Below are 115,343 nucleotides of genomic sequence, written 5' to 3' on the forward strand. Positions count from 1 at the left end.
AGATCGACTCGGCGATGTTGCCGATCGTCTTCGGCCGATCGGCGTCCGGCATCACCACGAGGAAGTTCTTGGCCCCGCCGAGCGCCTGGACCCGCTTGCCCGCCTCGGCGGCGCTCCTGTACACGTGGCGCGCGACCGTCGACGAGCCGACGAACGAGACGCCCGCGATGTCCCTGTGCGCGCAGAAGGCGTTCACGACGTCGCGGCCGCCGTGGACCAGGCTCACGACCCCGGGCGGCAGCCCGACCTGCTCGATCAGCTCGAAGATGCGCTGCTGCGAGAGCGGGACCTGCTCCGACGGCTTGAGGATGAAGGTGTTCCCCGTGGCGATCGCGTAGGGCAGGAACCAGAGCGGGACCATCGGAGGGAAGTTGAACGGCGTGATCGCCGCGAAGACGCCGAGCGGCTGGCGGACCGTGTGGCAGTCGATCCCGGACGCCACGTCCTCGAGGGCCTGTCCCATCATGAGGGCCGGGATGCCGGCCGCGTGCTCGACGTTCTCGATGCCGCGGCCGAAGTCGTTCCTGGCCTCGACCAGCGTCTTGCCGTGCTCGGAGGTGCAGATGGCCGCGATCTCGTCGCGGTGGGCGTCGAAGACCTCGCGCATCTTGAAGAGGTAGCGCGCCCGCTGCACCGGCGGCGTCGCGCTCCAGCCGGGGAACGCCGCCTGCGCGGCCTTCACCGCCGCGTCGACGTCCGCCGCGGTCGAGAGCGGGACCTTTGCAAGGAATTCCCCGGTGGCCGGGTTCTTCACCTCGAGGTGGGTCGTCCCCGAAGAGCGAGACCAGGCGCCGCCGACGAAGTTTTCCAGCACGCGCATCGCGAAACACCTTTCCCCCGGCGAGGTGGTCACATTGACATCCGCAGCGAGCAGGGCGCCGGCCCTGTCCGCTGGACAATACAACCCACCGATCGAGCGCTACATGCGGTGGGGGTCATCCGTCAAGCCTCGGTGCGACGTGCCCGCGCCGCAGCCGCTGTGCGAAAGACCCTCCACGCACATTCCGTAGTATAGACCACAGCGTAGCTGACAGCCCCCGGTGCAACTGCCTAGCAGCACGTCATGAAATCCATTCGAAACAACTCAGGTACGCCCTGGTCCGGCCGCGCGGTCGATGACGTCGCCCCGTTCGGGTGGCGTCATCGACCGCGGCCCTCCAGGCCGATCCGGCGCGACGGCGCGGGCGCGACGCAGGCTCCGCCGCGCGCTGCCCGGCGCCGAGACCCGCGCGCCGCATGGCGCCAGCACCGCGTCGAAAGTCGCTCCCGAGCGTTGCTGCGTCAATCGAACCGTCCTAGGTGCAACGCCATGGTTCTCACGAACCCTGGCCCTGTCATCGGCCGCACGGCGATGCCAGGGGACGACGCCTGCGCGAACTGGCGGCTCGGCGGCGCGACGGCGTAAGCTCTGCATGCGCTCGGTGAGACGATGAACCTACCCACCATGCTGTTCGACACGACGGAGCACGTGCTCATCGCCGTCCACGGCAGGGAACCGCCGAACGACGAGGACTGGGAGCTCTACATGCAGACGGTGCTGGCGCTCCCCCCCAGCTGCTCCAGGACTCTGGTGGTGACCGCCGGCGGGGGCCCCAACGCCAAGCAGCGTGCGTCCATCAACGACTTTGTAAGCAATCACACGCTCACAGTGGCGATCTGCACCGATGCGATGCTCGTCCGGCAGATCACGATAGCGCTCAGCTGGTTCAACCCGAGGGTCAGGTCGTTCCGGGGCAACGACATCGCGGCCGCCCTGCGCTATCTCGACATCAGCGGGCCCGAAGCCGCCATGGTGCACCACAAGGTCGCGCGGATGCGGCTCGAGATCGAGGGCCGGGCGCCCCGCACGCCGCGCTGATCCGGGGCGCTCGCGGGGCGGCGCCGCGCGCCGCGACGCGCCGGGAGCGACCGTGATACCACGGTGACCATGACCAGCTGGCAAGAGCTCATCTCTTCTCCTCGGCGACGAGACGCAGAATCGACCGAGTCGCGGCCGCGCTTCTTCCGGCCGGCGCGCGGGCCGGACGCCGAGGAGCTCGGGCGCCTGCTCCGCGACGACGCGCGCGTCCAGGTCTTCGACGCGATCGACCGGCAGCTCGCGGATCTGATCAAGACGCGGCACCCGAGCCGCACCCTCGAGGAGCGCGAGATCGCGCGGCTCGTCGAGGAGCACCTCCGCGGCGCCCCGCGAGCGGCGTACGGCGTGTGGGTCCACTACCCGTGGTCGCACCGCCTCGTGCACCTGCTCGATGAGGCCGAGTTCGTCGAGCTCAGGACCAACCGCAACAGGTACAAGATCAGCCCCGAAGAGCAGGAGACGCTCGCCGGGCGGCGGATCGGCGTCGTCGGGCTCTCCGTCGGCCAGTCCGTGGCGCTGACCATCGCGCTCGAGCGGAGCGCCGGCGAGCTGCGCATCGCCGACTTCGACCACCTCGAGCTCTCGAACATGAACCGGATCCGGACCGGCGTGCACAACCTCGACGTGCCCAAGGTGGTCGCCACCGCGCGCGACATCGCCGAGCTCGACCCGTTCTTCAAAGTAAGGTGTTTTTCCGAAGGGGTCACTCCGGACAACATGGATCGCTTCCTGCTCGGACGGGACGAAGGCGAGGGCGAGGGCAAGCTCGATCTCGTCGTGGACGAGTGCGACAGCCTCGATATCAAGCTGGAGATCCGCTTCAGGGCGCGCGCGCACCGCATACCGGTCCTGATGGACACGAGCGACAGGGGGCTCATCGACGTCGAGCGCTTCGATCTGGAGCCGGACCGGCCGATCCTCCACGGGCTCGTCGGCGACCTCAGGCCCGAGCGCATCCGCGGCCTGTCGACGGAGGACAAGGTGCCTTATGTGATGCAGATCATCGGGCAAGACACGCTCTCCACGCGGTTCGGCGCCACGCTCATCGAGGTGCAGCAGACGGTGAGCACGTGGCCGCAGCTCGGGTCGGCGGTCGTCCACGGCGGGGCGGCGGCCGCGGACACGGCGCGCAGGCTCGCCCTGGGAGAGCCGGTGCGGTCGGGCCGGTACTACGTCGACCTGGAGCAGCTCATCAGCGGTCCAGAGGGCGCGCTGGCCGGAGGTCCGGGCGCGTCGCCCGCGCCCCCGCCGCGCGGCCCAACGCGGGGCCCCGCGTCGCTCGCGCTCCCGCCCGGCGGAGAGGCCGGCGCCGCCCCGCTCGATCCGGAGCGGCTCCGGCGGCTCGTCGCGGCCGGGATCGCGGCGCCCTCGGGCGGCAACTGCCAGCCCTGGCTCTGGGTCTACGAGGCGCGCCGCCTCGGGCTGTTCCACGATCGGGCGCGCTCCGAGTCGCTCGCCGACTTCCAGGGGGCGGGCGGCGTGGTCGCGCTCGGCGCGGCCGCCGAGAACGTCGTCCTCGCCGCGCACCGCGAGGGGCTGAGCGTGCGCCTCTCGCCCTTCCCGCTCGGCGGCGAGGACCTGGCGGCGACGTTCGACTTCTTCGACGCGCCGGTGAGCGGCGCCGAGGGCCACGCGATGGATCACCTCGCGGACTCCATCGGGCTCCGGCACACGAACCGGCACCCGAGCCAGCCGGCGGCGCTCGCGGACGAGCACCGGGCCGCCCTCGCCGCGGCGGTCCGGTCCGTCCCCGGGGCGGACCTCCAGCTGCTCGAAGCGCCGGCGGCGCTCGAGGAGATCGCCGCGCTCATCGGCGCCGGCGATCGCCTCCGGCTGCTCGCGCAGAGCACGCACGCCGACCTGATGAAGGAGATCCGCTGGACCGAGGCGGAGGCGGAGGCGCGCCGGGACGGCATCTTCGTCGACGCGTTCGAGTTCTCGCCGGCCGATCTCGCGGGGTTCAGGATCTGCCGAGACTTTCGCGCGATGGAGCTCGTGCGGCGCTGGGGCGGTGGAAAGGCGCTGGAGAAGACGGCGCGCAAGGCGATCACCGGCGCGATGGCCGTCGCGCTGATCACCCTGCCGCGCGCCGGGCTCGCGGACTACTTCCAGGGCGGCAGGGCGCTCGAGCGGGCGTGGCTCACCGCGACGCAGCGGGGGATCGCCGTCTACCCGATGGCGACGCTGCCCTACCTGTTCGCGCGGCTCGTCCGCGGCGGCGGCGAGGGGATGGATCCGGAGACCGTGGCGGTCGCGAGGGAGCTCCGGGAGCGGTACGTCCGGCTGTTCGACGTCACCGACGCGACGGCGGAGATCCTGCTCTTCCGCCTGTCGCTCGCGGGGCCGCCGTCGACGCGCTCGCTCCGGCGCCCCCCCGAGGACGTGCTCGTCACGCGCTGACCCGGGCCATCCCGGCGGCCGCCCGCCTCACGGCGCCGCGCGGTCGCCGAGGAGCCAGCTGCGCGCGGCGCCCTCGTCCTTGAAGATCCGCACGAGATCCGCGGTGCCCGCTTCCCGGGCGATGCGGCCCGCCTGCAGCGCGGCGAGGTCGCTCTGGACCAGCTCGGCGGTCCGGATCACCCCCATCGCGGTCGAGGTCGCCCCGATGTCGCGGAGGAGCTCCGTCGCCTCCTCGGAGGCGATGGAGAACCCCCGGAAATCCACGAGGACGCGGATCTTCCGGCCGCAGAGCGAGCCGAGCGCCTTCGTGTACTCGGCGGCATACGCGTGCGCCTCCTCCGTGCGCACGACGCCTTGCAACATGACCTCGATGAGGGCGTTGATCTTGTCGATCTTGATTCGGTACATGCCGCCTCGGTGGGGGAGCAGAGGTGGGGGACCAGAAGCCGAGCTAGCGCGGCGGCGGCTTTGGCTCGGTGAGCTGGTAGACATGCTCTGCGAACTCCGGAATGAGCTCCCTCGCGACGATCCACAGCCGCCCTTCGCCGAGGTCGTTCAGGCCGGCAGTCCCCTCGTAGCTCAGCGTGCCGCGCTCGCCGAAGCAGATGAACGACGGCCGATCGTGGCTCCGGAACCAGCCGCACGCGGCGTCGAGCAGCGGGGCGAAGGCGGCGTCCCCGCCGGGGCGCATGGGGACGAGACGGACCGAGTCGAGCAGCCGGAAGAGGTTCGTGCCGAGCTCGCCGAGCTCGAGGATGGCGGCCGCCACCGGCTCGCCGCGCTGGCGCGCCACGAGCAGCGCGCGCTCCCGCTCGAGCCCCGCGCTGCGCCAGCGCTCGATGCAGGGGCCCAGCGCGAGCCTGCCCGGCACGAGATCGAGCGCCTCCGCGTAGAGGCGCGGCGACGTCGCGCACAGATGGCCGAGGAGCGCCGCCTGCTCCGACGGGGTCGCCTCGCCGATCTCGAACGGCGCGCCGTCCGCAGAGGAGGGCTCGGGGGGCAGCGCCGGGACATCGACGCCCATCAGGCGGAACGGCAGCGAGAGCACGAGCCCTGTCGCCTCGTGCCTGCGGGCGAACTCGAAGAACGACCGCTCGTTCCACGCGACGTGCGCCTCGGCGTAGACGATGACCCACCGGCACTCCGGGTCGGCCAGCGCGTACTCGCAGCAGCGCGTGAAGATGTCGCGGAGCACCTGCCGCGAGCTCAGGTTGGAGGCGCTCTTGGGCCGCTTCGCGAGCTGATGAAACATCCACGTGCTGTGGTAAGGCTTCATCATCGAGAAATTGCCCTCGATGCCGTGCTCGGAGAGGCAGGTGACGTTGTGCAGGAGGTGCGGCGCCGCCGCGGCCCGCTGCGCCATCCTCATGAAGCTCGGCTTCATGGCATCGAAGTTCTCCGGGCGCCGCCCGGAGAGGTTGAAGTAGCCCGACGAGGCGAAGATGTCCCAGAACTCCGCCTGCCAGGCCGTCCCCCCGTAGGTGGTCGCGTGCAGGATGCGGGACACGAGCCGCAGCCAGCGCCGCTCGTCCTCGCGCTTCGCGGCGACGACCTGCACGCTGCAGAGCTGCGCGGCGGCGCCCTCGCCCGCGGACACCGACCGCACCTCGCCCTTCAGGTGAATCACCCCGTCATCGCCGTCCGGGAGCTCCAGCGCGAGCTTGAGCCTCGCGTCCAGCGGCGGCTGCCCTTCCCCGAGCGCGAGCCTGAGGCTCGCGAAGGACACGTCGACCACCTCGGCCTCGACCGGCGGCAGGTGGAGCCAGTCGGGGTGCAGGAAGCGCGCGGTGAGCTCGACCTCGACGCCCCGCTCATGGAGGCTCCGGCGGAGGCGCTCGACCCGCGCCGGCAGCGCGGACACGATCTCGCCCGGGCGCACCTGCTCCGCCCGGATGTTGAAGCGGAAGACGGAGCTGTGCCCGGCGATCTCGACCGCGGCCGCCTCGTTCCAGCCCTCGATGCCGAACCAGCGGACCGTCCCGACCTCGACCTCGCTGAGCATCACGCACAGCGACGGCGCGCTCTCGGCGGCGCGGCGGACGATGCCCTTCTTGCGCAGGAGGACGCTCAGGATGTCGCGCACCCGCCGCGGGTCGTCGATGACCTCGCGCACCTGCCCGGCCTCCGCGGCCGAGGACCTGAAGAGGCTCGAGGCCGCGGCCTTCGCCGCGCCGGCGTCGACGAGGGCGCGCAGCGCCTCGCGGATCTGGCCGCTCGCGCGCGCGGACACCTCCTGGAACGAGAGCCCGATGAGCGGGCCCCGCAGGCCCATCGACTGCAGCACCAGCAGGGCGGGGAGCGGGCCGATCTCGACGCCGCGGAAGTACAGGCGCACGGAGGCCACGCTGCCGAAGGGGAACGAGGTCTGGTAATCGGGCTCGATCCAGGCGCCCATCGAGCCGAGCAGGACGACCGGGTAGCCCGGGTCGAGCCCCTCGATGCGCAGCCAGACCTCGTCTCCGTCCAGCCAGCACGCCCCCGGCTCCTCGGCCGGCGCATCGTCCCCAAAGAGCGCTCGCCCGAGCGATAACCCGTCAGCGCCGCCCCGGGCAGCCCAGCTCGCCTCCTGCCCGAATCCGACCTTCGGAACCAGCGTCACGAGGTCGTCCCCCCCTCCATGAGATGACCTGTTCCGGGTGGAGAACAGGCGACCACGCCGCTTCGCCCGTGTGGCGAAAAGGCACAGCACCCCTCGGCGAGCTCGCCAACACCCCTCAGGAGCTCACCTGGAAGCCAGGAAGGAGGCAGATCCACTTGATCGTACTTCCATAACATCTGTACCGGATGTCAACAACCTGCGTCAAGTGGCCCATGGCGCTCGCGTCGGTCACGTGGATGGGCACGTGGATGGGCACGTGGATGGGCACGTGGATGGGCACGTGGATGGGCGCGCCCACAGCGACGCTGGCTTCTTTCGCCCTGCGCCCTGCGCCCTGAACGCGGAAGCAAGATCGCCTCGGACCCCGCGGGGAGCGGGCGATGCACAGGAGACGTCGCGGGCATTCGCACCGCGTCATGCTACAAAGGGCCACCTCGATGCCCGACATGAGCGCCTTTCTGCACGCCGATGGCTGGATCACGCTCGCGACGCTCAGCGCGCTGGAAATCGTCCTTGGAATCGACAACATCGTCTTCCTCTCCATCATGACGGCGAGGCTGCCGCCGGAGCAGCAGCCGATCGCCCGCCGCATCGGCCTCTTGCTCGCCCTCGGCATGCGGCTGCTCCTCCTGCTCGCGATCTCGTGGGTGATGGGGCTCAAGGCCACCCTGTTCAGCCTGCTCGGACACGACTTCAGCGGGCGTGACCTGATCCTGCTCGGCGGCGGTCTGTTCCTGATCGGCAAGGCGACCCACGAGATGTTCGACAAGCTCGAGGTCGAGGAGCCCAGCGAACCGCAGGCGAAGCCCAGGGCGTCGTTCCCCTCCGTCATCACGCAGATCGTGCTGCTCGACATCGTCTTTTCGCTCGACTCGGTCATCACCGCGGTCGGCATGGCGCAGCACGTCTCGATCATGATGGTGGCCATGTTCATCGCGGTGGGCGTGATGCTCGTCTTCGCGGGCACGATCGGCGCGTTCATCCACCGCCACCCGAGCATGAAGATCCTCGCGCTGAGCTTCCTGCTGCTCATCGGCGTGGTGCTCGTGGCCGACGGCATGGGCCAGCACATCAGCAAGGGCTACATCTACTTCGCCATGGCGTTCTCGCTCAGCGTCGAGCTCGTCAACATGCGCCTCCGGCTGCGCCAGAAGCCCGTCCAGCTGCACACGAAGAGGGGGAGCTCCCCGGACCTCTTGCAGGCGCCCGGACAGGCCCCGCCGGGGAGCTGAGGCCGCGCGGGGTCGCCCGCGGGAGCGCCGATGGAGGGCGGAGCCCTGGGCCGCCGGAGCGAGCTCCGGGAGAGCCTGTAAACAATTCGCACAGACGCGGTATCCGAGGGTAGACGGCGAGAGCAGCCGGTCCCAGAAGTGACACCGGGGTTCTCCACCGAGGTGAGCGTGAGCGACGAGCAGGGAGACGCAGCAACAAGTGGAAGGCGGCGGCGCATCGTCATCGTCGACGACGACGACGCCATCGTCGAGACGCTGGAAGAGGTGCTGCTGGCAGAAGGGTATGACGTCGAGGGGTACACCGACCCCCGCGAGGCGCTGGAGCGGCTGCGCTCCCAGGCGCCGCCGGACGTCATCGTCCTCGACTGCGTGATGCCGTTCCTGGACGGGCCGCGCCTCATGGAGACGCTCGCGGCCGAGGGGAGAGCGGTGCCGGTCGTGCTCGTGACCGCGCTCAGCGATCCCGGCTTCTGCATCGACCCGAACCACCCGGACGCGACGCGGATCATCAACAAGCCGTTCGACCTGGAGCAGCTGCTGGAGACGCTCGACGACCTCTCGAGCATGCCCCCGGCGAGCGAGCCCGGGGCGCGGCGGCGCGCGCGGGCCGCGTCGACGCAGCAGACGTAGCGGCGCGGGGGTTCCCGGAGACGCGGCGGCGCGCGGCGAGGCCCGCCGCGCTGCGCAGGCGGGCCTCGGAAGGCGGGGGGATCAGGGCCGGGGGAGCGCCGCGGGGAGGCCGTGGACGACGTCGGCGCCGATGGGGACGGTGACGCTCGCCCCCTGGAAGTCGCTGCCGATCGGCTCGTAGGAGCCGCCGAGGCACTGCGCGAGGAAGGTCTCCGCGATCGCGTTGAACGACATGGCGTTCTCCGGGCGGGCGAAGCCGTGGCCCTCGTCGGGGTACAGCGCGTACGTCACCGGGATCCCCTTGCTGGTCATCGCCTTGACGATCTGATCGCTCTCGGCCTGCTTCACGCGCGGGTCGTTGGCGCCCTGGCCGATGAGGAGCGGCCGCTTGATCTTGTCGGCGCGGTGGAGCGGCGAGCGCTGGCGCAGGAGCTCGCGGCCCGCCTCGGTGCGGGGGTCGCCGACCCGCTTGGCGAAGAGATCGAGCATCGGCGCCCAGTAGGGCGGGATCGACTCGAGCAGGGTCACGAGGTTCGACGGACCGACGATGTCGACGCCGCAGGCGAAGGTCTCGGGCGTGAAGGTCAGGCCGACGAGCGTCGCGTAGCCGCCGTAGCTGCCGCCCATGATCGCCACGCGATCCTTGTCGGCGATGCCCTGCGCGACCGACCAGGCGACCGCGTCGAGCAGGTCGTCGTGCATCTTGCCCGCCCACTCCAGGTCGCCCGCGTTGACGAACCTCTTCCCGAACCCCGTCGAGCCCCGGAAGTTGGCGCTCAGCACGGCGTAGCCGCGGTTCGCGAGCCACTGGTGCATCGGATCGAGGCGGAAGGAGCTGCGCGCCCAGGGGCCGCCATGCACGAGCAGCACGGTCGAGAGCGGCCGGTCCGGCTTGCCGTCCCCGTCGGGGTCGGCGGCGCGCGGGAGCGACAGGTAGCTCACGAGCTCGAGCCCGTCGCGCGCCTTGATGATGACGGGCCGCATCTTCACGAGCGGCTGCGACTCGAGCGCCGTCCGGTTCGTGAAGAGGAACGTCGCCTTCTTCGTTCCGCGCTCGTAGAGGTAGTACCGGGCCGGGCCGTCGGAGACGGTGTAACCGACGGTCCAGCGCGTGTCGTCGAGCGAGCGGCTCAGCACGTCGAGCTCGCCATCGGCGACCGCGCGGAGGGCGTCGAGGTCCGGCTGGAGGCTCTTGTCGACCACGTGCCAGCGCTTGCGCTCGTGCTCGGAGGCCGCCGCCTGCACCTTGCCCGTCCTCGGGTGGACGATCACCGCGCTGACGTCGGCCTTCGCGTCCTCGGCGAGCACCGCGGGCTTCGCGGTCCTCGGGTCGAGGGCGACGAGCGCGGAGGTGTCGCGGCCGCGGCTGTCCTGGAAATAGAGCGTCTTGCCGGTCGCGTCGAAGCCGATCGCGTCGCTCGTGACGGCGTCCTCGTGCCCGAACGCGACGAAGGGCTTCGGCTCCTTGCCGGTGACGTCGAGGTACTCCTGGCCTCCGTCGGCCGTCATCCGCACCGCGAGCCGCGCCTTGAAGTCGCCGTCGGCGACGAACCCCGCGAACCCGTCGTTCTGCCGCACGAGCTTGCGCTCGCCGGTGCGGACCGAGACGCGGTAGAGGTCGTGGAGCTTCTTGTCCCGATCGTTCATGCCGATAAGGATCTCGTCCGGGATCTTCGGGCTCACCCCCTCGAACGTCGCGGCGATGCCCTCGAAGGGCGTGAGATCCTTGATCTGCCCGGTCTTGAGCTCGACTGCGTAGATGTGCCAGTTCTCGTCGCCGCCCTTGTCCTGGCGATAGAGGACGTAGTCGCTCGCGTAGGGGAACAGGAAGGTGCGCACGCCGCGGCCCTGTTCCTTCGTGACCGGCCTGGCCGCGGCCGGATCGCGGGCCGGGCCGACCCACACGTTGAGCACGCCCTCGGACGGGGCGAGGAACCCGAGCCGCTGGCCGTCCGGGCTGATCTTGGGAGACGCGCGATCGGGGTTGCCGAAGAGCGTGTGCCGCGGCAGGAGCGTCGCGTCGGCGCGCGGCGCGGCCTTCGCCGGCGCGGCCGGCGCCGCGGCGGCCGGGGCGGCCGGGGTCGGCGCGGCGGCCTGCTGGGGCGGCGCGGGCGCGGGCGCGGGCGCCGCAGCGCCGCCGCAGGCGAGCGGCGCGATGAGGGGCAGCAGGAACAGCGATCGGAGCTTCTGGGGTCGGTCCATGGGTTCATCCGGGGCGCGAAGCCGCCGGCCGCACCCCGCATGCGCCACGCCCGCGCCCCGAGCGTCATACCCAGATCCCGGAAGCCGGTCTACGACGGCCGCGTCCCTCTCACCGCTCCCGGCCGTGTCCCTCCCACCGTCCCCGATCGCCCGGAGAGCACGCCTGGCCGGCGTCAGGCGGCTTGCTGCGGCGTCGTGGCGGTGGGCTCGCCGCGCGCCTCCAGCGCGAGCTTGCAGGACAGCCACCCGCGCACGAGCTCGAGGTGGCGCACCTCGTGCTGCTCGGCCACGCGGAACTCGGCGGCCATCTCGTCCTGGCCGTAAGCGGTCGCCAGGTCGATGAGCATCCGCCAGCTGTCGTTGTCCGTGAGCTCGGCGACGAGCAGCGCCTGCAGGCTCTGCCCGAAGTTGATCCTCGGCTCGACGGCGACCGAGAACACGCCGGCCGACGCCAGCCCGATCACGTCGGCGCTGGGCGTCATCGCGGTCGGATCGGCCCCGAGCCGCTCGATCGCGCGCTTCAGCAGCGCGAAGTGCCGGAGCTCGTCGTCGCGGATCGCCTCGAGGTCGGCGCGGGTCGGGCCTCCCTCGAAGCTCCCCTCCGCGTCGTACTTGGTGATCAGCGCCTCGTAGAGGCGCGTACCCGAGCGCTCGAACTGGAGGCGCTCGCCGAGCTTGTCGATGAGGAGCGCGGGCGGCCTGCCCTGGATGAGCTCCCCGGCCGCCTTGACCACGCCCTTGAGGCTCACCGGCGGCGGCACGCTCCCGACGGTGCCCGACTCCCGCGCGTACTCGCTCCTCACCGCCGCGGCGTCGGCCTCGCTCCCGGGGGAGCTCGGCGGGATCGCCTGCGCGAACTCGATGAGCTCCTTGCTGTCGAGGGGCGAGGTCGCGATACCCGTGGTGTTCGTCCCGATCGTGATCTGCTTCATGGCGTCGCCTCCTTCTGTCCGTCGATCTTCTCGGCGCGTCGCGAGAGCTCGGTGCCCGGCGTGAACCGGTAGCCCGCGGCCACGATCTCGGAGGGCGAGCCGGCGGAGTTCATCTGCTGCCGGTAGGCGAGCGTCGCGGCGCTCTCCGGAACGACGTTCGGGTCGACGATGGCCTCGCCGACGGCGCGCAGGTGCACCTCCCTGGAGAGCACGTCGCGCACGAACTGGCGGTGGCTCTTGTGCGAGACCGGGTCCGGGAGCGAGGCGGGCAGGATCTCGGCCGCGTCGCGCCGCTCGATCCGGTTGAAGTGGTCGATGGCCACGTGGAGCTGCCCGAGCTCGTAATCGAGGAACCGCTCCCAGATCCGCTTCACGCGGGCGTTCTGCTCCTGCTGGAGGCAGCTCCAGTAGTTGTAGACCTCGTTGGCCTCGTGCAGGACCCACTTCTCGAGCCAGGTCTCCGCGGGGTCGATGAGCGCCTCGTACTGGGTGACGTGCTGCTCCTCGATCGAGGCGATCTCGGCGTAGAGCAGCCGCGCCACCGGGTCCGCGAAGAACGGACCGACGTTGAGGTAGTAGTTGTGCGTCTGCTGCTCGGCGGCCATGATGGTGAGCGCGTTGAGCTTCGTGATCGCGCTCGCGGTCCGGCGGTCGTAGGGCGCGCGCACGTCGTCCTCGGGGGCGCGGTGCTCCACCGCGGTCGGGCGGCCGACCGTCACGTCGGTGTACGATTGCAGGATGTTGTTCGCGTCCTTGCCTTCCAGGCGGTCCAGGAGCGCCGAGTAGCGATACAGGTGGTCGTAGTCCTCGAGCATGCCGAAGCGATAGACCTGCGCGAGGTACGGGTCCGGCTCGGAGAGCGCCGCGTGCGCGGTGATCTCGATGGCGACCTGCTCGTATCCGATGGTGGTCTCCAGCGGCGATTGATCCGGCGGGCTGAGCCAGTTCACCACCGTGGCCTGGTGGTGGTCGACGCGCCGCACCTGGGCGAGCACGCGCCGTAGATCCCGGTTCATGCGCGCGAAGCTGTGCAGGAACCGCACGCTCTCGAGCTCGATACCGTTCATCAGGATGACGCGGACCCGGGTGAAGGCGTCGTCGTCGAGCTTGCTGAACGGCACCTGGACGAGATCACGCCAGTTGAACGACTGGCGGTCGAGCGGTATCCCCCGCTCTTTCAGGATATCGAGCGCCATGTTGCCCCTTCCTCGCGCGCCGTGCTCGTGCGCCGAGGCCTCGCGCGCCGTGCTCGTGCGCCGAGGCCTCGCGCGCCGAGCCATGACCGCTGCGGCGGTACTTGAGGCCGCCCTCCCTGCAGCGCAAGCGCGGGCGACGCCCGAGAGGCCGGGCCCGCGCGCGGCCTCTTCCAGGTGATCCTGCCAGGCGGTGTCCTGCGCGCGCCGGGTCGGGCTGTGCTAGGGCACCGATCCACCTTCGCCGGCGGGGCCGGCCGTGGAGGAGGTCGCGTGATCTCGAGCAGCGTCCCCGAGCTCCGGCTCCGCACCCGCAACGCGATGCCAGTCCGCGAGGACGGCGACTACGTCCTTTACTGGATGATCGCGAGTCGCCGGACAAGGTACAATTTCGGTCTGGAGCGCGCGGTCGCCTGGTCGATGGAGCTCGATCGGCCGCTCGTCGTGCTGGAGGCGCTCCGGTGCGGCCACCGCTGGGCGAGCGACAGGATCCATCGCTTCGTGATCGACGGCATGGCCGACAACGCGCGCCGCCTCGCGGCGGCGGGCGTCATGGCTCACCCCTATGTCGAGCCCGCCGCGGGGGCCGGCAAGGGTCTGCTCGGCGCGCTCGCGGCGCGGGCGTGCGTGGTGGTGACGGACGACTACCCGTGCTTCTTTCTCCCCCGGATGGTCGCCTCGGCGGCGCGGCAGGTGCCGGTCCGCCTGGAGCAGGTGGACTCGAACGGCCTCTTGCCGATCCGCGCGGCCGATCGGGTGTTCACGACCGCGCGCTCGTTCCGCATCTTCTGGCAGCGGGTGATCGGCGAGCACCTCGGCGCGCAGCCGGCGGTCGATCCGCTGAGGAAGGCGAAGCTCCGGCCGGCGGCTCCCCTCCCCCGCGCGATCGCGCGGCGGTGGCCGGCGGCCTCGCCGGCGCTGCTCGGGGGCGACCCTGCCGCGCTCTCGGCGCTCCCCATCGATCACGCCGTCCCGCCGGTGCCGCGCCGGGGCGGCCCGGAGACGGCGGGCAAGGAGCTCGCGCGCTTCGTCTCGGAGCGGCTCCCGCGCTACCTGGAGGAGCGCGATCACCCCGACGCCGGCGCGGCGAGCGGCCTGTCGCCGTACCTGCATTTCGGCCACCTCGCGGCGCACGAGGTCTTCGCCGCCGTCGCCCGGCGCGAGGGCTTCCGCGCCGAGCGGCTCGGCCGCCCCGACGACGGCGTCCGGAGGCCGAGCGGCAGCCGCGAGGGGTTCTGGGGGATGAGCGCCTCGGCCGAGGCGTTCCTCGAGCAGCTCGTCACCTGGCGGGAGCTCGGGTTCAACGCCTTCGCGCTCGGGGCGAGCGAGGGAGACGGTCCGCGCCTCTCGTGGAAGCGCGATCCGACCGACTACGAGTCTCTTCCGGACTGGGCGCTCGCGACGCTCGAGAAGCACGCGCGCGACAGGCGCCCGCGCGTCTACCCGATCGAGGCGCTCGCGGCCGGGGCGACCCACGACCGGATCTGGAACGCGGCGCAGGTCGAGCTCCTCCGCGAGGGTCGAATCCACAACTACCTGCGCATGCTCTGGGGCAAGAAGATCCTGGAGTGGTCGCGGACGCCGCGCGAGGCGCTCGAGGTCATGATCGAGCTCAACGATCGGTATGCGCTCGACGGCCGCGACCCGAACTCCACCTCGGGCATCTTCTGGGTGCTCGGCCGCTACGATCGGGCGTGGGGTCCGGAGCGCGAGATCTTCGGCACGATACGTTACATGTCGTCCGAGAACACCGCCCGGAAGCTGCACCTCAAGGAGTACCTGGCGCGCCATGCGCGGTAGCGCGCGCGGCCACCGCCGGCGCGGTCAGCCGGCGCGGCCGGGGGCTCACTCCCCCGTGGATTTCCGGGGAGCGAGGCCGGGGAGCTCGCCCCCTTGGCGCTGGAGGGCCCCGGCGAGCCGGCGAGGCGTCCCGCGCCGCGTGGGGGTGCCTCGCGGGCCGGCGGCGCTCGTGTGCACGGCCACCCTGGACGCCGGCGGCGGGGGCCCTGGCAGGGGTGCACGCGGGGTTCGACGCGGCCGCCGAGGTGAGCTATCGAGCGGGCGTGGAACTCCTTCGTGAATTTTTCAGCAGGCTGAGGGAGCTCGAGTCGCTCCTCGAGTGGGGCGGCTACCCCGTCCTGATGATCATCATCTTTGCCGAGACGGGGCTGCTCATCGGGTTCTTCCTCCCGGGGGACTCGCTGCTCGTCACGGCCGGGGTGCTCGTCAACGCGGGGCTCATCAACCCTCTCAATCTGACGAACTTCCAGAACCTGCTCCTGATGAACGTCACGCTGATGGCGATGGCGATCATCGGCGACGCCGTGGGCTTCTCGATCGGGCGGCGCGCCGGGCCGAAGATCTTCACGCGCGAGCAGTCGCTCCTGTTCCGCAAGGATCACCTGATCGCGACGCAGAAGTTCTACGAGAAGCACGGCGGCAAGACGATCATCCTCGCGCGCTTCATGCCGTTCGCCCGGACGTTCGCCCCGGTGGTCGCGGGCGTGGGGCAGATGGCGTACCGGCGCTTCGCGATGTTCAATGTGGTGGGCGGCGTTCTCTGGGTCTTCTCGATGACCTTCCTCGGGTACTTCCTTGGCAAGGTCTTCGACGCGAAGCAGATCGAGCGGGTCGTCTACCTGATCATCTTCGTCTCGGTGGCGCCGGTCATCTTCGGGGCCGTCAAGCACCGGCTCCAGCAGAAGAAGGCCGCCGAGCGGCTCGGGACCGAGCCGTAATCGCCGCCTTCCGGCGCGGCGGGGGCGCGGCAGCCGCGCGGCCCCGTCCCTGCCTAGTCAGCTCCACTCCGCACCGCTCCACGACAATCGACGACGGGGCTCGACGAAGACGTCGGCCCCGTGCTCGAGGCTCCCACGAGCTGCTGCGCAACACCACGCGGAGCCGCAAGCCACGCAACCGCGTGGCGCTGCTCGCCGGCGCTGCCGGCGTGTGCCTCGAAGCCGGGAGCAGCGCCGCGCCCCACACGCCGCCGAAGCCGCCGCCGGCGACCACCCCACCCAAGACGCCCAAGAGTCATCGGGAGATCTTCGATTGAGGCGAACAAGAGATCTTCCAGCGATACGCTCCCGCTGTTCCGCCAGGGCCAGGCGCTGTATGCGTCGCGCGGCAACCTGTACAACCTCGCGCTGTGCGAGCGGGAGATCGGGCACCGTGCTCGGCGCGATCGGCCTCGCGGGGATCGGCGCTGGCCTGGTGCTCCTCTTGACGGCGCCAGAGCAGCGCACCTCGGTCGCCCTCGCGCCCGCGATCCTGCCGGGCGGCGGCGGCGACGCGCTGCTGCGCAGCCGCTTCTGAGCCCCTGGCCCGGGGCGGCGGGCTGGCGATCCGGCAGATCCTATAACAATTTCAATTACTTATGGCAACGTAAAAAAAAGATCGCCCGGCGTGTCGATCCCGTGGCCCCCTGTTCGTCGTGACGGTGAAGCCAGGGTTCACCCCCGCCGGAGCCCCTCCGGAAGCCCGGCTTCCACCCGGAAGCAAGGAGACACGACCATGCGATTCATGATCCTGATCAAGGCCACCAAGGACAGCGAAGCGGGCGTCATGCCGAGCGAGCAGCTCTTCACCGAGATGGGGAAGTTCAACGAGGAGCTGGTGAAGGCCGGCGTGATGGTCGCCGGCGACGGGCTCCACCCGAGCGCGAAGGGCGCGCGCGTCCGGTTCTCCGGCGAGAAGCGGACCGTGATCGACGGGCCCTTCGCCGAGACCAAGGAGCTGATCGCCGGCTTCTGGATCTGGAAGGTGAGCTCGAAGGAAGAGGCCATCGAGTGGGTGAAGCGCTGCCCCAACCCCATGCTCGAGGAGTCCGAGATCGAGATCCGCCAGGTGTTCGATATCGAGGACTTCGGCCCCGTGCTCACGCCCGAGCTCAGGGAGCAGGACGAGCGCCTGCGGGCGCAGCTGGAGGCGAAGAAGTAGCCGCGGCGCGCCCGGGCTTGCGCCGGCGGAGGAAGGTGCTCTGATCGAGCGCCGTGACGGCTCCCGACGCGCATCGCGCGATCCACGCGGTCTTCCGGATCGAGTCGGCAAGGCTCATCGCCGGCCTCGCGCGGATGGTGCGCGACGTCGGCCTCGCCGAGGAGCTCGCGCAGGACGCGCTCGTCACCGCGCTCGAGCGGTGGCCGGAGTCGGGCGTCCCGGACAACCCGGGCGCGTGGCTCATGGCCACCGCGAAGCGTCGCGCCATCGACGAGCTCCGCCGGGGCAAGCGGATCGAGCGCAAGCACGAGGAGCTCGGCCACGAGATCGAGGCCCAGCGCGCGATGGCCGCGCCCGACCTGGAGGCCGCGCTCGACGACGATGTCGGCGACGATCTCCTGCGCCTCGTGTTCACCGCCTGCCACCCGGTCCTCTCGACCGAGGCCCAGGTGGCGCTCACGCTCCGCCTGCTCGGAGGCCTGACGACCGAGGAGATCGCGCGCGCGTTCCTCGTCCCCGAGCCGACCGTCGCCCAGCGCATCGTCCGGGCCAAGCGGACCCTCGCCGAGGCGCGCGTCCCCTTCGAGGTCCCCCGCGGGGCCGACCTCGCCCCCCGCCTGTCGTCGGTCCTCCAGGTCGTCTACCTCGTCTTCAACGAGGGCTACTCGGCGACCGCCGGCGACGACTGGATGCGGCCTGCCCTCTGCGAGGACGCGCTCCGCCTCGGCCGCATCCTGGCCGAGCTCGTCCCGAAGGAGCCGGAGGTCCACGGCCTCGTCGCGCTCATGGAGATCCAGGCGTCCCGCTCCGGGGCGCGGGTCGACCCGTCGGGGCAGCCCATCCTGCTCCTGGATCAGAACCGCGCCCGCTGGGATCACCTCCTGATCCGGCGCGGCCTCGCGGCGCTCGCGCGCGCCGAGCAGCTCGGCGGCGCGCACGGGCCCTACGCGCTCCAGGCCGCGATCGCCGCCTGCCACGCGCGGGCGCGCACCGCGGCGGAGACGGACTGGGCGCGCATCGCGGCGCTCTACGCGGCGCTCGCCCAGGTCACGCCGTCGCCCGTCGTCGAGCTGAACCGCGCCGTCGCGCTCTCGATGGCGCTCGGCCCGGCGGCGGGCCTCGCCGCCGTCGACGCGCTGACCTCGGAGCGCGCGCTCGAGGGCTATCACCTCCTGCCGAGCGTGCGCGGCGACCTCCTCGCGAAGCTCGGCCGCCTCGACGAGGCGCGCGCGGAGTTCGAGCGCGCCGCGTCGCTCACGCGCAACGCACGCGAGCGCGAGCTGCTCCTCGGGCGCGCCGCCGCGTGCGCGCGCGGCTCGGCGCCGCCGCCGGCCCCCTCGGGCCGGTGACGGCCGCCGGCGTCACCCTCGGTCCACCGCCGCCGCGAACGCCGCCCCGCTCGCCGCCGTCGCCGCGCTGGTCAGCCATCGCTCCAGCGCCGCCGGGTCCTCGCACGCGAGCACCTGGGCCCGCACCGCCTCGGGCACCGCGAGCCCCCGCGCCGAGAGCACCGCGAGGATCGCGCGCGCCTGGGTGCGCGCCTGGGTGCGCGCCTGCACCCACTCGTCGGTGAACCGCGACGCGTCGCGCTCCTCGAACAGCGCCGTGACCGGCACGGCGCCGAGGCCGTGCTTGCCCAGCTCCGGCAGGAGCGGCACCTCGGCGCCCGGCCGGTAGGTGATCGACGCCGTCCCCGGCCGCACGACCTCGAGCTCCCGCCGCTCCGCGTGCGCGATCCACACCCACGGCCACTCGTGCTCCAGGTAGAGCTTCACCTTCTCCTCGAGGTAGCGCTTCGACTGCGTGCCCCGGATCTCCACGGCCAGCACGGGCGTGCCGCGGTAGGCGTCGTTCCGCGGCGACGAGAGATCGCCCACGACCACCACGTCCGGCGCCCGGAGCGACGGCCCCGCCGGGTCGCTGAGGTCGCAGTACACGTCCGTCATCACGGTGAACCCCTCGCGCGCGTGCGTGCGGAACAGGGCAGCGAGGAGGGCCATCACGATGCCATGGATGTCCTTGCTCCCCATCTGCTCGATCAGCTCCCCGCGGTGCAGCTCCCACGGGCTGCCGTCGTAGCAGTCGTCGGGCGTACCCAGCCGGCGGCCGTTCGGCCCGAAGTCCCGCAGCTCGATCGGCCCCGTGTTCCGGGGCGGACGGGTCGGCAAGCCGTTCGTGCGTGCCATCATACGGCGAGCATAGCACGCCAGCCCGATCCCCCGCGGCTGTCGGGCCAGCCGTGCCCGGCAGCCGCGGGGGATCAGCTGGCCCCCGGCGCGCCTCAGGCCGAGAGCTTCTGGTCGGCGACGTCGAGCGCCGCGTCGAGCGCCGCGATCCCCTCCTCGATCTCCGCCTCGCTGATGATGAGCGGCGGCGCCACGAGCAGGTGGCTCACCCACCCCATGAGCGACACCCCGCGCTTCGCCGCCTCGGCGACGACCGCGTCGACCACGAGGGGCCGCCGGGCCGCCTTGTCCTGCGGCACGTTGAACGGCTCCTTCGTCGCGCGGTCCTTCACGAGCTCCACGGCCCAGAACAGGCCGATCCCGCGCACATCGCCGATCGAGGGGTGCTTCTCCTTGAGGGCGCGGAGCTTCTCGCCCACGATCTCTCCCATCTTCGTCGCGCGGTTCAGGAGGTCCAGCCGGCGATACTCGTCGATCGCGGCGACCACCGGGGCCAGCGTGAGCGGGTGGGCCTCGTAGGTGTGGCCGTGAGGGAACATGTTGTCATCGAAGTAGTCCGCGATCGCGCGGGACGTCGCCACGACCCCGAGCGGCGCGGCCGCATTCGTCACGCCCTTCGCGGTCGTCAGGATGTCCGGCACCACCCCCCAGTGATCGACAGCAAACCACTTCCCGGTCCTGCCCCAGCCGCTCATCACCTCGTCGGCGATCAGGAGCACCCCGCGCTTCCGCGCGACCTCGGCGATCCGCGGCAGGTACTCGGCCGGCGGGATGAGGACGCCGTTCGTGCCCACGATCGGCTCGATCAGCACCGCCGCCACGTTCTCCTCGTGGTCGATCATGTAAGCCAGGTAGTCGGCGCACGCGACGCCGCACTCGGGGTAGCTCCGGCCGAGCGGGCATCGATAGCAGTTCACCTCCGGGCCGAACACCACGCCCGGGATCTTGCCCGCCGGCTCGATGAACCAGCGGCGGAAGTCGCCCGTCGCGGCGATCGAGCCCGCCGTCGAGCCGTGGTACGACGTGTAGCGCGCGATGATCTTGTGCTTGCCCGTGTAAAGCCGCGCCATCTTGAACGCCGCCTCGTTCGCCTCCGTGCCCGACGTCGCGAAGAAGAACTTGTCGAGCCCCTTCGGCATCACCTCCAGGAGCTTCTGCGCCGCCCTGACCCGCACCTCGCACGTATGCGCCGGGCTGATGTAGGCGAGCTGCCTCGCCTGCGCGCAGATCGCCTCGATCACGGCCTCGTTCTGGTGTCCGAGGTTCGAGCAGATGAGCTGCGAGGACAGGTCCAGGTAGCGCTTGCCGGACGCATCCCAGAACGCGCAGCCCTCCGCGCGGGTGACGTGGATCGGCTTCCAGCCGCGCTGGGCGCGCCAGGTACCGTACGTGTGCTTCGTGGTCAGCTCGACGATGTCATCGCTCATGGCAACCTTCGCGGTTCGAGGAGGTGCCCAGCGTAGTGGGTGATCCCGCCTCCCCGCACGCGAATTTCCCGGCGCCGCTCGCCCGGTTCCGCGCGGCGCATCCGCGATTCCGTGCGGCGCGTCGCCGTCGCCCCGCGATGTCCGGACCGCACGAGCGCGCTCGTGGCGCCTCGCGAGATCGCGTGAACAAGGACGGTCGTGATCCGTCCTTGTCGCCTCGCCTGCACGTCGGTCTCCCTCTCGCTCGCGCTCCTCATCTTCCGCTCTTCCGCAGCCGGCGCCCAGATCGTCCATGTCCGCCCGCGGAGTCGCGCGGCGGCTTCAGCCCGCCGCGCCGCTCTCGGCGCGCGCCACGTCCCGCAGGCGCGCGACGCAGTACTCGAGCCGGGAGATGACCTCCTCCTTCGTCGCCCCCTCGCCCACATCCATCAGCACCTTCTGGCACATCGCGCACATCTGCAGGAGGTGGGACCGGAGCTCCTCCGGGGTGCACCGCCCACTCCTCAGCTCGTCGAGCCGCCGCGCGAGGCCCTCCCTCTCGTGGCCTGCCTCGGCAGGATCCCTGGCGGCCGCCGGATCGTTCCAGCGCGCCGCGCCGGTCTCGCACAGGAAACACGCGCCTTCGATGGGCTTTTGCAGCATGGCTCTCCTCGTACAGCGGGTATGGAAGGACAACCTGGAGCCGTTCGCCCGGATCACAAGCCGGCCCGGCCTCTCCGGGCCGGGATAGCCCGCGTCGGCCGGCCTTGACCGGCCTGGCGAGCTCAGCCCTCGGCGGCTCGCCTCATGCGCCTGGCTGGTCCAGCTGGCGTACAACGCGGCACGGGTTGCCGGCGGCGAACACGCCTCCCGGGATGTCGCGGGTGACGACGCTGCCGGCGCCGATCACGGTGCCGGCGCCGAAGGGAGGAGCGGCCGCGCGAGTTGCGCGAGCGCTCGCGCAACTCGCGCGAAGGCGCGCGCAACGGGCCCCGCAAGGGCCGCCCCCATCGGCCATTTCGCGCGCCCGCGGCGCTGGCGCGGGACCTGCTCTGGGGATGCGAGACGACGGACCGCGCGCGGCACACCGCCGCCACGGTTCCGTGACCTCAAGAGACCCTGAAGGAGGTCTTGCGCACATGGACGGACAACTCGCTACGACCGGTTTTTCGAGCATGAACCAGGGGCTGAGGGCAGGAGACGCGAAGAGGAGCGGCGCGCGCGCGTTCCTGGCGCAGGTCGAGGTGGACGAGCGCCTCGCGGAGAAGATGGCCGAGGCGGACGGGGACATGACGCGCATCCTCGCGATCGCCGCCGAGGCGGGCTGCGCGTGCACCGCGCAGGAGCTCACGAGGGCTTACGAGGAGCACGTGCGCGCGGAGCCCGGCGCCTCGGCCTATGACTTCGGGGTTCCGGTGGTCTATCTGGGCCTCCGCGCGCCCTCGGACCTGAGCCACGCGGCGGTGTACCTGAGCCTCCGCGCGCCCTCGGACCTGAGCCACGCGGCGGTGTACCTGAGCCTCCGCGCGCCCTCGGACGCCGGCGCTCTGCTGCCTTCCTGAACACCACGCGCGCCCTCGAGCGAGGAGAACTGGCCATGATCCGATCCCCCGGTCCGAAAGGGCACCCTTTGCACGGCTCCTGGCCGGAGTTCCGTGCGGATCCTCTCGCCTTCCTGCTCGACGGCACGCTGGCGCACGGCGATTTCTTCCGGTTCCGGCTGGGGCTGCAGGCGTGCTTTGCCGTCTCGGATCCGGCCGCGATCCAGAGGGTGTTCTCGGACCGGGAAGGCTTCACGGACAAGACGCCGCCGCACCGGATGCAGGACGCCTATCCAAAGAGCGTCGCCCGCCTCGAGGGGAGCGAGCACCTGGAGCGCCGGCGAGCCCTCGCGCCGGCGTTTCAGCGGGAGGCGCTCCTCGCGCGCGCCGACGGCGCCGGGCGCGTCGTGCGCGAGGCGCTCGGGCGCCTGCGCGCAGGCGAGGCGCGCGCGGTGCTGCCGGTGCTCGAGGACGTCGCCCTGCGAAGCGCGTCGATGCTGCTCCTCGGGGATGCGGGAGAGCGGGTCGTGGAGCACATCGCGACCGAGCTGCCCCGCGTGGAGGCGTGGCTCGGGCACGCCGCGGACGACGAGGCGGCGTATGACCGGGCCAGGGAGGCGCTCGCGGCGTCCATCCTGAAAGCGGCGGAGCATCGCAGGGCCGCAGAGAACCTCGGCTCCATCGATCTGCTGGATCCGCTCGTGCGCGCGGTGGACGCCGGCCAGATGGACGAACAGGCCCTGATCGACGAGATCGTCATGATGCTGGTGACGCACGTGCCGACGGCCGCCGCATCGGCGTGGGCGCTCTGCGAGCTCGCGCAGCGCCCGGAGGTACGGAGTCGCCTCGAGGAGGAACTCGACGCGATCGGCGCGCGGGGAGCCGAGGTGGCGCGCGCCCCGCTGCTATCGGCGGTGGTGCAGGAGACGTTGCGGCTGCACCCGCCGGTATGGGTGCTGGCGCGCGAGGCGCGGAGGGCGTTCCGCCACGGGCCGCACGCGGTGAGCGCGGGAAACGAGGTCCTCGTGAGCCCCTATGTCGTGCAGCGGCTCCCTCAGTACTGGAAAGATCCAGAAACGTTTCTCCCGGAGCGCTTTCTGCCGGGCTCGCCGTGGCACGTGGAGCGCCCGTCGGCGGCGTACCTTCCGTTCGGGCTCGGGATGCGCAAGTGCATCGGCGAGCGGACCGCGGTTCTGCAGATGAAGCTCATGCTGGCGGCGCTGGTGCGGGATTTCCGGTTCAAGCTGCCGGCAGGGTACGAGGCGGGCGTCGGCGGCCGGCGGCCGCTCGTGCCGCGGGACGGATTGCCGCTCCTCGTGGAGCGGCGCCGCAGCGCGGGCCTTCGTGACCGGGACCCGGCGATCGTTCGATGAACCTCGCGGCGCGCCCCCGGCCCGCGACGCGCGGGGGAGACCGGCGAGCGGCGCTCAGGAGAAGCCCTTGGGGCACCGCGCTGCAGGCTGCGACGCGGCGTCCTGGAGCACCGGGTCACCCCGGCTGCCCTGAACCGCGACAGCACGGCCCTCGACCCTGGACCTCTCCCGCTCGCCCTCCAGGATCATCGCCATGCTCCCGCTCGGCCCCATGGTGAGCCCTCGGCGCACGTGGCGGATGGGCGCCTGGCTCTCGAGCCGGAGCCGGTATCTCCCAAGGATCGTCCCGAGGGCGATCTTCATCTCGTACATCGCGAACGCCGCGCCCAGGCACCGGCGGGCGCCGCCGCCGAAGGCGATGAACTCGAACGGAGAGAACTTCCGATCGAGGAAGCGGGAAGGGCGGAATCGCTCGGGCGACGGGTAGAGCTCCTCGCGGCCGTGCAGGAGCAGCGGTGAGGCGGCGACCGACTCGCCGGCCGGGAGGGTGTAGACCCCGAGCTGGAACGGCCTCCTCGCGACGCGGCCGACGTCCACCACCGGCGGGTGGATGCGGAGCGCCTCCAGACACACCGCCTCCAGGTACGGCAGCGACGCGAGCGCGTCCGGCTCGGGCGACGGGCCGAGCGCGTCGATCTCGGCGACGAGGCGCGCGAGCACGGCCGGCTCGCGGTGCAGCCAGTACATCGCCCACCCGAGCGACATGGCCGTCGTCTCGTGGCCCGCGAACAGGATCGCGCGGAGCTGATCCGCGATCTCGACGTCGCTCATGCCCCCGCCGTCGTCGTGGCGGGCGCTCATCATCAGGCCCAGGATGTCCTGCGAGGCGTCCCCCGCCGCGCGCCTCCGCTGGATCTCCTCGATCAACAGCGCGTCGAGCGCCCTGGCCGCGCGCCGGTTGCGCGCATAGGGGCCGAAGCCGCCGAACTCGCGCCGGAGCGCGGGGACGACGAAGAGGCTCGGGCTGAGCGAGTCGATGAGCCCGAGCACGGCCTCGCGCGTCCTGCCGACGCGCTCCTCGCCCTTCACGCCGAAGACCACGCGGACGATCACGTCGAGCGCGATCGCCTGGGTCGCCTCGAGCATCGAGAACGAGCGGCCCAGCCGCCACCGCGACGCCACGTCCAGGCTGATGTCCGCGATCGCGCCGCCATAACCCCGCATCGCGCCGGCGCTGAACGGCGGCCCGAGCAGCTTCCGATCGCGCCGGTGCCGGGCGCCCGTCGTCACGACCACCGAGGTCGTCCCGAAGACCGGCTCCGTCAGCTCGGCGCCCCAGACATCGAACGTGTCGGGGTCGGCCGTGTAGACCGCGCGGATGACCTCCGGGTCGCCCGTGATGGTCAGCATCCCGCTCGGCGATTTCACGCGAAACGTGGGGCCATGCTCGGCGGCGTAGCGCTTGAAGATGGGCTCGGAAGAGATGAATCCGGAGCGGATGTAGTCCACGAGGTAGAACGACTTCGGCCCGGGCGGCAGAGATCCCATGTGGCTCCGTGGGTGGGACGAGGGTTGTCGTACGGGTCCCCGGGCCGGGGTCCGACGGGCGCCGGGGATCCTTACGACACGCGCGCCGGCGATCGGTTCCGGGAGATCGCCGGCGCGCGCTCAGGCCTGCGGCTCACACCGCCGCACGACCTCGACGACCGCCTCGTCGAGCGGGAACTCGCGCTGCTGTCCGCCCTCGCGCTCCCGGAGCGCCACGGAGCGGCGCTCGGCCTCGCGCTTGCCGACCACCGCCACGAGGGGGATCGAGGCCGCGTGCGCGAGGGCGATCTTCCGCGACAGCGTATCGTCGCCCGCGTCGAGGATCGCGCGCACCCCCTTCTGCTGGAGGCGCTGCAGGACCTCCTCGGCGTAAGCCCGCTGCGCGCCTGTCACCGGCGCGACGACGACCTGCTCGGGCGATAGCCAGAGCGGCAGCGCGCCCCGGTAATGTTCGAGCAGGATGCCGAGGAAGCGCTCCACGCTGCCGAACAACGCGCGGTGGAGGATGGCCGGTCGCCGGCGCGCGCCCGACGCGTCGACATAGGTGATATCGAAGCGCTCCGGCAGCACGAGATCGAGCTGGATCGTCCCGCATTGCCAGCTCCGCCCGAGCCGGTCGCGCAGCACGAACTCGAGCTTGGGCCCGTAGAAGGCCCCTTCCCCGGGCTGCAACCGGTACTCGAGCCCAGCGCTCCTCGCCGCGGCGGACAGCGCCGCCTCCGCCCGGTCCCACACGGCGTCGCTCCCGTGGCGCTCGGCGGGGCGCGTCGAGAAGCCGACGGCCATGTCGTGAAAGCCGAAGCCAGCATAGAAGTCGCGGAGCGCGCTCGCGAAGCGCACGACCTCGGCCTCGATCTGCTCCTCGACACAGAAGATGTGGCCGTCGTCCTGAGTGAACTGCCGCAGGCGGAAGAGGCCGTGCAGCGTGCCGCTCGGCTCGTCCCTGTGCACCATGCCGAGCTCGCCGATCCGCAGCGGCAGATCCCGGTACGACGGCGCCATGCGCGCCACGATCTGCATGTGACCCGGGCAGTTCACGGGCTTGATGGCGGCGGCGTGATCCTCCTCGGACAGCCGGAACATGTTGGAAGAGAAGTTGTCCCAGTGGCCGCTGATCTTCCAGATCGCCTGCCGCAGGATCAGCGGGGTGCGGACCTCTCGATAGCTGTCACGCATCATCTGGCGCCGGACCGCCTCCTCCAGGAGGCGATAGAGCGTGAAGCCGCGCGCGTGCCAGAACACCATGCCGGGCGCCTCCTCCTGCAGGTGGAACAGGTCGAGGCGCTGGCCCAGATAACGATGATCGTCTTCGTCGAGCATGTCAGTCTCCGTCGGCGGTGGCCGGCCAGACGGAGCGCTGCAAAGCGACGTGCCCCGTCCGGATCCCGGCGGGGCTTGGTTTCTCGTGTGTTCGTCAGCTCACCGCATGCACACGAGACCCAGCCCGCCGGTGCGGGTCGTGGTCGTCGTGGTCGCGGTGAGATGGTAGCTCACGAGGAGAGTCGTATCGCGGCGCGCTGAGCTCGTCAAGCGGGACGCACGCGCGGCTCCTCAGCGCGAGGGCGCCGGCGCATCCCGCGCGGCCTCGGGGCCGGCCGGCCGGCCGGCGAGGGCGCGGGACAGGAGCACCGCCCCGGTGAAGAGGTAACCCGAGCAGGACCGGAAGACATCGTAGGAGCGGCCGATCAGCGGGGCGTTCCGGAGGATGTCCCCGATGCGCCAGCTCTCCTCGTGGCGCGTGACCTTGAAGCTCTCGCCTCCATCGATCATGTCGAACTCGTAGGTCAGGATCATCCGCATGGCGTACGCGCATCGCGGGAACAGCCTCAGGTAGAGGGTGCTGTCCACGAGGGCGCGGCCCGCGCCGCGCCGCTCGCAGAGCCGGATGCTCAGCTGGGAGATGTCGAGGTCGAAACGGGCGCCGCCTCGAGCTCCGGAGAGGTCGACCTGGTACGTCTCGACGCCGCGCACTCGCCGCCACGGATTGACGAACTCGATGCCAGGGGCGAGGTAGGGATAGACCTCCTTCTCCAGCGTCGCGAGCGGAACGCTCGTGTCGTACATCAGGAGCGAAAGGCGCCTGAAGCGGTCCTCGAGGTCGGCGAGCCCGAGGCGCGGCATCGCGGGAATCGTGAACGGGATGCAGTTCCCTTTTGTCGCCATGTCGTGACTCTCCATCTCGGTGCGTTCCCCGCCGGGTGTGAAGCGACGGCTCGGACGGGGAAGATGAAGGCCAAGACGCAATGGACGGGCCGAGGCGGCGCGCGCTCCGGGCGTGGGCTCGGCGACGCATCGCTCCGCCTCACGCGCCGCGTGTGGTCCGCCGCGCAGGGCGCTCGAAAGGCCCTGATCTCCGCGCGGTTCAGGGCGAGAATCGGCGCGCTCGCCGCGGATTGGCCTGGTCCCGGGGGTGCAGGCCGCTATCCTCCCGCGCCGTTCGGCTCGCCGAGGTGCGCGGCGCTTCGCGTCGTCTGCTGCCATCGGCTCACGAAGGAGAGGGAGTGTCACGGGTGCTGAAGCGCGCAGCGAAGGCCGCCGGGAGTTTCACGGGACCGCGCAGGGGGGCGGCGCGGCGGCTCGCCGCCGTCGCGGCGCTCGCCCTCGCCTCGGCGGGGTGCGCCGCGCAGGGAGCTCCGGCGCGCGCCGGCGGAGGCGCGGCCCCGGGCGCGCGCGCAGCCCCCGGCCCGGCCACGGCCCCGGGCGCGGGCGCGGCGGCGGAGCAGCTCTTCCGCGAAGCGGAGTCGCTGGCGAGCCGCCGCCGCGTGATCGGCGTGCAGCTCTTCGTGCTCGATGAAGCCGCGGAGGCCGGCGCCGCGGGCGAGCGCGCCGAGGCGCGGCGGGCGGCGCTCGAGGCAGAGGCGGCGCGGGTGCTGACGAGGACCGTGGCGGCCTACGCCGCGCTCGTCGACGCGCCGGCGCTGCGCGCGGCGAAGCAGCGGCCCCCGGCGCTCCTCGAGCTCGCGCTGGCGCTCCAGGACAGCGGGGACCTGCGCGGCGCCGAGGCGCGGCTGCGCCAGCTCGCCCTCGAGCACCCGGCGTCGCGGGAGGCGCCCGAGGCCCACCTCGCGCTGGCCAACCTGGCGTTCGCGGCGGGGCGCCTCGACGAGGCCGTGGGCGCCTGCGACGGCGCGCTCGGCGGCGTCGCGGGCGCGGCGCTGCGAAAACGCGCGCTCTACGTGAAGTCGTGGAGCCTGCGGGGGCTCGGCGGCAGAGACGCCGTCGAGGAGGCCCTGGAGGCGCTGCGCGCGATCGTGCGGCTCGGCCCCGCGCCCGCGGGCTCGATCGAGGCGACGATCGACGAGGTCGCGGAGCGAGAGCTCGTCGAGCTCTACGCGGCGCACGGCGACCTCGCCCGCGCCCGCGCGTTCTTCGCAGGCGCGGGCGAGCGCGCGGGCCCGCGCCTGCTCGGCGAGGTGGAGGCCCGCGCCGCGCAGCGGAGGCGCCCCGAGCCGCTCGACCGGCCGGCGCTGTGAGCGCCGGGAGCGTCACCCGCCGCCGGCGTCGACCCGGAAACGCGGCGCCTCGATGCGCTCCCCCCGGCACGCCGGGCAGCGGCTCGGCTTCGCGAGCGAGCGCCGCTCGTCGAACGCGTAGCCGCACCGCAGGCAGTGCGCCGGCGTCACCGAGAGCCGCTCGCCGCGCGCGCGCAGCGAGCGCGCGAGGTGATCGAGGTGCGGCGTCACGTCGCGCTCGCGCAGCCCGAGTCGGGTGGAGAGCTCCCATGCGGTCACGGCGCCCCTGCGGAGCTCCTCCAGGAGTGTCTGCCGCACCGTCTCCGACCGCGGCGCAGGGCTCGGCGGTGCCTTCGGCTCGCTCATAGAATTCCGGATCGTGACACCCCGGCGGCGCCAGTCCACAGCCGACCCTCCCTGACGTGCGCTCCGCCAGCGCGATCCAGGGCCGGTCCGCGCCGCGCGTCGACACGGCGCGGCCGGGACAGACGGGCTCCGTCGCGCGACGGCAGCGGCGCGGCGCGGCAGAGGCCGCGCGGCCATTGCGCAGACCACGGCGCGCATGGAGAATGCCGCTCTGGAGAACCGCAGCAGATGAGCCCGTGCCCGTCCGAAGACGCCCTGGCCGCCTGGCTCGAGGGCAACCTCCCGCACGAGGCCGCGGAGGAGGTCCGCGGGCACGTGGACGGCTGCGCTGACTGCCGCGCCCTGATCGCGGTGCCCTCGAGCGAGAGCGACGTCGGCGCGGCGCTCCTCCCCACCACGCAGCGGTGCTCCGCCGAGGAGGAGCCGCCGCCGTCGTCCTCGGAGCCGTGGGCGCCGCCCTCCGCCTTCGGCGACTACCGCGTGATCAGGCCGCTCGGCCGCGGGGGCATGGGGCAGGTGTACCTCGCCCACGACGAGGTCCTCGACCGGCCCGTCGCGCTCAAGTTCGTCGCCGCGGACAACCCCGATCCGAAGACCATCGAGCGGCTGCGCGTCGAGGCCCGCGCGATCGCGCGCCTCCAGCACCCCAACGTCGTCGCCGTCTTCCGGATCGGCGAGGTGCGCGGGCGGCCGTACATCGCCTACGAGTTCGTCGAGGGCGAGCCGCTCGAGCTGCTCTCGAAGCCGGTCCCGTGGCCGGCCGCGCTGCGCATCGCGCTCGGCCTCGCGCGCGGGCTCGCCGCGGCGCACCGGCGGGGCGTCCTGCACCGCGACATCAAGCCGGCGAACGTGATGCTCGACGCGAGCGGCGAGGTGAAGCTGCTCGACTTCGGGCTCGCCAAGCTCGTCGACCAGCCCGCCGAAGGCGGCCTCGGCGCGGGCCGGCGCCCCGCGCCGGGGGTCCCCGCCGCGCCCGCGCGCTGGGCGCCCGCGGACGCATCGGCGGTGACGACCGCCATCCCGGTGGAGGCCCGCGCGTTCGGCGCGCTGGAGACCGTCGGCCTGACCGACGGCGGCATGATGATGGGCACGCCGCTCTACCTCGCGCCGGAGCTCTGGACCGGGACCGCCGGCACGCTCCACTCCGACGTCTACGCGCTCGGGCTGGTCCTCTACGAGCTGTGCGTGGGCCGGCTGCCCCACGCGGGGCTCGACGTGCACGCCATCGCCAGCTGGGTGACGGCGCGGGCGCTCCCGCCGCTGCGCTCGCTCTGCCCCGACATCCCGGAGATGCTCGCGGCGGTCATCGATCGCTGCGTCCTGCGCGAGCCCGGGGCGCGCTTCGCGTCGGCCGAGGAGGTGCAGGCCGCGCTCGAGGAGACCGAGGCGCTCTGCCGGGCGTTCCAGATCGTGCGCTCCGGGCCTGCGAGCGCGGGGGCGCGGGAGACGGACGCGGACGTCGTCAGCGCCTCCTTCGCGCGCCTCGCGCCGCGCGCCGAGGAGCTCGTGACGCGCTTCTACGAGCGGCTCTTCTCGGGCGAGCCGGCGCTCCGGGCGCTGTTCCCGTCGGACATGCGCGAGCAGCGGCTCAAGCTCGCCGCGGCCCTGCAGCTCGTGATCGCCAACCTGCGCGCGCCCGACAAGCTGGTCGAGATGCTCGAGGCGCTCGGCCGCCGCCACGCGTCCTACGCCGCGCTGCCGGAGCACTTCGACGCCGTGGGCCGGGCGCTGCTCGAGGCGCTCGAGGAGCTGGAGGGCGACGCGTGGGCGCCCGCGACCGCGCGGGCGTGGGCGGGCGCGTACGCGCAGCTCGCCGAGGCGATGCGGCGCGGGCTCGAGGTCGCGCGGGAGGCGGCCGTCTCCTCCACGCGGGCGCCGGCGCAGCTGCGCGCGGCGGAGACCCGGTTCGCCACGAGCGCGGACGCGAGCCTGGCCTACAGGGCCGTGGGCGACGGGCCGCTCGATCTGGTGCTCGTCCAGGGGTGGGTGACGCACGTGGAGGCCGCGTGGGAGGACGCGCGCATGTCCAGGTTCTTCGCCGAGCTCGGCGCGGGGGCGCGGCTCATCGTGCTCGATCAGCGCGGCACCGGCATGAGCGAGCGCGAGGGCGCCGGCGCGCCTGCCGAGCAGCAGGCGGAGGATCTGCTCGCCGTGCTGGACGCGGCCGGCGTGGAGCGGGCGGCGCTCCTCGGCGTCGGCGGCGGCTTCGCGCCGTGCGCGCTGCTCGCGGCGGCGCACCCGGCGCGGGCGCGCGCGCTTGTCGCGCTCGGGAGCGCGGCGCAGATGGCGGCCTGGCCCGGGTGCCTCTTCGGCCTCGCGGGCGACGGCGTCGAGGAGGCCGAGCGCGCGCTGCGGAGCGGCTGGGGCGAGCCGCTCTTCCTCGATCGCCTCGCCCCCTCGGCCGCGCAGGACGGCGCGTTCCGGCGCTCCTGGGCCGCGTACCTGCGCCACGGCGCGAGCCCGAGCGGGGCGGCGCGCATGCTCCGGGCCCACGCGGCGGCCGACATCCGGTCCGCGCTGGGCCAGGTGAGCGCCCCGTCGCTTGTGCTGCACCGGGCCGGCGACCGGGCCGTCCCCGCGGCGGCCGGGCGCGATCTCGCCGGCCGCCTCCGCGGCGCGCGCTACGTCGAGCTGCCGGGCGACGATCACCTGCCCTTCGTGGGCGCGTCGCGGCCGCTGCTCGCCGCGCTGCGGGCCTTCCTCGACGCGGAGGCCGCCGGGGGGAGCCCCGTCTCGAGCCTCGTGCCCGCCGCGGCGCTCGACACGGCCGGCGCGGCCTCAGGCGGTTGACGCGCTGTCCCGAGCACGTCGTGAGTCGCTGGACGGCCGCCGGCCGCGCGCCGCGGCGTTCGTGTGGGGGATACCCCGCTCGCACGACGCGCCACCGGGCCGGCGCTCGCGCCCGCTCAACGAGCGCTCACGCTTGCTCAACGAGTGTTCGAGCGCATTTGAGCGCCTCGCGGAGCGCTCGAGTTCAGCGCGCGGCGCTGCTGTCTCCGGTTTTGCCCGACGCCACTTGAGAGATCTCCTTATCTAACTATCTTGTTATTCAAATAGGGTATCCGCCTTGCCGCTGCAGGTATGGCCCGCTAACTTGAATAGATGATCCTGTGGACACGCGCATTGACCTGTGGCTGCGCCGTGATCGGCGCGCTCGCGAGCGCTTGCTCCGGGACGGAGCCGAGCGTCGCCGCCGCAGCGTCGGGCGCGGCGGGCGCCGGTGGTGAAGGCGGCGCCGAGAGCGCGGGCGACGGCGGCGCCGAGAGCGCGGGCGACGGCGGCGCGGAGGGCGCGGGCGACGGCGGCGCCGAGAGCGCGGGCGGCGCGGGCGGGGAGGCGGGCGGCGCGGGCTGCCCTCCCGGCGAGGAAAGCTGCCCGTGCGGGCCTCTGGATGGGTGCGACGGCGAGCTCCGCTGCGTGGACGGCGTGTGTATCTCGGGCTGTGCCTGCACCGATGGATACGCGATGGTCGAGGGCGAGTGCGTCTGGCAGGGCGGCCCGCTGGATCCCTCGTTCCAGAGCGCGGACACCTGGAGCACCACGGGCGCTGCGCTCGTCCACCCCGAGGCCGAGGGCAACGGCAACCCGGGTGCCGGTGTCATCGGGAGAGACGCGGTGTGCCAGATGGCGGGCTTCACTCAGCAGCTCACGATGCCGGACCTCGCGTGCGCCGAGCCGCTGCTCCTCACGTTCGCCGCGCGCATCGGGTGCGACGCCGCGATGGACTGCCTCGGCCCCCCGGGCGTCGGGGTCCGCATCAACGGGGGTTTCAGCAACCTCGATCTCATGCCCTCTTCGTCCTTCGCCCCGCAGCGCGTGTGCCTGGGGGAGCGCGCCTATGGCGGGCCGATCGAGCTGCTCCTCGGGCCGTCCCGGAGGTCTCCCCTGTGCGATGAGGCGGCCGGGCAGGGCTATACGCTGGCCTTCGATGACGTCGCGATTCGGCCGGATGAGATGAGCGAATGTCCCCTGCCGGGCCAGGTGCTGAACGGCGACTTCGAGGGAGGCGCCGCCGGCTGGACGGCGACGCCGGAGAACGGTGTTTCCGGGATCATGAGCGGCCTGGGCCAGGGCGGCGGCAAGGGCGGGCATATCGGCACCACGCTGTTCTGCCAGTATCCCTCGCTCGAGGGCGCGGCCTCGGCGCCGTTGCCCTCCGCCGCGCTGCCGAACCCGGCGCTCCGCATCTGGAGCCAGGGCAGCCCGGGCGCGGTCGTCAACGTGACGCTGAGCACGCACCAGCTCACAACCCTGTCGGGCACGGGCGAGGCGCAGGTCGCGCATGTCTGCTTGCCCCGGTGGGCGCTCGGCATGGCGCACCGGCTCGCCTTCACGTATCGGAACCGGAACAGCCAGCCGTGCACGGCCGAGAACAAGCGCGATTTCACGGTGGATGACCTCGCCTTCGTCTCTGACGATCGCTGCCCCGGCGACACACCGCTCTTCGACCCCGGCTTCGAGAACGCCAGCGCCGGCGCGAGCCTCTCGCCGACATGGGTCCTGACCGCGGACGATCCCGCGCGCGGCAGCGCAAAGCTCGCCGTCGACGCGGCGACCGCCCACTCCGGCGATGTCGCCCTCTCGCTCTCCGTGAAGAAGCCGTGCCGGGAGCCCTCGGCCTCCACCGTGTTCACGGTGCCCGAGCCCGAGGCGACGGCCGGCCCGGCGCTGAAGTTCTGGTACCGCACGAGCCACCTCCGCGAGGCGACCGCCTCCTCGACCCCGGGCGCCACCCTGCCTGCCAGTGAGCGCTGGGTGCAACAGACGATCTGCCTGGATCCGCGCACGGCGGGCAGACCCCAGCACCTCTCCTTCAAGATAGGAGCCAGCGGCGTCTGCGATGAGCCGCTCGACCATGAGACCTTGCACGTCGACGACGTCGAGGCGACGACCGACGCCTCCTGCCCGGCCGCGCCGCTCCCCTGAGCTGCGGAGCCCCCGCGTCATGAGCGCCAGGGGCAGCCGCGCGCCTGGCGGCCGAGACGCCGCTCGGCGCCGCGCTCTCCCTGCGGCGCGCGCTCTCCCTGCGGCGCGCGCCGCGCGATCCCGGGCTACTGCGTGATCGCCTTGAGGTCGAGCATCTCCTCGACGCTCGGGACCACGATGAGATCGCACCGGCGGTTCTTGCGCCGCCCCTCGTCCGTGTCGTTCGTCGCGACCGGGTCGGTCTCCGCGAAGCCCGCGGCGCTCCATTTCGCGACCGGGAGCGCGCCGCCGCCGCCCTTCACGTCGGGCGGGCTGACGAGGAACAGCAGCACCTCGCGGGCGCGCATCAGCGACAGGCCCCAGTTGTCGCGGAACTGGCCGCCCGCCAGCGGCTTGTTGTCCGTGTGGCCGGCGACCTGGTAGTCGCGCTGGAGCAGCGACTTGTCGTTCGTGATGACCGTCGCCACCTTGAGGAGGATCTCCTTACCCTCCTTCTTCAGCGACTCGCGCCCGGAGTCGAAGAGGACGTCCCCCGGCAGCGAGATGACCATCCGGTTGTTCCGGATGTTCACCGCCAGGCCGAGCTTCGTGAGCTCGTCCAGCTTCTTCCTGAGCGTCTCGAACCGCGCCTTGATCTGCTCCAGCTGGCGGGCGCGCGCCTTGAACTCGGCGAGCGCCTTCTCGCGCTCCTCGAGCGTCGAGCTCAGCTGCGACACCTGCGTGCTCGTCGCCTGGAGGTTCTCGCTCAGCTTGCCGATGTCGACGCCGGCCGCCTCGAGCTGCCTCGTCAGCTCCGCGATCTTCGCCTGGGCGGCCTCGAGCTCCTGCTGCGTCTGGGCGAGGCGGCCTTCCGTGGTCTGGTGCTGGCCCTGAAGGCGGTTGTACTTGTCGAGCTGGGCCTTCCACTCCTCCTCGGAGTAGCCGCACCCCAGCGAGGACGACGCGATCACGACAGGCAGGAAGGCCGCGAAAGCGGTTCGGCGACCTTTCAAGACACGAGGGTGCATGAGCACGCTCCTTCAATCTAGTTGGTGAACATGAGCGGGGGCCGGTGGCCCGGCCCGCGCCCGGTTCCGGGTGACAGCGGCCCGTCAGGCCGTGCGGGGGCGTACCCTAGCGAGGTCGCGCGCGGTTGTAAAAGGGCGCATCGCACCACGTTGCCCTCCCGCGCGCTTCCCCGGCGCCGCGCCTCTACCGGCGCGAACCGGCGCGCGGCGCGCGTGCGCCCTCGCGCTCGAGCTCGCTTGCCCATTGTTCCCGCCCGCGCACCTGCTAAGGGGACGGCCCATGGCCTATCGCATCACGCTGATCCCCGGCGACGGCATCGGTCCGGAGGTCGTGAACGCGACTCAGGATGTGATCTCCGCCGCCGGCGTCACCGTCGACTGGGAGATCCACCACGCGGGCATCGAGGTCGCGAAGCTGACGGGCTCGCCGCTCCCCCTCCCCGTCCTCGACGCCGTGCGGAAGAACCGGATCGCCCTGAAGGGCCCGGTGACCACGCCGATCGGGGGCGGGTTCCGGTCGGTCAACGTGACGCTCCGGCAGACGCTCGACCTCTACGCGAACGTGCGGCCCATCCGCAGCCTGCCGGGCGTCGAGCCGCGGTTCGACGTCGACATGGTCATCGTGCGCGAGAACACCGAGGGGCTCTACGCCGGGCTCGAGCTCATGATCCTGCCCGGCGTGGCCCAGAGCATCAAGCTCACGACCGAGCGCAGCTCGACCCGCATCGCCGAGTTCGCGTTCCAGTACGCGAAGCAGCACGGCCGGAGCAAGGTGACGATCGTCCACAAGGCGAACATCATGAAGCTCTCCGACGGCCTCGCGCTCGACTGCGCGCGGCGCGTCGCCGTCAAGCACCCCGAGGTCCACCTCGGCGAGATGATCGTCGACGCGGCGGCCATGACGATGGTCCGCGAGCCGAACAAGCTCGGGGTGCTCGTGACGGAGAACCTGTACGGCGATATCCTCTCGGATCTCGGCGCCGGTCTGGTCGGCGGGCTCGGGATCGTGCCCGGCGCGAACATCGGCGACGAGGCCGCGGTCTTCGAGGCGGTGCACGGGTCGGCGCCGGACATCGCGGGCAAGGGCTACGCGAACCCGACGGCGCTCGTGCAGAGCGCCGTGATGATGCTGCGGCACCTCGGCGAGCACGAGGCAGGCGACCGGATCGAGCGGGCGCTCACCTCGGTCTACCGGGCAGGCCAGGTGCGCACACGCGACCTCGGCGGCACCGCGAGCACCGACGACTTCACCCGGGCGCTCTGCGCCGAGATCGAAAGGCCTCGCGCGGAAGCGTAGCGCCAGGCATCCTGATCCTGCGGACGTGGGATCTGCCTGGACGTGGCTGCTCGAGCGGTGCGCCGAGGTCGTCGGCGCGACGGACGGTGCTGCCCGCTCGGCGGGCGGCGTCGCGAGGCGACGGCGTCGCCTGGTGCTCGTTCTCCTGCTCTCGCTCCTCGTCGCGGCGAGCTGCTTCCTCGGCGAGCTCTGGGGCGCGAAGGGCCTGCTCCCTGCGGTCGCGCTCTTCCTGCTCGCGGTGCAGGCCTCGCGCGCCGTCCTCGACGCGCGCGCGTCGCTGTGGCGCGCCGCCGCCCTCGATCTCGACGACCCCGCGCAGCGGCCGAGCGGGTGCGCGGATCCGTGGTTCTCGCCGCCGACGGCGAGCGTCCTGCGCGCGCTGGCCGCCGTGGTCGACGCCGCGCGCCGCGAGCGGTACACGCTCGCGCTGGAGCGGCTGCCGTACGTGGATCGGGCCGCGCTCCGGCCCGACGAGGCGCGGCTGCTCGAGGCGGCGCGGGCGCTGCTCTCGCTCGGCCTCGGCGATCCGGCGCGCGCGGCGCAGCAGGCGATCGTCGCGCTGCCCACGGGGATCGACGCCATCGACGCGCGGCTCGGCCGCGTGGTGCTCGCCGACGCCTGGAAGAGCCCCGCGCGGCTCGAGGCTATCGAGCGCGCGTGGCGGAGGGAGCTCCAGAGCGGCGTGACGTCCGAGGCGCTGGAGCGCCTCCTGTCCCTGTCGCGGCTGCGCTTCATGCCGCACGCGGTGGAGGCGCTCAAGCCCGCCGAGGCGCGCGAGCTGTCGGCCGAAGCGTGGTCGATCGGCGAGGAGGAGCTCGCCGCGGCGCTCGAGTCCCGCGCGCGCGGGGGCGTCTACCGCTGAGCCTGGGGTTCAGGGCGGCGGCTCGCGCGGCACGGCGGGCGCGGTCTCGCGCACGAGGCGGAGGCCGCCGAGCGAGATCTCGACCACGGCGGCGAGCCGCTCGGCGACGAGCCGCTCGGCGGAGGGGCCCGCGGCGCGCGTCTCGGCGATGAAGGCGAAGCAGCGCCAGCCGGAGCCGCCGAAGGCGACCGCGAAGCCGTCGTTCGGCGCGCCGCGCGGGGCGTCGACGACGCCGATCGTCACGAGGGTGTCGAAGCCCTCGGGCACGTCGAGCCGGCGCTCCACGGCGGTGAGGCTGAGGTCGGGGCGCGGCAGGTCGCGCCAGAGCCGCGCGCGCGCCTCGCACGCGGCGCGGCTCGCGCGGCCGTCCGCGCGCCAGGTGCGCACGAGCAGCGACGTCGACGACGCGGCGTGGGTCGCGACGAGCCAGGGGCCTCCGCCGTCCTCGACGCGGAAGCCGCGCGCGTCGGGCAACGGAAGCCGGAGATCGAAGCGCTCGGAGCGGTACTCGCCGAGCTCGCCATCGCCGAGCGTCGACGGCGGCGGGGGCGGCGCGGGCCTCGGCGGCGGCTGGGGCGGCGCGGCCGGGGCCGGCGCGCACGCGGGCAGCAGGGCGAGCAGCGCGGCGGCGGGCAGGAGACCGCGGCGCATCGCGCGCACGGCCGGCGCGAGGCCGCAGCAGACCGCGCGCACGGCGGGCAGCAGGGTGCAGCGCGGCGCGTGCCGCGGCGTCTCGGTGGGCTCGGCGCGCGCCTCCGGCATCATCGCGCGAGCAGCACGAGCACGGCGCCGGCGCCGCCCTCGGCGTCCGGGGCCGTCGTGAACGCGGCGACGTGGCGGGCGACGCGGCCGTTGCCGAGCCAGGCGGCGATCTCGCCGCGGAGCACGGCGTGCCCGCCGGGCGAGTGGTTGCCCTTGCCGTGCACGATGGCGACGACGCGGTCGCCGTCGCGCTGGCGCTTGCAGACGAAGGCCTCGACGGCCTCGCGCGCCGCCTCGAGCCTCAGGCCGTGCAGATCGAGGGTGCCGTCGACGGCGTAGCGGGCGCGGCGGAGCCGCCTGAGCTCGCGCGGATCGACGTCGAGGCGCCTGCCCTCGATGCGCTCGCTGTCGTCCGTTGTCTCGAACTTGATGCCCTCGATGACGAGCGAGCGCATGCGCGAGCGCGCCTCCTCGTCCGGATCGGCGACGATCGTCGGGGGCGCGGCGCGCTCGACGCGGCTCGCGGTGATCGGGATCCGGTTCGCGCGGTCCTCGAGCACGCGGACGCCTGCCATGTAGATGGCGAAGGTCTCGGGGTCGACGGGCCGCGGCGCCGGCTCGGCGCCTGTCCGTGCCGCCGCGCCGGCGCCCGTCGTCGCGGCCGCCCTGCCCTTCGCCTCGGGCGCCGCGGCCGCCTTGCCCTTCGCCTCGGGCGCCGCGGCCGCCCTGCCCTTCGCTTCGGGCGCCGCGGCCGCCTTGCCCTTCGCTTCGGGCGCCGCGGCCGGCTTGGGCTTCGTCAGCTGCCGGAGCGTGGAGAACGGCTGGTAGAACGCCTCACTCGCCTTGCGTGCCGCCGCCTTCGCGGCTCGCGCCGTGCTGGCCGCCGATTTCGGATCTCTCTCGCGCTTCGCGCCCTTCGCCATCCCCCAGAACATCGCTCGCGAGACCGCGGAGCGCAAACCGTACGGCCTCGATGCCGGCGAGCTGCCCGTCCTCGAAGTGCCAGTCGGGGTCGTCGAGGCCGGGAAAGTCGTGCGGGTTGCGGATGTCCTCGGCCGTGAGGGTGGGGATGAGGCGCCGCGCGAGATCGATGACCTTGACCCGCTGCGCCTCCTCCATGGCGCCGAGGAGCACGAAAACGCGATGGAAGAGCTCGACGGGCGAGTGGACGGCCTGCGGAGCGCCGGAGCCGGCGGCGTCGGGAGTGCGCATCGGGCGCAGGATACCTCATCCGACCGGAGCCGCCGCGCGCTCGGGCGCCGGCGAGCCGGCGGCGCGGGAGAGCCCTGCCGCGCCGGCGACGCCGCTCGGCCCGCTCACGACGCGCCGCCCTTCTCCTGCGGGGCGGCCGGGGGCCTGTGCTGCCGGACGAGCTTCGCCTCGTAGATCAGGTTCCACGCTGGTCGCTTGCCGTCGCGGTATTCCTGCATCGAGGGGAGGTCACAGATCTCCACCCGGGCGACAACGCCCTCGTCAGCGACGGTCTCGGAGGTCCACGGCCGGCGTGGGGCGGTCCCCTGCCGGCGTTGCCTCGGACCGCCCGTGGTCATGCCCGTGCGGATGGAAGGGACCGTGGGGCCCGAACGGCCTGTGCGGCCGGAAGTGCCCATACGGCCGGAATGGCCTGTACGGCATGAATGGCCTGTACGGCCGGAAGTACCCATAGGGCCGGAAGGGCCGGTGATACGGGAGGTCGTCCGGGGGGATCCTGGCGTCGGCGAGCGCCGGGCTCGTCGTCTCCTCGACGATCACGAGATCCTGGATGGGTATCGTCTCCTCCGCTGCAGCGAGCTGCGCGGCGCCGAGCGCGAGCCCGGACAGCGCCAGCGCACCGAGCGCTTTCACCAGCTTCATCGCGGACTCCTTTCACGATGGGAGCGGCTTGCCGGGTGTCATCCCATGCAGGCTGCGTCCAGGGTGATGCAAGCGCGAGGCCCGTTCGCGGCGGACCGCTCGGCTCAGGGGGTCGCGAGGACGCGCGACAGGTCGTCGACGACTCGGCCGACGTCAGCTCCCTCGAGGTTGACGAGCACGGTGATAGAAGCATCGCTGTCGATCGCGTAATAGGACGAGGACGTGAATCCCCAGATACCGCCGTCGTGTCCGTGCTGGACGCCGAGCGGGGATTCGCGGCGGGACAGCCCGAGGCCGTACCCGTTGACCTGGCCGGGCGGCGTGTCCACCCAGGTGGTCATCTCCGCGAGCTCGTCGGGGCCGAGCAGCGTGCCGTCGAGCAGCTTGCGGTAGAAGCGCGCGAGATCGCTCGAGGTCGAGACCAGCGCGCCCGCCGCGCCGGCCGCGGACGCGTGGAGCGCGGAGGTCATCTCGACGAGCTCCCCTCGGCTTCGCCCGTAGCCGTGCACGAGGCCGGGGAGGGCCGCCTCGGCGCCGTCGAGGTAGGTATGCGCGAGCCCCGCCGGCTCGAGGACGCGGGTGCGGAGCAGCTCGCCGATGGGCTCTCCCGAGGCCGCTTCGATGAGCAGACCGGCGATGATGTAGTTCGTGTTGGAGTAGGCGAAGCCCTGCCCCGGCTCGAAATACGGCGGCCTCGACGCGGCGAGCTCGATGAGCTCCGAGGGCGTCCACGTGTGCGTCGGATCCTCGAGCGCCGCGGTCCAGAACTCGTCCATACTGGTGTAGTCGAAGATCCCGCTCGTGTGGTTCAGGAGATGTCGCGCGGAGATCTGCTCGCCGCGAGGGATGCCGTCCACGTACGTGGAGACCGAGTCGTCGAGCGACAGCAGGCCTTCCGCGCGGAGCATCAGCGCCAGCGTGGCGACGAAGGACTTCGTGATGCTCCCTGCGCGGAAGAGATCTCCGGGCTGGACGGCCACGTCGGCCTCTGCGTCTGCCACCCCCGCGGCGCCGAGCCAGCTGCACCCGCCGATGGCTACGGCCGCGGCCGCGCCGGGGAGCCTCTGGGCCTTCACGGCCGCGTCGAGCGCTCCCTGGAGCTCGGCCGAGAGGGTGTCGCACGCCGCGTCCGGCGCGCCGTCTGCGTCCGGCGCGCCGCCTGCGCCCCCGGGCTCAGCGCCGCCTGCGCCGACGCTCCCGACTCCATCGCTCCCGCCGCCGCCGTCGTCGTGTGTATTTGTCACCCCGTCGAGCGGTGCGGGCGAGGAGCTGCTGCACCCCGTAAGCAGGACGACGCCGGCGCAAGCAAAGAATGCTGTTCGCCGAAGAACACGGCTCATCGATAGATCTCCAGGTTCCCCCCCACGAGGACCACTGCTGCGCTCCGCCGCGTTGCTCCCGAGAGGCTCTCAGGGCAGCCCCGCGGAGGGCGCGCATCAAGACGCGAGAGGTCCGACCGTGTCAACCAGCGCGCACGGCCGGAGTGCTCTCGCCTACACGATTGCCACTCAAATCAGCCGTGTTCGGCTCTGGCGAAGTACGCCGTGCTACTTCGGCATGCGACCCAAGGAGGTCCCGTTCCAGAGATGCGAAACCTCGTTCTGCAGAGCGCCGGTCCCGTTCCGCTGCCCTGAGGATTCGATCCCCGGACCTCGGGAGCGGTTCCCATCGCCGCCGAACGGCACCGGCTGACCGCCTTGCAGGCGCCGCGGTCAGCGCGGGGCCGAGGTCGCGACGGCGAGCGCGCGCAGCAGGGTGACCACGGCGATCACATGGCTGATCCGGCCGTCCTGCATCGCTGCCGTCACCTCGTCAGCGCTCATCACGACCGCCTCGGTGCTCTCGTGCTCGTCGCCCAAGGGCTCGCCGACCCGCCGCGCGCCGCGCGCCAGGTAAAGGAAGCAGCGATTCGCCTGGAGCGCCGGATTCGGGTGCACCCATCCGAGCGCCTCGAGCGACTCCGCGGCATATCCTGTCTCTTCCAGGAGCTCGCGCGGCGCCGCGGCCGCCGGCTCCTCCCCGGGATCGACGATGCCGCCGGCGGTCTCGATGGTCACCGCGTCGAGCCCGTGCCGGTGCTGCCGCACCAGGACGAACTCCCCAGCATCGGTGATCGCGGCCACCGAGATCCAGTCGGCGAGCTCCAGCGTGAAGACGGGGTAAGGTGCGCCCGCGGCCACGACCTCATGGCGATGTACCGCCAGCGGACCGAACGTACCAGCGATCGCCGAGGCGTGCCGGCGGGGGATCGTGATGCCCATTGCGCCTTCCTACTACAGCGCGCCGCCCGCCGCCTTCTCCGGCACAGCGCCCGCCGCCTTCTCCGGCACAGCGCCCGCCGCCTTCTCCGGCACAGCGCCCGCCGCCTTCTCCGGCACAGCGCCCGCCGCCTTCTCCGGCACAGCGCCCGCCGCCTTCTCCGGCACAGCGCCCGCCGCCTTCTCCGCCGCGCCGCCCGCTACCTTCTCCGGCACAGCGCCCGCCGCCTTCTCCGCCGCGCCGCCCGCCGCCTTCTCCGCCGCGCCGCTCGCCGCCTTCTCCAGCACGGCGCTCGCCGCCTTCTCCAGCACGGCGCCCTCCACCGCCGCCGGCGCCGCGCTCGCCACCTTCTCCAGCGCGGCCGCGGGCTTCTCGCGGCGCTCCCGCCGGAGCACCTCCTCCGCATCCTCGCCGGACACCCCTCCCGTCGCCGCCCGCAGGTCGTCCTGCGGCGGCGGCCACGCGGCGACGTAGCGGGGCACCTCGCCGGGCCCGGACGCGTCGATCCACGACACGCTCCCCGTCCCGGGGGCGCGCACGTCGACGTGCACGAACGAGCTGTTCGGATAGTACCCGCAGCCCGTGTCCACGAGCTTGCGGCAAGCCGCCGCGAGCTCGTCGTTGAGCACCCCGGCGATGCGCAGATCGAGCGCCCGCCCCGTCTGGTGGAGGCTGCCCTGGCTCTGCGGCCGGTACCCGCTCACGAGCGACACGAGCCGGCCCGGATACCGCCGCGCGAGCGCGTCGATGCGCGAGAGCAGCCCGGGGTCGAGCAGCCGCACGCCGGGCGCGATCTCCCCCACCTGCACCCCGCTTGCCTTGCTCGCCTTGCCCCCAGCGGTCCCCGACTTCTTGCCGCCCGCCGACTGCCCCTTGCGGCTGGACGCCTCCGGCTTCCGCGCAGGCGCGCGCTCGTCGGAGTCGGACAGGATCGGCCGCGGCGTGCCCCACGGGCGCGCGAGCAGCGAGAGGGCGCGCCGGGCCTCCTCGCGCGGCTTCCCCTTGCAGTCGACGAGCTCGAGGCGCTCCGGCTCGATCCCGCTCCGATCCATCGAGAGCACCGGCCCATGGCACGGCTTCGGAGGAGCCTCCCTGTCCAACCCCTTCTTCGCCCCGCGACGCTTGCTCTCGGCCGTCCGCGCCGCCCGCTTCTTCTTCTCCTTCTTCTTCTTGACCGCCTTCGCCGCGCCCCCCTCCTTCGCAGCCGCGCTCTCGGCCGCCTGCGGCGCCTTCGCGCGGCTGCGGACCTTCTGGCGACCCGCTCCGCTCGTCTTCTCGTCGCCGGTCGCCACGGAGGCGGTCTTCCCCCGGCCGCGGAGCGGGCTCTCCCGCGTCTCCGCCCGCTGCGCGCGCTCCGCGCCCGGCGGTGAGGCGGGAGAAGCCGGCGCACGATCGCGACGATCCCGCTTGCCCGTCTTCGCCTCGGCCTTCTCGGCGGCATGCGCCCTGGGCAGCGGCTCCGCGCACAACCGCCCCGCCGGGACGGCCGGCACCGCCATGCTCACAAGCACCGCAAGCGCGGCAGCGCGAGCACGCCTCAGACGCGCTCGAGGCTCCGCGCTGCGCACAGCCCCGCCTGCGTCCCGCGGCGCCTGGCCTGCACTGCTCACGGATCGAAGGCTCATCATGGAAAGCTCCAGTCGGGTCGGGTGCGAGTGGCATCCACCACGGATCGGATCTCCCGGGCACGGCGTCGCCGCCCGCCCGCAGGATGTGGGGTTGGGAGAGGCAGTCGGCGGTCCGCTTCTTGAATCAACCTGGGACGAGGTCAGCGGCCTCGACATAGCGTCTCCGAGACGCCCCTCGCGGAAGCTCGGAAGGGTCGAGGAGCCCTGAGGACACGAATGTCATGAAGTGCGGAGGGCAGCCCAATTTTCTGCGGCGCTGACCAAAGGCTGTGGTAGGAACCAGCTGCCTCGCGACTGCGGTCGGGTCGTGAGCGCGGTTCCGGGGTGCATGGGGGCACAGCCCCTCGTCACCCGGTCCGCGGCCGGGTATCGCCCGGCGCGCTACGCACTGCGGCGGGACCCTGCCTTCACGATCAGCGCGACCAGCGTGATCAGCGCGGAGACAGGTGTCGCGCCCCTTGCGCAACACGTCCGGGCCATCGCAAATCGCGGGGGAAGCCCGGCCAAGCACGCACCAGCCTCATTCACCACACCATCAATGCAAGCGGGGCGCCACACGCGGGACGCGGAAGCCGAACCCGGTGGCGCGTCCATGATCGCTCCGAGGTCAGCAGGGGCACGACATGCGCCGAATTCGTAGAGACGCAACCAAGGTCTGGCACAATCCCGAGCTCCACACCGCCTATGGCCCTGGCCAGCCCAACAGCGCAGGGCTACCGCGCCCGACGCAGACCGGCGAGGACCGGCGGGCAGCGAAGCAACACCGCGCCGCGCTCGAGGCGCTCTTCACGCCGCGCAAGGAGCCGGAGGTCGACGACGGCAAGGGCGGGCGGGTCAAGTCCGGGCGCGACGCCGCGTCCAAGGCGCCCGGGCGCATCGTCCTCGCGCCGCCTCCGCAGAGCGACCCGAAGGCCATCGAGCGCCAGCGGCTCCTGTCGAAGCTGCTCTGCGCGTCGGGCCGACCCAACATCTCCAAGGCCGCGAACGATTTCCTCCGCGCCGGCCACACCTTCCCCGCCGAGCAGGACGTGTACCTGCAGCTGCTCGAGCACAGCGACGAGCAGCGCATCCAGCACGCGATCGACGAGCTCTCGGGCATCCTCGTCGGCGAGCTGCCGAAGCGGCGCGCCGTGCTCGAGTCGCGGCTCCGGCGCATCGAGGAGTTCGCGGAGGAGCCCGCGACGCGCGAGGCCGCCGAGCGCCTGCGCCGCCAGGTGAGCGGCAGGCTCGAGGCCCCGAGCGCGGGCTCCGCCGAGCCGAGCTCCCAGGCGCGGCCGTCGAGCCCCCAGGCCGCCCCGCCCTGCGCGGCGAACGGCGCGGCCCAGCGCGGCGAGGACGGCGCCCTCTCCGAGGCGAGCGTCGAGGCGGAATGACGCGCGCAGAATTCGAGGCCGAGCTCCGCAAGCTGATCCAGGCGTTCGAGACGGGTACGGACAACGAGCGGTGCGTCGCGTGCGTCGCGTGCGAGCGCTGCGTCGACTGCACGTTCTGCCGCAACGCGAAGGCGCTGCAGAGGTGCCACTACTGCGTCGACTCCCAGCGCTGCTCGGACAGCACGCACTGCCGCGGCTGCCGCGATCTCATCGCGTGCAGCCACTGCGTCGCGTCCGAGCGATGCACGCAGTCGTCGTACCTCGTGCGCTCGGTCGACTGCACCGGCTGCACCTACTGCTTCGGCTGCGTGGGGCTCGTGCGCAAGGACTTCCACATCCTCAACCAGCCGTACGATCGCAGCACGTACTTCAAGCTCACGGCGAAGCTGATGCGCGAGCTCGGGCTCAGCGCGGGCGGCGGGGCGGAGCCCGCCCCCGCGCCGCGCGTGGCGCAGCGTTAGCGATGCGCGCGGTCGTGCAGCGCGCGCTCGCCGCGCGGGTCGAGGTCGAAGGCCAGGTGGTCGGCGCGATCGAGCGCGGCCTCGTGGCCTTCGTCGGCGCCGCGAAGGACGACGACGAGGCCGACGCCGACCACATCGCCAGCAAGATCGCGGGCCTCCGGGTGTTCAGCGACGAGGCCGGCAAGATGTCGCGGGCGCTCGCGGACGTGCGCGGCGGCGTGCTCGCTATCAGCCAGTTCACGCTCTTCGGCGACGTCCGGCGCGGCCTCCGGCCGAGCTTCGACGGCGCCATGGAGCCCGTGCGCGCCGAGGCGCTGTACGAGCGCGTCGTCGCCGCCCTGCGGGCGCGCGGCCTCGAGGTGGCCACGGGCCGCTTCCGCGCCGACATGCGCGTGTTCGTCGAGAACGACGGGCCGGTCACCGTCCTCATCGACTCGAAGCGGACGTTCTGACGCGGTCCGCCGCGCCCGGCAGCGACCGCCGCCCCCTTCCCTCGCGGTGTCGCGCAGGCTACGTGGGACGCCATGCGGATCAGCATCGTGGGTGCGGGCGCGCTCGGGCGGGTCTACGGCGTGCGCCTCGCCGCCCAGGGAGACGACGTCACGTTCGTGGTCCGCCCCGAGCGCGTCGCGGACGTGCGGCCATTCGTCATCGAGCAGGTCAACAGCGCCGATCGACGCGACACGCTAGAGCGCCCGCGCCTCGCGGCCGACATCCCGGCCGACGCGGAGGTCGTCCTGATCACCGTGCGCTTCGATCAGCTCGCTCCCGGCCCCGGTGTCGACGGCGCCGCGGGGGGCAGGACGGTCGCAGACCTCCTCCGCGGCGGACCGGCCGCCCCCGTCGTCGTGCTCACACCGCTCCTGCCCCCGCAGCGCGCGGGCCTGGAGGAGGCCGCCCTGCGCCGGATCACCCCCGCGATGCCGAGCGTCTCGGGCTACGTCGACGAGCGCGGCGTGGTCCGCTACTGGCTCGTCGGGTTCGCGTCGACGCTCATCGACGAAGAGGGAGGCGCCCCCGCCGAGCAACCGCTGCTCGAGGAGCTCGCGCGTCGCCTCACGAGCGCCGATCTCCCGGCGCGGCTCGAGCCGGACGTGGGCGCGCAGAACGCCGCCACGACGACCGCGTTCTTCCCGCTGATCGCCGCCATCGACGCGGGCGGCGGCGTGAGCGCTCTCCTCGAGAACGAGGGCGTGCTCGGCACCGCGCTCGAGGCCACCAGGGAGTGCGTGGCGCTCGCGGACCGCGTGGGCAGAGTGGCCCCCTGGACGAAGCTCCTCACCCGGGCGCTCGGACCGTCCACGCTGAAACCGAGTGTCGCGCTCGTGCGCCTGGTGGCCCCCGAGGCGCTGCGGTTCCTCGACGCTCACTTCGGCCCGAAGCTCCATGCGCAGCACCTCGCGATGGGCGCCACCGTGCTCTCGATGGGCCGCGAGCACGGCGTGAGCCTGCCGGCGCTCGAGCGGCTGATGACCTGGATCGGGGGCCGCGCCGGAGCGCGCTGATCCGCGCCCGGGAACGCCGGCGCGTCAGCGCGCCGACGCGAGCTGCGCCGCGAGCGCGATCGCCTCGCGCATGCCGCGCGGGTCGGCGCGCCCTGTGCCCGCGAGATCGTACGCCGTGCCGTGGTCGACGCTCGTGCGCACGATCGGCAGGCCGAGCGTGACGTTCACCGCCTCGCCGAAGCCGAGGAGCTTGCTCGGGATCGTGGCCTGGTCGTGGTACATCGCGACGACCCCGTCGAGCGCGCCCCGCGCCGCGAGCCGGAACGCCGTCTCCGCGCCGAGGGGCCCGCTCAGCTCCGCCGCCGGACCCGACCGCGCGAGCCGCCGCGCCGCGAGGCGGATGCCCGGCGCGATCCGCAGCTTCTCCTCGTCGCCGAGGAGCCCGCCCTCGCCGGCGTGCGGGTTCAGCGCGGCGACGGCCACGCGCGGCCTCTCGCGGCCGAGGTCGGCGAGCAGCCGCGCGAGCCACACCGAGGCGCGCGCCACCTCGCGCGGGCTCACCGCCTCGGGCACGTCGCGCAGCGGCATGTGGGTCGTCACGAGGGCGGTCACGAGCTTGCCCGAGGCGAAGGCCATCGTGACCTCGCGCGCGCGGAGCCGCCGGCCGAGGTGCTCGGTGTGTCCGAGGAAATCCGCGGACCCCGGCGCGCCGCTGGTGGCGATCGCGTGCTTCGACGCGGGCCCCGTGACCAGCGCCGCCGCGACCCCCTCGCGGACCAGATCCGTCGCCGTGTCGATCCACGCGAGCTGCGCCGCGCCGTCCTCGGCCTCGGGTCGACCGAAAGCGCTCGGCCGCGAGAGCCGCGCGCTGCCCGCCCAGAGCCCGATCGCGCCGGGCGCGAGCTGCTCGATGGCGGCGCGCCCATCGACCACGACGAGCCGGCGGGCCGCGACCCGGACGAGCCGCGCGGCGCGCCGGAGGACCGCCTCGTCGCCGACGAGCACGCAGCGCACTCCCTCGACGGACGCCGCGCCGGCCACGGCGACCTCGGGGCCCACGCCGCTGGGGCACCCGACGCTGATCGCGACGATCGGCGCCGCGGCGCTGCGCGAACGGCCGCCGCTGTGCCCCGCGCCCCCGCGCCCCGCGCCCCCGCGCCCCGCGCCGGCGGCCGTTCGCGCAGCGCCGCGGCGGTCCGGCGACGTCATCGGGTGATGCGCCGCTCGCGCCCGGGGGTCGCGACGTCGTGCGCCGACGGTCCCGACCGCCGCTCTCCTTGCGCGGGCTCCTCGGCCTCGCCTTCGCCGTCCTCGCCCTCGTCCTCGTCGCCCTCGTCGCCCTCGTCGTCCTCGTCCTCGTCGCCCTCGTCCTCGTCGCGCGGCTCCTCGCCGTGGGCCTCCGCGCCGGCGCCGCCCCGCTGCTGCGCTCGGCTCGCGTCGCTTCCCTCGGGACCACCGGAGCCGGAGAGCGGCGATTCGAGCCGGTACCCTGCCCCGCGCAGCGTGACGAGCGGCAGCGCCGCGCCGAGCTTCGCCCGGAGGCGCCTCACGTGGATATCGACGGTCCGCGCGCCGCCCTCGTACTGGCTGCCCCAGACGCGCCGGAGCAGCTCTGTCCGCGACACGACCTTCCCGCGGCGCTCGCACACGTACGAGAGCAGCGCGAACTCCTTCGCGGTGAGCGGCACGTGCATGCCGCCGACCGACACGTCGTGGGCCGCGCGGTCGATGACGATCGCGCCCACCTTCACCCGCTCCTCGGTCGCGAACTCGCTGCGGCGCCATTCGACGAGGCGCACACGCGCGTAGAGCTCGGCCGGCACGTACGGCACGAGCAGGAAGTCGTCGAAGCCGCTCGACGGCTCGATCCGCGCGATCTGCGCGACGCTCACCGCGACCAGCGCGCCGACCTCCTCGAGGCGGGGCTCGCGGCGCAGCGCGCGCAGCGCTGCCGCGGCCAGGTCCGGCCGATCGAGCGCCTCGACGACGATCGCTCGCGCCTTGCTCTCATCGTCGTGGAAGAGCCGCGGTGGATCGTCCCAGAGGTCCAGGGTCCGAACGTCAGCGCCCAGCGAACGTAAGACCGATGCAGCGCCCTCCTCTCGTTCCAGGTCAGGTCCATGTCCGACGATGGCTATGAACGAACGACGCGCCATGGACGCCCCGTATACGGGTGTCACGACGGGCCCGCAAGACGCACCGCGCAAAACCTACCAACACCGGCGCAGGGCTCACCGTCCCCCCGGCACTCCAGCCTTGAAAATCAGCCGATCCGCGTTCCGCCGACCGTGATGAGATCGATCTTGATTGTAGGGCACCCAACACCCACCGGAACGCTCTGTCCGTCCTTGCCGCACGTCCAGATGCCGTCGGAGGTGGCGACGTCGTGGCCGAGCATGGTGACGCGCCGGAGCACCTCGGGGCCATTCCCGATGAGGTTCACGCCCTTCAGCGGCGCGGTCAGCTTTCCGTCCTCGATGAGGTAGCTCTCGGTCAGCGAGAAGACGAAGTCGCCGTTCGAGATGTCGACCTGGCCACCGCCGAACTTCTTCGCGAAGACGCCCCGCTTCACCGACTTCACGATCTCCTCGGGATCATGGGGGCCGGCGAGCAGGATGGTGTTGGTCATGCGGGGCATCGGCGCGGAGGCGAAGCTCTCGCGCCGCCCGTTGCCGGTCGGCGTGAGCCCGTAGTGCCGTGCCGAGAGCCGGTCGTGCATGTACCCGACGAGCTTGCCGTTCTCGATGAGCGTGCTGCGCTCGGGCTCGTTGCCCTCGTCGTCCACGTTGATCGCGCCGCGCGACTGGAGGAGGGTCGCGTCGTCCACCACCGTGCAGAGCGGGCTCGCGACGTCCTTGCCGACCTGTCCTGCGTAGTTGCTGGTCCCCTTGCGGTTGAAGTCGGCCTCCAGCCCGTGCCCGACGGCCTCGTGCAGCAGGATGCCGCTGTCGCCCGGGGCGAGCACGACGTTCATCTCGCCGGCGGGCGCCTCGCGCGCGTCGAGCATCACGACCGCCTGCCGCGCCGCCTCCCTGGCGTGCCACTCCGGCGACCTGTCCTCGAAGTAGGCCGTCGTCATGCGCCCGCCGCCGCCGCTCGAGCCTTCCTGGCGCTTGCCGCTGCGCTCGGCGATCGCCCGCACGCCGAAGCGGATGAGCGGCTGGACGTCGTGCGACATCCGCCCGTCGCTCGTGGCCACGAGGACCTCGCGCACCTCCTCGACGAAGCTGGCCTCCGCCTTGATGATGCTGGGATCGTAGGCGAGCGCCGCGGCGCTCGCGCGCTCGAGCAGGGCGCGCTTGGCGAGCCCGGGGGCGTCGAGCGAGATGCTGGGCAGCTCGTAGCGGCTCGGCAGCTCGCGGCGCCGGAGCTCGATCTTCTCCGTCCCGCCGGAGCCCGTCGCGATCTGCGCCGCCGTCTCGGCCGCGCGACGCATCGCGTCCCACGTGAGGTCCTCGGTGTAGGCGTATCCGGTCGCGTCCCCCCGCTGGACGCGGACGCCGACCCCCATCGATACCCCGCGCGACGCCGCCTTGAGGATGCCCTCGTCGAAGGTGAACCCGCCCGCCGCCCGGTACTCGAAGAAGAGGTCGGCGTAGTCGCCCCCCTTGGACAGGGCGACCGAGAGGAGCCGCTCGCAAAGCGCGGCGTCGACTGCATTTTCCTCTCCGGGAGCGAACGGGGCACGGTAGGCCTGGCTGCGCGACATGGTGCCCAACTCTAGGTCCATTCGCCGGGGCGGTCGAGAAGCGGCAGCGCTTCGGGGCGCCATCCCGCCCACCGCTCGGCCCGGCGCTGGCGGTCGTCGCGGCCAGCGCGGCCCGCGCCGGCCGCGACGACCGCCAGCGCGGCTGCGGAGATGTATGCAGAAATGTGCAAGAACGCCGCTCGACTGCTATGCTTCCAGTCGTCCTCGCGTCGATGGCGGCGGTCGCCGCCTTCTCCGCGATCTTCGCGAATCCCCGGCTGATCAGCGCGCTTCTACGTTGTAGGGCGCGCTCTTCAACGCGCCTCGATCGGACCGTCCAGCGTCCGACCGGGGCGGGGGCTCGCGGCAGCCGCTCCGGCGGTCGCCGCGTCCCCGGGCGAGCCCGCGGGGAGCGCACGCTGCAAACAAGCACCTTGGCGGTAGCTTCGGAACTTCCGATGCCGCGCGCTTGTACGTGGTGGCGGGATTGGCTAGGTGTTTTTAGATGGCGAGGCGAGGGATGCCGACGGGCGCCCGAGCCACGCCTCGCTGTCCTCAGCAGGAGATTCCCATCGCCGTGGCGGTCGATCGCGACAAGGTGCTCCAGACCGCGCAGAAGCTTGTCGAGCGGAAGCGCTTCGACAGGGCGATCGTCGAGTACCAGAAGCTGGTCGCGGAGGATCCGAAGGACGTCCGGACGCTGCTCAAGATCGGCGACCTCTACCTGAAGACGGAGGAGTACGTCGAGGCGATCACCACCTACGAGCGCGTCGGCCAGTTCTACTCCCTTCAGGGCTTCGCGCTCAAAGCGATCGCCGTTTACAAGCAGATCCGCGAGATCATCCACAAGCACGTCCCGCAGTACGAGGACCGCTTCGGCCACATCGTCCCGCGCCTCGCCGAGATCTACACGCACCTCGGGCTCACGAGCGACGCGCTCGCCGCCTACGACGAGGTGGCGACGCGCCTCCTCCGCGCGGGGCGCGACCGCGACGCGATCGACATCTTCAAGCGGGTCGTCGACCTCGACCCGAACAACCCGCTTGCCTATCTCCGCCTCGCGGAGGCGCTGATCCGGGTCCGCGACTACGACGGCGCGATCCAGCGCTTCGGGACGGCGGCCGAGCTCCTGCTCAAGCTCGGCCGGTACGACGATGCGCTGAAGGTTGTCGAGCGCCTGCTGCAGCACCGCCCGGATGCCCGCTTCGCCCGCATGGCCGCCGAGATCTACCTCGACCGCGGCGATCCGAGCGACGGGATGTCGGCCCTCACCAAGCTGCAGATCGCGTTCAAGGAGAACCCGCGGGACCTGGAGACGCTCGCGCTCCTCGCCCGCGCCTTCGACCTGCTCGGGCAGCCGGCCAAGGCGATCGAGGTGCAGAAGGAGTCGGCGCGCATCGCCAAGGAGGCCGGGCGGGTCGACCACTTCACCGCCCTCATCTCCTCCCTGGTGGCGCGCGCCCCGAACGACGAGGGTGTGCGCCAGCTCGCCGCCCAGCTCGTGCCCTCCTCGAGGAGCACACGCGCGTCGATCGACGTCGAGATCGACGAGGACGACGAGGACGACGAGGCGGAGGAGCTCGAGATCGAGGACGCCGAGCCCTCGTCCGCGGCGCCGATCCCGCTGCGCGCCTCGCAGCCGTCGACGACCCCGGTCGCGAGCCCGCGGCAGCTCGTCGCGCACGCCGAGAGCTTCCGGCGCGACCGCCAGTACGACAAGGCGGTCGCCCTCCTCAAGGGCGGCATCGCCCGGCTGCCGTCCGCGCGCGAGCTGCGCGAGAAGCTCTGCGACGTCCTCATCGAGGCGGGCGACCAGGACGGCGCCGTCGAGCAGATGCTCGCGTTCGCGCAGCAGCTGTCCGGCGAGGGCGCCGTCGACGACGCCGCGCGGCTCCTCGACGAGGTGCTGCTCCTCGAGCCCGGCCACGCCCAGGCCACGGAGATGCTCAACCTCCTCGGCTACGCCGTGCCGCAGGAGGACGAGCTCGCCGACGAGGAGCACACCGGGCCGGAGGTCTCGCCGATGTCCGGCGAGAACGACGCGTACGCGTCCGAGGTGCCGAGCCAGGATCTCTACGATCCCGACGCGCCGCTGCCCGCGTACACCCTCGACGAGGACGGCGTCGTCGAGGCGCTCCCCCGGCGGCCGCAGCTCGTCACTCACCTCGACGATCCGTTCGCGAACGAGCCGCCGCTGCCGAGCTTCCCGATCGAGGACGTCGAGGAGGTCGAGGACGTCGACGACGTCGAGCCGCTCGAGGAGCTGGAGGAGATCCTCGACGACGAGGAGGAGACGGCGTCGGTCAGCCCGAGCCGCTCGCCCGAGCACCCCCTGGCGGTCGCCGCCTCCCAGGCGCCGCCACCGCCCTCCTCGATGCCGCCGCCCCCCGTGCTCGCCGCGCCGCCGGCCCTGTACAGCCCGGCGTCGGCCCGGCCGGGGTCGGTCCGACCGGCGTCGGGGCGCTCCGTGCCGCCGGGGTCCCTGCGGCGCGCCGACGCGCTCGACGAGGACGCCCTCGAGGAGGTCGAGTTCTTCGCGCAGCACGGGATGTTCGAGGAGGCGCGGAACATCCTCGAGGAGCAGCTCGCGCGGCTGCCGAACCACCCGCTCCTGATGGAGCGGCTGCGCGAGGTCACCGAGCTTTCGTCGGATGCGCGCGTGGCGCGCGCGGCGACCGACAACGAGAGCGGCACGCGGGTCGTCCCGCGCGGCAGCGAGCGGCCGGACGAGGACCGCGCGTTCGACATCGCCGAGTCGCTCAAGCTGATCGACGAGCTCGAGGTCGCGCCGGGCTCGGTGACGGGCGTCCAGGACGATCCTCGGCAGGTCAGCGTCGAGAGCGTCTTCGAGCAGTTCAAGGCCGGCGTCGCGGCGCAGATCTCCGAGTCCGACGCGTCGACGCACTACGATCTCGGGGTCGCGTACAAGGAGATGGGCCTCTACGCGGACGCCATCGCCGAGTTCGAGCTCGCCGCCCGCGACCCCGGGCGCGAGTGCGTCTGCCAGTCGATGATCGGCGTCACCTACCTCCAGATGGGCAACATCGAGGGGGGCGTCGACGCGCTCATCCGGGGGCTGCACGCCTCGCACAAGACGGTCGAGCAGGAGCTCGCGCTGACGTACGAGATCGCGAACGCCTACGAGGTGCGCGGCATCCCCGAGCAGGCGCACTACTACTTCCAGCGCGTCGCCCGGATGAGCCCGAGCTACAGCGACCCGCGCGGCAGCGTCGCGGAGCGGCTGCGCCGCATCGACGTCCCGAAGCCGGCCGCGCGCGCGGTCGGCGCCGAGATGATCGCGGACGAGTTCGACGCCGCCTTCGACGATCTCCTCCCGAGCGGCAAGCTGCCCTGAGCGCAGCCGGCGCGCAGCCGCCTCGCACGCGGCCCGGCGCGTCCATGGAAATGCCAGAAATTGGGCCGTGGCCAGCGCCCTCCTGTACCGGAGGTGCATGAACCGACCGCTGCTCTTCGCCGTCCTCACCTCGGTCCTGGCCGCCGGCTGCGGCGCCGGGATCGGAACGAACGCTCGAGCCGACCGCCCCCAGGACGCCTCCGCCAGGGCAACGGCGCAGGCGCAGCGCGAGGTCCCGCGGCGCGCGAAGGGCTCGACCGAGGCGAGCGGCCCGGTCGCGGACGAGGCGGTCCGCGCGCGCGCGCCCGGCGATTACGTGGCCTACCGGTTCTCGGGCAGCTTCAGGAAGACGCCGCTGCTCCTCACGCAGCGGGTCGTCGCGCGCGAGGGGGACGTCCTCGTTGTCGACGTGACCCTCGAGGACGGCAAGGAGACCGAGGCGCTGCGCGTCCGCATGAGCGACGCGCCCAGCCGGCGCGGCGAGATCCTCAGCGCGGCGTGGGTCGACGACGGCGCCGAGCGGCCCGCGACCCTTGCGGCCTACGACGCGATGATGGCCAAGACCGCGCTCGCCGCCGACGAGAACGAGGAAGTGCTCGGCAGCGAGGCGGTGAACGTCGAGGTCGGCGGCGCCTCCATCGCGTGCCAGAAGACCAGCTTCCGCGTGCGCATCGGCAGGACGAAGGCGACGATGCGCACGCTCCAGAGCGACGACTTCGCCTGGGGCGACGTGGGCGGCGAGATCACCTCCGAGGACGGGCGCGTGCTCTACCGCGCCGAGCTGATCGACCGGGGGCACGCGGACACGCATCGGCCCGCGGCCGCCGGCGCGGAGCCCGGCCTCGCGCCGCGGCCGGCGACGGTGGCGCGGTCCGCCGACGAGAGCGACGGCGAGTACGACGACTACGCAGATTGAGCCGGCAGGGGCGCGTCGCCCTGGTTCCCCTTGCGGTCGAGGATCTCGCCCGAGCGCACGGCAGCCGCCTTGACCAGGTGACCCATCTTCGGGTGCTCGGGCTCGAAGTCGGGCTCGATCCCCTCGGCGCGCAGCGCCTCCGAGCAGACCGGCCCGATCGACGCCACCACGCCCCGCGCGAGCCCGGCGCGCAGCCGCTCGACGAGCCCCTCCTCGGCCGCCACGAGGAGCGCGTGCTCGACCTGCGCGCGGCTCGTGAAGAGCGTGATCGCCGCGCCGCCGTCGGCCAGGAGACGGAGCGCTTGCCGGAGCGCCGCGGTGTCCTCCGGAAGCGCCCAGCGGTACACGGGCACCGGCGTGACCCGGGCGCCGGCCGCCTCGAGCCCGGCGTAGAGCTCGTGGCTCGGCGCGCCGTGCTCCTGGACAGCGATGCGCTTTCCGCTGAGGTCACCGAGCCCGCGGACGACCTCGATGATCTCTCGCCAGGTGTTCGGCTCCGGGACGGTGATGAAGCGGCTCACGCCCAGCTCGCGCAGCGCCGCGGCCGGCTTGGGGCCGCGCACGACGAGCTGCACGGAAGAGAGCGCCGCCGTCATGAGGGATACGCCCTGGGCGCCTGCGTCCCCGTCGCCGGGCGCCGCGCCGCCGCCCTGGCTCGGCTCCAGCGCGGGGGCCGCCTCGGCCACGAGTGCCCGGGTCCCGGCGCCGGTCATCAGGACCACGAGGTCGAGCTCGGCGGCCGCGAGGCGCCGCGCGAAGTCGAGCGCGCGCTCGTTCCGCTCGATGGGCACCTCGCGGAGCGTCGGCGCCGTGACGGGGACACCGCCATTCCGCTGGATCAACGAGGCCATCTCGGCGGCCCGGCGGCTCTCGAAGGTGATGACGCGGCGCCCGGCGAAATCAGGCGACACGGGGCGGGGAGGACGGTCCTTCAGGGGGTGCGTGGGCGTGCTCACCCGCGCAGCATAGCCCGGGTACGGCGCTGGCGGGTTTCGGCCGGTTGACCAGTTTGCTAAGCTCCCCCTGTGAGCCATCCGATGAGCAACGAGGCTGGCGGCGGGGTCCAGGGGAGCGGGCTCTCGCGTGCGACTTCGGAGAACGACGTCGGCCCCGATCCCGTCATCGGCGCGGGCACCGCGCTGCTCGGCATCTTCCTGATGGGGGTGGGCGGCGCGCAGGGCGCGCACTACCTCTTCAACTTCGGCGTGCTCGTGGCGGTGCTCGGGGCCGTCCTGTTCGTCCTCTTCGTGACGCTCACGGCGCTGAAGCAGCGCCGGGCGAGCCGCGCATCGAGCCCTGAGGCCGGCGCAGAGCCGCGCGACGCGCGCGACTGATCAGCCGCGCGGCGCCGCGGCTCGGCTCACGCCGAGGGCTCGCCGCGATCGTCCGCCGGGGCCGGGGAGCCGGCCTGATCGCCGGTCTCGCCGGAGAGGTCCGGCTCGATGTCGGCGAGCGAGACGCCGAGCTCCTCGGCGATGCGCTCGATCTCGGCCCGCTCGGCCGGCGTGGGCGCGCCGTCCGCCGCCGCGAGCCGGATCAGGAGGCGCACGACCTCCACCCGCTCGCTCGCGTTGCAGAGCGCCTTGAGCTCGCGGTAGCAGCGGTCGACCTCGCCCTCCTGGAGCGCGGGCAGCTTGCCCTGGAGGGCGTTGAACACCGCCTCGACCCCGCTCGGCGCGAGCCCGTCGACGTGCGTGAGCAGCTCGCGGAGCAGCTCGTCTTCCTTGTCGGAGAACCGGCCGTCGACGCAGGCGACCTTGCCGAGCAGGACGATGACGGTCGCGATGTAGCGGAGGACCACCGCTTCGTCGTCCGGGAGCGCCGTGCGGAGCTCCTGCAGGAGGGCGTCGAGGTTCGGGAACGAACCCCCCTGCTTCAGGCCCAGCCAGGCGAGGAGTCCCACGTGAAGAGGCTACCAGATCCTCGCCGGGCAGGGCAGCCCGGCGGAGCACCGTCCTCGACGACCGTCATCCAACCCCTTCATGCCGGGCGCCTTAGTCCTCGCCCCCGCGCTCCGCAATCCAGTCGTCCACCGGATTGTCGGACTTCGGGGTCTTCAGGATCGAGCCGTCAGGCCCGTCCTTGCGCACCACGAGCGTGCGCCGCGTGGTGGTGTCGGGCGTCTCGCGCGCGACCACCGTGATGACGTTCACCCCCGGCCGGAGCGGCGCCTCGAACGAGAACTCGGTCCTCTTCGGGTCCGCGCCGTCGCGGTTCGACTTGTAGTAGAGCTTCCGCGACCCGACGAAGATGAAGGCGTCGAGGAGCCGCTCGCTGTCCGACGCCGTCCCCGTGATCTTCACGGTGCCAGCGGTCGTCGCCAGCGCCGCCGCGGCGATGTCGAGCGTCGGCGGCGCGTGCGAGTAGACGTCCTCGAACGCGATCGCCACGGGCGCCGTCCCGCCGCCAGCGCCCACCTCCCGCGCCGCGACGAACGCGAAGCGGCCCGCGCCGAGATCGACCTTGAGGAACCCGCCGGGCGCCTCGCCGAGCACCTTGACCAGGGCGCCCGCCTGGAGCCGGCCGAAGCCGCGCGCGCTCGCCTCCGGCGACGGGAGCAGCGTCGCCCCCTGCGCGCCGACCTTCACGGTGGAGCCGCCGCCCGTGAGCTGGACGCGCGGAGAGATCGGGATCTTCACCTTCTCGCTGGCGAACTCGCGGAGATCGCGATCGCCGACCGAGAGCGTGAGGGTCGCCTCGGGCTCCGACAGCCGCGGCTCGACGTCGAAGCTGAAGACCACCTTGCGCACGTCGCCCGGCTTGATGTTCGAGACGTCGAAGCGCCCGGCGTGCAGCAGGAGCCCGTCGCCGGAGAGGTTCGCGATGTTCGCCTGCGTCTCGTACGACGGCCCCTTGCCGACGTTCTTGACGGTCAGGTACATGCTGACCCGCTCACCCTTCTGGATGAGCCCGTCGCCGTTGCCCTCGCGGTCGTCGGCGATCTGGTAGGCATACTGGAAGAGCGGCCGGTCGAGCGCGCGCACCGTGGGCCGGATCTCGACGGCGGACGGCTCCGGCGCGCCAGCGATCTCGAACTTCACCTTGAGCCCGTCGCTCCGCGAGAGGGCGTCCATCGGGATCTTGCAGGCGCGCTTCTCGTTCGCCTTCCTCGGCTTCGTCGAGCCGACCTTCCGCCCCTCGACCTCGCACCAGCCGAGCGGCGTCTTCGCGGTCTTCGTCTGGCCGGGGCCGATCTTGCCGAAGATGAGCTCCTTGCTGTCGAAGTACAGGTTGTCGCTCTCCGTCGTCCCGCGCAGGCGATAGACCGGCTGCTTGCCGTTGTTCTTGACCGTGACCCGGAGCTCCATCGGCTGGCCCGCGGTCACCTCGGCGTTCGGGCGATCGGTCTCGACCTTCACGTCGAGCTCGGACTTGGCCGCCGGGGTCGTGCCCTCGGGCGCGTCGGACCAGTCGACGCCGAGCCTCGCCAGCTCGGACGCGACCTTGCCGAGCTCCTCCTTCCCGACCTGCTCGATGTAGTCGTGCAACGCCCGGAGCTGCTGGATCCTCGGGGTGGTGGGCGGCATCCGCGCGGCGAGCTCCCGCGCGAAGCGGATCGGGAAGTCGAGGGCGAAGTCCTCCTCGATGTCGCCCCCGCGATCACGCATCGCCTCGCGGTCGGCGCTCGTGAGCTGATAGCGGACGACCTCGGACGGCTTGCCCGCCGCCGCCGCGCGCGCGTGCGAGAGGTGCGCCGAGAGGTCGCGCTCCCGGAGCCCGTCTTTCTGCACGGTGAGATCCATCTCGAGCTCGTCGACCGTCATCGGATCGAGCTCGATGTCCGGCGTGACGCCGACGCCCTGGATCGAGATGTCTCCCGGCGTCAGGTACTGCGCGATCGTCAGCTTGAGGGCCGCCTTCTCCGCCGTGACGTCGGGGAAGACGAGCTGCACGCTGCCCTTGCCGAACGTCTGCGAGCCCACGATGACGGCGCGGTCGTTGTTCTTCAGCGCGCCCGCCACGATCTCGCTCGCGCTCGCGCTGTTGCCGCTCACGAGCACCACCATCGGGTACGGCGGCTCCGTGCCGGGGCCCTTGGCGCGCTTCTCCTCGCGCCCCTCGGAGGCGCCGACCGTCGAGACGATGACGCCGTCGGCGAGGAACTTGTCGGCGATGCGCGCGGCCTGATCGAGCAGGCCGCCCGGGTTGCCGCGCAGGTCGAGCACGAGCCCCTTCAGCTGGCCCTTGGCGCGCAGCCGGTCGAGCGCCGCGTCGAGCTCCGCGGTCGAGGTCGCCTGGAACGTCTTGAGCCGGACGTAGGCGATGCCGCCGTCCAGCGCGCGCGACTCGACGGACCGGACCTTGATCACCTCGCGGGTCAGCTCGAACGCCTTCGAGCCCTGCCACCCGCCTTCGCCCTCGCGGGTCACCCACACGGTGACCGCGGTGCCGGGGTCGCCGCGGAGCCTCCGCACGGCGTCGTCGAGCGGCATGTTGAGCGTCGACTCGTTGTTGATCTTCACGATCCGATCGAGCCGCTTGAGGCCCGCCCGGCCCGCGGGCGTGTCGGGCATCGGGTTCAGGACGGTGAGCATCTGGTCGCGGATCGAGATCACGACGCCGAGCCCGCCGAACGCGCCCGACGTGGAGAGGTTCATCTCCTTGTACGCCTCGGGGCTCAGGAACGACGAGTGCGGGTCGAGCGTGTGCAGCATGCCGTTGCACGCGGCGTACTCGACGTCGCGCAGATCGACCTCCGTGCCGCGGAGGTTCTTCTGCAGGAAGCTGAAGACCTCGCGGAGGCGCGCGGAGACGTCCCAGGGGCCCTGGATGTTGTCGATCCGGAACTTCTTCTCGCTGGTCTCGACGCGGACGGTGACCTCGTTCGGATCCTCGTTGAGGACGATCACCTGCGCGACGTCGCGCTGCACGGCGTTCAGCGCCGACAGCAGCATCTCCTTCGGCTTGACGCGATCCGGCTCGACGTACTTGTCCCGGATCATCTTGAGCGTCTCGTTCACGGCCTCGAGGCGGGTGAGGTCGTACGGCGCCTTGGCCACCTGCCCGGTGACCGCGAGCGCCGGCTCGAACCCACGCCAGAGCCCTCCGGGGCCGAACTGAAGAACGAAGTACGCTGCCAGCGGGAACGCGGCGGAGACAACGAGCGCCTTGACGATGCGCTCCAGGAGTCGGTGAGGCATACGGCGGTCGAGTATAGACGCGCGCCGGCGAGCGTCGACACCCGACGTCGACCCGTGCTGGCCTCGAGCACCGCGAGCCGGTGCGGGCGCTACACGGGCTTCTGTGTGTCCTCTTCCTTCGTTTCGGGCTTCGCCGGGAGCTGCTTGGGCTCCTCGTCGTCGTCGTCGCGGATCCCCTTCTTGAAGTTCCGGATGCCCTCGCCGATCCCCTTGCCGATGTCAGCGATCCTGCCCGCGCCGAAGAGGAGCAAGGCAACCCCGATGAGAAGGGCGATTTCCAGCGGTCCGATGCGGCCCATAGCGGTCTTCCTTCGAAGGATGCCGCGCGCGCGGCGGCAGACGGCGGGCCACGGCCCGACGCCGCTGGACCCATACCACCCATCCTCCGCACGGGCAATGCAGCGGTTCGGGGCCTTGGAACCCGTGCTAGGCTCGCCCAACCGGCTTCGCTGGAGGAGAGAGGACGTGCGTGCGCACCCGCTCGCTCCGCCAGCGGTTCACAAATCGAGAACGGCTCGACGGCCCAGGCGGGGCCGCCGGCCGGCCGGCCGGACCGGACGCCTGCGCGACGCGCCGCCGGCGGCGGTCCAGAGCGAAAGCCCTCGCGGGCTCCGCGACCATCGACACGGGGAAAACACGATGCCGATCAACCGCATGAATCGAAAGGCAGCGCATTGTCTGGCAGGAGTGTCGGTGGCGGCGGCGGCGCTCGCCGGCGCTCCCGGGCGCGCGAGCGCCCAGGAGACGAGCGACAGGGTGAGCGTCGACGGCAAGGGGATCGTCGGCGGCGCGCTGCTCGGCGGCGAGGTCGTGATGCTGACCATGGGGGCCATCGGGGTCGAGCGCGCCTGGCCGTACCTCGTTTTCGGCGGGCTCGGCGCGGTGGGGGGCGGCGTCGCCGGCTACTTCATCGAGGCCTCGGGGCCCCCCGCGGAGGTGCCGCTCTACATGCTCGCCGGCGGCATGGCGCTGGTCATCCCGACCCTGGTCGTCACCCTGAACGCCACCGCGTACAGGCCCCCGGAGACCGACCAGAGCGAGCCGATCCGCAACGAGCCGGCCGCCGAGCCTCCCCAGCCGGGCGTCAAGGTCCAGATCACGACGGACGCGGCGCCGGTCCTGCGGGGCATCCGCCGGGAAGAGCCCCGGCTCGGCCTCGTCGACATCACGCCGCACCGGGTCGCGCTCGGCATGCCGGCGCTCTCGCTGAAGCCGCTGTACTCGCAGGACGAAATGTTCAAATTCGGCGTGGCGCAGGGGCACGAGCTCCGCGTTCCCGTCCTCCGGGCGTCCTTCTGACCGGGGCGGCGTTGGCCTGGACGGCGGCGCCGGGCCTCCGCTCCCCTGCCCGGCGCGCCGGTCTCTGTGCCGATCGCGACCCCCGGCGTTAGGCTCTCGCCGTGGCCGATCTCCACGATCCCCCGCTCCCCTGGTCCACGCGGCTCTGGTTCGCGTTCGCGTGCTTCTTCCGCGTGCTGTTCGATCCTCGGTTCGCCGCGCGGGCCTGGCAGGCGCGCGAGGCGGTCGCCGCCCTGCCGCCAGCCGGGCGAGCCGAGCCGCAGAAGCTCGAGCGAGCTCGAGCAGACGGCGCGGCGCCCGCGCCCGAAGCCGTGGAGAGCGAGCCGGCGCCCAAGCCCGCGCCCGCGGCGGCGCCCGGCGTGAGCTCGGCGCTCCAGCTGCTCTCGCTGCTCCAGCGCGAAGGGCGGCTCGTCGACTTCCTCGAGCAGGACATCGCCTCCTTCGGCGACGCGGACGTCGGGGTGGCGGCGAGGATGGTCCATGAGGGCTGCCGCAAGGCGCTGCGCAGCCATGCGAAGCTCGCGCCCGTGCGGCGCGAGGAGGAGGGGGCGAAGGTGACGCTGGAGTCCGGCTACAACCCGTCCGAGATCAAGCTCATCGGCAACGTGTCCGGGAGCGCGCCGTACAGAGGGGTGCTGCGCCACCGGGGCTGGCGCGCCGACGAGCTGTCGCTGCCGACGCCGGTCGCCGGCCACGACGCCACGATCCTCGCCCCCGCGGAGGTCGAGCTGTGAGCGCGCGTTACCTCATCGGCATCGACCTCGGCACCACCCACTGCGCGCTCTCCTACGCGCGCCTCCCCGAGGACGGCGCCGACCCGCGGCTCGCGCCGTCGCCCGAGGTGATGGCCGTGCCGCAGCTCGTGGCGCAGGGCACGCTCGAGCCGCGGCCGCTCCTGCCCTCCTTCATGTACATCCCCCACGAGAGCGAGGGCTTCCAGGCGCTGCCGTGGGACGCCGAGCGGCGCTTCGCGGTCGGCGAGCACGCCCGCGCCCGCGGGGCCGACGCGCCGGCGCGCCTCATCTCCAGCGCGAAGAGCTGGCTGTGCCACCCGGGCATCGACCGGCGCGGACCGACGCTGCCGATCGGCGCGCCCGAGGACATCGAGAAGATCTCGCCGGTCGAGGCGTCGTGGCGGTATCTCGAGCACCTCACCGAGGCGTGGGACCACCAGTTCGCGAAGGACGATCCCGAGCTCGCCCTCGCGAAGCAGGAGCTCGTGATCACCGTGCCCGCGTCGTTCGACGCCGCCGCGCGCGAGCTCACCGTCGAGGCGGCGAGCGCCGCGGGGTTCGAGGACCTGACGCTGCTCGAGGAGCCGCAGGCGGCCGTGTACGCCTGGATCGACGCGGCCGGCGAGGCGTGGCGCAAGCACCTCGAGCCGGGCGACGTGCTGCTCGTCGTCGACGTCGGCGGCGGGACCACCGACTTCTCCGCGATCGCCGCGGTCCCGCGCGATGGCTCGCTCGAGCTCGTCCGCGTGGCGGTCGGCGATCACATCCTGCTCGGCGGCGACAACATGGACCTCGCGCTCGCGCACGTCGTGAAGGCCAAGCTCGCGGCCGAGGGCAAGGAGCTCGACCGCTGGCAGATGACGTCGCTCACCCACGCGGCGCGCGTCGCGAAGGAGCGGCTGCTCGGCGATCCGTCGATCACCGAGGCGCCGATCGTGATCGCCGGCCGCGGCTCGAAGCTGCTCGGGGCGTCGATCCGGACGGAGCTCACGCGCGACGAGATCACGCGGACGCTCGTGGACGGGTTCTTCCCCGAGGTCCCGTCCTCCGCGCGCCCCACGACCCGGGCGCGCGCCGGCCTGACGCAGCTCGGCCTGCCGTACGCGCAGGACCCGGCGATCACCCGCCACCTCGCCGCGTTCCTGGGGCGGCAGGCCGGCGCGACATCGAAGCTGGAGGGCTTCGTCCCGAGGGGAGCGGAGGGCGCCGAGACCGGCCGCGCGCCGCTCCTCCTGCACCCGACGGCGGTGCTCTTCAACGGGGGCGTCATGAAGAGCGCGGCCCTGCGCGAGCGGCTGCTCGCGACGCTCGGCGCCTGGCTCGAGGAGGACGGCGCGCCCCGGCCGCGGGTGCTCCCGACCGAGGACCTGGATCTCGCGGTCGCGCGCGGCGCCGCCGCCTACGGCCTGGCGCGGCGCGGCCGGGGGCTCAGGATCCGCGGCGGGACGGCGCGGGCCTACTACGTGGGCATCGAGGGGGCCGTGCCCGCGGTGCCCGGCCTGGAGCCGCCGATCACGGCGCTCTGCCTCGCGCCGTTCGGCATGGAGGAGGGCACCGAGGCGACGCTGCCGCCGCAGGAGTTCGGCGTGGTGGTCGGCGAGCCGGTGCGCTTCCGCTTCTTCAGCTCGTCGGTGCGCCGGGACGACCAGGCCGGGACCGAGCTCGAGGCCTGGAAGCCCGGCGAGCTCGAGGAGCTCTCCCCGATCGAGGTCACCCTGCCCACCGAGGGCCGCCGCGAGGGCGACATGGTGCCGGTGCAGCTGCGCGCCTCGGTCACCGAGGTGGGGACGCTGCTCCTGGAGGCGATCCCCCGCGAGGCGCAGAAGCCGAACGAGCGCTGGCGGGTCGAGCTGTCGGTGCGCGCCGAGACGTGACGGGCGGGCGAGGACCCGGGCGCCCGGGTCGAGGAGAGCCCACCGAGGACACGATATGACCCGGACGACTCGCAAGCTCCGTGTCGTCCACACGACGAAATATACCTACGATCGCCCGGTCGAGCGCAGCGTGCACAAGCTGCGTGTCTGCCCGATGTACGACCGGAATCAACGCGTGCTCTCGCACACGCTCACGATCGACCTCCAGGCGCCCACGCTGGAGCTCGAGGACATCTTCGCAAACTGGGTCACGCGCTTCGAGATCACCGCCCCGTAGACCGCGCTCAGCGACGCGACAACGCGGCGCAGGGGAGGCAGGCGTCCAGCCTGCGGCCGCGGCGCGAATCGCCGGAGGTCGGCCGGGCAGATCCCCGAGCCTTCAGCGCGTCGAGATCACTCGCCCCTGTCCTCGATGCACGCGATGCCCTCTGCCTCGCACGCGCCGCCAACGGCGGCCGCCGTTTGCCCGCACGTGGTGCACGCCTCGTTCGGCGCCACGTCCGTTTCCGGATCGCACGAGTCATAGCAGGCATCCCCCTCGGCTGCGCCACACTCCGCACAGAGACACGCCGTGACGGCGTCGTACTTTTCCTTCGAGGAGGCGCACAGATCGTCCGGGTCGGCCCCGAGGAGCAGGGGCGCCGCGCAGGACGCGCACGCCACGCCGCTGCCACCCTCGCCGCCGGCTCCACCCTCGCCGGCTCCACCCTCGCCGCCCTCACCGCCCGTGCCGGTCGTCCCGGACGTGCTTGTCGTGCTGCTCGCGGTGGTCCCGCCGCCCGACCCCGTGTCGCCGTCGTCCCCGCACCCCGCGGAAAACCCGGTCGCCCCTAGGATGAGAGCCATCGAGCCAACGCCAACAAGATGAATTCTACGCATGATGTCCTCCAGCGCGCTTGAATGAGCGCAAGTCTTCGAGAATCGCTTCGTCAGCCGGTCCCAGCGGGACCTGCCGGTCGCGGCATATCCCGCGCGCCAGCGGTGGCACACTACTCCACACTCGCTGTGACGCTCAACTATCTTCGATGCAGCGCACAGCACCGACTGCCCGCGCTCCGCCTGGTCCAGGCGAGCAAGACACCATGGCATGCGCTCCTCGGACCAGCCAGGCAGCGCCGGAACGGCTCAGGAATCGCCTGACTCCGGCGCCGCGCCGTACAGCGCCGTAATCGCCGTCGCGCGCCGAGCGCGCGTGAGCCGCAGCCAGGGTGCCCGCGGCTCACGCGCGCTCGGCGCCCCGCGACGGCACCCGGGTGTCGCGCCGAATCCAGCAAGTCGCGAGTTCCGAGCCTCCTTGTGCTCCACGGAACGCCGCGCGACGGAGCCCGGACAGGCTATCGGCGCGCACGGCGGTGGCCGCGGGGTCGGCGCGTCTCGATGCATCGAACGAATCGGGAGATGGAGGCGGACATCGCCGGGGGCGCGCCTTCGACTTGAAGGTGGAAGTTGGAAAGCGCTCGTGATAACGGCCCTGCGGCCCGGACATGCTATGATCAGAGGTGCGACGCCAGAGGCGCGCACGCTCGCGGAATCGGGCCTCGCCCTGCGTTCGCGCGCGCTGGGGGAGGGCGATACGGCCCCACGCGGGTCGCGGGGCTCCGGCGCCGAGCGCGGATGGGCCTACCAGCGCGCGATGGAGCTGCTCGTCGAGAGCCGCCTCTCGCCCATGGAGGTCCTCGTCGCCGGCACGCTGGAGAGCGCCAGGTTCTTCGGCGCCGACGACCGGCTCGGCAGCCTCGAGCCGGGCAAGGTCGCCGACCTCGTCCTGGTCGAGGGCGACCCGCTGGCGGACATCCGCGCGATGCGCCGCGTGAAGCGGGTCATGTTGAACGGGAGGTGGGTCGCCCTGCCTCGGGGCGATCAGGCCCTGTCGGACGAGCCTTTGCGATGAGCCTTTGTGATGAGCCTTGGATGGATCGCGCCGCGGCCAGCGCGCGGCGCGCTCCGGTAAGGCCCTTCAGCCCATCTCGACTTCGACGCGCACCGTCGTGCCGGCCTGGGCCAGGGGGATCACGTTGCCCGCGACGGTCTTGCCGTCCACGATGAGCTTCTTCACGCCCTTGCACACCCCCGAGTTCTTGACGCTGATCTCGTAGGTGGCGCCGCGGAAGCGGCGGGAGATGGAGAAGCTCTTCCAGGCCTTGGGCACGCAGGGATCGAGCTTCAGGCCGTCGTACTGGGGCTGCACGCCCAGGATCCCCTGGCTGACGGACACGAAGGTCCAGGCCGCGGTGCCGGTGAGCCAGGCATTCTTCGCTTCACCGAAGACCGGGGCGTCCTTGCCCGCGATCATCTGCGCGTAGACGTAGGGCTCGGCCCGGTAGGTCTCGATCTGGCTCTCCTTGGCCGAGGGGCAGATGGAGAGATAGTACTCCAGCGCGCGCTCCCCTTCGCCCAGCAGACACCAGCCCAGGTGGATCCAGGTGTTGTTGTGGCAGAAGATGCCGGCGTTCTCCTTCACGCCCGGCGGGTACGAGGTGACCTCCCCGAGCTCGAGGTGGTAGGTCGAGTACGCGGGCTGCTGCAGCACGATGCCGTTCTTCGTGTAGAGGTGCTTGTGCACGCTCTCCAGCGCCTGCCTGGCGCGGCCGTTGTCCGCGCCGGCGCCGCCCAGCACGCACCAGCCCTGGCTCTCGATGAAGATCTTGCCCTCCTCGTTCTCGTGGGTCCCGACCGGCCGGCTCTCGGCGTCATAGGCGCGGCGGTACCACTCGCCGTCCCAGGCCTCCTTCTCGACCACGGCCAGCATCTCCGCGTAGTGGCCGCGCATGCGCTCCGCGTCGGGCCGCTGGCCCATCCAGTCGTACAGGGCGGCCATCTCGCGGCTGGCGTAGAGGAAGAGGCCTGCGATCATCACGGACTCAGCCTTCGAGTCCTTCACGTCGCCCGCGGTCTGGAAGCTCTCGTTGGGCTCGGTGCTGAAACAGTTCAGGTTGAGGCAGTCGTTCCAGTCCGCGTGACCGATCAGCGGCAGGCCGTGCGGGCCGCGCTTCTTCATCGTGTACGCGATGGACGTCTCCAGGTGGTGCAGGAGGTCCTCCTTGGAGCCCTGCTTGTCGGCGTAGCCCACAGCCTCCTTGAGGATGGCCTTGTCGCCGGTCTCCTTGATGTACGCGCACGTGGAGAGGATGAGCCACAGGTGATCGTCGTAGAAGTCGCCGCCGATGTCGGCGTTCCCCTTCTTCGTCAGCGGCTGGTACTGGTGGTAGCAGGTGCCGTCGCTGAGCTGGGTGGCGGCGATGTCGAGGATGCGCTGGCGGGCGCGCTCGGGGATGAGGTGCACGAAGCCCAGGAGATCCTGGTTCGAGTCGCGGAAGCCCATGCCCCGGCCGATGCCGGTCTCGTACATGCTGGCCGACCGAGAGAGGTTGAAGGTCGCCATGCACTGGTACTGATTCCAGGTGTTGAGCATGCGCCGCGCGTGCTCGTCCGGGCAGTCGGCCTGGAAATTCGAGAGCAGCCCGGCCCAGTCGTCCTTCAGCTGAGCGAACGCGCCGTCCACGGCGCCGGGCGCCGAGTACTTGGCCAGGATCTCCTTGCCCTTCTGCTTGTTCATGACGAAGGGCGCCTTGAACTTGGGCAGGTCCCCCTGGTCCACGTACGAGAGCACGAAGCTCAGGGTCTCGCTCGCGCCGGGCGCGAGCGAGAGGCTCACCTGGTGGCTGCCGATCGGGTTCCAGCCGAACGCCTTGGAGTTCGTGGCCTTGCCCCTGGCCGGCACCTGGGCCTCGTGGAGGCCGTGGTGGACGCTGCCGCAGAAGGCGTCGCGGCTCGTGTCGAACCCGTCGACGGCCCGCGTGCAGCCGAAGAGCGTGTAATGGGAGCGGCGCTCGCGGAGCTCGGTCTTGTGGTAGATGGCGCTCCCCTCGATCTCCACCTCGCCGATGGAGTAGGTGCGCTGGTAGTTCGTCATGTCGTTGAGCGCCTCGAAGAAGCAGAACTCCTGGAAGGAGAAGAGCTGGATATCCTTCTTCGCGCCGCTCTTGTTCGTGACCCGGGTGCGCCAGATCTCGACGTTCTCGCCGGGGACGATGAAGAAGAGCACCTCCACCTCGACGCCGTTCTTCTCGCCCGTGATCTTCGTGTATCCCAGGCCGTGGCGGCACTCGTAGCGATCGAGGGCCGTCTTGACCGGCTTCCACATGGGGCTCCACACGACCCCGCCGTCGTTCACGTAGAGGTAGCGCCCGCCGACGTCCATGGGCACGTTGTTGTAACGATACCGGGTGAGCCGGCGCAGCTTGGCGTCCTTCCAGAACGTGTAGCCGCCAGCCGTGTTGGTGCAGAGGCCGAACATCTCGTCCGAACCCAGGTAGTTGAGCCAGGGCAGCGGCGTGTCGGGCCGGGTGATCACGTACTCGCGGCTCTCGTCGTCGAAGTGGCCGTACTGATTGCTCATGGACGCGCGGTCTCCGTGGATTCGGTGGAGTCGAAAGCTGGGTCGAAAGCGGAGGGCTTCTTCCCCATCAGCGACAGAAAAAAACCCGGCGGCAGAGCTGCCCCGGGTCGGTGCCGATGAGTGTTGGGCTTGGGGCCTCCGAGCAAGCTCAGAGGGCCGCCACTCTAGATCCTCGCGGCTCCGGTTGTCAACGGGGCCTGCGGCCGCGTCCGGCGGCGGTTTTCCGGGCGGAATGCGGCGCTCCGGGGGCATTCCACGCCACCGCCGGTGTGCGGCAGACAACGCAGGATTGCGATGCAGGGAGAATTTTACATAGAGCTTCTCCGCGGGTGGGGGCGCGCGTGTTCACCCGCAGCGCGCGGCGCTACCCACGCGAAACACGAAAGGACGAGACAAGCGATCCCCAAAGGACGACGACGAACGCTCGCCATGATCCACCACGCAATGCAATGAGTTGCTCGGACCGGCGCGTCGCACGCAGCGCGCGTATTCCCGTGATGGGTTAACCACGATCGCGCGACATGCCCCGCGGTCACTTCGTCTTGATACGGAACTCCACGCGTCGGTTCATGGCGCGGCAGCCCTCGTCGTTCGTGAAGCAGACGGGCGCGGCGGCGCCGTACCCCGGCGCCGTCATCGGCGTCGTGACGCCGCGCTGGACGAGGTAGCGGACCACGGCGTTCGCGCGGCGCTCGGACAGCTGGATGTTGTGCTCCGCCGTCCCCTGGTTGTCCGTGTGCCCCTCGACCGTCAGCGCGGTGATCTCCGGGTGCGTCCTCAGGATGTGCGCCACCGCGTCGAGGACCGAGAACGACTCGGGCCGGATCTCGTCCTTGTCGAGGTCGTAGAAGATCGGCCGGGCGATCTTGATGCGATCCCCCTCGATGACCGCCTCGGCAGAGGCCGCCGGCTGGACGGGCGGAGGCGGAGGCGGAGGCGGCGGCGTGGCGCTCGCCGCCAGCGACATCTCGGCGTTCGCCGACCCGCACCCCGCCGCAAGGACGCCCATGACCACAAGCCAGATCGCTCGGTTCGCTCGCATTTCGCGCCTCTAGCACGGGGCATCGCCCGGAAGAAGCGCCGGCGGCGGCCCGCCGACGCCCCGCCGCGGGCGCGAGCCGACGCGGCCGCGCGCCGGACCTGCGGAAGGCGCGGCGGCGATCCAGTATCGTTGCTGCGCGCACGCATGTCCGCCCCCGCGAACCACCCGAGCCTGATCGTCGGAATCGACCTCGGCACCACCCACACCGTCGTGGCATGGGCCGAGCGCGACGCCGGGCCGGGCGCGATCCGCGTCTTCTCCATCCCGCAGCTCGTGACCGCCACCGAGGTCGAGGCGCGCCCGCTGCTGCCATCCCTGCTCTACGCGCCCCTCCCCGGCGAGGCGCCGGCCGACCCGTTCGGCGACGCGCCTTTCGCGATCGGCGAGCACGCGCGCCGGCGCGGCGGCGAGGTCCCCGGCCGGCTCATCGCCTCGGCGAAGAGCTGGCTCTGCCACCCCACCGTCGACCGCACCGCGCCCATCCTGCCGTGGGGCGCGCCCGAGGACGCGGCCTCCCTGCCGCGCGTCTCGCCGCTCGACGCGAGCGCCCGGCTCCTCGCCCACGTGCGGCGCACCTGGGACGACGCCTTCCCGGATCGCCCGCTCGCGGCGCAGGAGGTCGTGCTCACGGTGCCGGCCTCGTTCGATCAGGTCGCGCGCGAGCTCACCGTCGAGGCGGCCCGCAGCGCCGGCCTCTCGGCGCGGCTCCTCGAGGAGCCGCAGGCCGCGTTCTACGACTTCATGCGGCTCGCAGGCGCGGAGGGCCTCGACGCGCTGCTCGCCCGCTCGGGCGGCGACGCGACGGTCCTCGTCTGCGACGTCGGCGGCGGCACCACCGATCTGTCGCTCATCCGGGTCGCACGCGCCGCCGAGGGCCGCGCGGTCGAGGTCTCGCGCGTCGCCGTCGGCCACCACCTCTTGCTCGGCGGCGACAACATGGACCTCGCGCTCGCCCACCTCTGCGAGCCGCGCCTCGTCGGCGGCACGGGGGAGAAGCTCGACCCGGCGCGCTTCGGGCAGCTCGTGCTCGCCTGCCGCGCCGCCAAGGAGCGCCTGCTCGGCGGCGCCTCGGCCAACGGCGGCGCCTCGTCCGACGGCGGCGCCTCGGCCAACGGCGGCGCCTCGGCCGGCAGCCGCGACGCGCCCGCCCCGCCGGACGAGGCGCCGGTCACCGTGCTCTCGCACGGCGCGCGGCTCGTGGGCGGGGCGCTGACGACGCGCCTCGGCCGCGAGGAGGTCGAGGGGATCGTGCTGGACGGCTTCTTCCCGGAGGCGCCGCGCGACGCCCGGCCGCAGCGCGGGCGGAGCGGGCTCGTCGCGTTCGGCCTGCCCTACGAGCGGGACGCGGCGATCACCCGGCACGTGGCCTGGTTCTTCGCGCGCCACGCCCCCGACGCGCGGGGGCCGACCGCGCTGCTCCTGAACGGCGGCGTCTTCCGCGCGCGCCGCGTCGCGGAGCGCCTCGCGCAGGTCATCGAGCGCTGGGGCGGCCCGCGGCTCGACGTGCTCCCGCACGCCGACCCCGACCTCGCCGTGGCGCGGGGCGCGGTCGCGTACGGCCTCGCGCTCGCGGGCCGCGGCGTGCGCATCGAGGGGGGCGCGGCGCGCGGCTACTACGTCGGCCTGGAGCCGCCCGCCGGCGGGGGGCCGCGGCCCGCGGTCTGCGTGGTGCCGCGCGGCGCGAAGGAGGGCAGCGTGCACGCGGCGGCCGGACGGACCTTCGCGCTCGCCGTGGGCCGCCCGGTCCGGTTCGACCTGTTCGCGTCGGACGACGCGCGCGCCGATCGCGCGGGCGACCTCGTCCCCCTCGAGGAGGACCGGTTCGAGGCCCTGCCGCCGGTCGCCGTGGCGTTCGACGCGGGGGACGCGGCGCGCGCCGCGGCGGGCAAGCAGGCGGAGGTGCGCGTCCAGATCGAGGGAGAGCTCACCGCGATCGGCACGCTGGATCTCGCCTGCGTCGAGGTGGGCGTCCCGGCGCCGCGCCGCTTCCGGCTGGCGTTCCAGCTGCGCGAGGACGGCCGCGGCGCGCGCGCTGCCGAGGCCGAGGGGGCCGCCCCGGAGCGGGCGCAGGCGAGGCCTCCCGCCGCGGCGACGCAGGGCGGGAGGCGCCTCGAGGAGGCGCGGGAGGCGATCGAGCGGGTGTTCGGCAAGGGGCGGCCCGACGTCGCGCCGCGGGAGGTGAAGAACCTCGTCCGCGAGCTCGAGCGCGTCCTCGGCGAGCGCGCCACCTGGACGACCGAGACCGCGCGGGCGCTGTTCGATACCCTCGCGCCGAGCGCGCGCTCGCGGCGGCGCTCGGCCGACCACGAGCGCGTGTTCTGGTCGCTCGCCGGCTACTGCCTGCGCCCGGGCTTCGGCGACGCGGGCGATCCGGCGCGCGTCGCCGCGCTCGCGCCGCTCTTCGCCGAGCGGCTCGCGTTCCCGCAGGAGGCGCGCTCCTGGCAGCAGTTCTGGATCGCGTGGCGCCGCATCGCGGGCGGCCTCGACGAGCCGCAGCAGGTCGCGATCCGGGATCTCGCGGATCCGTTCCTGGCCCCGGCCGAGCAGCGGCTGAAGAAGCCGAAGGGCGTGAAGCCGGAGGCGCTCGACGATCTGCTCGAGCTCTGCGCGTCGCTCGAGCGCGTGCCCGCCGGGCGGCGGAGCGAGCTCGGCGCCTGGATCCTGGAGCGCACGTGGACCGACCGCGACGCGCGGCTCTGGGCGGCGATCGGCCGCATCGGGGCGCGCGTCCCGGCCTACGCGAGCGTTCACCATGTGGTGTCGCCGGCGGCGGCCGAGCGGTGGCTCGACCACCTGATGCGCGAGAAGTGGCAGGAGCTGCCGTCCGCCGCGCTGGCCGCGGTGCAGCTCGCGCGCAGGACCGGCGACCGGGCGCGCGACGTCTCGGACCGGATCCGCGGCGAGGTGGAGCGGCGGCTCGTCAAGGCGGGCGCGCCCGAGGCGTGGGTCAGGGCGGTGCGCGAGGTCGTGGCCGTCGAGGAGGCCGAGCGCGCGGCGTTCTTCGGAGAGGGGCTGCCGGTGGGTCTGCGGCTCGTGAGCGAGTAGGGCTTTTGTTCAGACCGAATTCGCTCAACGAGCCGACGATACGCTGCATGATTGGCAACAGCGAAGAAGGCCTTGCAACAGGTGGATTGCGCAATCGACCGTTCTCGGACGGGCCGCTCGGGCGCGTGGTGGCGACGAATTCAGGGGAGCTCGATCGGGTCGAAGACGTCGTGCGTCCGAGGTGCACGCATCGCCGCTATTCCGGATGCAGCGCCCGCTGGCCGGCGTCCTGTCACCCGGAAGCCGCCTCGATGCACGCCTCGAGCTCCGGCGTCGCCCGCCAGCCGCACGCGCCCGACTCGCCCCGCTCGCACTCGCCGTGCTTCGGGTAACACGCGTACTCCTCGCGGAACTCACACGTTGTGGCGACGTCCTCGTCCGCGCAGACCTGGCCGCTGCAACCCGTCACCACGCACGGGGCAGGCTCGCCGCCTCCGAGGCACGCCTCGAGCTCCGGCGTCGCCCGCCAGCCGCACGCGCCCGACGCGCCCCGCTCGCACACGCCGTGATCCGCGTAACACGCGTACTCCTCGCGCCACTCGCACGTGGTGACCACCTCGTCCTCGGCGTCGGCGCAGACCTGACCGCTGCAGCCGGTCACCACGCACGGGGCAGGCTCGCCGCCCCCGAGGCACGCATCGAGCTCCGGCGTCGCCCGCCAGCCGCACGCGCCCGACGCGCCCCGCTCGCATACGCCGTGATCCGCGTAACACGCGTACTCCTCGCGCCACTCGCACGTGGTGACCACCTCGTCCTCGGCGTCGGCGCAGACCTGACCGCTGCAGCCGGTCACCACGCACGGGGCAGGCTCGCCGCCCCCGAGGCACGCCTCGAGCTCCGGCGTCGCCCGCCAGCCGCACGCGCCCGACGCGCCCCGCTCGCACACGCTGTGCTCGGCGTAACACGCGTACTCCTCGCGGTACGCGCAGTCGGTGACCACGTCCTCGTCCGCGCAGACCTGGCTGCTGCAGCCGGTCACCACGCAGGACCCAGGCGGGCCGCCCGCAGACCCGCCGCCCCCAGGCCCAGCTCCGCCGCCCTCGACCGGGCCCTGACAGCCCTTGCCCTTGGCGCCGGTGAGCAGGGGGACGAAGAGAAGAAGCATCGCAACGACGAGCCGATGACGCTTGCTGAACAGATCCATAATCAAGCCTCCTATCAAGTGATCGACCCTGCCACCCGGCAGCCGCCGGCGCCAGGATTAGATGGCCGCGTCACCGAAACGGGCCGGCGCGTCCTCGAAGCGTGAACGCGATCTCCCGCCGTGACGAGCCGCGTCCCACAAGGGGCGCGATCCGCCCTCCAGGTCATGAGAGCTCAGCCGGGATCACGGCGCACCGGCGGCGACGAGGCGCACGCTTTGCGGGCGAACCCCAGCCGCGGCTGCCCACGGGGCTGCACACTCTGGCACAGGTCCAACGTGCACCGTCGAAATCCGGGCATTTTTGCGGCCTTCTGCCTGGCCTGAGGCTTGCTAACTGCGCCGTGCACGGGACGCGGATAGCGCAACACCCACCGGCGCAGCCATGACGCCCTGTGTCTTCGTGGACGAGGTGAACCATGACCTTCCTGTCTAGAATTTACGCCGGCTGGCTCGTCCTCGCGACGGCAGCGGCATCGGCCGGACTCGCCGGCTGCAGCATGGGAGGCGCGTCCGGGCCTTCGCCGGATGACGCTCCGACCGACTTCATCTCCGGCAATCCGAGGGGGAACGACGGCAGAGGGGCCGAGGACGGCGGCAACGTCGCCGCCGCCGGTAGTACGGGCTCCGGAGACAGCGCCGGGGCGCCGAACGAAGGAGCGGGCGACGACCCGGAGCGCGCGATCACCGAGGCCGACATCATCCAGGTCAAGGACGGCAAGCTCTACGCGCTCTCGCAATACGCGGGGCTCAGCGTCATCGACATCTCGCGGCGCGACAAGCTGAGCCTGCTCGGGCGCTACCGGGCGAGCGGAATGCCCTTCGAGATGTACCTGCGCGACGGCATCGTCTACGCGATGTTCTCGTCGTGGACGCAGTACCTCTACGACGCGGACACCGGCGAGTACACCTATGAGGAGTCGAGCCACATCGAGGCGCTCGACGTCTCCGACCCGTCGGATATCCGGCTGATCGGCTCGTTCGACCTGCCGGGCACCCTCTCCGACTCGCGCATCGTCGGCGACGTGCTCTATGCCGTCACCTTCGAGAACAACCATTGCTGGGGGTGCGGAAGCTCGCCGAACACCACCGTCACCTCCCTGGCCGTCGGCGACCCGGCCGAGATCAGCGTTGTCGACAAGCTGAGCTACAAAGACGACGACCCCTACGGCTACGGGTGGCGCCGCAGCGTGACCGTCACCCAGGACCGCATGTATGTCGCGGGCATCGAGTGGAACGGCGACGACGAGGGACACTCCACCATCCAGGTCATCGATATCTCCGACCCCGGCGGCGACCTCGTCGAGGGCACGAGCGTCGAGGCCGTCGGCCAGATCCAGAGCCGCTGGCAAATGGATGAGCACGAGGGCGTCCTCCGCGTCGTCAGCCAGCCCGGCACGTGGTGGAACAACGCGGCACTTCCAGGCGTCCAGACCTTCACCGTCGCGTCCTCGCAGGAGCTCACGCCTCTCGGCTACACCGAGCTCATCCTGCCCCGGCCCGAGTCGCTGCGCTCCGTCCGCTTCGACGGCGACCGCGCCTACGCCATCACGGCAGAGCAGACCGACCCGCTGTTCACCATCGACCTCAGCGACCCGGCGCACCCCGCCCAGCTCGGCGAGCTCGAGATGCCCGGCTGGGTCTATCACATGGAGCCGCGCGGCGGCCGGCTGCTCGCCCTCGGGTTCGACAACGCCTCCGACGAGGGCTCGCTCCACGTCTCGCTCTTCGACGTCTCGGATCTCACGACCCCGACGATGCTGGAGCGCATCCACTTCGGCGGCTCGTGGGGGAGCTTCGCCGAGGACCAGGACCGGATCCACAAGGCCTTCACCATCCTGGACGACCTCGGCACGATCCTCGTCCCCTACAGCGGCTTCGAGGTCAACGACGACAAGGGCTGCGGCTCGTACCAGAGCGGCATCCAGCTCATCGACTTCACGACCGACACGCTCACGAAGCGCGGCTCCGCCCCCGCGCGCGGCCAGGCGCGACGCGCCTTCGTCCACGACGAGCGGCTCTTCGCCGTCTCCGATCAGGAGGTCGGGACGTTCAACATCGACGACCGCGGCGCCCCGGTCGAGGTCACCGACCTCAGCCTCGCGACGATCGTCAGCAACGCGGTCGCCACCGGCGATCTCGTGGTCCGCATGAGCGCGGACTGGTGGACGAGCGGCCCGCAGCTCGAGGTCGTGTCGGCCGCGGATCCAGGCCGCACCGAGCCGATCGGGAAGCTCGACCTCGAGGCGCTGACCTCCGCGTCGAATGCTGAATGCTACGGATCCGGCGTCGCCAACGCGCGCCTCTTCGCGCACGGGCAATACGCGACCCTGCTCTGGCCCTCGCACGCGGACTGGACCAAGACGCACCTCGCCGTCATCGATCTCAGGGACCCCGAATCTCCCCGGATCGCGAGCCAGCGCGAGCTGCCGTTCAGCAGCCACGCGCTCTACTGGGGCGGGTACTCCGGCGCCATCATCACGACGGGCGACTCCGTGGTGCAGGCAGGGAGCACCCTTGTGCTCCGCAACGCCAGCGAGGAGTACTACTACTACTACGACGAAAACGGCGCCGAGCAGCTGGCGCCCGCGGAGGCGACGCTCGAGGTCGTCGACCTCTCCAACCCGTCGAACCCGGTGCACCGCTCGGTGGCGCTGCCCTCCGGCGCTGGCTACACGGGCCTGCAGATCGACGGCACCACCGTGCTGACGTCGCACTGGGTGCCGCTGCCGCAGGACCCCTCCAGGGCGCGCTTCTACCTCGACCGCATCGACGTGTCCGACCCGTCCTCGCCGGTCGTGCTGACGCCGGTCAACGTGCCGGGCTCGCTGCTCGCCTTCAACGGCGCGGACCGCCGCGCGCTCACGATCGATTACGAGATCGTCGAGTTCGAGGTGCTGAACTCTCCGGCGTGTTACAGCGAGTTCGCGCAGAACACCGGCTTCCAGCCGTTCGACCAGGAGAACTGGGAGGGACCCGGGATCTGCCGAGGGATGCGCCGCGCGCTCAAGCTCCTCGACGTCGGCAGCGAGACCGCGCGCCTCCGCGACGAGAGCCCGATCGACGACGACACCGGTATCTGGCAGGTGCTCGTGGGCGACGACCGCGTGTTCATGCACACCTACGTGAACTACGCCGTGCCGAACGGCCAGTCCCCGTACGGCATCGCCGTGGCCAGCGGGCTCGAGGAAGGCAGCATCGAGCTCGTGACGAAGCAGGTCCCGGAGCTCAACAACGCCTCGCCGGTCCTCGCGGACGGTACGCGCCTCCTCGTGTCCAGCGACAGCCCGCCCTCGCTCGCGGTCCTCGACGCGTCCGACCTCGACGAGCTGACGTACGAGACGAAGGGCGAGCTCTCCTCGTACATCTACCGGGTGACGCTCGACGGCGACCGCGCGCTCTGCTCGCTCAGGCACCACGGGCTCGAGGTCGTCGACCTCGGGAACTGACCCGCGCGCCGCGCCTTCGCTGCCCGCTGCTGTCACCGGCGGCGCAGCGAAGGCGCCGCCCGACCCCTACCCTCCCGGCAGGCCCCGCCCGCCGCCGGCGCTTGGCGCCGGGGCCCGGCTGCGGCACACAAGGTCCATGGGCAGAGCCGAGCTCGGGCAGCTGATCGATCGTGAAGGGCTCGACGCCTCGGACGGCGCGCGGGGCCGCCTCGCGATCGCGGTGCCGGCGTCGTGGGCGTGCGACCGCGCGGACATCGAGATCACCGTGCCAGCCCTCGTCGCCTGCGCCCGCTGCGACGGCGGCGGCTGCGACAGCTGCGACCGGAGCGGCGCCCACCGCGCCCCGGCCGAGGTCGCCGCGAGGACGCTGCGGCTCCGGCTGCCCCCGGATCTCACCGGCGGCGTGACGCTCCGCCTGGTGCGCCCCTTCGGCGAGCACGCCCCGCTCGACCAGCTCTTCGTCGAGCTCCGCGAAAGCGACGCGGCGTCGCCTGGCGTGCTCCGCGTCACGCCACCCCCGTCGGACGCGCTCGCGCGCTCCTCGACGCCGGGCGGCGGGCGCCTGCGCGGGCTCGGCGCGCAGCTCAGCACGCCGGCCGTCCTCGCGACCCTCGCCGCGATCGCGGCGGTCGTGGGGCTCCTGCTCGGCCGCTGAGCGCGCCGGACGCGGGCATGCCTGGACGCGGGCGTGCCTGGACGCGTCCGCGCCGCGGATCGCGCGCGTCCTCCGTCGGGCGCGGCCGCGCCGCGGTTCGCGCGCCGCCGCCCTCGGCAGACGCGGGCGAGGCCGCCCGCAGGGTCTCGCTACCGTGCAGAGCTCATGCTAGCGAGAGGCCCGCGGAAGCGCGCGGGCGTCGATCGCGCCGCCACGGCCGCGGACGGAGAGCAAGCACATGAGCCTCAGCGAGCCCATGCGGGCCAGGATCACCACCATCATCCGCGAGAACGACGTCGTCCTGTTCATGAAGGGGACGCGGACGATGCCTCAGTGCGGCTTCTCCGCCACGGTGGTGAGCATGCTCGACGAGCACCTGCCCGCGTACCAAACGGTGGACGTCCTCTCGGATCCCGCGCTGCGCGACGGCATCAAGGAGTTCTCGAGCTGGCCCACGATCCCGCAGCTCTACATCCGCGGCGAGTTCGTCGGCGGCTGCGACATCGTGAAGGAGCTGCACGCGACAGGGGAGCTGGTGAAGGCGCTCGGGCTCGCGCAGGGCGAGCCGCAGGCGCCGCCCTCCATCCGCGTGACCCAGGCGGCGATCACCGCCTTCGCGTCCGCGCGGGAGTCCGACGCCGACTTCGTTCACATCGAGATCGACCCCTCGCACACCTACGGCCTCTACTTCGGCCCGCGGCAGGCAGGCGATGTCGAGGTCGAGGCCGGCGGGATGGTGTTCCTGCTCGACAAGGCGAGCGCGCGGCGCGCCGAGGGGCTGTCGATCGACTTCGTCGAGGGCGCCTCCGGCGGCGGCTTCAAGCTGGAGAGCCCGAACGACGCGCCGAAGGTCAAGCAGCTCTCGCCCGCCGCGCTCAAGGCGATGCGCGACGGCGGCGAGGCGCTCGAGCTCTTCGACGTCCGGACCGAGCAGGAGCGCACGATCGCGAAGATCGAGGGGGCACGCCACCTCGACCAGGAAGGCCAGCAACACCTGGAGACGCTCGCCAAGGACGCGCGGATCGTCTTCCACTGCCACCACGGCGGGCGCAGCCAGGCGGCCGCCGAGCACTACCTCGCGAGGGGTTTCCGGAACCTCTACAACCTCCAGGGCGGGATCGACGCGTGGTCGCAGGACGTGGACCCCTCGGTGCCGCGGTACTGACCGCCCTCACCCGCGACGCGCTCGCGACGAGGATCGCGCAGGCGTCACACCGAGATTAGATTTTTACAATCACAACGCAGCCCATCCCGCGGATCCTCCAGGGTTGCCCGGGATCGGGTATGCCTACCGTGTGGGTGCTGACGATCAGTCCACGGTCAGGGCGTCCGACGCAGAGGCGGCGCCCACGGCGGCGACGCCCGGCCTCGTGGTCATCTTCACCCGCGGGCAGCCTGCGTGCGCGCCGATCCCGCTCGGGGACGGCGCGATCGTGCTCGGTCGCGCGTCTGCGGACGACACGGTTGTCGTCGACGACGAGCAGGTGTCGCGCCGGCACACCCGCGTCGTGCTCTCGGGCCAGGGCCTGCAGATCACCGATCTCGGCAGCAGGAACGGCACCTTCGTCGACGGCGAGCAGGTCGAGGAGCAGGTCTTCCCGTCGCTCCCGCGCTTGCTCCGGATCGGCGGCACGCTGCTGCGCTTCACCGCCGACGTCGCGCCGTTCCAGCGGGGCGGCGTCCTGGAGCACGTGGACGAGGTCGTCGGCCCCACGCTGAGGCAGACCCGCGAGCGGATCGCCCGCGCGGGGGCGCGCGGCGAGACGCTGCTGCTCACAGGGCCGAGCGGCTCGGGCAAGGAGCTCGCGGCGCGCGCCTTCCACGCGGCGACGGGGCGGGGCGGCCCCTTCGTCGCCGTGAACTGCGCCGCGATCCCGGAGGGCCTCGCGGAGCGGCTGCTCTTCGGGGCGCGGCGCGGGGCGTACTCGGACGCGAACGCCGACGCGGAGGGCTATGTCCAGGCCGCGCACGGCGGCACGCTGTTCCTCGACGAGATCGGGGAGCTCGACGCGTCGGTTCAGCCCAAGCTGCTCCGCGTCCTCGAGACGCGCGAGGTGCTCGCGCTCGGCGACACGCGCCCGCGCAAGGTGGAGTTCCGGCTCTGCGCGGCCACCTTGAGGGATCTCCAGGCCGAGGTCGCGGCGCGCCGTTTCCGGGAGGACCTCTACTACCGGATCGGCCGGCCCGAGGTGCGGATCCCCGCGCTGACGGAGCGGCTCGAGGAGCTGCCCTGGCTGATCGCGGCGGAGCTCAGGCGCGACGGCGCGCGGCTCGCGCCGGGCGTCAGCCTCGTGGAGTCGTGCGCGCTGCGCGCGTGGCCGGGCAACGTGCGGGAGCTGCTCCGCGAGGTGCGGCAGGCGGGCCTGTCGGCGCACGCGGCCGGGCGCGCCGTTGTGACGGCGTCGCACCTCGCGCCGTCCGCGGGCCTCGACATCACGGAGGTCGCGAAGCGCACGCCGGCGCCGGTGGAGCTGCGGCGGATCGCCATCGAGATGGCGCTGCGGCGCGAGCAGGGGAACGTCACGCGCGCGGCCCGCTCGCTCGGGATGCACCGGAACCAGCTGCGCCGGTGGCTCGTCCGCCACGGGATCGACGCGGCGGCCTTCGCCGGCAGGGGCGCAGACAAGGACAGCGGAGCAGCCAAGGAGTCGTCATGAGCTCACACACGACGGTTCGAACCACGGATCTTTGCGACGACCACCCGGACGCCGTCGCCGTCGCCGATCCGATCTTCCGGGACTACGGCGGAGCTCGCCTGTTTCATGGGCCCGTCGCGACGGTGAAGGTCCACGAGGACAACGTGCTCGTCCGCAAGGCGCTCGAAGAGCCGGGCCAGGGGCGCGTGCTGGTCGTGGACGGAGGCGGCTCGCTCCGCTGCGCGCTCCTCGGGGACAACATCGCCGCGATCGCGCATCAGAACGGCTGGGCCGGGGTGCTCGTGTACGGCTGCATCCGCGACGCGGAGGAGATCGCCCGCATCCCGATCGGCGTGAAGGCCCTCGCGACGCACCCGCGAAAGAGCAACAAGAAGGGCGCGGGGGACCGCGACGTCGCCGTGACGTTCGCCGGGATCACCTATGTTCCTGGCGGGTTCGTCTATGCCGACCACGACGGGATCGTCTTCGCGCAGAAGGCGCTCGTCTGAGGAGCTCGCAGGCGCGCTCGCGCCTCGACGGGGCAAAAACGCACGTCACCGAGCAATTTCGCCACACCGCAGGAGGGCGCCGCGCGGCGGCTGCTCGCGAGATGGATGGGCTCGGCTCCGGTCTGGACGCGCGGGCGTCGCGCGCCGCGTCGAAGCGCGCTGCCTGGCGCGGCCGATGCATTGGCGCCGGGGCTACCCACACCTCGTAGATACGGGAGGACAAGAATGAGCAACATCACGTCCGAGCTGAAGAGCGATCTGACAAAGAGCCTGGAGTCGCTCCAGACCCTGCGCGACGAGATCCGCGTCAGGCTCCACCTCGCCGGCATGGAGGCGAAGGACGCCTGGAGCAAGCTGGAGCCCACGCTCCTCGACGCCGAGAAGCTCGCCGAGGACGTCTCCGAGACCTCGCGGAACGCGCTGCGCGACATCCTGGAGAAGGTGAAGGAGTTCCGCTCGTCGCTTCCCTCCTGATCGCGGCGTCGACGTGACGACGTGAAGAGAGCGCCCTCGACGGCGAGGGCGCGATGGGTGGCGCTCACCAGGAGCCTGGTGGGCGCCACCTGCTTTGTGCGTCCGGGCCTCGCGCGAGCGCCGCGGCGCCCCCGCGCTGGATCACCCGCGCAGCGCGGCCGCCACGACGCGCGCGACGTTGCCCCACCGTGGATCGGCTGCGCAGGCAGCGAGCCGCTCGCCCACGACGTGGGAGCGCCGGTGATCGACGAAGCTGGGCGGCCGAGGGAAGGCGGTGAGCGGCGCGCGCAGGAGGGTCTTCTCGACCTGCCCGAGCATCGCCGTGTTGTGCACGAAGCCGAGCCCGCTCTGGATGTTGGCGAGCGTGGCGCTCGGGTGGCCGCCCCAGGGCGGGACGACGATCGCGTGCGCGGCGGCGGGCGCCTGGTTCACCGCGATCACGCCGTACCGGAGCTCGAGCAGGGCGCGGTCGAGCGCGGCGCCGACGGCGGGGTCCTCCTCGCTGATCGGGTGCGCGATGATCGACGCGCCCAGGGTGCCGTGGAGGCGGTCGTTGCAGAGGCGGGTCGCCGCTTCCAAGAACTCCACCGGATCGCTCGAGCCGATCTCGACGATGGAGAGGACGCCGCAGGGCGGCTCGGTCGAGAACAGCGGCTCGTCGGCGTCCGACGCGGAGAGCCCGGCGATCAGCGTCCACGGGAGCGCGCCCGGCCCGGGCTCGCCGATGCGCACGACGCCGCACGGCAGCGGCGCGTCGGCGGAGCCGTCGAGGCGCTCGCGCTCGAGCGGCGGGCGCCCGGCCGTGAGCGCGGCGTGCCGCGCCTCGGCCTCCGGATGGGCGGCGCGCCGCGGCGGCACCGCGGCCAGCGCGCGGTGGAGCATCCGGAGGAGCAGCGGCCGCTGCACGAAGCCCCTGGGCAGCACGAGGACGTGCGCCGCGGGGTCGCCGAGCGAGGCGCTGCTCACGATGCGGCTCGCGAGGAGCCTCACCTGGAACCAGAGCTCGTCCTCGCCGTAGAGCCACGGCGTCACGAGGACGGGGCGGATGCCGCCGAGCACCGAGGAGACGGGCTTGTCGAGCAGCCGCTCTCCCGACGCCCGCCGGCGCGTCTGCAGAGGGCCCGGGGGCCCCCAGACGAGCGCGTCGTGCGCCGCCGCCGCGCCGTGGACGTGGATCTCCGAGACGGCGGGGTGGGCCGCGAGGTAGGCGGCCGCCTCGGCGCCGCCGTACACGAAGCGGAGGAGCCCGCGCGAGACGAGCGGCGCGAGGGCGCGCTCGAGGAGGGCGCCGAGGGGGGCGCTCCAGGGGCTCATCGCGAGCGCCACGACCCGCCCGTCGACGAAGAGCGCGTGGAGCGCATCCCGGAGCGGGAAGCGCGCGGCGTCGCCCGCGCCGAGCACCAGCGCGACGCCGCCCTCGGGGTCGCGCTGCTGGTAGAAGCGCGCCTGCTCTTCCCGGACGCCGGCGCGCGTCGCTCCGGGCTGCATCAGGGCGCGCGCGCGGAGGGGCCCGTGGAGCGCGGCGTCCTTCAGGCCCGCCGGGAACACGTCCACCTCGATCCGGCCGTCGGCGCGGGCGCGCACCGCCCCGCCGCCGAGCCGCGGGCGGCCGTGCGCGGCGATGTCCTCGAGCGCCTCGGCCAGGAGGCGCACCTGCGAGAGCGTCGCGCACGGCCCCGCGAGCCACGCCTCGCCGCTCGCCGCCGCGCCGGGGTCGAGCCCGGCGGCGGCGCACGCCGCCTCGACCTGCGGGCGCGCGGCGGCGAGCAGGCCCGGGAGCAACGAGCGGAGCAGGGAGGCCTTCTCGCGGGGCGGCATGCGCGCGAACCCGAGGGCGGCTTCGCCCAGCTCGAACAGCGCGCGATCGAGCTCTGCCGGGGATGTCTCGGCGCCGCGCGCCGCGCCCGGATCGGCCGCCGGCACGCTGGAGGCGAGGCTTCCGGGCGCGGGAACGGCGGCGGTGGCGACGTCGGGGACCGGCGGCATTGGGGCGGAGACTACAGGCAGCAGATCGCGCGCGCGAGCGCGGCGACCGTCCGCGGCGCGCGTGTAGCCGGCCTGCTCGGGATTCGGTAGAGTCGACCGCCATGGATTGCGCTTTCACCACGGGTCGGGGCCCAGCGCGCGCGCCCTCCTCCGGGATGGCTCCCCGCTCGGCAGCCTGCGGCGTGCTGCTCGGACTCGGCGCGCTCCTCCTCGCGCCCGCGTCGGCGGCGCAAGAGCCCGCTCAGCCGCTCCCGCAAGGCCAGGGACAGCCCGGCGGAGCTGCCCAGCCGCAGACCGGATATCCTCAGCAGCAGGGCTATCCTCAGCAGCAAGGGTATCCTCAACAGCAGGGCTATCCTCAACAGCAGGGCTATCCTCAGCAGCAAGGCTACCCTCAGCAGCAAGGCTACCCTCAGCAGCAAGGGTATCCTCAGCAGCAAGGCTACCCCCAGCAGGGCTACCCTCAGCAGCAAGGCTATCCCCAGCAGCAGGGCTACCCTCAACAGCAAGGGTATCCTCAGCAGCAAGGCTACCCCCAGCAGGGCTATCCTCAACAGCAAGGCTATCCCCAGCAGCCGCCCGGCTATGATCAGGGTTACGCCCTCCCGGCCGGACCGCCGCCGCCGCCGATGCCGCCCGAGGCGACCTGCTGCCGCTGGTCGGTCCGCTACAACGCCCTGGATCTCCTGTTCGGCCGGGTGACCTTCGAGGGCGAGATCGCCATCCTCGGACCGCTCACCATCGGCCTCGCGCCGTCCTGGATCTGGGGCTCGCTCGAGGACGCGACGATGGACACGACCGGATACGCGCTCGCGGCCGACATCGGTATCTACGTGGAGGGCAAGCCGCTGCGGGGGTTCTGGGTGAAAGGACGCCTCGGCTACGAGTCGTTCGAGGCGGTCTACACGCCTTCCCAGGCCGTCACCGGGAAGCGCGACGTGAGCAGCGCCGTCCTCGGCCTCATCATCGGGAGCACGAACATCTTCGGCCGCGACGGGGGGTTCGCCATGTCAGGCGGGTTCGGGCTCGGCGTCGCGCTCGCCCCTCCGGCGGAGGTCACCGCAGGCAACTACCAGCCGTACGTCTTCTACGAGAAGACGGGCAAGATCAAGCTCATGGGGTCGCTCTCGCTCGGCGTCGCGTTCTGATCACGCCCCCCGCCCCCTGATCGGCCATCGCGCAGGCAGCGCGGCCCCCGCCGCGCCGGCAGGCCGGCGCCGGGGGCCGAGCGTCGCCCCCGGAGCTTCCCGGAACTTGGCCCCGCGCGCGGCGCCGTGGGACGTCTGCACCATGCCCTCTCGCATCGCCCGCCGCCCCGGGCCGGCGCTGCTGCTCCCGCTCCTGGCGGCGCTCGTGTCGCTCGCGTTCGCGCTCCCGGCGCGCGCGTGGGTCGAGGTGCACGTCGCCGGAGACGACGTGCGGCTCGCGATCGACCGGGCCGGCGCCGCCACGGTCGAGCACAAGATCACCTTGAAGATCTCGGGCGGGCCGCTCCGCGCGCTCGACATCCGCGGCGTCGACCCGGACGCCGAGCTCGATCCGGGCAGCTACGCCGTGCCCCTCAAGGCCGCGGAGGCGAGCTCCCTCGCGTCCGCGAGGCCGGTCGAGCTCGAGCTCCTGCCGCCCGATCTCCGCCCGCGCGAGGACGGCACGCGCCGCCCGCCGGCGCTGCGGGCCCGCTTCGACGGCAAGGGCCTGAGCCGCGGCGTGTTCGTGCTCTTCTTCCGCTACCGCACGGACCTCATGAAGCGAGGGCTCATCCAGCAGGACGGCCCGAGCGCCCGCGTCTCGTGGACCGGGCCCCTCTGGGACGACGGCTACGACTCGGCGCGGCTCACCGTCGCGCTCCCGGCCGCGCCCGACGAGCCGCGCGTCGACGAGCCGCGCGCCGACGCGGCGGGCGAGGCGCCGGACGAAGACGCGCTCGCGGCGCCCACGACGCTCTCCACGCTCCGCCGCTCGGTCGACAAGGACGAGCTCGAGCTGCTCCGCCCGTACGCCCCGAAGGCCGAGCCGATGAGGTGGGCGATCCGCGCCGACGCGCGCGCCTTCCAGCCCGAGCCCGCCGCGGCGCCACCGGGCGCCGACGTGCTCGGGCGGCTGGCGGACGCCGCGGCCGCGAGCCCCGACCGCAGCCGCACCCTCTACCTCGCCGCCGGCGCGGTCCTCTTCGCGCTCTACAGCGCCCTCGTCGCGCTCAAGGGGCGCGAGCACGAGCGCCTCGCGCGCGCCGCGGGCGTCGCGCCTCGGCCCCTCGTCCCCATCCCGCTCGCGCCGCGCGCCGCCCTCGCGGGGCTCGCGCTCGTCGCGGGCGTGGCGCTGGAGCTCCTGCTGCGGGACGGCACGGCGGGCGCCGCCCTCGTGGCCGCGGCGACCGCGCTCGCGGCGCACCGCACGCCCCGCCCGGAGCACGCCGGCGCGGCCCTGCGGCGCCCGGGCAAGTGGCTCCCCGTCTCGGAGGCCGAGGCCTTTCGCGAGCCGCCGCGGGCGCGCGGCGTCTACCTCGACGTCTCGACGCGCGCCGGCAAGGCGCTGCTCGCCGCGCTGCTCGGCGCGCTCGGCGCGGGCGTCTACACGGTGGCGGGCATCTCGCCGTACCACGCCCACCTGCTCGCGCTCGATGCGACGGCGCTGCTCGCGATCTTCTGCACCGGCCGCCTCGCCGAGCTCCCCGCCGATCCGGCGGCGCGGCCGGTCGCGTTCCTGCGCGACGTCGCGCGGCGCGTGCGGCGGTCGCTCAAGGCGCCCGCGAGCGCGGCGGCCCGCGCCGCGGCCAAGACGCCCGCGAGCGCGGCGGTCCGCGCCGCGGCAACGGCGCCGGAGCTCCGCATCGTCGGCCGCCTCCGCATCCCGGACGGCAGCCCCGACGCCGACGAGCTCCGGCTCGGCCTCTCGCCGCGCGCAGCGCTCCCCGGCTTCGTGGCGATCGAGGTCGGCGTCGTCTACATGCCCGGCGCCGGCGGCGCCATCGGGCTGCCCGAGCTCCTGCTGCGCGTCGCCCCGGGCTCGCCGTGCGAGCGCGCCGTCGAGCGGCTCGCGAGGAGCGGCCGGTCCTCGCGCGGCCGGCGCCCCGGCGAGCGCGTGCTCGCCTTCACGCCGCGGCTGCCGACCGCGCGGATGACGGCGGCCATCGCCGCCGCGCTCGTCCGCGCCGTCTCCACCCCGCCCGCGGGCGCCACGCCGACCAAGCCGCAGGGCGCTGGAGCGAGCAGGGCGGCGCCGCGGAACGGGAAGAAGGCGGTCTCCGCCGCCGCGTAGCGGGACGCGCCCGAGACCCGGCCAGGGTCGGGACATGCCGCTCACGGATCCACATCCCTGTGCACGGAGCGCGCTCCCAGCCATGCGCCGCCCCGGTGGGGGGACCGCCGCCGACGCGTCCGGCCCCGGTGGGGGGACCGCCGCCGACGCGTCCGGCCCGGTGGGGGGACCGCCGCCGACGCGTCCGGCCCGGTGGGGGGACCGCCGCCGACGCGCCCGCCCCGGTGGGGGGACCGCCGCCGACGCGTCCGGCCCGGTGGGGGGACCGCCGCCGACGCGTCCGGCCCGGTGGGGGGACCGCCGCCGACGTGCGTCGGAATCCGGCTATCGCCTGTTCCTGCCGCTGAAGCCGCGTTAACAAAGCCTCATGGGAAAAGCCGCCTTTCTCGCCCGCCGGCTCCCGCCGAGCGGGTGTATCGTCGCAGGGACCAAGCTCGCCGCCCACCGGGAGGCGCTGAAATCGAAGAAGATCAAGCTCTCCGCCAAGGTCGAGACCTCGATTCAGTCCGTCCTCGCAGCCACCGAGGCCCTCGAGGCGCTCGGCAGCACCGACGCCACGATGATGGAGATCGATCGGGGCACCGACCGGTGCATCGGGGCGTTCGGCAGTGAGCTCGACAGCATCGTGCGCGGGTTCGATCACGAGGGCATCCTGCCGCTCTCCGACGAGGAGGCCGCGCGCCGCGCCGACGCGGAGCTCGTGCGCTCCGAGGTGCTGTCGTCGGGCACCGACTTCCTCCGGCTCGTCCACTCCCAGCAATGGGTGCGCATGAGCGCGATGGTCAACGCGCTCGACCGCAAGGAGGTAAACGCCGCGGTGGAGCGACTCGGGCTCTCGGCCGAGGTAGGCCGGCTCCGGCGCTGGACCGAGCTCTATGGCAGCAAGCTCGGCGTCACCGAGGCCAAGGGCGCGGATCCGGCCGTCAAGGCGGTCGAGGCGTGGCACGAAGCCTACGGCGCGCTCATGGTCCACGCGCACGCCGAGTACGATGACGACAGGGACGAGACCCACGCGCTCCTGCGCGACCGCCTGCTCTCGCCGTATGAAGACGCGGCCGAGGAAGAGCGGCGGGCGCACCAGCGGGCCCGCGCCGCCGCCAAGAACAAGAAGAAGAACGACGAGGCGGAAGCCGAGCCCGATCCGATCTGAAGGGCCCGCGCCCTGCGCGGCCAGCAGGAGGAGCGACCGGCATCCTGCGCACGAGGACACCGCCACTCTCCGGTCACCTCGCCCGCCACGCCAAACGGCCTCCCAGCCGACAGATCGAACCGCACGTGACATCGCGACACGGCGAGGCGCCTGCGGCGCGCCGCTGCTCCGTCCAAAGATCAGCGGAAACGCCGCTGATCTAGCGCTTGCCTCCCGCCTGCGACGCAGCGAAGCGGCTCGGGTTGCTCCGGCCCAGGGGGTCTGGTTTGCTCATGGTCGAGGTTCATCCCTCCAGCACGTAGAATGCGTCCATGGCAAGGTGTACGTGCGCGCCGTCCAGGTTGCCCCACAGCGCTGAGCCTGCGTAAGATGCGTGATCAGACAGGGGGAGGGCGCGATGCGCGCAAGATTGCAGAGGCAGCTCCTTGCGGTGATGGGGTTGGCCATCGCTGGGTACGCGATGGTCCCGGGCTGTGTCATCCGGGTGGGCCCAGGCACGGGAGGCGATGACGACTCGGCGCCGGAGGGCGTCCCGGTCCCGGAGGAAGCGGCACCGGACCAGAGCGTGGAGGAGCCGGACCAGAGCGTGGAGGAGCCGGACCAGGAGACGAAGACACCGGAGGAGCTGGCCGAGGAGGCGTTCCTGCGGGGCGACCCGCAAGAGTTCGCCCTCGCGTCCACGAAGGCGACCTTCACGACCTACGCCTTGGCAGGAATGATCGAGTCGCTCGGCCTGGACCCTGCGACGCTCGACGAGGCGGCACTCAGCGAGCTCATGGTGCAGTACATGCCGGCGGCCGCGGAGGAGGCTGAGCGGTGGCTCTCGACGCTCGATCCGTCGACGCTGCCGCTCGGCATCACGCCGCGCTACAAGTGCACGGACGAGTTCGGGTGTGTCTACTCTACGCCCTGCAAGCACGCCGTGTGGGGATACTCCATACCGTCCACGAAGCACCTGTGTTTCGTCACGGACTGCGGCGATGCCAGGTGCAGCACGTGCCCGACCTGGGTCGGCGAGATCCTGTCCCATCTCGCGATTCGCGCTTGGTGCGCGTACGTCTGCGTGGAACAAGGTGTGTACGACGGCAAGCCGATAGCAATTGGTGCTGGAGGGATCTCACCGATACGCAATACGTTCATCGGTCCGATCTGCAAAGCCCCGTGAGGAAGATCCATGCCCCAGCATGCAGATGAAGAGCTGCGAAGGGCTGCGCTGGCAGCAGCCCACGAGCTGGCGACCAAGGAGCCAGAGCGGTGGAAGGCGTCATGGGACGAGCTCGGCGAGGTGATGGGCACGCTGTTCGGGGTGCTCAACCTCATGTACGCCTTCGCGGCGCCACGCTATCTCGCGCGGGGAAATCCCGACAAACGCCCCACGCCGGAGCAGCTCCTCGGGCTCTTCAACAAATACATCGCGCTCCTCGACGGCTGGAAGCGCACGACCACCGACATCCACGACCATGAGTTCCTGCGCACCGAGGACGCGACCCGCCGGCTGCGGGCGCTGCTCGAGACCTGGGAGTTTAGCCTCGAGGCGCCCGCGCCGATCGTGCAGGCTGCGCGGGACTGGCTCGCGGCGTACGGGGAACACGAGCCCGCCGAAGGCTGGGATCAATGGGTGGGACCTGAAGAGGACGAAAGGCCTGGACCCAAGGAATGACGCCGCGAGCTCGACCACCGAACGGCTTCGTTCGGCGGCTGTCCGCACCAGCCAGGCTCACGCCGCGATGACCGCCGCCATGCAGCGGAGCAGGGCGATCCCGTGATGCAGGCGCTCTGTGTGCTGATGATCCTCCTCGGGCTGGCCACCCTCGGCGCGGCCGCGCTCGGCCTGCGTGCCCTGCTGCAACGCCGGTGGGGTTGCGGGACGACGCTCGGCCTCCTCGCCGTGGCGGGAGGCGTCGCGTGCGGCGCCTTGCCCGTCGTGCTCGCGTCCGCCGTCGCATCGGGCAGCGCGGACGCCGCGCACAAGGCCCGGCTGCTGGCGGAGACCCTCTCGACCTTGCTGAACTGCGCCGCGGCGGGGCTGTTCGCTCTCCCGCTCGGGGGCATCGTCGCGCTGGTGAGCTTTGTCGGCGGGCTGAGATCGCGCCGATAGACCGACGACGCAACCTCGATCGCCCTCGCCGACCATCGTCGGTGTTTCTGCGTCAGCGCGAGAGACGCACACCCCACCAGGACGGCGCCCATGCAACGAGGCGTGTAGGAAGCGCCCTGATGGCCAGCCGCGATGAACGGCTCCGACAAAGGCGGAGCCGCTGCGGCACGCGCGCGCTGCCGGCCCAGGGCGGTACGCTCCTATGCGACACAGGCGCGCATCGCCACAGCGCGCCGTCCATGCGCACGCCTTCACGTGCAGGGACGCATTGCCGCGCCGACAAGACAACAAATCGCAGGCGGCTCCACGCGATCCCATAGCGAGCACCGACCCAAGCATGATAGTCTCGCGTGAATCGTCTTTGTCCCAAACGCCAGCACTGGAACGGATCGGATCGTGCATGGGTCGGCGCTCTCGCTGTCTCAGCAGTGAGGGCTGAGCGGCCAGTCGACGCTCGCGGCCCTTTCAACGGCCGGATGAGAAACGCTGATGTCCGGTCACACGGCGTTTTCGCGCGTGACTGACCGGTACCGGCGGAGCTCTCCTTTTCTGGCGTCGCCATCATCTCTTGATGTCGGTCGTCCAGTACAGGCCCCCAACAGACCGGGAGCGATCATGGCAAGAAAACGCGTCCTCTCCGCAACCACCCTCCCCTCCCTGTCCGCGTGCGCCGCGCTCTGCGCCGCGCTCCCGGCGGGCGAGGCGATGGCCGCTTACCGCTTCGACGCGGCCGAGGCGGCGTTCGACGCGACGTACGCGGCGACACCCATCGATGCCACCGGCGTCGTCGTCGACGAGGCGGGGTCGCCGATCGCGGGGGCGGAGGTGACGGCCATCGGCTGGGGGAGCGGCGCTGTCAACGACGGCGAGCTCGCCTTCACGGACGAGACGGGCGCGTTCACGCTGGCGGCGCTCGCGCGGCGCTCGGTGCTGCTGCGCGTCGAGGTCGACGGGTACTACAGCGAGATCGTCCCCGCCGACCTGCACCGGCCGCTCGCCGCGGCCAGCGCCGAGGTCGGGCGCGTCGTGCTGACCGAGCAGCGCGCGGGGCGCGCCAGGCTCCTCGTGGGAGGCGACACGATGTTCGGGCGGCGCTTCGTCGACAGCGACGCCGACGGGGTCGAGGGGGAGACCGGCGACCTGATCCGCCCCGATACGCGGGAGGCGGACGCGCTCGCCGTCCTCTCGTTCCTGCGCGACGTCCTCTCGTCGGCCGACTACACGCAGGTCAACCTGGAGTCCCCCGTCACCGAAAACCCGGCGACGCCCCACCCGTACAAGTCGTTCACGTTCTTCTCCTACCCCGAGACGGTCAGGGCGCTCGCGCTCTCCGGCGTGGACGCCGTGAGCCTCGCGAACAACCACATGTTCGATTACCTCGAGGGAGGCGTCATCGACACGCTCGGCGCCGTACCGAGCGCAGGCCTCGACTGGTTCGGCGCCGGGCTCGACGAGACGACGGCGAAGGGCACCGTGCTCTACCGGACGCTCCGCGGCGTCGACATGGCCTTCCAGGGGTTCAACCAGCTCGTCAACGGCGGGACGACGGCCTCGGCGTACACGCTCACCGCCTCCGACGGGCCCCCTGCCAAGGCCGGCGCGCTCGAGCTCAACCTCGCGGAGATCAGCGACTTCATGGAGGAGGACGCGGCCGGGCGCTTCGGCATCCCGGTGCTGCACGGGGGCACCGAGTACAGCGACTATCCGACGTCCGGCATGCGGCGGCGGTTCATCCAGCTCGTCCAGAAGGGCGCCGGCATGGTCGTGGCGCACCACCCGCACACGATCCACGGCGTCGGGCTGCACGACGCCGGCGCCGGCCCCCGCTTCGTCTTCATGTCGCTCGGCAACATGGTCTTCGATCAGGACGTCTTCGAGACGTACCAGTCGTACCTCGCCGCGATCGACATCGACGAGGACTCGAGCGGCAACCGCGCGGTGCACCGCGTGCAGCTCATCCCGTTCCAGAACGAGGACTACGTCCCGAAGCTCGTGAGCGGCGCCTGGCTCGGCCGGGCGGCCCGCCACATCGGCCACCTCTCCACGACGCTACCGACGGCGCCGTCGCCCGGCGAGGCGGCGGACGGCCTGACCGGGGCGGTCGTGTTCGCGAGCGGCCCGCGGGCCGTCGCGGTGAGCGATCCGTCGCAGTACACGACGAGCGAGCACGTCGAGACGCGGATCGTGCCGCTCAGGAGCAGCGCAACAGGGCCCGTCGAGCACCTGCGGTCCTCCGCCGCGGACTCGCTCGCCGCCCTGCGGACGACCGCCGCGGCGAGCTGCGATTATGGCCGGGAGATCATGCTCTACGGCGACTTCGAGGACAGCGACGTCGACGACGCCTTCCACGAAGGCTCGATGTGGTCGATGAGCGAATACCGCTACATCCAGAACAGCGTCGTCCACGGCGGGACCGGCGCGATGGTGTTCCTGCGCAAGTCGAGCAGCACGTCCGAGGTCTCGACGTACATGAACAACCGCGTCAAGTTCGACGCCGGCCGCAAGCTGACCTTGACCGGGTTCATGAAGGGGGACAACGCCGGGCAGATGCGCGTGCAGGTCTACTGGTACACGAGCGGCGGGGCGAGCGTGTCGAACAGCGTCGTGTTCACGCGCGTGGGCGGCACCTACGGCTGGCAGCAGTTCTCCGTCAACCTCACCCCGCCGGCGAACGCGGGCTCCGTGCGGTTCTATTTCCGGGCGGGCGCGCCGGCGAGCGGCGAGGCCGCCGCGTTCCTCGACGACGTGTCGCTCGTCGAGTGGGAGGGCACGGTCGCCGACGGCTCCCTCGGGCTCGCGTTCCCCACGCCGAACAACTGGAGCTTCGTGCGCTGCACCGCCGTGGATCCGGCGCTCACGAGCCTCGGCGTGACGATGACGCACCGGTCGTACGCGCTGGCCCCGGCGACGCCCTGAGGGCGCGGCCGCAGAGGAACGCCCCCCCTCCGGCGAGATCGCCGACGGCGTCGACGGCGCCGACCCGGAGGGCCGCGCGCGGAGCCGTGACCTCGACGTCCGTGCTCTGCTTCGATACCATGAGCGCGCGGCGCTGCGTCGTGGACTCGACACCTGCACTGCGCCAGCGCGCCACGGACTCCCCACCATGAAGCCATCGCGGAAGCCATCATATCTCGCGCTTTTACTGGCCCTCTCTGCTGTCGCCGCCGGCTGCGGCTCGGACCCGGAGGGCGCAGATCTCGTGTGGCCGATCGGGGGGACGGACGAGCTCCAGCCGATGTCGTCGAGCTTCGGGCCCCGTCTTCAGACCTCGCGCGACGGCGTCTATGACTTTCACCGGGGCATCGATATCCCCACCGTCATGGGCACCCCGGTGTACGCGGTGGCCGACGGGAAGGTGACGCGCGCAGGCCGCTACGACGATTTCGAGGACGTCGTGGTGCAGATCGAGCACTGCGACGCGCCGGGCGCGTGCTTCTACAGCACCTACATCCACCTGGCGATGCCGCTCGTCGAGACCGGCGATCAGGTCGGGCGCGGAGAGCACATCGGCTACACCGGCCTCGCCGCCAGCAGCCTGTTCCCCCACCTGCACTTCGAGATCCGCGAGGGAGGGACCGAGAAGGTGTATTGCGTGCACCCGCTCCGCTTCCTCCCGACGCCGCGCGGGCTGCCCCCGGCGCTCGCCGTGCGCCGCACCGACGAGGACTCCACGTCGAGCGTCTCGGTCGAGGTCGAGGTCACCCTGCCCGGCATCGCGCCAAGCCTCACCGAGATCGCGGTCGCGACGGAGAACCGCTCGACCGGCGCGGTCATCGAGGAGCGGGTGTTCAACTACGACGAGTGGAATCGCAAATATACAGCGGAGGGAGACGCCGCGATCATCGACGAACAGAGCCTCGGCGGCATCCGGATCGAGCCGGCGAAGTTCAACGCGACGTCGTCGGCGTACGTCATCGCGTTCCGCTTCAGCAACCTCGACGGGACGGCGTCGGCGGACGACCTCCGGATCACGGCGCGGGCGCGCGACGTGAACGGCCATGTCGTCGAGGCGAGCGCGCCCTGAGCCGCCGCGGCGTTCGCTGAGCCGCCCCGCGCGCCCCGCCGCCGGGCGCGCGGGGGCGCAGAGCGCGCGCCCCGCGGCCGCGATCGGGTGAGCCCGCGGCGCGGGGCCCGGCTCAGACCTCGCCGACCAGCGCCGCCATGTCCGCGGGCAGCGGCGACGTCACAACGAACGCAGGCACCGCTTCGCTGCCGCCCCACCCGATGTAGTGCGCGTGCAGCGCGTGGCGGCTCAGCCCCTCCACCGCGGGCCCGCCGTAGAGCACGTCGCCGGCCAGCGGGTGCCCCACCGACGCGAAGTGCGCCCGGATCTGGTGCCGCAGCGCCCGCGGGGCGCGCGCCTCGACGAGCTCCCAGAGCCCCACCTGGCGCACGCGCTTGTACATCGTCGCCGCCGGCCGCGGCGCGTAGCGCACCACGTCGCGCGGGTGGATGCACGGGTAGACCCGCTTCTTGTCCTTCGGGTGCGGCGCGAGCGGCACCTCGATCGAGCCCATCTCCGGGAGATCGCCGATCTGGCAGATCAGCAGGTAGCGCTTGTCGAGCCGCCCCTCCTTCAGCCCGGCGCCCAGTGCCGCGAACGCCGCGGCCGTGCGCGCCGCGAGCACGAGGCCGCTCGTGTCGGTGTCCAGCCGGTGGCACAGCCCGGGCTCCCGCGGGGAGAAGCCGATCGCCGCCATCTCGGGGTACCGCGCGACGAGGGCGTTCGCGAGCGTCCCGCGCTCCCCGGGATCGAGCGGCGCCGTCGGCATCCCGGCGGGCTTGTTCACCACAACGAGGTCGTCGCGCTCGAGCACCACCTCGAGCGGCACCTCGGGATCCGGCGTCGCCGCCCCGGAGGCCTCGGTCGGCTCGACGTCGACCTCCAGCACCTCGCCCGCCGCCGCGACGTCGCCCTTCGACGCGCGCCGACCGGCGCCGCTCTTCCCCTCGCTGAGCACGCGCACGCGCCCCTCGGAGAACAGCCGCTTCGCACCCGCCCGGCCCAGCCCGGGCAAAAGCTGCACGAGCAGCTTGTCGAGGCGCGTCCCTGCATCCAGCTCGGTGATCGTGATCTTCATAGCTCCTACGGAATCGCCCCCTGCCACCCGAGGCCGAGCGCGGGCGCTCGCCGGCTCCCGACCACGCTCTCTCCTATCACTCCCAGCATGGGCAGGCCGAACCGGTTCCACGAGGGGCTCGCGCCACGGGCGCCTGCCGCGGCCGGGCGCCCCACCCACCACGCGACGCCCGCCCCCAGCAAGAACCCGCCGGCGGCGGCGCCGACCCAGGCCCGCTGCTGGGCCTCGGTCGGAGAATCGAAGACGAGCGGGCTGGCGAGCGCGGCGGCGCCCAGCCCGCCGAGCAGCGCGCCCACGTCGACCGTCAGGACCTCCGATGCGGTGACGTCGAGCTGCGTCGCCGCCGCGGCCGACGCCAGCCAGCCGAGCGCCGCGCCGTAGCCCATCCCCGCGATCGGCGTGCGCTGCACGTCGCCCCGGGCCGCCCACTCGACAAGCCCGCCCAGCAGGAGCCCCAGCCCGCCGCCCGACTGCGCCATCAGCGCGCCGCCCTCGGACATGCGGCCCAGCGAGAGCCCCAGCGCCGCCAGCGTGATCCCGGCGGTGCCCCCGATGAGCCCGGAAGCCCAGCGCTCCTGGCCCGGATCCTCGGCGTGCTTCGCGAAGCGGCCCTGGTAGATCAGGTGGCCCGCGATCGTCGGCCACCACGTGCCGGACCCGAGGTACCACGCGTCGGCCACGCCGACGTCCCACTCCTCCGCGATGATGATCGCCCCGCCGAGCCCGATGCCGGCCCCGACCGCGAGGAGCGGGTAGAGCAGGCGCGGGTCGTCCGAGCCGCTCGAGCGCTGGATCGAGAAGCCCACGAGGCCGCCGTAGAGCGTCGCGTTGGCCGCGAGCGTCGCCTTCCCCAGGCTGCGCGCCGGCGTGGCGAGGCGCCCGCGGCACCGCTCGGCGCACGGCGCCTCGTGTCCCGGGAACGGGCCCGCGGGGCCGGCGTCGAGCTCGGCCACGAGGTCGCGGAGCATCACCGCGGCGCGCACCGCGAGGTCGTCGCGCGCGACGCGCTCCACGCGCACCCGCAGCGACCGCGCGCCGCCGGACGCGAGCGCCAGCCTGAGCTCCACCTCGTCGCCGCGCAGGTCGAGGCTCGGCGCGATGAAGAGCCTGTCGCTCGAGCGCGCGCGCTCCATGAGCTCGACCTCGTCGGGGCGCGATCGCGAGGCGGCGCGGTCGGCCAGATCCACCGACAGGCCGAGGTCCTGCGCGGTGTCCGAGAGGAGCCCGTCGAGCGCGCTCGCGAGCGGCGCGGCGCGCTCCACGTCCTCGGGCGCGAGCGCCGTCGGGAGCACCACGGAAGGCCGCGCGGGCCGCGCAGGGCGCCCGGAGCCAGCAGGGGGCGCGCCTTGCCCGGAGCCCGTGAGCTGCGCGGCCTGGGCGGCTTGCCCGAGCCGCGCGGGCGAGGCCGCGCCCGCAGGCTCGCCCGACGCCGGCAGCGCCGCGGTGAACGCCGCGGCGAACGCCAGGACGCCCGCGCGACCGCGGAGGTGCCAGAGGTCGATCATGGTGTCGATGCTTCGGCCGCCGCGGCGCGCGCCGCGGCGGCCACCGCCGCTCGGGGCGCCGATCAGAACATGAACGTGCCGCTCGCGAAGAGGTCGAACGTGTTGCTGTCGTTGACGTAGAAGCGGCGGCCGATCGCGTTGATGGTCGGGCGGTAGTTGGGGTTCGGGCTGCCCGTGACGGTGAAGCTCCCGTCGTCGTGCTGGCGGCGGCAGGGCCCGGCCGCGCCGATGCTGTCCTTGTACTGCGAGTTGCACGGCTGATCGCCGCCGATGCCGTGCCCCTGGTCGTGGCGGAAGCCGACGCCGAGCTGGAACTTCACGAGCTCGGCCGCCCTCCACGTCACGCTCGCCGAGCCGCGGTACGAGCCGTACGGCTGGACGTCGCTGAGCCCCGTGAAGTACGTCCGCTGCGAGCCCTCGTCGACGACCGACGGCGCGCACGCGCGCGGGTCGCCGCTCCGGCAGGCGGCCACGCTGTACGCATCGTTCTCGCGGAACGACGCCCACTGCGGCTGCCGCAGCGTCGGCGCGTCGCTCGATCCGAGCGCGTCGAACAGCTCCGAGTAGTCGCGCCCCTCGGAGTGGTACTCGCCGGTGAAGCGCAGATCGAACGTGAGCCCGGTGAACTTCTCGCGGTTCTCCCAGGGGATGATCATCACGCCGAGCAGCACGCTGCCGACGAGCGGCGGGTGGTTGACCAGCGACGTCTTCAGGTCGGTGAGGCCGTAGTCGCTCGACTCCTGCTGGAACTCGAACAGCGCCTTGAACCCGCCGTACGGCTCGACGTACTTGACCCGCTTCGACAGGAACGTGTGCACCTCGAGGCCGATGGTGCCGCGCGAGACGCCGGGGTCGCGCTGGGCGACGTTCGCCGCATCGAACTCGCCGTTGCTCGCGCCGTTCCGGTCGATGTCCCCCGGCGCCGCGCACTTCACCTGGCCGCTCTTCGGCGACTCGGTGCAGGCGTGCATCGGCTCGCTCACCGGGAAGCGCCCCTCGACGCCGAACAGCCAGGTCGGCTTCGTCCGGTCGCGCGCCTGGTTCATGATGTTCACGTCGAGGCCGACGGCGAGGTACTCGATGCCGCTCCGGTTCGGCGACGTGAAGGGCAGCGAGAACAGCTGCTCCCCGGGAGCCCCCGCGAGCGCGACGCTCTGGCGGTCGGCGCTGCCGTCGAGATCCGTGAGCTCGCGCGAGTGGTTCAGGATGAGCGGCATCCTGAGGTAGAGCGCCAGGTCGCGGTAGAGGCCGACGTCGAGGCGCATGTTGAACTTCGACGTCGCCTCGCTGTAGCTCGCGATGTTGAGCAGGTTCGACGTGTAGCCGCCCGTCGACAGCCCCGGCCCGGCGATGCTCGTCTCGCGGCGGATCTTCGCGCTCTTCGACGCGTGCTCGAAGCCGAAGCTGAAGTTCAGATCGAAGGTGTCACCCTCGTCGAACGCGTCGACGACGCTCGTGAGCTCGCCGGTCTCCATCATGAGCCGCGGCTCGGTGGCGCTCCGAGGCTCGTCGGCGGCCGCGGGGAGCGCCGAGAGGACAGCCGCCGCAGCGACGGCGAGCGACGCGAACGCCGGGCCCCCAGCCACGCTGATGGCGACGCGAGCGAGATGGCCTTCGCAGTACCTTCTGCCGTGCATGCTCATGGTTATCCGTCGGACGGACGCTACCGGCGGGGGCAGGAGGGTGTCAATCCGCGAATCACTCGCCCGGCACGCACGGCGCCGCCGAGCCCCGCCGATCGCCACCACGGCCGCCGCCACGGGCGCAACCACCGGCGGCCGCCGGCCGCCACGCTCCGTCCGGCGTGTCGGGTCGCGGCCGGCCGCGGGGCGGCGCCGCGGGGCGGGGCTCAGCGGGCAGACGAGCGCTCCTCGACGGCGAACGGGCTCTTCCCCTCCTCGCTGTCGGGGAAGATCTCGTTCGTGATGTCCTCCGCGGCGAGCTCCTCGCGAGCGGTGGTCAGGTCGCGCGACGTCTGGTCGAGCCGGTCGGCGAGCACCCCCAGGAACTGCCAGAGCAGCTTGACCGCGAGCTCGTGCTCCTTGCGGAGGATCTCGAAGAAATCGGCGCGCCGGACGGCGATGAGCTCGCTCTGCTCGACGGCCGAGACGGTGGCCGAGCGCGGCATGCTGCGGATGAGCGCCATCTCGCCGAAGTGCTCGCCCGGGCCGACCTCGCTCAGCACGGCGTCACCGCGGAGGATCCGGACGAGGCCCGAGAGCACGATGAACAGCTCGTCGCCGCGATCCCCCTCGCGGACCACGATCTGGCCGGGCTCGAACGAGAGCACCTCGGCGACCTGCATGACCCGGAGCATCTCGCGCTCCTGGAGGCGCGCGAAGAGCGGCATCTTCGCGAGCACGTCGCGCTTCAGGGCGAGCAGCCGGGCGCGGACGCTGTCGCGGTGATCGCCCTGGCCGAGCCGCACGAGGACGGCGGTGATGTTGTCCTTGCCGCCCTTCCTGTTGGCGAGATCGATGAGGCCGTTCGCGGCGACCTCGCCGTTCTCCTCCTCGAAGAACGGCTCGAGCTCGGCGGTGTGCGCGATGTACCCGTGGAGCCCGTCGGACGCGAGGAGGAACTGGTCGCCCGGGAGCACCTCGATCGTGAGCGTGTCGACCTCGACGCGCTCGTACACGCCGACGGCGCGGGTGATCGCGTTCTTCTGCGCGACCTTCTCGATCTGATCGCGCGTGAGCTTCCCGCGCTTGATGAGCTCGTTGTAGACGGTGTGGTCCTCGGTGACCTGCTGGATGCGGCCCTCGCGGAGGAGGTAGATGCGGCTGTCGCCGACGTGGGCGATGTAGCCGTGCGAGCCGGCGATGAGGAGCGCGGAGAGCGTCGTGCCCATGCCCCGCTTCGTCGCGTCGGCCTTCGCCTCCTCGTGGATCCGGGCGCACGCGCGCTGGACGGCGTGCTCGAGCAGGCTGAGGACCTCCTTCATCGCGGCGCGCCGCACGTTGCTGCGCGCCTGGTTCTCGATGAGGTCCCGCTCCTTCTTCAGTTCCTCGTGGATGATGCGGACGGCGAGGGCGCTCGCGACCTCGCCCGCTGCGTGTCCGCCCATTCCGTCGGCAACCACAAAGAGCGCGAGCTTCTTGTCGACGAGGTAGTTGTCCTCGTTGTGGTCCCGCATGCGGCCGACATCGGTGGCCGCATAAAACCTGATGTTTTCGGACAGGCCCATCGGTTCGGGCAGGCTACCCGAGGGCGCGGGAGGAAATCACTAGCGATTGCGCCCGCCGCGACCGGGACGTCCGTCTCGCGTCTCGCCGCGCCGCCACGCCGCCGCCGCCGCACCAGGCGTGTGCCGGCGCCGTCGGGAGGCGCTCGGGGTGCGGGTGGGGGATCGACCGCGTGGCCGCGGCGGCGAGCGGCGGTACATTCGGAATGGGTAGAATGGGAGGTCCGATGCGGCTCGTCCTCTTCGATAACACCGACCTCGGGTGGGGCAGCGCGCGGCGGGTGAACGGCCGGCGCGCGAGCGCGGAGCATGCGCACGGTCCGGCCCCCGAAGCCGAGGACCTCGCGGTCGTGGGCGAGGCGGTGGGCGCGACGATCGGGCTCACGCCGATCTGGCGCGCCGGGGCGCTCCTCCACCGCCTGCGGGGCGCGGCCGACGGGGGGCTCGCGGCCTCGAGCTGGACCGAGGCGCTCGGGTGGGCGGCGCGGACGGCGCGCGAGCGCGGCCGGAAGATCACGTCGCTGCAGGCCTGGGGGCACGGCGGCTGGGGGTACATGCGCCTCGGAGCGACCCGGCTCGACGAGGCCGCGCTGCGGCCGGGCTCGCCGCTGGACGGGGCGCTCGACGCCCTGAGGGCCGAGCTCGCGGGGCCGGACGCCCTCGTGTGGCTCCGCTGCTGCAGCGCCTTCGGCCACACCGGCCAGGCGTTCGCGCGGGCGCTCGCGGACCGGCTCGGCTGCCGGGTCGCGGGGCACACGTACATCATCGCGTTCTATCAGAGCGGGACGCACTCCCTGCGCCCGGGCGAGGCGCCGTCGTGGGATCCGCGCGAGGGCGTGCGCTTCTCCGGCGGGGAGCCGGCCGGCGCCGCGTGGTCGTCGCGCACGGCGCCGAACACCGTCTCGTGCCTGACGGCCGATCTCCCGCCGGGTTACTGACGCCGCGCCCGCGGCGCGGCCGGGCCCGCTCCGCCGACGCCGCGCGCGCCGCGCGCCGGGCGACGCTCGACCCGCTTCGTCGCGCCGGCGTACCCTTGCCGGCATGACGCCGTCCGAAGCGCAGCGAGCCCGCGCGCTCGATCTGCTGAGCCGAGGAGACATGGCCGGCGGGATCGCCGGGCTCGAGGGGTACCTCGCGGGCGCGCCGGATGACGCGGGGGCGTGGCTCGCGCTCGGGGCGGCGCGCTCGGCGGAGGGCCGCTGGGCCGACGCGGCGCGGGCGCTCGCGCGCGCGGTGGATCTCGACGGCGGCGAGGTCGAGGCGCGCCTCGCCTACGCCCGCGCGCTGGTCCGCCTGGGCCGGCTCGACGACGCGGCCGCAGAGCTCCGGCAGGGCGCCGCGATCGAGCCGCCCGACGCGCGGGTGCTGCGCGAGCTCGGGATCGTGCTCTACGACGAGCGCCTCCATGACGAGGCGGCGCGCTGGCTCGCGCGGGCGTGCGAGGCGGCGCCGGAGGACGGGCGGGCGGCCTTCGCGCTCGGGCTCGCGCACGAGGCGCGGCGGGACATCGCGTCGGCCGTCGCGGCCTACCGCGAGGCGGTGCGGCGCGCGCCGGCGTTCGCCGACGCGCGGCTCACGCTCGCCGACGCGCTCGCGTCGATCGGAGAGCACGAGCAGGCGCTGCGCGAGCTCGAGGCGCTGCTCGCGCGCGAGCGGAGCCACGAGCGGGCGGCGCGCAACCGCGAGGTGCTGCAGCGCGCGCTCGCCGAGATGCGAGCGCGCCGGCTGCTCGGCAAGACGGAGCGGGAGCTCGCGCGATCGGCGCTCGTCGTGGAGGCGCAGCTCAGGCGCCGCGAGACGCTGGCGCCGCCCGTGGCGGCGGAGGGAGGGGCGGCGCGGCGGATCGTCCGCTACACGGCGCCGCTCCTCGAGCTCCGCGTGACCCTCGACGCGAGCGGGGGCCCCGGCAATGGCGCGATCGAGGCGCTGCACCTCGCGCTGACCGATCCGGACCGCGCCGCGCGCGCCGAGGACGATGTCTTCAAGGTCACCGTGATCGGCGAGGACGGCCGGCAAGCGCCGGTGAGCTACGCGACGGGCGCGTCGCTCACGTTCCTGCGCGAGGCGATCGGCTGCCCGATGACGCAGGCGAGCGCGCTCTACGCCTCGCTGCTCCAGGGGAGCCCCTCGGTCGACTGGGGCGGCGCGACGCTGCGGTTCGCGAGCGTCCCCGGCGCCGCGGGCAAGCCCGGCGGCGAGCGGCACGGCATCCTGGTCAGCCGGCGCGGCTAGGCGGCCGATCGGCGGCGCCGGGCGGCGCGTCGCCGGCCTTGATCATCCCGAGATCGTGCAGCGACGAGTAGTGGCCGTCCGGCGCGAGGATGACGTGATCGACGAGCGGCACCCCGATCACCTCGCCGGCCGCGGCGACCGCGTCGGTCATGGCCACGTCCTCGGGAGACGGCGCCGAGTCGCCGCTCGGGTGGTTGTGCACGAGCACGAGCGCCGAGGCCGCGTCCGCGAGCGCGGCGCGCAGGATGTCCTTGGCCGTGACCGAGCACCCGTGGAGCCCGCCTTGCGCGACCCGGCGCGCTCCCCTCATCCCGTTGCGGCCGTCGAGCGAGATCACCCACATCTGCTCGTGATCGAGCGGGCCGAGCTGCGCCGCGCACCACGCCGCGATCGAGGCCGAGGTGCGCACCGGGGGCCGCGGGCGCACCGCGCGCTCGAAGGCGCGCCGCCCGAGCTCGAGCGACGCAGCGATGCGGAGCGCCTTCGCGAGGCCGAGGCCGGGGTGCTCGGCGAGCGCGTGCGGACCGAGCCGCGAGAGCCCCTCCAGCCCGGAGAAGCGCGAGAGGAGCGCGGCGGAGACGATCGTCACGGGGGTGCCGACCAGCCCGGTGCCGAGCACGATCGCGAGCAGGTCGGCGTCGCCGAGCGACCAGATCCCTTCCTCGAGCGCTCGCTCGCGCGGGCCGGCGAAGGCGGCCAGCGCCGCGGGGTCGTTGGCGTACGGATCGGGCAGGTGATCGGGCTGCAGCGCGGCGCGCTTCCACAGGCTCATGCGCGGGCGACAAGCACGCGACGGGCCCGGCGGCCGGCGCGCGGGGCCTCGGGGATCAGCGCGCCGGCGAGGCGGCGGAGCGGCGGCGGAGGGTGGCGGCCGCCAGGGCTGCGCGGCGAGCCCGGCGCGCTGCGAGAGCGCGTTGCACATCACCACGGCCGGCCACGCGGCGCTGCCGCCGGTCACGAGCCGCGCGCCGTCCGGGATGCGCGCCATGAGCAGGTGCCCCTCGGTGAGCCGGTCGCCGTAGTACTCGCGCAGCATCCTCTCCATGTTGGGCGCGCTGACCACCGGCCCCACCACCGGCACGAACTCCACCCCGAAGCGCGTCGTCGCGTGCACAAGCGTCTGCATCACCTCCGCGTACGCCTCGAAGCCCTCGCAGACCGTCGACATCGCCCCCGCGAACGCGCTGATCATCCATGAACTGCCGCATGACCGCGGTGATCCGGTTCTGCGCCTTCAGGAACGCGTTCGTCTCCGCCAGCGACACCCCCATCCGGTCGCGCAGCGCGATCTCCAGCGCCGCGCTGTTCGCCCGCCACGCCCGCACGTTCGCCACGAAGTCCGCTCGAAGGACCACCACCCGGCCGCTCACGTCCGCCTCCAGCGCCGCGATCACCGCGTCCGCGTACGCCGCGTACGGGTCCCTCCCCTCGTCGAACGCCCCGTCCACCTCCGAGACGTCCGGCACCTCGACCCACGGCACCTCGCTCTCCCCGAGCGCGTACGCCCCCGCGTCGTCCGGGTTCCACCCCGCGGTGTTGGTCCTCGATGAGGACGGATCAGCAAGAGCGGAGGACGGCTCCGAGAGAGCGGATGCCCACCCCCGGCCCGTGCTCGGCGCTTCGCGCCTGCGCGCGGTCCGCCCCTCCCTAATCGCGCGCTCCGCGCGCTCAGGGAGGGGTGCGCCGTCTGGTATCTGCGGCCGGGGTGTGAAGTCCGGAGAAGGGAGCGGATGCACGACCTGCGTCAGGACATCAGGCCGAGCGCGAAGAGCGCATCGGCCCAGAGCGGCCAGAGCGTGCGGTAGGGGTGGGTCGCCAGCAAGATGCCACCGTTCGGGAGGCGCCGGACATGGAACCGGGCGTGATCCACCAGGAAGTAGACGTGCTCGCCCGTCAATTCCACCCAGGTGAGGGACCCGCCGCCGCGGGTGAACCCCTCACCGCGCGCCCTGGCCTGCACCGTCAGGTTGTGGATCTCCTCGGCGCGTGGCTCCGCGGCGCGCCACGCCTCGTCGGGCACGTCCGCCGCAGCGATGAGCGCCTCGATCAGGGCGGAGCCCGGCAGGCCCAGCGCCTTGAGGACGGTCTCGCGGGAGAGCGGGATCGAGCGCCCGCTCTTGTCCGTCGGAACCACGCGCGCCCCGGCCGGCGCGGCTTCCACCCGCGCGCGGAGCGCCTCCGTCGGTAGGCCCGCGATCCGCGAGACGCTTTCGCCGTCGTGGAGGCTGACCCACGACAGGGCCAGATCGCGCGCGATGTCGCGGGCGTCCGCGTGGTACGTCGCGCACATCGAGACCGGCGCGAGCCAGGTCCACGCGCTCGTGCAGCCGCCGGTCGAGACGCGCCTGCTCGCGTCGGGCGCGCAGAGGCGGAGCAGCAGGTCCTCGAGGTAGTCCAGAACGATGTGCCACGTGAGCTCGGCTTCCGCCTCCACGGAGCGCGGTCCGCTGCCCAGGGCGAGGTACAAATCGAGCGGGAGAATGTCCGCCATGTCGGCAGAGACCAGGTGGATGGGGCCCATCGGCTTGAGACGTTCGCTCTTGCCGGTGAAGCAGCGATAGTGGCCATAGAATGAGCGCCGGTCGTCGAACTCCATGGCGAAGTAGATGTCGGCATCGGTGCGTCCGAAGTGGGCGCGGATCATCGCGACCGCCTCGTCCACGAAATTCACCGTGCGATCCACGTCGGAGCCCATCGTCACGCTGATATACCTCCCCGGGATCACGAGCGCCGGCAACGCCGCCGCGAACGCGTCGACCCGCTCTGCCTCGTCACACCAGGCGAAGAAGTACGGCCCTGGTTTCATCCTTGGTTCACCCTCATGAGGTTGCTGGGTCAGGGATCAGGCCGAGCGAGAAGAGCGCGTCGACCCAGAGCGGCCAGAGCGAGCGGAACGGGTGGGTCGCCAGGATCACGCCGCCGCTCGCGAGGCGGCGCACGTGAAAAGGCGCGTGCTTTCGGAGGAAGCGGACGTGGGCGCGCGAGTCCGTGTGCACCTGCCACGTGGGCGGGCCTTCGCCCGTCTCCGCGATCTCGCTCGTCAGAGCCAGGATCTCTCGCGCGCGCGGCTCGGCGGCGCGCCACGCGTCGTCGGGCGCCGCCGCGGCCTCGAGCGCCTCCAGCAGGGTGGCGGGCGGCGTTGCCAGCGCCTTGAGGACGGTCTCGCGGGAGAGCGCGTGCGCGCGCTCGCTGCCCCCCTTGAGCGAGACGCGCGCCCCGGCCGGCGCGGCTTCCACCCGCGCGCGGAGCGCTTCCAGGGACAGGCCCGCGTTGCGCGATACCATCTCCTTGCCGTAGCGCTGCAACCACGAGAGGGCGAGGTCGCGCACGATGTCTCGGGCGTCCGCGTTGTACGTCGCGCACATGCGGACGGGTGCGATCCAGTCTCCCCCGTTCGTGCACGCGCCGGTGCGGACGCGGCCGCTCGCGTCCGGCGCGCAGAGGCGGAGCAGGAGGTCCTCGAGGTCGTCCCGGAGCAGGTGCCACGCGACCGCGGCCTCGGCCTCGATCGAGCGCGGGCCCCTGCCCCAGGCGAGCTCGAGGTAAGAGCAGAGAAACCTACGCTGGTCGCACGTGGTCATGTGGATGGGTCCGGCCGAAATGTCACGGCCGGCCTCTTCGGTGTAACAGTGGCAGCTGCAGCCGAAGATACGTTTGGAGCCGGTCAGCATGACGTCGAGGCCTGCTCCAGCGGAAGGACCTGCGGCAAACTCGGCGCGGATCATCGCAACCGCCTCGTCCATGGAGGTCGTGTAGAATAGACCATCGTCCGTCATCATGCTGATACGAGTCCCTGGATGCATGAGCGCTGGCAGCGCCGCCAGGAACGCGTCGAGCGTCTCTGCCGCGTCACACCAGGCGAAGAACGACGGTCCTGATTCGCTCATAGCTGGGTCACCTTGATGGGGTGATTGAATCCTTTCAGGGTCACCTTCTTGCGCGTCTTCGTGTTGAAGAGGTACCCATCCTTGACGGCATAGGTATCTTTCGGCTTGAATTTCGCACCGCGCGTCATGATGAGCTCGACCTGCTCGACATCCCCCACGACCCCCTTGTTCCGTAGCCCCTCCATCCCGTTCGACAACTGCTTGAACACATCGTCTAGCTCAACCGGGTTGCCCCCTTTCACTTCGCTCACGATCAGCTTCTGCCCGCGGGACACCGTCACGAAGTCAGGAGCCTTCCCACCGGACATGCCGGGGAGCGACTCGTCTGGAAGGTTGAGCATCTTACGCACGCCGCCGTCGCCGACGCCGAGGAGCGCCCGCTCGTCGCGGGTCATGAAGCTGATCGCCGTTTTCTCGAAGGTGTTGAACCCGGCTTTCGTGACGTGCCCGTCCAGCGTCTTGAACCCGCGGAGCCTCCATACCTCGAACCCCTTGACAACGACCTTATCGACCTCCGCGATCTCCCCGGCGATCCGGATCCCACGCGGCGGCAGCGCGCCGGCGGCGGCGACTCCGTGCCAGACGTGCCCGACCGCTCCGAGCCCGAACCCCAGCCCCGAGAAGATCCGCTCCTCGTCGCTGAGCTCTCGCCCCGACGGCAGGCACCACTCCTTGCCCGTCACCGCCTCGCACAGGTCGAGCGCCGGCCCCACCACCGGCACGAACCCGACCCCGATGCGCGTCGTCGCGTGCACCAGCGTCTGCATCACCTCCGCGTACGCCTCGAAGCCCTCGCCGACCGTCGACATCGCCCCCGCGAACGCGCTGATCGTCTGGTAGAGCTGCGTCTGCTCCAGGTCGAGCCCGTCCCCCCTCCACTGGTTGAGGCTGTCCTTCATCTGGTCCGCGAGCGCGTCGAACCTCGGCTTCAGCACCCTGTCCACCTGCGCCCGCAGGTCGGCAGGCACGGGCGAGTCCTCGAACCAGTCCGACGCATCCATGTACCGCCGCACGACCGCGGTGATCCGGTTCTGCGCCTTCAGGAACGCGTTGGTCTCCGCCAGCGACACCCCCATCCGGTCGCGCAGCGCGATCTCCAGCGCCGCGCTGTTCGCCCGCCACGCCCGCACGTTCGCCACGAAGTCCGCTCGAAGGACCACCACCCGGCCGCTCACGTCCGCCTCCAGCGCCGCGATCACCGCGTCCGCGTACGCCGCGTACGGGTCCCTCCCCTCATCGAACGCCCCGTCCACTTCCGAGACGTCCGGCACCTCGACCCACGGCACCTCGCTCTCCCCGAGCGCGTACGCCCCCGCGTCGTCCGGGTTCCACCCCTCGGCGCGCGCGTCCTGCGTCGCCAGGTCCGCCACCTCGTCCGCCTGCGCGCCGAACTCGTCCATCAGCCGCGCGAGCTCGTCCTCGAGATCGCTGACGCTCTTCTTCAGGTCGTCGACGAGCTGCTCCATCGCCGCCCGCGTCTCCGCGCCGACCGCCTCCTTGTACCGGTCGAGGATCGCGTCGAGGTCGGTCCGCGAGATCTCGTCGAGCGGCCGGCTGACCAGGTCCTTCAGCTCGGTGTCGAGCTGCTGGAGCAGGTCCATCTTCTCCGCCAGGCGCGCCACCCGCGGGGCGTTTGCCACGAGATCCCTGCGCTCCTTGGCGATCTCGGCGAGCAGGATCTCGATGTCGCGCGCGAGCGCCGGGTTGATCTCCGCGAGGCTCAGGTCGACCTCGGTGCTGCCGGAGAACTTCGCCCCGCTGCGCCGGACGTTGAAGAGCGGCTTGTTCAGCCCGAGCGGGACCGAGACGAGCGTCACCAGCTCGTGCGCGTCGGTGCACCAGTCGTCGCCGGCGGAGTTGGCGGCCGCGAAATGGAACTCGTTCGCTCCCATTCCCAGCAGCACCGAGTCGAAGTCCGCCTCGGACCGGAAGCTGCGCGATCCATCGCCGTGGGTCACCAGCGTGCCCGGGACCTCGTAGGTAGGCAGCGGCGTGTCATTCACATGGAAGTACGCCCCTCCGTTGTCGGCGAGGGAAGCTCCCTCGCACGACGTGCTGGACTGCGTGTTGACCCAGTCGAGGGTGTACGGCGTGCCAGCCCACGCGAACGACGGCGACAGCACCGCCAGCGCTGTGACCAGCACGAGCCTCTGGAACACCGCGGCGCCCCAGCCAGGCCGCGCAACGTCCTTCAAGCCTCTCATGTCCCCTCCGCGCCGCGCACGGCGGCGTCATACGCCATCGCGGCGCCCTTCACGTCACCCGCGTCGAGCCTCGCCTGCGCCGCGTCGAGCGCCGCCGCGGCCATCCCCTTCTCCCGCAGCGCCGCCAGGCCCTCCGCGATCTTCCGCGGCAGCCCCGTCCTGAGCTCGGCCTCCGCGGCGTCGAACCGCTCCCGAAGCGCCGCGCACCCGGCCTCGCGCCACGACGACCCCGCCGCCCCGCAGAGCGGCCGCATCTGCACGAGCCCCGCCAGCTCCCCGCACCGCTCGGCCAGCAGCGGCAGCCCGAGCTTCTCGCTCACCGGCAGCGCCGCCGACAGCGCCGCGATCTGCGCGCGCGCGCGTTCCCCGAAGGCGTCCGACGCCTTGCGTGTCCGCGCCCCTGCGATCGCCTCGCGCGCCCCCTCGTCCATCTGCGACACGCGGAGCGCCTGCCGGCGCAGCGCGATGCCGCCGAGCAGCGCCGCCGCGGTCGCGTCGCTCCGGCCGACCCGCCGCTGCACGTAACCCAGCATCGCGCTCAGCGACTGCAGCGCCCCCGAGGTCATGTCCGGCAGGACCGCGCCGTGCGTCGCGAGGAACTCCCGGTGCGGCGCCATCGCCTCGTCGAAGGAGGCCGCGAAGACCTGGAGCGCCGCCGACGACCTCAGGATCTCCGCGGCGAGCTCGCCGGGCGCCCGGCTCGCCTCGCGCGCCGCCGCGAGCACCGCCTGCTCCACGCCGTCGAGGCCATCGATGTCCGACCGCGACGCCTGCTCCGAGAGCGCCGCGTAGGCCGCCGTCTCCGCCGCCTCGGTCGCGCGGTACGCGGCGAAGCGCGCCGCGACGCCCGCGTACTTCGATCGCAGCGGGGCCGCGTCGCTCCGGGCCTGGTCGAAGATCGCCTGCACGACCGCCATGGTCTGCTTGTCGGCCGCGAGCGCGGCGGCGAGCGGCTCCGTCTCGGCGCTCGCCTTCTCGATCATCGCCGCCTTGAAGTTGCCTGTCGCGTCGACCGGCGCCTGCGCGAGCAGCGCCCTCTGGCGGTCCGTCGCCTCGTCGAGCAGCGACTCGAGCTTGCCAGAGAGCGTCGCCCGCAGCGACTCGGCGTTCCTCGCGTCGTCCCGCACGTAGTCGATCGCCTCGTCCACGTGGCGGAACCAGACGTCGAGCGAGGTGCCGCTCGCGACGATCTCCTCCAGCGTCTTGTTGTTCGGCCACGTGGCCCACATCTCGATCGGCAGCGCGCCGTCCTTCTCGGCCTGGCTCCACGCGGCGCCCGGGCCGAGGTTCTCGCCAACACAATGCTCCTCGCCGCCCACCGAGGCCGCGCAGAAGCTCCCGAACGTGGGGTCCTCCCGCTCCCACAAACACCCGGCCCCCGCCGCCCCAAGCGCCAGGACGCCGACAGCCACCGCAAGGATCGTCCTCCGTCGCCACGGTCTCGATCTCTCGCTCATGCTCATTCCCTCCACCCCGCGATTTTTCTCGCCCGCCCACGCTCGCCCGCACGTTCTCTAGACGCAAGCGTCCTCACGAAAGCGGTAGGACATTGCTCGGCCGAGGAGCACGTCCCCGATCTCCCTTCCTCCGCCCTCGGCATACCGGCCGTGGCCCTGTGCCTCGGCCGCCAAGCAGGTCCTGACCGCCGATTTCACAGCATGCGGCGCAGTCAGCCGGAACAGCTTCATGACATCCCGCACGCGAGGCCGATGCGCCCCGCGCCGGTGGCGTCCCCACACGCGCTGGTCGCAAAATCAGCGGTAGAACCCCACTTATGCTGCGCAGACGTTCGTCCACTGTAGCTAGCCACGCAGATCCACGGGAAATGGATGCGAGCTAGCCTCCCGGCGAGGGTCCGCCCGTAAAGTCGCCGGCGAAGGCGTGATGAACAGGAAGAGGGCCCAGGTTGCAGCCTGAGCCCTCGGTCGACGCTCGGCTCCGAGCAGAGCGCTATTGGCTCAGACCACCGCGTCGTCGCCTTCGAGCGGATCCTCCTCGTCCGGCGGCGCGCCGCCGGCGCCGCCACTTCCAGCGCTGCCGCTGCCAGCCGCGCCGCCTCCTCCGCCGGACGTCTCGGTCGCCTTCTTCCTGATGCTCCGGCTGAAGAGCCGCCGCGTCGCGATCGGCACCAGCCGAGGAATGCTCGGATCCTGCTCGTTGGCGCGCTCGAACACCCGCACGATCTGCTCCAGCAGGATCAGGTTGATGCCGTCGGCCCGGTCGAGATCGCCGCTCGTGACCTTCTGGCCCGCGGGGCGCGCGGCCGCGGTCCTCGCCGCCTGGGTCAGCTCCTTGGCGGTCTCTTCGAGGCGCTCTATGTAGTCCTGGTCGAGCCGCATCAGCTTGGCGCGCACGACGAGGGGGCCCTTTTTCTGCGCGAGATAGCGCTTGCCGAGCGCGGTGAGCTGGGTGAGCCCGCGCGCGAGCGCGCCCGGGTCTTCCGCGGTGCCGACCGCCTGCGCGAGCTCTTCGCGCGCCGCCTTGCCCGAGCCGGCGACGCCGCGAAGGACCTCGTAGGCCTGGTCGCGCTGGAGCAGCGCGCGCGAGAGCCGCTCGCGCAGCGCCGCGTCCGTCGTGGCGCGCGCCGCGTCCTTCTTCTGCCCGGCGCTCTCGTGCGCCTCGAGCAGCCGCTCCAGCGCGAGCGCCTGGTCGACCGCGATCGCGAGCAGCTCCGGCGAGTAGCCGCGCAGCTTCTCCCGTTTCTCCTTCGACGCGCTCGACCAGCACGCGTGCGCCGTCGCGTAGAGGCGTCGCAGGTCGGTCAAGATGCGCGAGGAGGCGATCTGCCGCCCTCGCTCGACGAGCTGGGATTCGGTCGTGCCGTCGAGCAAGGCCTCGATGATGCCGGGCCCCGGCTTGCCGAGCCGCTCGGCCAGGGATTCGAGCGTGGGATCGTTGTCGTCGGTCTCTTCGGGAGGAGAGGTAGGTTTGACCATCAGCGAAGGCTACGCAGGCAGGAAGCGGGATGTCGAGGGAGTGGCAAGTTTTGGCCATGGCGAAAGCGAGCGCCGGGGAGCGTGCCCGTGGATGGCGACAGCGCGGCGCGCGACGCGCAAGCGCGCGGCGCGGAATCGTCGGCATCGCGGCGGAGTGCGTCGTCATCCCGGGAAGGGGCCATCGTCATCCGAGGTGGACGTCGTCGTCATCCGGCCGGAAGCCATCTGCATCCGCCCCGGAGACATCGGCATCGGGGCTGGGTCCCGCCGGCATGCGGCCGGAGCCCATCAGCATCCGGCCGGACCCCATCGGCATCGGGCGGCGAGCCATCGTCATCCGGCCCGGAGACGTTGTCATCGAGGCTGGGACCCGCCGTCATCCGACGGGGGGCTCATCGTCATCCGAGGTGGAACCTGTCGTCATCCGGCGGAGACCCGTCGGCGTCCGCTCGCCGGATAGGCCGGGCTACCGCTCCTGCCCGTCGGCCGCCGCGTCGCGCCCGAGCCCGACGGGGGCGGCGCCGGCCGGCCTCACGGCGTGAAGCGGTACGTCTCGGCGGCGAAGCCGTCGTCGCCCTTGTCATCGTCCGGCTTGTAGGTCGCGCCTCCCTTGCCCGGAGCGCCTAACGTGAAGGTGACATCCTCCAGGGTGAACTGATCCTCGTCCACGTAGGCGATGCCGATCGACGGCCCCCCGGTCCCGCCGCCGCCGTTGCCGCCGGGCCCGCCATAGCCGCCTGAGCCGCCGTCGCAGGCCCTACGATAGTCTCCCGGATGTTGCCCTATCCCGCCCCACCGCCCGCCAACCCCGCCGTCCTGTCCGTAATCCCCCTTGCCGCCGCTACCGCCGTCGCCCGTTTCGATCGCGACCTGGCGCAACGTCACCCTGGCGCCGTCGAGGGCGAGGATGCCGATGCTCGCGCCCCCATAGCCGCCCCCGCGGCCCCCCTGGCCGCCGCAACCGCCGGCGCCGCCGGAGCCGCCGGAGCCGCCGGACGCACCGCCGCTCGGCGACGCACCGCACGCGGCCGAGCCGCCGAAAGAGCCCCCGCCCCCACCGCCGCCCCTTCCGGGCCCGCCCTGCTTCCCGTCGGTTCCGCTCTCACCCACCCAGCCCTCTCGGGTGATCCGCCCGGGGCCGCGCCCGCTCCTGCCGTCCGCGCCGAGCTCCCCAGGCTGCCCGCTTTTCCCATACCCGCACGCGGAGCCCTCCCTCCCCCCGGCGCCGCCGAGGCCGGCGCCGTCAGGGTTCGGGCTTGGAAGCGGCGTCCCGTCGCTCCCCGCCTCGCCGCGATCCGCATGGCCATCGCCCCCTTTGCCGCCCGTGGACATGGAGCCGTCCTCGCAGACGGTGGTGACCGCGGCGCCTCCAGCCACGGTGTCGGCCGAGCAGGCGTCGCCCCCTGGATTCCCGTCTGCGCCGTCGCGTGCGCGCTCCCGCGCTTCCGTGCGGAATCCATTTCCGGGGAGCCCCGACGCGCCCCCCGCGACGATGAGGTGGCTCCGGACCAGCTCCACCGCCGCGTTCGGCTCGACGAGGATCCCGATCGCCGACTGGCCGGCGATGCTGGTGCCGGACTGGTGGAACTTCACGTCGGTGAACGTCGAGATGCCGTCATCGAGCCCATGGCGCTCGCCCTCGTCCGGCACGATGGTGTGGGGAAGCTGCTGGGCGGGGTAGCCCATGACCGTCGGCGACGCATCCCCCTCGTACTGCCAGCCGCGATCGCAATTGAACCCGCCGTGGACATCGATCCCTGAAGGAACGGTCAGGATCTCTGGGTAGCTCAGCTGATTGCACACGAACATGCGGCGCCGGCCCGCGCGCGCGAGCTCGATCCCGTGCGCCAGCGCGTACACCGGCCTGGCCATCGTGCCATCCAGGTCGTCGCTCGCGTTGAACAATGGGGGGTAGGCGACGAAGACGCCGCAGCCATCGACCGCCTTGTGCGCTGCGAGCGCCTCGAGGCAGTCGGTCTCGGACGGCGCCGCCTCACCACACCCCGTCCCGTCATCGCAGCGGCCGGCCGTTCCACAGCCCGTGGAGGCGAGCATCAACAGCACCGCCGCCCCCGCCAACATCCTCTGGTTCATCGGTCTCCCTCGCGAATCGGCGATCTGATATCGACACGCAGCGGTTCACCGCGGTGGCTCCTCCTGGGCGGCGATTCCCGCAACCGTCCAGACATCCGCGACGAGGCCGTCGTCTCCTTCGCCGAACGGTGCGTCGGGATCGCCGCTCTCCCCTCCCGTGCCCGCCTTGTTCAGCTCGACGACGGCGCTCTCTTCGAGCCTCACGTCGCCCAGCAGGCGGGCAATGCCGACGGTGTACCCCCCGAGCCCACCGCCCCCGGGGCCGCCGGCGCCGCCGTCCCCGCCACGGCCGCCATCGCAGGCGAACTCGGGCTGTCCCTGGTTCATCGCGGCCAGTCCGCCGACGCCGCCCGGCCAGCCGTACCCGCCATCCTGCCCGCGTCCGCCGCGTCCGCCGTCGCCACCACGCCCGAGGAGGATCCTCGAGTGCTGAATCACGACGTCCGCGTTCACGGCGACGACGCCGATGCTGGAGCCGCCCGGCCGCCCGCCCCCGCCCGCCCGCCCGCCGCAGCCGCCGCCGCCGCCCGAGCCGCCAGACGCGCCGCCCTGCGGCTCCGTGCTCTGGCAGACGCCGCGCCCCCGCGTGCCGCCGCCGCCGCCACCGCCCTGGCCCGGCGTCCCTGGAGTCCCCTTGCCTCCCCAGGCGCCGTGCCACCCCGCGACGCTGACGCGCGCGGCGCTCTGCGCGCCGCCCTCGCCCGGCGTTCCCTGGGCGCCGTCCCGCCCGTACTGGCCATCGGTGCACGCCTCGATCCCGTCTTCACCCAGCCCGCCCGGCGCGCTCTCCGGGGGATCCGCCGTGGCCCCACGCTCGCTGCGCGTCCCGTGCTCGCCGTCGCCGCCGGCATCGCGACGGCCGACGCCGCCGCGACCGCCGGTGGACGTGGTGCTGCCGGGGCAGAGCGTCTGCGCGGGCAAGGCGCCTTTCACGGTCTCCGCCGAGCAGACCGCGGCGCCGTGGTTCCCAGGCGCGCCGTCCTCCGCGACCTCGAGCGGCGCGTCCTCGCCGGGCGCCCCGGGAGCGCCGTCGCCCGGGATGAGCTCGCTCCACGCAATGTCCGTCGCGGCGCTGTCCGCCACGATCAGCGCGATCGACGAGCCGCCCGGCTCGATCGCGTCCGCCGCCATGAGCCGCACGCCGAACAGCAGCGACTTCCGGTCGATGAAGAGGTCCGAGAGGACGGCGCCGTGCGCGTGCACCAGGACCGGCACGCGGCCGGCGCTCGGCGCGACGACGGTCGGGTGGTCCGCGCCGAGGTAGGCCCAGTCCTCGCGCTCGCAGGCGCGGCCTCCCCAGATCTCGACGCCCGACGGCAGGCGCACCGCCTCGTGGAAGTCCTCCGCGCACGCGTAGACGTGCGGCTTGCCCTCCAGCAGCGCCTTCTGGACCGCGTGCTGCAACGTCCTCACGGGCTCTTGCCTCGTCCCCGCGCGGGCGTCGTCTCCGCGGCCCGCGACGAAGACGCCGCACGCCTCTTTCGCTGGCGTCGTGGCGGGGTCGCCGGCACACGGCGGCGGGGAGGACGGCGGCGGCTCGCAGCTGAGGATCTCGGCGCAGTCGTCGGAATAGCCGACGGCGGCGCCGCACGAGATCACCGCCCAGCTCAGCGCGAGAGCGGTGAGCGACGCTCCCGACGCGCCCGCGAAAACGCGCTTCATGGCGCCCGACATTACACGGCCGCAGTACGAGCCTGCAACGACGCTGGGGCTGGAGGCGACCGGGAGGCGGAGAGGGGGAGAAGCCCTCGAGGCATGAGAAACCACGTCGAGATCAGGCAATGGGTACCTGGTGGCACTGCCTGGACGTATGGCACCGCCACGGGCGGCACCGAGCGCGCCGATCACATCGATCAACCGAGAAATGAACCGCCAAGCGCGCCAAGGACGCCAAGATTTTGTCCTCTTGTTGGCGTCCTTGGCGCGCTTGGCGGTTCGAAATCCTGCTCTTTTCAGGAGGTTTCAATCCGCTTGTCGCTCTAGTCCCATGCGTCGAAGATGCCGCCCGCGATTGCCAGCGCTCGACACGAGGGCCACCGCGCCGCCGACGCCGGCGGGCGGAGCGAGAGCGGAGCGCGTCACTCGACGCGGACGACCGTCCCCGCGGGCAGGCTCTCGGCGAAGGCGTCGCGCGCCGCGCGCACCTTCGCCTCGACGAGGCCGTCGAACGTGAGCTTCGTGCGGTACTCGACGCCGGACCACCGGGGATAGGAGCCGATGTCCACGTCGCGGTGGGCCTCGACCACGCGGTCGAGCATCGGCTTGAGCTGCCCCTCGTCCAGCGTCGTGAACACCGCGAACGAGATGAACGGCGCGCCGCCCGAGAGCTCCGCCTGGATGAGCGCCTGCTTCGCCCGGAAGATCTGCGGCACGCCGGGCAGCATCCACACGTTGCGCATCACCACGGCCGGCCACGCGGCGCTGCCGCCGGTCACGAGCCGCGCGCCGTCCGGGATGCGCGCCATGAGCAGGTGCCCCTCGGTGAGCCGGTCGCCGTAGTACTCGCGCAGCATGCTCTCCATGTTGGGCGCGCTGACCACCGGCACGCCGAACGCGCGAGCGACGCCGGCGATCGTCAGGTCGTCGTGCGTCGGGCCCACGCCGCCGCTCGTGAAGAGCCAGTCGTGCGACGCCGCGAGCGCGCGCACCTCCGCGGCGATCACCTCGATGTCGTCGAGCACCATGACCGCCCGCTCCAGCTTGACGCCGAGCGCGCGCAGCGTGCTCGCGAGCACGAACAGGTTCTCGTCAGCGATCTTC

At 72.5% G+C, this 115,343-nt stretch carries 93 protein-coding genes and 1 pseudogene (2 of these 94 running past the window's edge); 45 read left to right on the plus strand and 49 right to left on the minus strand.

The genetic code is table 11. The annotated features are described in order from the left end of the window. Positions 1–820, minus strand: the 5' portion of a protein-coding gene (locus tag WMF28_RS32195) for a CoA-acylating methylmalonate-semialdehyde dehydrogenase (RefSeq protein WP_437597236.1). 629 nt of this gene lie to the left of the window's left edge; 820 of the gene's 1,449 nt are visible here — the first part of the coding sequence; the start codon lies at positions 818–820; its stop codon lies off the left edge, out of view. Between the two features lie 609 nt (positions 821–1,429). Between WMF28_RS32195 and WMF28_RS32200 the strand changes: the two genes are divergently transcribed. Further along, the gene (locus tag WMF28_RS32200; RefSeq protein WP_437597237.1) at positions 1,430–1,858 is read left to right on the plus strand and encodes a hypothetical protein; all 429 of its coding nucleotides are present in this window, start codon (positions 1,430–1,432) and stop codon (positions 1,856–1,858) included. A gap of 69 nt (positions 1,859–1,927) precedes the next feature. Then, complete coding sequence (locus tag WMF28_RS32205; protein ID WP_437597238.1) at positions 1,928–4,258, plus strand: Rv1355c family protein; 2,331 nt, start codon at positions 1,928–1,930, stop codon at positions 4,256–4,258. A 27-nt stretch (positions 4,259–4,285) separates the two neighbouring features. Here WMF28_RS32205 and WMF28_RS32210 read toward each other — a convergent pair whose 3' ends face one another. The 3 genes from WMF28_RS32210 to WMF28_RS32220 all read right to left on the minus strand — a co-directional run bounded on the left by WMF28_RS32210 (position 4,286) and on the right by WMF28_RS32220 (position 7,155). Further along, complete coding sequence (locus tag WMF28_RS32210; protein WP_437597239.1) at positions 4,286–4,666, minus strand: STAS/SEC14 domain-containing protein; 381 nt, start codon at positions 4,664–4,666, stop codon at positions 4,286–4,288. A 43-nt stretch (positions 4,667–4,709) separates the two neighbouring features. Then, entirely contained in the window at positions 4,710–6,857 is a 2,148-nt protein-coding gene (locus WMF28_RS32215; RefSeq protein WP_437597240.1) for a hypothetical protein, read from the minus strand. A 115-nt stretch (positions 6,858–6,972) separates the two neighbouring features. After that, positions 6,973–7,155 carry a hypothetical protein gene (locus WMF28_RS32220; RefSeq protein ID WP_437597241.1) on the minus strand — a complete coding sequence of 61 codons (183 nt, stop codon included), beginning with the start codon at positions 7,153–7,155 and terminating at the stop codon, positions 6,973–6,975. Positions 7,156–7,303: 148 nt separating this feature from the next. Between WMF28_RS32220 and WMF28_RS32225 the strand changes: the two genes are divergently transcribed. Next, positions 7,304–8,089, plus strand: a complete 786-nt coding sequence (locus WMF28_RS32225) for a TerC family protein (RefSeq protein ID WP_437597242.1) — start codon at positions 7,304–7,306, stop codon at positions 8,087–8,089. A 138-nt stretch (positions 8,090–8,227) separates the two neighbouring features. Further along, positions 8,228–8,719 (plus strand): response regulator, encoded by a 492-nt coding sequence (locus WMF28_RS32230; protein WP_437597243.1) that lies wholly within the window; start codon positions 8,228–8,230, stop codon positions 8,717–8,719. A gap of 81 nt (positions 8,720–8,800) precedes the next feature. Here the strand turns inward: WMF28_RS32230 and WMF28_RS32235 are convergent, their stop codons facing one another. From WMF28_RS32235 to WMF28_RS32245, 3 genes are all read right to left on the minus strand, one after another. Next, a complete protein-coding gene (locus tag WMF28_RS32235; protein ID WP_437597244.1) occupies positions 8,801–10,921 on the minus strand; it encodes an alpha/beta fold hydrolase in 2,121 nt (706 codons plus the stop codon). Positions 10,922–11,094: 173 nt separating this feature from the next. After that, positions 11,095–11,853, minus strand: coding sequence for a ferritin-like domain-containing protein (locus WMF28_RS32240; RefSeq protein ID WP_437597245.1), 759 nt, complete (start codon positions 11,851–11,853; stop codon positions 11,095–11,097). Then, on the minus strand, positions 11,850–13,049 hold the full coding sequence (locus tag WMF28_RS32245) for a hypothetical protein (RefSeq protein ID WP_437597246.1): 1,200 nt from the start codon (positions 13,047–13,049) through the stop codon (positions 11,850–11,852). The genes WMF28_RS32240 and WMF28_RS32245 overlap by 4 nt, the downstream gene beginning before the upstream one ends. 270 nt (positions 13,050–13,319) lie before the next feature. On the opposite strand from WMF28_RS32245, the gene WMF28_RS32250 reads away from it, so the two are divergent. The 5 genes from WMF28_RS32250 to WMF28_RS32270 all read left to right on the plus strand — a co-directional run bounded on the left by WMF28_RS32250 (position 13,320) and on the right by WMF28_RS32270 (position 18,334). Beyond that, positions 13,320–14,846, plus strand: a complete 1,527-nt coding sequence (locus tag WMF28_RS32250; protein ID WP_437597248.1) for a deoxyribodipyrimidine photolyase — start codon at positions 13,320–13,322, stop codon at positions 14,844–14,846. A gap of 263 nt (positions 14,847–15,109) precedes the next feature. Beyond that, positions 15,110–15,784 (plus strand): VTT domain-containing protein, encoded by a 675-nt coding sequence (locus tag WMF28_RS32255; protein WP_437597249.1) that lies wholly within the window; start codon positions 15,110–15,112, stop codon positions 15,782–15,784. A 433-nt stretch (positions 15,785–16,217) separates the two neighbouring features. After that, positions 16,218–16,361 carry a hypothetical protein gene (locus tag WMF28_RS32260; protein ID WP_437597250.1) on the plus strand — a complete coding sequence of 48 codons (144 nt, stop codon included), beginning with the start codon at positions 16,218–16,220 and terminating at the stop codon, positions 16,359–16,361. A gap of 198 nt (positions 16,362–16,559) precedes the next feature. Next, positions 16,560–16,985 (plus strand): YciI family protein, encoded by a 426-nt coding sequence (locus WMF28_RS32265; RefSeq protein ID WP_437597251.1) that lies wholly within the window; start codon positions 16,560–16,562, stop codon positions 16,983–16,985. Between the two features lie 53 nt (positions 16,986–17,038). Further along, complete coding sequence (locus WMF28_RS32270) at positions 17,039–18,334, plus strand: RNA polymerase sigma factor (RefSeq protein WP_437597252.1); 1,296 nt, start codon at positions 17,039–17,041, stop codon at positions 18,332–18,334. A 12-nt stretch (positions 18,335–18,346) separates the two neighbouring features. Here WMF28_RS32270 and WMF28_RS32275 read toward each other — a convergent pair whose 3' ends face one another. From WMF28_RS32275 to WMF28_RS32290, 4 genes and pseudogenes are all read right to left on the minus strand, one after another. Further along, positions 18,347–19,174, minus strand: a complete 828-nt coding sequence (locus tag WMF28_RS32275) for a Uma2 family endonuclease (protein ID WP_437597253.1) — start codon at positions 19,172–19,174, stop codon at positions 18,347–18,349. A 92-nt stretch (positions 19,175–19,266) separates the two neighbouring features. After that, positions 19,267–20,598, minus strand: coding sequence for an aminotransferase family protein (locus WMF28_RS32280; protein WP_437597254.1), 1,332 nt, complete (start codon positions 20,596–20,598; stop codon positions 19,267–19,269). A 321-nt stretch (positions 20,599–20,919) separates the two neighbouring features. Further along, positions 20,920–21,240, minus strand: coding sequence for a hypothetical protein (locus tag WMF28_RS32285; protein ID WP_437597256.1), 321 nt, complete (start codon positions 21,238–21,240; stop codon positions 20,920–20,922). A gap of 142 nt (positions 21,241–21,382) precedes the next feature. Next, positions 21,383–21,502, minus strand: a pseudogene (locus WMF28_RS32290) (sugar O-acetyltransferase); the annotation flags it as partial. Positions 21,503–21,752: 250 nt separating this feature from the next. Between WMF28_RS32290 and WMF28_RS32295 the strand changes: the two are divergent. Together WMF28_RS32295 and WMF28_RS32300 are read left to right on the plus strand one after the other, a co-directional pair. Continuing rightward, on the plus strand, positions 21,753–22,139 hold the full coding sequence (locus tag WMF28_RS32295) for a Nif11 family protein (protein ID WP_437597257.1): 387 nt from the start codon (positions 21,753–21,755) through the stop codon (positions 22,137–22,139). Between the two features lie 35 nt (positions 22,140–22,174). Next, complete coding sequence (locus tag WMF28_RS32300) at positions 22,175–23,491, plus strand: cytochrome P450 (protein ID WP_437597259.1); 1,317 nt, start codon at positions 22,175–22,177, stop codon at positions 23,489–23,491. Positions 23,492–23,545: 54 nt separating this feature from the next. On the opposite strand, the gene WMF28_RS32305 is transcribed toward WMF28_RS32300, so the two are convergent. From WMF28_RS32305 to WMF28_RS32315, 3 genes are all read right to left on the minus strand, one after another. Then, positions 23,546–24,979: a cytochrome P450 gene (locus WMF28_RS32305; protein WP_437597262.1), complete on the minus strand. Its 1,434-nt coding sequence runs from the start codon at positions 24,977–24,979 to the stop codon at positions 23,546–23,548. A 120-nt stretch (positions 24,980–25,099) separates the two neighbouring features. After that, positions 25,100–26,299, minus strand: coding sequence for a threonine--tRNA ligase (gene thrS / locus WMF28_RS32310; protein WP_437597264.1), 1,200 nt, complete (start codon positions 26,297–26,299; stop codon positions 25,100–25,102). A 231-nt stretch (positions 26,300–26,530) separates the two neighbouring features. Next, positions 26,531–27,142 carry a hypothetical protein gene (locus WMF28_RS32315; RefSeq protein ID WP_437597265.1) on the minus strand — a complete coding sequence of 204 codons (612 nt, stop codon included), beginning with the start codon at positions 27,140–27,142 and terminating at the stop codon, positions 26,531–26,533. A gap of 347 nt (positions 27,143–27,489) precedes the next feature. On the opposite strand from WMF28_RS32315, the gene WMF28_RS32320 reads away from it, so the two are divergent. Then, a complete protein-coding gene (locus tag WMF28_RS32320; RefSeq protein WP_437597266.1) occupies positions 27,490–28,452 on the plus strand; it encodes a hypothetical protein in 963 nt (320 codons plus the stop codon). 12 nt (positions 28,453–28,464) lie between these two features. Here the strand turns inward: WMF28_RS32320 and WMF28_RS32325 are convergent, their stop codons facing one another. After that, positions 28,465–28,797 (minus strand): transcriptional regulator, encoded by a 333-nt coding sequence (locus WMF28_RS32325; protein WP_437597267.1) that lies wholly within the window; start codon positions 28,795–28,797, stop codon positions 28,465–28,467. A 228-nt stretch (positions 28,798–29,025) separates the two neighbouring features. Here WMF28_RS32325 and WMF28_RS32330 point away from each other — a divergent pair, with 228 nt between their 5' ends. Further along, the gene (locus tag WMF28_RS32330) at positions 29,026–31,587 is read left to right on the plus strand and encodes an alpha/beta fold hydrolase (protein WP_437597269.1); all 2,562 of its coding nucleotides are present in this window, start codon (positions 29,026–29,028) and stop codon (positions 31,585–31,587) included. A 312-nt stretch (positions 31,588–31,899) separates the two neighbouring features. Further along, positions 31,900–33,723 carry a hypothetical protein gene (locus WMF28_RS32335; RefSeq protein ID WP_437597270.1) on the plus strand — a complete coding sequence of 608 codons (1,824 nt, stop codon included), beginning with the start codon at positions 31,900–31,902 and terminating at the stop codon, positions 33,721–33,723. 125 nt (positions 33,724–33,848) lie between these two features. Here WMF28_RS32335 and WMF28_RS32340 read toward each other — a convergent pair whose 3' ends face one another. Next, positions 33,849–34,673 carry an OmpA family protein gene (locus WMF28_RS32340; RefSeq protein WP_437597271.1) on the minus strand — a complete coding sequence of 275 codons (825 nt, stop codon included), beginning with the start codon at positions 34,671–34,673 and terminating at the stop codon, positions 33,849–33,851. Between the two features lie 337 nt (positions 34,674–35,010). Between WMF28_RS32340 and WMF28_RS32345 the strand changes: the two genes are divergently transcribed. Both WMF28_RS32345 and WMF28_RS32350 read left to right on the plus strand, forming a co-directional pair. After that, on the plus strand, positions 35,011–36,027 hold the full coding sequence (locus WMF28_RS32345) for an isocitrate/isopropylmalate dehydrogenase family protein (RefSeq protein WP_437597272.1): 1,017 nt from the start codon (positions 35,011–35,013) through the stop codon (positions 36,025–36,027). Positions 36,028–36,052: 25 nt separating this feature from the next. Beyond that, the gene (locus WMF28_RS32350) at positions 36,053–36,889 is read left to right on the plus strand and encodes a hypothetical protein (RefSeq protein ID WP_437597274.1); all 837 of its coding nucleotides are present in this window, start codon (positions 36,053–36,055) and stop codon (positions 36,887–36,889) included. Positions 36,890–36,898: 9 nt separating this feature from the next. Here WMF28_RS32350 and WMF28_RS32355 read toward each other — a convergent pair whose 3' ends face one another. The 7 genes from WMF28_RS32355 to WMF28_RS32385 all read right to left on the minus strand — a co-directional run bounded on the left by WMF28_RS32355 (position 36,899) and on the right by WMF28_RS32385 (position 43,203). Beyond that, positions 36,899–37,654 carry a hypothetical protein gene (locus WMF28_RS32355; RefSeq protein WP_437597275.1) on the minus strand — a complete coding sequence of 252 codons (756 nt, stop codon included), beginning with the start codon at positions 37,652–37,654 and terminating at the stop codon, positions 36,899–36,901. Next, complete coding sequence (locus WMF28_RS32360) at positions 37,651–38,514, minus strand: Smr/MutS family protein (protein WP_437597276.1); 864 nt, start codon at positions 38,512–38,514, stop codon at positions 37,651–37,653. Before WMF28_RS32360 ends, WMF28_RS32355 begins: the two co-directional genes overlap by 4 nt. Beyond that, the gene (locus WMF28_RS32365) at positions 38,426–38,803 is read right to left on the minus strand and encodes a hypothetical protein (protein ID WP_437597278.1); all 378 of its coding nucleotides are present in this window, start codon (positions 38,801–38,803) and stop codon (positions 38,426–38,428) included. The genes WMF28_RS32360 and WMF28_RS32365 overlap by 89 nt, the downstream gene beginning before the upstream one ends. 261 nt (positions 38,804–39,064) lie before the next feature. Beyond that, a complete protein-coding gene (locus tag WMF28_RS32370) occupies positions 39,065–39,445 on the minus strand; it encodes a hypothetical protein (protein ID WP_437597279.1) in 381 nt (126 codons plus the stop codon). A 104-nt stretch (positions 39,446–39,549) separates the two neighbouring features. Then, positions 39,550–40,689, minus strand: coding sequence for a serine hydrolase domain-containing protein (locus WMF28_RS32375; protein ID WP_437597280.1), 1,140 nt, complete (start codon positions 40,687–40,689; stop codon positions 39,550–39,552). 468 nt (positions 40,690–41,157) lie between these two features. Then, positions 41,158–41,706 carry an NUDIX hydrolase gene (locus tag WMF28_RS32380; RefSeq protein ID WP_437597282.1) on the minus strand — a complete coding sequence of 183 codons (549 nt, stop codon included), beginning with the start codon at positions 41,704–41,706 and terminating at the stop codon, positions 41,158–41,160. 12 nt (positions 41,707–41,718) lie between these two features. After that, positions 41,719–43,203 (minus strand): YcbK family protein, encoded by a 1,485-nt coding sequence (locus WMF28_RS32385; RefSeq protein ID WP_437597283.1) that lies wholly within the window; start codon positions 43,201–43,203, stop codon positions 41,719–41,721. A gap of 752 nt (positions 43,204–43,955) precedes the next feature. Here WMF28_RS32385 and WMF28_RS32390 point away from each other — a divergent pair. From WMF28_RS32390 to WMF28_RS32405, 4 genes are all read left to right on the plus strand, one after another. Further along, entirely contained in the window at positions 43,956–44,705 is a 750-nt protein-coding gene (locus WMF28_RS32390) for a hypothetical protein (RefSeq protein WP_437597284.1), read from the plus strand. Continuing rightward, a complete protein-coding gene (locus tag WMF28_RS32395; protein ID WP_437597285.1) occupies positions 44,702–45,166 on the plus strand; it encodes a hypothetical protein in 465 nt (154 codons plus the stop codon). Before WMF28_RS32390 ends, WMF28_RS32395 begins: the two co-directional genes overlap by 4 nt. Before the next feature lie 2 nt (positions 45,167–45,168). Next, positions 45,169–45,618 carry a D-aminoacyl-tRNA deacylase gene (dtd, locus tag WMF28_RS32400; protein WP_437597286.1) on the plus strand — a complete coding sequence of 150 codons (450 nt, stop codon included), beginning with the start codon at positions 45,169–45,171 and terminating at the stop codon, positions 45,616–45,618. 72 nt (positions 45,619–45,690) lie between these two features. After that, on the plus strand, positions 45,691–46,671 hold the full coding sequence (locus WMF28_RS32405; protein ID WP_437597287.1) for a ketopantoate reductase family protein: 981 nt from the start codon (positions 45,691–45,693) through the stop codon (positions 46,669–46,671). Positions 46,672–46,695: 24 nt separating this feature from the next. On the opposite strand, the gene pdxA is transcribed toward WMF28_RS32405, so the two are convergent. The 3 genes from pdxA to WMF28_RS32420 all read right to left on the minus strand — a co-directional run bounded on the left by pdxA (position 46,696) and on the right by WMF28_RS32420 (position 50,320). Next, the gene (pdxA, locus tag WMF28_RS32410; protein WP_437597289.1) at positions 46,696–47,820 is read right to left on the minus strand and encodes a 4-hydroxythreonine-4-phosphate dehydrogenase PdxA; all 1,125 of its coding nucleotides are present in this window, start codon (positions 47,818–47,820) and stop codon (positions 46,696–46,698) included. Continuing rightward, positions 47,817–48,767 carry a winged helix-turn-helix domain-containing protein gene (locus WMF28_RS32415; protein ID WP_437597290.1) on the minus strand — a complete coding sequence of 317 codons (951 nt, stop codon included), beginning with the start codon at positions 48,765–48,767 and terminating at the stop codon, positions 47,817–47,819. The genes pdxA and WMF28_RS32415 overlap by 4 nt, the downstream gene beginning before the upstream one ends. Before the next feature lie 107 nt (positions 48,768–48,874). Then, on the minus strand, positions 48,875–50,320 hold the full coding sequence (locus WMF28_RS32420) for a TldD/PmbA family protein (RefSeq protein ID WP_437597291.1): 1,446 nt from the start codon (positions 50,318–50,320) through the stop codon (positions 48,875–48,877). Positions 50,321–50,876: 556 nt separating this feature from the next. On the opposite strand from WMF28_RS32420, the gene WMF28_RS32425 reads away from it, so the two are divergent. Both WMF28_RS32425 and WMF28_RS32430 read left to right on the plus strand, forming a co-directional pair. Beyond that, positions 50,877–53,654, plus strand: a complete 2,778-nt coding sequence (locus WMF28_RS32425; RefSeq protein WP_437597292.1) for a tetratricopeptide repeat protein — start codon at positions 50,877–50,879, stop codon at positions 53,652–53,654. Positions 53,655–53,751: 97 nt separating this feature from the next. Further along, positions 53,752–54,570, plus strand: coding sequence for a hypothetical protein (locus WMF28_RS32430; protein WP_437597293.1), 819 nt, complete (start codon positions 53,752–53,754; stop codon positions 54,568–54,570). On the opposite strand, the gene WMF28_RS32435 is transcribed toward WMF28_RS32430, so the two are convergent. Beyond that, on the minus strand, positions 54,558–55,526 hold the full coding sequence (locus WMF28_RS32435) for a uroporphyrinogen-III synthase (RefSeq protein WP_437597294.1): 969 nt from the start codon (positions 55,524–55,526) through the stop codon (positions 54,558–54,560). The genes WMF28_RS32430 and WMF28_RS32435 overlap by 13 nt on opposite strands. Before the next feature lie 69 nt (positions 55,527–55,595). Between WMF28_RS32435 and WMF28_RS32440 the strand changes: the two genes are divergently transcribed. Continuing rightward, entirely contained in the window at positions 55,596–55,904 is a 309-nt protein-coding gene (locus tag WMF28_RS32440) for a hypothetical protein (protein ID WP_437597295.1), read from the plus strand. Positions 55,905–55,930: 26 nt separating this feature from the next. Here the strand turns inward: WMF28_RS32440 and WMF28_RS32445 are convergent, their stop codons facing one another. From WMF28_RS32445 to WMF28_RS32455, 3 genes are all read right to left on the minus strand, one after another. After that, positions 55,931–56,473: a TerB family tellurite resistance protein gene (locus tag WMF28_RS32445; protein ID WP_437597296.1), complete on the minus strand. Its 543-nt coding sequence runs from the start codon at positions 56,471–56,473 to the stop codon at positions 55,931–55,933. 91 nt (positions 56,474–56,564) lie between these two features. After that, positions 56,565–59,711 carry an MXAN_5808 family serine peptidase gene (locus WMF28_RS32450; RefSeq protein ID WP_437597297.1) on the minus strand — a complete coding sequence of 1,049 codons (3,147 nt, stop codon included), beginning with the start codon at positions 59,709–59,711 and terminating at the stop codon, positions 56,565–56,567. An 89-nt stretch (positions 59,712–59,800) separates the two neighbouring features. Next, the gene (locus tag WMF28_RS32455) at positions 59,801–60,010 is read right to left on the minus strand and encodes a Sec-independent protein translocase subunit TatA/TatB (RefSeq protein WP_437479552.1); all 210 of its coding nucleotides are present in this window, start codon (positions 60,008–60,010) and stop codon (positions 59,801–59,803) included. Between the two features lie 355 nt (positions 60,011–60,365). On the opposite strand from WMF28_RS32455, the gene WMF28_RS32460 reads away from it, so the two are divergent. From WMF28_RS32460 to WMF28_RS32475, 4 genes are all read left to right on the plus strand, one after another. Continuing rightward, positions 60,366–61,010: a hypothetical protein gene (locus WMF28_RS32460; RefSeq protein WP_437597298.1), complete on the plus strand. Its 645-nt coding sequence runs from the start codon at positions 60,366–60,368 to the stop codon at positions 61,008–61,010. A 101-nt stretch (positions 61,011–61,111) separates the two neighbouring features. Then, positions 61,112–61,744 carry a DUF2760 domain-containing protein gene (locus WMF28_RS32465; RefSeq protein WP_437597299.1) on the plus strand — a complete coding sequence of 211 codons (633 nt, stop codon included), beginning with the start codon at positions 61,112–61,114 and terminating at the stop codon, positions 61,742–61,744. Continuing rightward, positions 61,741–63,618 carry an Hsp70 family protein gene (locus tag WMF28_RS32470; RefSeq protein WP_437597300.1) on the plus strand — a complete coding sequence of 626 codons (1,878 nt, stop codon included), beginning with the start codon at positions 61,741–61,743 and terminating at the stop codon, positions 63,616–63,618. Before WMF28_RS32465 ends, WMF28_RS32470 begins: the two co-directional genes overlap by 4 nt. 55 nt (positions 63,619–63,673) lie before the next feature. Further along, positions 63,674–63,895 (plus strand): transglutaminase N-terminal domain-containing protein, encoded by a 222-nt coding sequence (locus tag WMF28_RS32475; RefSeq protein WP_437597301.1) that lies wholly within the window; start codon positions 63,674–63,676, stop codon positions 63,893–63,895. Between the two features lie 116 nt (positions 63,896–64,011). On the opposite strand, the gene WMF28_RS32480 is transcribed toward WMF28_RS32475, so the two are convergent. Beyond that, positions 64,012–64,464: a hypothetical protein gene (locus WMF28_RS32480; protein WP_437597302.1), complete on the minus strand. Its 453-nt coding sequence runs from the start codon at positions 64,462–64,464 to the stop codon at positions 64,012–64,014. A gap of 787 nt (positions 64,465–65,251) precedes the next feature. Between WMF28_RS32480 and WMF28_RS32485 the strand changes: the two genes are divergently transcribed. Then, complete coding sequence (locus WMF28_RS32485) at positions 65,252–65,509, plus strand: amidohydrolase family protein (RefSeq protein ID WP_437597303.1); 258 nt, start codon at positions 65,252–65,254, stop codon at positions 65,507–65,509. A gap of 66 nt (positions 65,510–65,575) precedes the next feature. Here WMF28_RS32485 and WMF28_RS32490 read toward each other — a convergent pair whose 3' ends face one another. Continuing rightward, the gene (locus WMF28_RS32490) at positions 65,576–68,017 is read right to left on the minus strand and encodes a GH36-type glycosyl hydrolase domain-containing protein (protein ID WP_437597304.1); all 2,442 of its coding nucleotides are present in this window, start codon (positions 68,015–68,017) and stop codon (positions 65,576–65,578) included. A 532-nt stretch (positions 68,018–68,549) separates the two neighbouring features. Next, a complete protein-coding gene (locus WMF28_RS32495) occupies positions 68,550–69,059 on the minus strand; it encodes an OmpA family protein (protein ID WP_437597305.1) in 510 nt (169 codons plus the stop codon). A 144-nt stretch (positions 69,060–69,203) separates the two neighbouring features. Here WMF28_RS32495 and WMF28_RS32500 point away from each other — a divergent pair, with 144 nt between their 5' ends. Further along, on the plus strand, positions 69,204–72,104 hold the full coding sequence (locus WMF28_RS32500; protein ID WP_437597306.1) for an Hsp70 family protein: 2,901 nt from the start codon (positions 69,204–69,206) through the stop codon (positions 72,102–72,104). Between the two features lie 232 nt (positions 72,105–72,336). Here the strand turns inward: WMF28_RS32500 and WMF28_RS32505 are convergent, their stop codons facing one another. Continuing rightward, positions 72,337–73,248 carry a hypothetical protein gene (locus WMF28_RS32505; RefSeq protein ID WP_437597307.1) on the minus strand — a complete coding sequence of 304 codons (912 nt, stop codon included), beginning with the start codon at positions 73,246–73,248 and terminating at the stop codon, positions 72,337–72,339. 416 nt (positions 73,249–73,664) lie between these two features. Between WMF28_RS32505 and WMF28_RS32510 the strand changes: the two genes are divergently transcribed. From WMF28_RS32510 to WMF28_RS32535, 6 genes are all read left to right on the plus strand, one after another. Beyond that, on the plus strand, positions 73,665–76,694 hold the full coding sequence (locus WMF28_RS32510; protein WP_437597308.1) for a beta-propeller domain-containing protein: 3,030 nt from the start codon (positions 73,665–73,667) through the stop codon (positions 76,692–76,694). A gap of 136 nt (positions 76,695–76,830) precedes the next feature. Continuing rightward, complete coding sequence (locus WMF28_RS32515; protein WP_437597310.1) at positions 76,831–77,349, plus strand: hypothetical protein; 519 nt, start codon at positions 76,831–76,833, stop codon at positions 77,347–77,349. 238 nt (positions 77,350–77,587) lie between these two features. Beyond that, positions 77,588–78,514, plus strand: a complete 927-nt coding sequence (gene grxD, locus WMF28_RS32520; RefSeq protein ID WP_437597311.1) for a Grx4 family monothiol glutaredoxin — start codon at positions 77,588–77,590, stop codon at positions 78,512–78,514. A 130-nt stretch (positions 78,515–78,644) separates the two neighbouring features. Continuing rightward, a complete protein-coding gene (locus WMF28_RS32525) occupies positions 78,645–80,006 on the plus strand; it encodes a sigma 54-interacting transcriptional regulator (protein ID WP_437597312.1) in 1,362 nt (453 codons plus the stop codon). After that, positions 80,003–80,494, plus strand: a complete 492-nt coding sequence (gene rraA, locus WMF28_RS32530; RefSeq protein ID WP_437597315.1) for a ribonuclease E activity regulator RraA — start codon at positions 80,003–80,005, stop codon at positions 80,492–80,494. The genes WMF28_RS32525 and rraA overlap by 4 nt, the downstream gene beginning before the upstream one ends. A 225-nt stretch (positions 80,495–80,719) precedes the next feature. Beyond that, positions 80,720–80,968, plus strand: a complete 249-nt coding sequence (locus WMF28_RS32535) for a hypothetical protein (protein ID WP_437568081.1) — start codon at positions 80,720–80,722, stop codon at positions 80,966–80,968. 141 nt (positions 80,969–81,109) lie between these two features. Here the strand turns inward: WMF28_RS32535 and WMF28_RS32540 are convergent, their stop codons facing one another. Further along, positions 81,110–82,954, minus strand: a complete 1,845-nt coding sequence (locus WMF28_RS32540) for a hypothetical protein (RefSeq protein ID WP_437597316.1) — start codon at positions 82,952–82,954, stop codon at positions 81,110–81,112. Between the two features lie 11 nt (positions 82,955–82,965). Next, the gene (locus WMF28_RS32545; protein WP_437597317.1) at positions 82,966–83,508 is read right to left on the minus strand and encodes a hypothetical protein; all 543 of its coding nucleotides are present in this window, start codon (positions 83,506–83,508) and stop codon (positions 82,966–82,968) included. A gap of 75 nt (positions 83,509–83,583) precedes the next feature. On the opposite strand from WMF28_RS32545, the gene WMF28_RS32550 reads away from it, so the two are divergent. From WMF28_RS32550 to WMF28_RS32585, 8 genes are all read left to right on the plus strand, one after another. Beyond that, entirely contained in the window at positions 83,584–84,102 is a 519-nt protein-coding gene (locus tag WMF28_RS32550) for a hypothetical protein (protein WP_437597318.1), read from the plus strand. Between the two features lie 142 nt (positions 84,103–84,244). After that, positions 84,245–86,212, plus strand: coding sequence for a hypothetical protein (locus WMF28_RS32555; protein ID WP_437597320.1), 1,968 nt, complete (start codon positions 84,245–84,247; stop codon positions 86,210–86,212). 367 nt (positions 86,213–86,579) lie between these two features. After that, complete coding sequence (locus WMF28_RS32560) at positions 86,580–87,362, plus strand: phosphoenolpyruvate--protein phosphotransferase (protein WP_437597321.1); 783 nt, start codon at positions 86,580–86,582, stop codon at positions 87,360–87,362. 397 nt (positions 87,363–87,759) lie between these two features. After that, the gene (locus WMF28_RS32565; RefSeq protein ID WP_437597322.1) at positions 87,760–88,527 is read left to right on the plus strand and encodes a hypothetical protein; all 768 of its coding nucleotides are present in this window, start codon (positions 87,760–87,762) and stop codon (positions 88,525–88,527) included. A gap of 9 nt (positions 88,528–88,536) precedes the next feature. Continuing rightward, positions 88,537–89,022, plus strand: a complete 486-nt coding sequence (locus WMF28_RS32570) for a hypothetical protein (RefSeq protein ID WP_437597324.1) — start codon at positions 88,537–88,539, stop codon at positions 89,020–89,022. 105 nt (positions 89,023–89,127) lie between these two features. Then, positions 89,128–89,460: a hypothetical protein gene (locus WMF28_RS32575; RefSeq protein ID WP_437597325.1), complete on the plus strand. Its 333-nt coding sequence runs from the start codon at positions 89,128–89,130 to the stop codon at positions 89,458–89,460. Between the two features lie 615 nt (positions 89,461–90,075). Then, positions 90,076–92,376: a CapA family protein gene (locus WMF28_RS32580; protein WP_437597326.1), complete on the plus strand. Its 2,301-nt coding sequence runs from the start codon at positions 90,076–90,078 to the stop codon at positions 92,374–92,376. Positions 92,377–92,563: 187 nt separating this feature from the next. After that, entirely contained in the window at positions 92,564–93,484 is a 921-nt protein-coding gene (locus tag WMF28_RS32585; RefSeq protein WP_437597327.1) for a M23 family metallopeptidase, read from the plus strand. Between the two features lie 112 nt (positions 93,485–93,596). Here the strand turns inward: WMF28_RS32585 and WMF28_RS32590 are convergent, their stop codons facing one another. From WMF28_RS32590 to WMF28_RS32605, 4 genes are all read right to left on the minus strand, one after another. Continuing rightward, positions 93,597–94,541 (minus strand): RluA family pseudouridine synthase, encoded by a 945-nt coding sequence (locus tag WMF28_RS32590; RefSeq protein WP_437574989.1) that lies wholly within the window; start codon positions 94,539–94,541, stop codon positions 93,597–93,599. A gap of 5 nt (positions 94,542–94,546) precedes the next feature. Further along, complete coding sequence (locus WMF28_RS32595; RefSeq protein ID WP_437597328.1) at positions 94,547–96,046, minus strand: hypothetical protein; 1,500 nt, start codon at positions 96,044–96,046, stop codon at positions 94,547–94,549. Between the two features lie 62 nt (positions 96,047–96,108). Beyond that, entirely contained in the window at positions 96,109–97,683 is a 1,575-nt protein-coding gene (locus WMF28_RS32600) for a hypothetical protein (RefSeq protein ID WP_437597329.1), read from the minus strand. A 212-nt stretch (positions 97,684–97,895) separates the two neighbouring features. Further along, on the minus strand, positions 97,896–99,233 hold the full coding sequence (locus WMF28_RS32605) for a Stp1/IreP family PP2C-type Ser/Thr phosphatase (RefSeq protein ID WP_437597330.1): 1,338 nt from the start codon (positions 99,231–99,233) through the stop codon (positions 97,896–97,898). Positions 99,234–99,457: 224 nt separating this feature from the next. Between WMF28_RS32605 and WMF28_RS32610 the strand changes: the two genes are divergently transcribed. Both WMF28_RS32610 and WMF28_RS32615 read left to right on the plus strand, forming a co-directional pair. Then, complete coding sequence (locus WMF28_RS32610) at positions 99,458–100,168, plus strand: hypothetical protein (RefSeq protein ID WP_437597331.1); 711 nt, start codon at positions 99,458–99,460, stop codon at positions 100,166–100,168. A 103-nt stretch (positions 100,169–100,271) separates the two neighbouring features. Continuing rightward, positions 100,272–101,462 (plus strand): tetratricopeptide repeat protein, encoded by a 1,191-nt coding sequence (locus WMF28_RS32615; protein WP_437597333.1) that lies wholly within the window; start codon positions 100,272–100,274, stop codon positions 101,460–101,462. On the opposite strand, the gene WMF28_RS32620 is transcribed toward WMF28_RS32615, so the two are convergent. From WMF28_RS32620 to WMF28_RS32660, 9 genes are all read right to left on the minus strand, one after another. Further along, positions 101,446–102,654, minus strand: coding sequence for a JAB domain-containing protein (locus WMF28_RS32620; protein ID WP_437597334.1), 1,209 nt, complete (start codon positions 102,652–102,654; stop codon positions 101,446–101,448). The genes WMF28_RS32615 and WMF28_RS32620 overlap by 17 nt on opposite strands. Before the next feature lie 552 nt (positions 102,655–103,206). Further along, positions 103,207–104,268 carry a hypothetical protein gene (locus tag WMF28_RS32625; protein WP_437597336.1) on the minus strand — a complete coding sequence of 354 codons (1,062 nt, stop codon included), beginning with the start codon at positions 104,266–104,268 and terminating at the stop codon, positions 103,207–103,209. A gap of 13 nt (positions 104,269–104,281) precedes the next feature. Beyond that, positions 104,282–105,349, minus strand: a complete 1,068-nt coding sequence (locus tag WMF28_RS32630; RefSeq protein ID WP_437597337.1) for a hypothetical protein — start codon at positions 105,347–105,349, stop codon at positions 104,282–104,284. Beyond that, the gene (locus WMF28_RS32635; RefSeq protein WP_437597339.1) at positions 105,346–107,553 is read right to left on the minus strand and encodes a hypothetical protein; all 2,208 of its coding nucleotides are present in this window, start codon (positions 107,551–107,553) and stop codon (positions 105,346–105,348) included. Before WMF28_RS32635 ends, WMF28_RS32630 begins: the two co-directional genes overlap by 4 nt. Continuing rightward, positions 107,550–108,965, minus strand: coding sequence for a hypothetical protein (locus tag WMF28_RS32640; protein ID WP_437597340.1), 1,416 nt, complete (start codon positions 108,963–108,965; stop codon positions 107,550–107,552). The genes WMF28_RS32635 and WMF28_RS32640 overlap by 4 nt, the downstream gene beginning before the upstream one ends. 546 nt (positions 108,966–109,511) lie before the next feature. Next, positions 109,512–110,489 (minus strand): hypothetical protein, encoded by a 978-nt coding sequence (locus WMF28_RS32645; RefSeq protein ID WP_437597341.1) that lies wholly within the window; start codon positions 110,487–110,489, stop codon positions 109,512–109,514. A gap of 531 nt (positions 110,490–111,020) precedes the next feature. After that, complete coding sequence (locus WMF28_RS32650) at positions 111,021–112,583, minus strand: hypothetical protein (RefSeq protein WP_437597342.1); 1,563 nt, start codon at positions 112,581–112,583, stop codon at positions 111,021–111,023. Positions 112,584–112,628: 45 nt separating this feature from the next. Continuing rightward, complete coding sequence (locus WMF28_RS32655) at positions 112,629–114,245, minus strand: hypothetical protein (RefSeq protein WP_437597343.1); 1,617 nt, start codon at positions 114,243–114,245, stop codon at positions 112,629–112,631. A 416-nt stretch (positions 114,246–114,661) separates the two neighbouring features. Next, a protein-coding gene (locus WMF28_RS32660) for a competence/damage-inducible protein A (protein WP_437597344.1) crosses the window boundary here: on the minus strand, positions 114,662–115,343 show its 3' portion. It continues 47 nt past the right edge of the window; 682 of the gene's 729 nt are visible here — the last part of the coding sequence; its start codon lies beyond the right edge, outside the window; its stop codon occupies positions 114,662–114,664.

It is taken from the genome of Sorangium sp. So ce590, from assembly GCF_051521365.1.
Taxonomy (GTDB): domain Bacteria; phylum Myxococcota_A; class Polyangia; order Polyangiales; family Polyangiaceae; genus Sorangium.

Bases quoted from the DNA above. Each gene is read 5' to 3' on its own strand.
- WMF28_RS32200 (WP_437597237.1), top strand. From the start codon at position 1,430: ATGAACCTACCCACCATGCTGTTCGACACGACGGAGCACGTGCTCATC.
- WMF28_RS32205 (WP_437597238.1), top strand. From the start codon at position 1,928: ATGACCAGCTGGCAAGAGCTCATCTCTTCTCCTCGGCGACGAGACGCA.
- WMF28_RS32210 (WP_437597239.1), bottom strand. From the start codon at position 4,666: ATGTACCGAATCAAGATCGACAAGATCAACGCCCTCATCGAGGTCATG.
- WMF28_RS32225 (WP_437597242.1), top strand. From the start codon at position 7,304: ATGAGCGCCTTTCTGCACGCCGATGGCTGGATCACGCTCGCGACGCTC.
- WMF28_RS32235 (WP_437597244.1), bottom strand. From the start codon at position 10,921: ATGGACCGACCCCAGAAGCTCCGATCGCTGTTCCTGCTGCCCCTCATC.
- WMF28_RS32240 (WP_437597245.1), bottom strand. From the start codon at position 11,853: ATGAAGCAGATCACGATCGGGACGAACACCACGGGTATCGCGACCTCG.
- WMF28_RS32245 (WP_437597246.1), bottom strand. From the start codon at position 13,049: ATGGCGCTCGATATCCTGAAAGAGCGGGGGATACCGCTCGACCGCCAG.
- WMF28_RS32265 (WP_437597251.1), top strand. From the start codon at position 16,560: ATGCGATTCATGATCCTGATCAAGGCCACCAAGGACAGCGAAGCGGGC.
- WMF28_RS32275 (WP_437597253.1), bottom strand. From the start codon at position 19,174: ATGATGGCACGCACGAACGGCTTGCCGACCCGTCCGCCCCGGAACACG.
- WMF28_RS32280 (WP_437597254.1), bottom strand. From the start codon at position 20,598: ATGAGCGATGACATCGTCGAGCTGACCACGAAGCACACGTACGGTACC.
- WMF28_RS32285 (WP_437597256.1), bottom strand. From the start codon at position 21,240: ATGCTGCAAAAGCCCATCGAAGGCGCGTGTTTCCTGTGCGAGACCGGC.
- WMF28_RS32295 (WP_437597257.1), top strand. From the start codon at position 21,753: ATGAACCAGGGGCTGAGGGCAGGAGACGCGAAGAGGAGCGGCGCGCGC.
- WMF28_RS32300 (WP_437597259.1), top strand. From the start codon at position 22,175: ATGATCCGATCCCCCGGTCCGAAAGGGCACCCTTTGCACGGCTCCTGG.
- WMF28_RS32305 (WP_437597262.1), bottom strand. From the start codon at position 24,979: ATGGGATCTCTGCCGCCCGGGCCGAAGTCGTTCTACCTCGTGGACTAC.
- thrS (WP_437597264.1), bottom strand. From the start codon at position 26,299: ATGCTCGACGAAGACGATCATCGTTATCTGGGCCAGCGCCTCGACCTG.
- WMF28_RS32315 (WP_437597265.1), bottom strand. From the start codon at position 27,142: ATGGCGACAAAAGGGAACTGCATCCCGTTCACGATTCCCGCGATGCCG.
- WMF28_RS32325 (WP_437597267.1), bottom strand. From the start codon at position 28,797: ATGAGCGAGCCGAAGGCACCGCCGAGCCCTGCGCCGCGGTCGGAGACG.
- WMF28_RS32330 (WP_437597269.1), top strand. From the start codon at position 29,026: ATGAGCCCGTGCCCGTCCGAAGACGCCCTGGCCGCCTGGCTCGAGGGC.
- WMF28_RS32335 (WP_437597270.1), top strand. From the start codon at position 31,900: ATGATCCTGTGGACACGCGCATTGACCTGTGGCTGCGCCGTGATCGGC.
- WMF28_RS32345 (WP_437597272.1), top strand. From the start codon at position 35,011: ATGGCCTATCGCATCACGCTGATCCCCGGCGACGGCATCGGTCCGGAG.
- WMF28_RS32355 (WP_437597275.1), bottom strand. From the start codon at position 37,654: ATGATGCCGGAGGCGCGCGCCGAGCCCACCGAGACGCCGCGGCACGCG.
- WMF28_RS32360 (WP_437597276.1), bottom strand. From the start codon at position 38,514: ATGGCGAAGGGCGCGAAGCGCGAGAGAGATCCGAAATCGGCGGCCAGC.
- WMF28_RS32365 (WP_437597278.1), bottom strand. From the start codon at position 38,803: ATGCGCACTCCCGACGCCGCCGGCTCCGGCGCTCCGCAGGCCGTCCAC.
- WMF28_RS32370 (WP_437597279.1), bottom strand. From the start codon at position 39,445: ATGAAGCTGGTGAAAGCGCTCGGTGCGCTGGCGCTGTCCGGGCTCGCG.
- WMF28_RS32380 (WP_437597282.1), bottom strand. From the start codon at position 41,706: ATGGGCATCACGATCCCCCGCCGGCACGCCTCGGCGATCGCTGGTACG.
- WMF28_RS32385 (WP_437597283.1), bottom strand. From the start codon at position 43,203: ATGGCGGTGCCGGCCGTCCCGGCGGGGCGGTTGTGCGCGGAGCCGCTG.
- WMF28_RS32390 (WP_437597284.1), top strand. From the start codon at position 43,956: ATGCGCCGAATTCGTAGAGACGCAACCAAGGTCTGGCACAATCCCGAG.
- WMF28_RS32395 (WP_437597285.1), top strand. From the start codon at position 44,702: ATGACGCGCGCAGAATTCGAGGCCGAGCTCCGCAAGCTGATCCAGGCG.
- dtd (WP_437597286.1), top strand. From the start codon at position 45,169: ATGCGCGCGGTCGTGCAGCGCGCGCTCGCCGCGCGGGTCGAGGTCGAA.
- WMF28_RS32405 (WP_437597287.1), top strand. From the start codon at position 45,691: ATGCGGATCAGCATCGTGGGTGCGGGCGCGCTCGGGCGGGTCTACGGC.
- pdxA (WP_437597289.1), bottom strand. From the start codon at position 47,820: ATGACGTCGCCGGACCGCCGCGGCGCTGCGCGAACGGCCGCCGGCGCG.
- WMF28_RS32415 (WP_437597290.1), bottom strand. From the start codon at position 48,767: ATGGCGCGTCGTTCGTTCATAGCCATCGTCGGACATGGACCTGACCTG.
- WMF28_RS32420 (WP_437597291.1), bottom strand. From the start codon at position 50,320: ATGTCGCGCAGCCAGGCCTACCGTGCCCCGTTCGCTCCCGGAGAGGAA.
- WMF28_RS32430 (WP_437597293.1), top strand. From the start codon at position 53,752: ATGAACCGACCGCTGCTCTTCGCCGTCCTCACCTCGGTCCTGGCCGCC.
- WMF28_RS32450 (WP_437597297.1), bottom strand. From the start codon at position 59,711: ATGCCTCACCGACTCCTGGAGCGCATCGTCAAGGCGCTCGTTGTCTCC.
- WMF28_RS32455 (WP_437479552.1), bottom strand. From the start codon at position 60,010: ATGGGCCGCATCGGACCGCTGGAAATCGCCCTTCTCATCGGGGTTGCC.
- WMF28_RS32460 (WP_437597298.1), top strand. From the start codon at position 60,366: ATGAATCGAAAGGCAGCGCATTGTCTGGCAGGAGTGTCGGTGGCGGCG.
- WMF28_RS32475 (WP_437597301.1), top strand. From the start codon at position 63,674: ATGACCCGGACGACTCGCAAGCTCCGTGTCGTCCACACGACGAAATAT.
- WMF28_RS32480 (WP_437597302.1), bottom strand. From the start codon at position 64,464: ATGGCTCTCATCCTAGGGGCGACCGGGTTTTCCGCGGGGTGCGGGGAC.
- WMF28_RS32485 (WP_437597303.1), top strand. From the start codon at position 65,252: ATGGAGCTGCTCGTCGAGAGCCGCCTCTCGCCCATGGAGGTCCTCGTC.
- WMF28_RS32490 (WP_437597304.1), bottom strand. From the start codon at position 68,017: ATGAGCAATCAGTACGGCCACTTCGACGACGAGAGCCGCGAGTACGTG.
- WMF28_RS32495 (WP_437597305.1), bottom strand. From the start codon at position 69,059: ATGCGAGCGAACCGAGCGATCTGGCTTGTGGTCATGGGCGTCCTTGCG.
- WMF28_RS32500 (WP_437597306.1), top strand. From the start codon at position 69,204: ATGTCCGCCCCCGCGAACCACCCGAGCCTGATCGTCGGAATCGACCTC.
- WMF28_RS32505 (WP_437597307.1), bottom strand. From the start codon at position 73,248: ATGGATCTGTTCAGCAAGCGTCATCGGCTCGTCGTTGCGATGCTTCTT.
- WMF28_RS32510 (WP_437597308.1), top strand. From the start codon at position 73,665: ATGACCTTCCTGTCTAGAATTTACGCCGGCTGGCTCGTCCTCGCGACG.
- WMF28_RS32515 (WP_437597310.1), top strand. From the start codon at position 76,831: ATGGGCAGAGCCGAGCTCGGGCAGCTGATCGATCGTGAAGGGCTCGAC.
- grxD (WP_437597311.1), top strand. From the start codon at position 77,588: ATGAGCCTCAGCGAGCCCATGCGGGCCAGGATCACCACCATCATCCGC.
- rraA (WP_437597315.1), top strand. From the start codon at position 80,003: ATGAGCTCACACACGACGGTTCGAACCACGGATCTTTGCGACGACCAC.
- WMF28_RS32535 (WP_437568081.1), top strand. From the start codon at position 80,720: ATGAGCAACATCACGTCCGAGCTGAAGAGCGATCTGACAAAGAGCCTG.
- WMF28_RS32540 (WP_437597316.1), bottom strand. From the start codon at position 82,954: ATGCCGCCGGTCCCCGACGTCGCCACCGCCGCCGTTCCCGCGCCCGGA.
- WMF28_RS32550 (WP_437597318.1), top strand. From the start codon at position 83,584: ATGCCGCCCGAGGCGACCTGCTGCCGCTGGTCGGTCCGCTACAACGCC.
- WMF28_RS32555 (WP_437597320.1), top strand. From the start codon at position 84,245: ATGCCCTCTCGCATCGCCCGCCGCCCCGGGCCGGCGCTGCTGCTCCCG.
- WMF28_RS32560 (WP_437597321.1), top strand. From the start codon at position 86,580: ATGGGAAAAGCCGCCTTTCTCGCCCGCCGGCTCCCGCCGAGCGGGTGT.
- WMF28_RS32565 (WP_437597322.1), top strand. From the start codon at position 87,760: ATGCGCGCAAGATTGCAGAGGCAGCTCCTTGCGGTGATGGGGTTGGCC.
- WMF28_RS32570 (WP_437597324.1), top strand. From the start codon at position 88,537: ATGCCCCAGCATGCAGATGAAGAGCTGCGAAGGGCTGCGCTGGCAGCA.
- WMF28_RS32575 (WP_437597325.1), top strand. From the start codon at position 89,128: ATGCAGGCGCTCTGTGTGCTGATGATCCTCCTCGGGCTGGCCACCCTC.
- WMF28_RS32580 (WP_437597326.1), top strand. From the start codon at position 90,076: ATGGCAAGAAAACGCGTCCTCTCCGCAACCACCCTCCCCTCCCTGTCC.
- WMF28_RS32585 (WP_437597327.1), top strand. From the start codon at position 92,564: ATGAAGCCATCGCGGAAGCCATCATATCTCGCGCTTTTACTGGCCCTC.
- WMF28_RS32590 (WP_437574989.1), bottom strand. From the start codon at position 94,541: ATGAAGATCACGATCACCGAGCTGGATGCAGGGACGCGCCTCGACAAG.
- WMF28_RS32595 (WP_437597328.1), bottom strand. From the start codon at position 96,046: ATGATCGACCTCTGGCACCTCCGCGGTCGCGCGGGCGTCCTGGCGTTC.
- WMF28_RS32600 (WP_437597329.1), bottom strand. From the start codon at position 97,683: ATGCACGGCAGAAGGTACTGCGAAGGCCATCTCGCTCGCGTCGCCATC.
- WMF28_RS32605 (WP_437597330.1), bottom strand. From the start codon at position 99,233: ATGGGCCTGTCCGAAAACATCAGGTTTTATGCGGCCACCGATGTCGGC.
- WMF28_RS32610 (WP_437597331.1), top strand. From the start codon at position 99,458: ATGCGGCTCGTCCTCTTCGATAACACCGACCTCGGGTGGGGCAGCGCG.
- WMF28_RS32615 (WP_437597333.1), top strand. From the start codon at position 100,272: ATGACGCCGTCCGAAGCGCAGCGAGCCCGCGCGCTCGATCTGCTGAGC.
- WMF28_RS32620 (WP_437597334.1), bottom strand. From the start codon at position 102,654: ATGATCAGCGCGTTCGCGGGGGCGATGTCGACGGTCTGCGAGGGCTTC.
- WMF28_RS32625 (WP_437597336.1), bottom strand. From the start codon at position 104,268: ATGAAACCAGGGCCGTACTTCTTCGCCTGGTGTGACGAGGCAGAGCGG.
- WMF28_RS32630 (WP_437597337.1), bottom strand. From the start codon at position 105,349: ATGAGCGAATCAGGACCGTCGTTCTTCGCCTGGTGTGACGCGGCAGAG.
- WMF28_RS32635 (WP_437597339.1), bottom strand. From the start codon at position 107,553: ATGAGAGGCTTGAAGGACGTTGCGCGGCCTGGCTGGGGCGCCGCGGTG.
- WMF28_RS32645 (WP_437597341.1), bottom strand. From the start codon at position 110,489: ATGGTCAAACCTACCTCTCCTCCCGAAGAGACCGACGACAACGATCCC.
- WMF28_RS32650 (WP_437597342.1), bottom strand. From the start codon at position 112,583: ATGAACCAGAGGATGTTGGCGGGGGCGGCGGTGCTGTTGATGCTCGCC.
- WMF28_RS32655 (WP_437597343.1), bottom strand. From the start codon at position 114,245: ATGAAGCGCGTTTTCGCGGGCGCGTCGGGAGCGTCGCTCACCGCTCTC.